Source organism: Candidatus Limnocylindrales bacterium, assembly GCA_035626395.1.
GTDB lineage: Bacteria > Desulfobacterota > Binatia > UBA1149 > CAITLU01 > DASPNH01.
The window spans coordinates 343242-458584 of the sequence record DASPNR010000030.1; the positions used below are offsets into that span (position 1 = coordinate 343242).

Here is a 115343-nt window from a genome sequence, read left to right on the forward strand (position 1 = left end):
GTGAGAAGTTCGAGGGCTGGGTGCGCGGGCTGCAGGAGGTGGGGCGGTGATGAAGTGGCAGACGTCGGCGGCAGGCACCGTGGCGACGGTGACCGAGTTCCCTCGCGCACGCGTTCGCATTTCGGATCGCCCCGATCCCTGGCTGCTCAGCCTTGTGGCGATCCTGGCCACGCTCGGCATGATCTTCGTCTTCGACACCAGCTGGTTCGTCTCCAGCTACAGCTTCGGTGACGGCTACCGCATGACGATCAAGCACGGCATATCGGCCGCCATCGGCGCTGTGCTGCTGTTCATCTGCTCGCGCTGCCCCTCCGACTTTCTCGAGCGCAAGGCCTATTGGATCTTCGGCATGTCGGTGCCGGTGCTGCTGCTGACGCTGGTGCCGGGAGTGGGCGAGTGCGCCAACGGCGCCTGCCGCTGGGTATCCCTCGGCTTCTTCAACCTGCAGCCGGCAGAGTTCACCAAGATCGGCTTCGTCATCGTGGCGGCGGCCTATCTGACGCGAGTGTCCGACCGGTTGCGCAACCCCCTCTACGGCATCGCGCCGGTGCTGGGAACGGTGGGCGTGCTCGGCGTGATCCTGCTCGCGCAGCCCGACTTCGGAACTGCGGCGCTGCTAGGTGCCATTGCGGTGCTGATGCTGTTCCTGGCCGGCGTTCCGGTCTGGCAGCTGATCGCACCCGGCGCGTGCATGGTCGCTGCCGCCGCCTATCTCGTCATCAGCGAGCCGTACCGATTCAAGCGGCTGACCGTGTTCCTGAATCCCGACGCCGATCCGCAAGGCGTCGGCTGGCAGCTTCGCCAGGCGCTGATCGCTTTCGGCTCCGGACAGGTCACGGGCCAGGGCCTGGGAGCTTCGACGCAGAAGACGGGATGGCTTCCCGAAGCGCACACCGACTTCATCTTTTCGGTCATCGGCGAGGAGACCGGGCTGATCGGCGCACTGGTCATCGTGGCGCTGTTCGCGCTCGTGGCGTGGCGGGGCTTCCGCATTGCGCATCGTCACAGCGAGCCGTTCGCGCAGCTCCTGGCCGCGGCGCTGACGCTGGTCATCACGCTGCAGGCGATGATCAACATGGGCGTGGTCCTCGGCCTGCTGCCCACCAAGGGCATCGGGCTGCCGTTCATCAGCTACGGCGGCTCCTCGATGATGGTCTTCCTCGCCGCCGCCGGCATCCTCCTCTCGCTCTCCCGCGAGCTGCGCGAACGGTGAGACTCGCCATCGCCGGCGGAGGCACGGGAGGCCACCTCTTCCCGGGTCTGGCGGTGGCCGAGCTGGCGCGCGAGACGGGCGCTGCCGAAGAGATCGTGTTCTTCGGCGCCGAGCGCGGCATCGAGTTCCGCGTCGTTCCCAAGGCCGGGTTCCCGCTGGTGGCCGAGAAGGTGCACGGCATCGCCGGCGGCGGCCCGGTTGCGGCGGCGCGATCGATTCTGGAGATGCTGGCCGCCACGGTGCGGGCGCATCGGGAGCTGGGCCGGCGCGGCATCGACGTCGTCATCGGCCTTGGCGGCTACGCATCGGCTCCCGCGGTCCTGGCGGCGCGCCTCCGGCGCATCCCCGTCGTGCTCCTCGAGCAGAACCGGGAGCCCGGCATCTCCAACCGTGCGCTCGGCTATCTGGCCATGCGCATCTGTACGAGCTTCGAGGGCACCTCGCGCTTCCCTGCCCGCAAGGTCACGTGCACGGGCAATCCCCTGCGCCGTGGGTTCGACACGCGACCGCCTTACCCGGGCCGCGACATGCTGCTCGTCTTTGGCGGAAGCGGCGGCGCCCGAAGCCTGAACCGCGCGGTAGTCGCGGCGCTCGCCGAGCTCCAGTCCTCGCAACCGCTTCTCCCCATCCTTCACCAGGTCGGCCAAGCATTCGTGCAAGAAATCGAGGAGGCCTACGCCAATGCCGGAGTCGCAGCCGAGGTCGTTCCCTTCATCGAGGACATGCATGGCGCATACTCGCGCGCGCTGCTTGCGATCTGCCGCTCGGGCGCGACGAGCATTGCCGAGCTGGTCGCCACCGGCACGCCGGCGGTGCTGATCCCGCTGGCGCACTCGGCCGGCGGTCACCAGCTCGAGAACGCGCGCGAGCTGGAAAAAGCAGGTGCGGCGGTGGTCGTGCTCGATGACGAAAAATGTGCGCGCGCCCTCGTTGCCGTTCTTGGCGGCTTGCTACCGGACACTGCGCGGCTAACCTCTATGGCAGACCGCGCTGCGTCACTCGGACGTCCTGGCGCGGCGGCGCGCGTGCTCCAGATAGTGACCGAGCTGGCGCGCGGTCGCCGCCGACAAGCGTAAAGACTCCGCGAGCAACGGTACTTTTTGGCCCTCGAGGCCGGCCTCGAGAGGCTCGAACGGCTGGTAGCGATGACCCTCGAAGAACGCTTCCGCACTGGGCCCGCGTGGTCCTCGTTGCATCTGGCCGAGCCGCCGTCCTCGCAGCCGTCGGAGACGCCAGGACGCAAGCTCGGCTGCATCCACCTCGTCGGCATCGGCGGCATCGGCATGAGCGGCATCGCCGAAGTGCTGATCACGCTCGGCTACGACATCACCGGCTCCGATCTCTCCGACAACGAGACCACGCGCCATCTTCGCAGCCTCGGCGCCAAGATCCATCTCGGTCACGACGCCTCCAACATCGGCCCCAACACCTCGGTCGTGGTCATCTCCTCGGCCGTCGGCGAAGAGAACGCCGAGGTGCGCGCGGCGCGCGAGCGGCGCGTGCCGGTGATCGCGCGCGCCGAGATGCTCGCCGAGCTGATGCGCGTCAAGTGCGCAGTCGGCGTGGCCGGCGCGCACGGCAAGACCACGACGACCTCGCTGGTCGCCGCCGCGCTGAGCGCCGGCGGCCTCGACCCGACGCTCGTCATCGGCGGGCGCCTCAAATCGCTCGGCGGCACCAACGCGCGGCTGGGCCGGTCGCGCTACATGGTGGCCGAGGCCGACGAGAGCGACGGCAGCTTCCTGCTGCTGCGCCCGACGGTTGCGGTGGTCACCAACATCGACCGCGAGCACATGAACTTCTACGGCACGATGGACAGGCTGCGTGCCGCCTACCTCGAGTACATCAACGGCGTGCCGTTCTACGGGCTTGCCGTCCTGTGCATGGACTGCCCCGAGATCGCGGCATTGCTCGGCAAGGTTCGCAAGCCGTATCTGACCTATGGCACGTCCGCGCAGGCCGACCTTCGCGCCGACGACATCGGCTACGACGGCCTGACCAGCTCCTTCGACGTCGTGCTGCGGGTGGCCAGGCTCGGCCGCGTCGTCGTGCCCATGCCCGGTGAGCATGCGGTGCGAAACTCGCTTGCTGCGCTGGCGGTGGGGATGGACCTCGGCCTGTCCTTCGAGACCTGCGCCTCGGCGCTGGCGAGCTTCGAAGGTGTCCTGCGCCGCTTCGAGATCAAGGGCGAAGAGGGCGGGGTCACGGTGGTCGACGACTACGGGCATCATCCCACCGAGATCTGCGCGACGCTCCGCGCCGCTCGAAGCGGCTACCACGGCCGCCGCGTGATCGCCGTCTTCCAGCCGCATCGCTACTCGCGCCTGGAGGACCTGTTCGACCAGTTCGCCGCATGCTTCGAGGACGCCGACGTCGTGGTGGTCACCGACGTCTATGCCGCCGGCGAGGCGCCGCGCGACGGCGTCAGCGCGCAGGCGCTGGTCGAGCGCATGCGCGGCCTCAACGGCCACCAGGTCCTGCACGCTCCGGCAGGCGACGATCTGGCCGCGCGTGTGGCGGCACTGACGAAGCCCGGCGATCTGGTCGTGACGCTGGGCGCAGGCGACATCACCAAGCTGGGCCCACAGATTCTGGCCAGCTTGCGGCATGGATGACCGCATCCGGGCATTGACCCGCCGAATTCACGAAGCGGGCTATGGGCAGAGCCTGCAGCCGGACTTCGAGCTGCGAAAGCACACGTCCTTCCAGATCGGCGGCCCGGCCGATCTCTACTTCGATCCGCCTTCCATCGAAGCGCTGTCGTCGGCGCTGGCGGCGGCGAGCGAAATCGGCGTGCCGGTCACCGTCCTTGGCGGCGGCACCAACGTGCTGGTCTCCGATGCCGGCGTGCGCGGGCTCGTCGTCCATCTCGGCAAGGCCTTCGAGTACATCCGTGACCTCGGCGAGGGCGAAGAATGGCGCGAACTGCCCGTCGAGGATGAGGACCATCGCGCCGCGGGTGCGGCCGCGTCGGCGGCGCGCGGCGCCGGAGAGCCGCCGCGCACTCGGCGCATGCTCGTGCACTACGCGGACATCGAGTCGGGAGCCTCCACGCGCTTCATCCGCCTGGCCAAGGAGACCGTGTCGCGAGGCCTTGCCGGGCTCGAGTTCGCGGCCGGAATCCCAGGCTCGGTCGGCGGCGCCGCACAAATGAACGCCGGCGCTTTCGGAGGGGAGATCTCGGACTGCCTGACGTCGATGACGATGGTTCTGGCCACCGGAGAGATCGTCGAAAAAAACCGTGCGGAGCTTGATTTCCGCTATCGAAAACTGGCGTTGCCGGCTGGCACCATGATAGCTTCTGTTCGGTTTCGTCTGTTGCGCTCGTCGGTGGGTCGGTTGCAGCAGGTTGTGGCGCGGGTGCAGGAAAAGCGCAGACGACACCAGCCCGCCGGCTATCCGAACGCCGGCTCGATTTTCAAGAACCCACCCGGCGAGTTCGCCGGCCGGCTGATCGAGAAGGCTGGCCTCAAAGGCATGACCGAAGGCGGCGCGCAGGTCTCTCCCGACCACGCCAACTTCATCATCAACCTTGGAGGAGCCACGGCTGCGGACGTTCGCTCGCTCATGAGTCGGGTCCAGGAGGAGGTGTGGAAGAAGTGCGGGGTGTGGCTGGAACCGGAAGTCCGGCTCGTCGGCGAGTGGGAACGCGATGAGGCTGCGGCCGCACGTCCGTAAGCTCAAAGCTTCTCTCGCCACCGGCTCGCGCCTCGTGCTGCTGGCCGTGTCCGTGCTGGTCGTGCTCGCCGGCGGCACCTGGACGGCGCTCGCCCACGTCGTCCCCTACGTCACGACCAACGACTACTTCCGCCTTCGCAGCATCCGCATCGCCTGCGACGAGCCGGCCGTCGAGCCCAAGGCGCTGGCCGAGATGGCCGGCCTCTACGACGACACCACTCTCTGGCAGATCGACCCCGCACAGATTGAGGACAGGATCCGCGAGCAGAGCTGGGTGGACGAGGTGCGCGTGGCGCGCCGCTTCCCCTGGCAGGTCAGCCTGAAGGTCTCGCGCCGCCGCGCCGTTGCCGCCGCCGTCACCGACGGCCACGTCTATCTGGTCGATCGCCAGGGCGCGCTGTTCCGTGAAGTGAAAGGCAGCGCCGCCCCCGACCTGCCGTACCTGAGCGGCTGGGATCAGGCCGCGGTGCACGCCGAGCGGGCCGCGCGTCTTCTGACGATGCTGCGCGCGCTCGAGAAGGTCACCGCGCGCTCCTACGACGTCTCCGAGCTGCACATGGACGGCGACGGAACGCTGTGGCTTTTCGCCGCCGGCATGAAGGCGTCTGTGCGTCTAGGCGATGCCGCGCACGTCGAGACTGCTCTCGATCTGCTGCGTGTGGCACTCTCTGAGCTCGGCCCACTGGCCGATCGCGCACGCGTGATCGACGTCGACTACAAAGACCGCATCGTCATTCGCGGCGCCGACGACAAGCTGCCCGCGCTCATGGCTGCGCAGGCGGAGCGTGCCGGCAATGGCTAAGAGTCGCGCGCTGCTGGCCGGGCTGGACGTCGGCACCCAAAAGGTCGCGCTGCTCGTGGCCGAGCAGACCAACACCGGCCTGAGCATCCTCGGTCTCGGCACAAGCGCCTCGCGCGGCATGCGCGCAGGCCGCGTCAGCGACGTCGACAAGACCGCCGAAGCCATCCTGGCGGCGCTGACCGAGGCCGAGCTGATGGCCGGCTGCCAGATCCACAACGTCGTCGTCTCCATCTCCGGCGACCACGTGCGTGGCACCAACAGCCACGGCGTCGTCGCCATCGAGAACGGCGAGGTCTCGGCGCGTGCCGAGCGGCGCGTGATCGCCGCGGCGCAGGCTGTGCCGCTTCCGGCCGACCACCGCCCGCTGCATCTGATCCGACGCGAGTACGTCGTCGATGGCCAGGCCGGAATCATGAATCCGGTCGGCATGAGCGGCGTGCGCCTCGAAGCGCATCTGCACGTGATCAGCGCGGGCGAGTCGGCGCTGCGCAACCTGGTCAAGAGCTGCAACAAGGCGGGGCTGTCGGTCTCGCGGGTGGTGGCCAGCTCTCTGGCTTCGGCCGAGGCGATCCTCGAGCCCGAAGAGAAGGAGATGGGCGTGGTGGTCGTGGACGTGGGCGCCGGCACCACCGACCTTGCCATCTTCCACGGCGGTACCGTTGTGCATTCGGCGGTCTTCGGCGTGGGCGGCATCGACATCACGCGCGACCTTGCGCAGTGCCTGGAGACTTCGCTGACCGAGGCCGAGAGCCTCAAGAAGCGCTACGGCTGCGCGGTGCCCGACCTGGTCGACGAGGACCTGATGGTGGAAGTGGCCGGCGTCGGCGGCCGTCATCCTCGCGCCGTGGCGCAGCGGCACGTGGCCGAGATCATCGAGCCGCGGCTGGAAGAGATCTTCGAAACGTCGCTGGACTCGGTCATCCGCTCCGGCTTTGGCGAGCTGCTGCCCTCGGGCCTGGTGCTGACCGGCGGCGCATCGATGCTGCCAGGCGTGGTCAGCCTGGCCACGCGCGTCATGGAGATGCCGGTGCGGCTTGGCGAGCCGAGCGGAATCGAAGGGCTCGGCGACGAGGTGGACGACCCCTCGTGGTCGACGGCACTGGGACTGGTGCTCGGCCTGCCCGACAAGGACATGGCCGCGCCGTGGAAGGCGAGCCTGCCCACGCGCATCGTCCCGGCGTGGGTGAGAAGGAAGTTCATGAGCGGAAGACGCGCGTAGGTCGGCGCCTGGCGCCGACCTCGGTGCCCGGGCCGTTCTTCGAGTGTGTGCACCACGTTCTGCACACACGGCGCGCTTCCCTTGGATGGTGAACGGTAGCATTCGAGAGAGACGAGTCATTCGTCGGTTTTGCCCTGTTTTTCCGAGTAGACCGCTCGGCGGGGTGCAGGAGGTGCGGTGATGATCGAGCTGGTCGACGAGAACATGAGCAATGCGCGGATCGTGGTGGTGGGCTGCGGCGGCGGCGGCGGCAACGCCGTGACGACGATGATCAAGGCCGAGCTGTCCGGTGTGGACTTCCTGGCCGCCAACACGGACTCGCAGGCCCTTGCGACCTCCCTTGCTCCGGTCAAGATCCAGCTCGGCTGCTCGCTGACCAAGGGCCTGGGCGCCGGCGCCAATCCCGAGGTCGGGCGCAAGGCGGCGCTGGAGCAGGAAGACATCATCCGCGAGGAGCTCGGCGGCGCCGACATGGTCTTCGTCACCGCCGGCATGGGCGGCGGCACCGGCACCGGAGCGGCCCCCGTCATCGCGCGCATCGCCAAGGACCTCGGCGCGCTGACCGTGGGCGTGGTGACCAAGCCCTTCGCTTTCGAAGGCCGCCGCCGTCTTCGTCAGGCCGAGGAAGGCATCCGCGAGCTGCGCGGCGCCTGCGATACGCTCATCGTCATCCCCAACCAGCGCCTGATCGAGATCGCCTCGCGCAGCACCACCGCGCTGGAGGCGTTCAAGAAGGCCGACGACGTTCTGCTGCACGCCGTTCGCGGCATCAGTCAGATCATCACCGAGCCGGGCACCATCAACGTCGACTTCGCCGACGTGCGCACGATCATGAGCGAGATGGGCATGGCCATGATGGGCCACGGCATCGGCTACGGCGACAGCCGCGCCATCGACGCGGCCACCAACGCGATCTCCAGCCCCCTGCTCGAGGACATCTCGATCAACGGCGCGCGCGGCGTGCTGGTCAACATCACCGCCAGCGAGGACTTCGGCATCCAGGAGCTCAACGAAGCCGTCGACCTCATCCAGACGCAGGCGCACGAGGACGCCAACATCATCGTGGGCCTGGTGCACGACGCCAACCTGGAAGACGAGGTGCGCATCACTGTCATCGCCACCGGCTTCGGCGACCGCCTGATCGATCGCCTGCAGCCCGGCCACCGCGGCGACGCGATGATGAGCGCGATGACGGCGCCCGAGCGGCCCTCGCAGCAGTCGCAGCGCCCGCAGTACTTCGGCGGCCGCTCCTCGGGCGGCGGCTACGGAGGCGACCGGCGCATGATGAGCGACACGATCGACGATCCGTACGCGGGCGCCGAGATGGGCGGCGCCGAGCAGCACGGGGAGCCGCAGCGGCGCGAGCCCGAGATGGGACCGGAGCAGCCGCAGCAGGAAGAGCTCGAGTTCGCGGCGATCCAGGAAGACGAGGATCAGCGGGTTCCGGCGTATCTGCGGCGGTGGCGGCAGCGCGGGGGGCAGCGGCCGGGAAGATAGCCGGCGAGACTCGAGGCTCGCTCTAGCGCAACCGGCACCGTCGGCTGGCGCCGCGTGCCGCTGTGCCGGCCGCGATCGCGCAGCCTACGCTTCCGTGCCCGCCGCTACTGCCCGATCGTGGTCGCGGTGCCGGGATCCGGGCATTCCAGCTCGCTCGGGATCGCCGCGCAGCCGCGCAGGATCAGCAGCGCGTCGGTGGCGTTGACGGTTCCGCTGGAGTCGACGTCGCAGGTGCAGAGCTCGCATTCGCGCATGCCCAGTGCGCCCTGCAGAACGACGACGGCGTTGACCACGCATCGGCTGTTGCTGAACGGATGCCCGCAGGTACGGCACTCGCCGGCTTCCACGTCGCACGTGTCGGTGCAGCCGGGCACGGAAACACACGAACCGCACGGTGGCACGCCGAAGCCGCGCACGGCCACGACCTGATTGAAGCCGCCGAACGTCGAGAACAGGAAATCGCCGGTCAATGGATCGACCACCGCGCCCTCGGCGCCGGACAATCCGGTGACGAAATCGACGCGGCTGTTGGGGATCGGGTCACCGTTGGCGTCGATCCGATAGGCCGCGATCTCACCGGCAGCATACTCGGCAACGAGCATGCTCGAGTGATCGGTGAATTTCGGCGAGCCGGGCGGAACGTAGACGAATCCTTCGGGACCGCCGACGATCTGCGTACGAGGAGTCACATCGACGAGATCGTAGGTGCCAGTTCCATCCGGCACGACGGCGGCGTCGAACCAGTTGCCGCCGCCGTACGTCACGAGCTTGAGCCGCCCGGCACCGGGAAATCCCGGCGGGACGAACCCGAGCGCCGACAGCGAGGACGGGATGTCGAACTGCGCCATGTCGATGATCTTGCCGGCCTCGGTGCTTCCCGGCTCGATCTGGCCGAGCTCGTTGACGGGCCAGCGCGCCAGGAACAGGACATCGCCGGGACCATAGACGACGCCGCCGTCGTTGTAGGCGGCGTCGGCGTAGACCTGCGCCGTTCCGCTGAAGCCGGTGATGTGGTTGGCGGCGTCACGCGTGACCTTGATGGAGTAAAGCTGGCCGGCGCTCTCGTTGGCCGCGCCGCCGATGAGGATCGTGTCCGCGTCCCCCTTCTTGAAGGTGAGGCCACCGTAATTGGTGGGAAGTCCGGGCACGCTGCCGAGAGGATCGATCGTGTAATCCGTGTTGAACGGCGCAGCGACGGTCTGCGCGTGGCAGGGCGTGCCCAATGCCATTGCGAGCAGCGCGGCCGCGAGCGCCGACCGCGTGCAGGTTCTCCAGGTCATGAACGGGTTCCTCCAACAGAAAGGCGTAAATTGAAGGAGCCAACGATGCACTGGTGCTGCAAGCGAGGTCAAGCTGAGCGTGCGCGAACGCACCCGGACAGGTTGTTGTCTTGCCGACGGGACAGCTCACGAACACGTCTCCAATCGCTCGGCGTCGATGCGGCGGCAGCGGACAGCCGATCGAGCTGTCGTGTCCGGCGAGCGCGTCGTGACGTGCCCGCTGCCCGAATGATCACAGCGTCTTCAGATACTCGATGATCGCCGCACGCTCTTCGTCCGTCAGCACGTCGGTGAACTCGTGGCCGGAGTTGGACTGGCTGTACATGCGCGTGTTGTAGATCTTGCGGTCCTCGATCTGCTCGTTCGACATCGTCGGAGCGGCGATTCCTCCGAGGATGTTCCACGACAGCGAGCCGTTGGCGTACAGGATGCCGAGCATCTGCTCGACCAGCGGCGTCGCGAACGGATCCAGCGGGTCGCATTCGAGGTACGGCGTCAGCGCCGGCGATCCGCACTCGAGCTCGTCGTACTTCCATCCCATCACCGCCGGATCGTAGGCGATGGCCAGATCGGTCTCGTAGCCCATGACCACGCCCTGGCGCGCAGGCTTGGACATGCGGCGCCAGAACGTCGGGCGTTTCGAGGAGTCCAGCACTCCCCAGACGTTCGGCACCGAGCCGTTGTGGAAGTAGGGCGCCGAGGCCCACACGCCGTGCAGCGGCTGGGCAAGGTAGCCGATCAGGTTGTACTGCTCGGCGCAGCCTTCCTTGCCGTAATAGGTGAACCAGCTGTTCTCGGCCGCCTGCTCGACCGCCTCGCTGTTGCCGTCCATGCGCGCGGGATCGGTGTTGATGATCTCGATCGGCGTCACGTTGGCCGCGATGCCCGAGAGCACGGGCGAGGCCAGGAACTTCTGGCTGCGCACGAAGCGGGGTGCATACGCACCGTGGCAGCTCGCGCACGAGCCGTTGCCGCCTTCGGGCCGCGGCACCGGGTTGGCGCGCCGCTCGTCCCACAGGTCGAGCCTGTGGAAGAGCTTGGATCCCTTCTTGGCGAGCTTCGTATCGATGGGCAGCGGGTAGGGCGGCGACTGCAGGCTCAGCATCCAGGTGTTGGCGGCGTACTCGTTGGCGAGAATCCAGTCGTAGCCTTCCTGGTAGTTGGGCGTGGCCGCGCCCGGCATGTACCAGGACAGCTCGATGCGCGTGGAGTCGCTGCTCATGCCCGCGTCGTAGAACTTGGCGGGACGATGGCCGAGGTTCCACCAGTTGGGCGGATCCTCGCTGCCGGTGTTGGCCGACAGCCAGAACCCTGGATTCAGCAGCATGCCGGGAACCGTCGTTTCGAAGTCCCACAGCGTCAGCAGACCGAAGAGCTGGAAGTTGGTGATGTTGCCGCTGCCGCGCACGCGGTTCAGGCTCATGACGTTGAAGCCGTTGTTGGTGTCGCCCGCTTCGGTCAGCAGCAGGTTGACGTCGGCGAGGCCGTTGTTGCCGTGCAGCGGACCCAGGCCGGCACCGTCGCCCGCGTTGCCGACCTGTCCGCTGTGGCAGATCGAGCAGGTGATGCCGATCTGACCGGTCCAGCTGCCGTCGGCGTTGCGGGTCTGCGTCAGCGCCATCGGCAGCTGACCCGACCCGCCATCGGTCAGGTTCGGGTCCTCGCCGGGCAATGGGTACGGATTGCGATGCGCGCTCAGCGGCGTGCCGTAGCGCTCCGCGACCAGCTCGTCGAAGTCGGCCGGACGGTCGGGGAGTCCCCAACGCTCCCACAGCGAGTTGTATTCCGAAGACTCGATCGCCCATGAGCTGGTCGAGCTGTTGCCGCTGAACTCCCAGCCGGCTCCCTGCTGCCCGTTGCCGCCGAGCAGACGTGCGCCGGCGTCGCGCAGTGCCCGCAGCTCGCCGCACGTTGCCGGCTGCTGATCCAGGCAGTCGTACCAGGCAACGTTGAAAACGACGGCGCGGTCGAAAGTCGGCGTGACGAGCGACCGCGGATCGGGCGGCAGCACCTTCTCGTCAGGCTGTCCGTCGCAGTAGCGGAACCAGTAGTGGCCGCCGCGCTCGCTGCCGAGGAGCTTGGACTGCGCCGCCTCCGTGGGCGCGGCCACGAACAGCGAAGCCGCGATGAGGGCGAGGTGGAGAGGACCGAGGAGTAGAGGATGCACAGCGGATCTCCTTTTCCGCGACCGAGCGCGACCCGGAGCTGCCGCCTCGGTTCGCCGGTCCGCGCGTCAATCCCCTCTCGCGACGTGACGAGGCTTCTCCCGAGCCCATCGCGTCCCGTTCGCCCTGATCGTGATCTTACCGGCTGTGCGGATGGCAGCCAGATGGGCCGGCAATGAGCATGCGCGCGGGCCCCGATGGGGGCGGATGTGCAGAGCCGCTGCGCCGCTGTTCCGTCGGCCCCAGCGTTGCGATAGCGTCCGCGCCGGTCATGGCCGCAGGCGCCGACAAGCTTCCGCTCGACCAGATCCGCCGCAGGTACGTGGAGAAGAAACGGCCGCTGCCCCACGACGTCGAGGCGGCGCTGCGCGCCGATCCGCGCGCGGCCGCCCGCGCGATCCTGGCGGCGGTCGAGAAGCGCCGGCACGCCAACCGCGCCGAAGGCCAGCGGCTCCGGCATCTGTTTCGCTTCGAGCAGGAGGTGTGGGCGACCGGCGTGACGCGCATAGCGGGCGTGGACGAAGCCGGGATGTCACCGCTTGCCGGCCCGGTCGTGGCCGGCGCCGTCATCCTGCCCGTCGGCTGGCGGCACGCCGGCATCGACGACTCCAAGAAGCTCGATGCCCAGGAACGCGACCGCCTGGCGCTTCAGATCAAGGCCAATGCGGTGGCGTGGGGCGTCGGTGTGGTCGCACCGGAGGAGATCGACCGCCTCAACATCTACTGGGCGGGGCTGCTGGCGATGAAGCGCGCCGTGGAGGCGCTCGGCATCACTCCCGAGCACCTCTTCATCGACGCGCGAAAGCTCGCCGACGTGCCGATTCCGCAGAAATCGATCGTGCACGGCGACGCGCTGAGCTTCTCCATTGCGGCCGCCAGTATCATCGCCAAGACCACGCGCGACGCCATCATGGTCGAGCTCGACCGCAAGCATCCCGGCTACGGCTTTGCGCGCCACAAGGGGTACCCGGTCCCCGAGCACTACTCCGCCCTCGACCGCCTCGGTGCCTGCCCAATCCACCGCCGTTCCTTCGCGCCGGTGCGCAAGGCTCTGGGGCTGGACCCGGTGCAGACCGAGATGTTTCCGCTGGAGCCGCCGTGCGCGGAGCGCGTCTCCGACGGCGTATCGATGCAGCCGCTCAGCGATCCCGTCCTCCTCGACGGCGCTGCGGTGCAGCCGCCTGTCGAGCACGTCAGCGGCGAGGCAGCGATGCAGGCGTCGGGTGCGCCCGCCGCCGACGCCTGAGCGCCCGTACCGCTTCCCTTTGCGCCGCTTCGCACCCGCCGCTTTCCGCCGATCGGCGTGATCCGCAATCCGATCGTCGCAACCTGACGTTCTACTGCCTGGCGGGACGGGTCTGTTCTGTTTGAGCCCCGCTGGGGCGCCCGTGGAGCAAAAGGACGTCAGGAGTGCATCAGTCGATCAGTGACGAATTTCTACGTGGCCGCGCTCGCGATATGATCCGATCGGGGCGGTTGCCCCGGAGGCTGCCCGAGTCTACTTGGGCAGGCCGAGGAACCGGAGCGGCGTGCAGGCTTTGCGGTGCGCCCGTGGGCCACGATGAGGTTGGATACGAGATCGAACTGCCCGCAGCCGACGGCGGCGAGGCAGTCAATCAACATTTCCACGTGCGGTGTTTCCTGGCACTCGAGTTCGAGCTCCACTGCGGTGCCGCTGCGTCGGCCTCAGGCGATGGGGATCATCGATCCTCGGCCACGCCGGTCACTGGCGGCGGGGGCGACTGAGGATGCACGTGGCGGCGGCCGTGACCCAAGCCGGGAGGCGCGCGCGCCATGGCTGCCGTAAAGCGCCCCGATGCGACGGGCACGCTCGGCGACGTCCTCTACGGTCAGCCGCAGCGTCTCGTGCTGGAAGAGGAATGGGTGACGCTGGTGCAATCGGTCGCCGCCGGCAACCAGCACGCGCTGCGGGAGTTGTATGATCGGGGGCACCGCATCGTGTTCACGCTCGCGCTGCGGATCACCAACAGCCGTGAGACGGCCGAGGAGGTGACTTTGGATGTCTTTCACGACATCTGGCGCCGCGCCTCCGGCTATGACGCCGACAATGGCAGCGTCCTTGGCTGGATCATGAATCAGGCACAGTCGCGGGCCATCGACCGTCTGCGTTTCGAGCAGCGCAAGAAGCGTATCCGGCCCGTCGACGACGGTTCTGCGCCGGGCTTGCCCGTCGGTCCCATCGAGGGAATCGAACTGGGCGAGATGCGAGAACGCGTGCGCACTGCGCTGGCGATCCTGACGCCGCAGGAGCGGCAGGCGATCGAGACGGCGTTCTTCGCTGAGCTCAGCTATTCGGAGGTTGCCGAGCTCCTCGATGCGCCGGTGGGCACCGTCAAGACGCGCATCCGATCCGGCCTCGGAAAGCTGCGCCAGTTCCTGATCCAGACAGTGAAGCAATGAAGGACGCATCGAAAAGACACGCGGAGGAACAGGCCGAACGGCTCAGCCTCTACGCGGTGCAGGCGCTGCCGACCGACGAAGCACGCGCCGTCGAAGCGCACGTGGCGACCTGCGACGACTGCCAGCGCGAGCTCGGAGGGCTGCGCACCGTCGTCGATTCGTTCGTCTCCTGGCCCACCGATGTTCTGCGCCCGTCCGCTTCGCTGTGGGACCGTCTCGAGCAGCGTCTGGGTGCGCCCGATGCTGCGACCGCCTCGCCGGTGCAGCGGTGGACTGCGCCGCAATGGAAGGAAGTGGCGCCGGGCATTTCGTGCAAGCTCTTGTCCACGGATGCCGATCGCCACCGCGTCAGCATGCTGGTGCGGCTGGCGCCGGATACCGAGTATCCGCCGCATCGGCATGCGGACATCGAAGAGCTGCATCTTCTGGACGGCGAGCTGTGGATCAACGACAGGCAACTCTTCCCCGGCGACTTCAGCCGCGCCGAGCCCGGCACTTCCGACCGGCGCGTCTGGAGCCCGACCGGCTGCACCTGCTTCCTGCTGACCTCGACGCAGGACGAGCTGAGCTGACGGCACGCGCCGCATCGTAACGCTCGCGTCGCCCGAGCCGTGCTGGCCGCACGGAGGCACAAGGACATGAGACGGCGCCGTTTCCTCCGATTGCTCGCGGCCGCCGGTGGCGCTCCGCTGCTTGCCGGCCGCGGCCGCGCAGCCACCGGCGCGCCGCTGGCGACGGCGGTGGCGATTCATCGCGACACGCGCAACACGCTGCTTGGCGCCGTCGGTGCGGGATTGCGCCGGCTGCGGACGCCGCCGCCGCCCTTCAAGAGCTACCCCGCTGGACGCGTGGACCTCGAGCGGCCCGTGGCAGCGCAGGGGTTGACGCTTTCCCAGGCAGTCGCGCGGCGCGCGCGAGAGGCATCCATCGGTGCCGGCGAGATCACCGCGGCCGAGCTGTCGCGGCTGCTGTTCTTCACCAATGGCGACACGGGCAGCGCCGACGGCGATCCGCTGCACCTGCGCGCGGCGCCATCGGCCGGCGCGCTGTACGCCGGCGAGCTGTACGTGATCGCCGAGCACGTGGCCGGCCTCGCTCCCGGCGTCTACTACTACGATGTGGCCCGGCACGGCCTGCTGCCGGTGCGATCGGGCTCCGCGCGCGCGGCTGCGCTGACAGGACTGGCAATCGGCGGCGCGGTCGCGCAGGCGGCGGCGCTGGTGATCGTCACCAACGTCTTCGAACGCTACGAGCATCGGTATGCCAACCGCGGCTATCGCTACGCGCTGGTGGACACGGGCCACATCGATGAGAACCTGCGGCTTGCTGCCGCCTCCGCCGGCCTCGCATGCAGGACCGCCGACCGATTCCACGATGACCGTTTCCACGAGCTTCTCGAGATCGACGGGCGCGAGGAAGCGGTCTGCTCGGTGCATGCGCTCGGCCGTGTCGGCGACGCCGCCGCCGCTTCCGAGACGGCCTCTCTCATCGAGAAGCAGGTTGCCGATCGCGGCGGCGTCGCGCAGGGTCTGACGGCGCCGCGGCTGTATCACGAAGCGACCAAACTGGTCCCCGCGCCGGCAGCGGTCGCCATGGCCGGTCCGCCGGCGCGCCCGGCGGCCGAGATTGCTGGAATCGCGCTGCCGCAGGCGGCGCAGGCCGATGCTCTGGTGGAGGACTGCATCCGCAGGCGGCGCTCGCCTTCGGCATTCGAGGAAGCGGACATTTCGCTGCTCCAGCTTGCGACGGCGCTGCGTCTGGCGTTGCCGCAGGCGATCGCGCAGAGCAGCCTTGGCATGGAGCTCCACGTCATCGCGCACCGCGTGCAGGGACTGGCGCCGGGGCTGCACCGTTACGACCCCTTCATGCACACGCTGGCGGCGACCGGCCGCACCGGCGAAGACCTCAGCGCGGCATTACGCGCCGTGTGTCTGGGGCAGGCCCACGCTGCCACCGCCGCGGCGGCGTTGGTCATGGTGGCCGACGTGGCCGGCGTGGCCGCGCGTGCCGGGGAGCGGAGCTACCGCGATCTTCTGCGCGAGGCCGGCGCCATCGGGCAGCGGATCTACCTGGCGGCCGAGGCACAGGGGCTGGCGGCGCGAAACCTCGCCGCCTTCACCGACGACGCATTCAACGAGCTCCTCGGCCTCGAGCCAGCCAGGCGGGCGGCCGTGCACCTTACGATGTTCGGCGCGCGCGCGGCGACCACGTAGCGAACGGCGCACGGGCACGAGGCCGGTTCGTTATACGCCCTTTTGCTTGCGGCGTGGTGCACGCCGCCGCCACGCAGTGCATACTTGGTCGCTGCATGCCGGCACCGCCCCCCCGCAGCGGCCCCATGATCCGCGAGTTCGCTCTGGCGGACTGGTTCACGCTTGCCAATGCCGCGTGCGGGGCCGGCGCCATCTTCTCGATGATGACGTACCTGGAGGTGCGCCAGGTCCTGCACATCTACTTCGCCGGCGGTCTGGTCGCGCTCGCGCTCCTGTTCGATTTCCTCGACGGCCGCATCGCGCGGTGGCGCCGTCGCGCCTCCGTCATGGGGCGCGAGCTGGACTCGCTGGCGGACGTGATCTCCTTTGGCGTCGCACCGGCGATGATCGGCTACGGGTGCGGTATGCAGGGCCTGTACGATCGGCTCGTGCTCGTCTATTTCGTCGTCTGCGGCGTCTCGCGCCTGGCCAGGTACAACGTCACCGCCGAGTCGCTGGCCGGCGGTGGCGACAAGGTGAAGCACTTCGAAGGGACGCCCATTCCCACCTCGATCTTCCTGGTGCTCGTCCTGGTCGCCGCCGCAGCCTCGGGCGCGGTCGGCAGCGAGCTGCCACTGGGCATGGTGGAGATTGCCGGGTTCGAGCTTCACCCGCTGGTCTTGATGTTCGCGGCATCGGGCACGCTGATGATCAGTCGCGTGCGCATCCCCAAGCCCTGACGGCCCGATCCGGCGCGGCAGCTACCGTCGCCATGGCGCAGGCAGCAGGCCCCAGCTAGAGATCCTGCCGCGCAGACGGAACCGACAGAGTGAGACGCGCTCATGCGGGAAGCATCCGCATGGCATGGCATGGCTGGGCCGGCGGCGGACGATATACTTTCGTCGATGCCGTCTCTGCTCCGCTCCAACGGTCGCGGCCACACCACTTCGCACACACGAAGCCGCCCTGGCCTCGCCTGGCGTGGCGTGCTCGCGTTGTGCGTCTGCCTCGGCTGCTGCGCACCGGCTGCGGAGGCATCGGCTGCGCCGACGGAGGCTTCGCCGGCGCAGCATCACCTCGACGCAGCGCTGTTCGATGATCATGCCGCGCTGGATGCGGCAGGTCCCGATCGTCCCATTCCGATGCTGCACGAGCCGAAGCACATCCGGTCTTGCTGCGCCTTCGGCCTGGATCTGGCGGTCGATCTCGGGCTCCTTCGCGTGCCCCTCTACAGGTACCGAACCATCCGCGGCACCGAGGATCTGGGTCCGCACGATTACGCAGCCGGGCTGCTGCAGATCACGCCGAGCCCGGCGCGGCGCCGCGGCGAGAGACCCGCCTATGAGAACAACGGCATGGTCTACACGTGCCGCGGCGGATTCATCGACCTCGGCCATCTGCGCGATCACGCCGACCGCACCGTGTTCTTCGCATCTCGCGTCGAGCCGTGGCTCGAAAGCGGCGGCGTCATCGCGCTGCGCGATTTCGGCGGCAGGCGCCGCGTGGTGCTCGAGCCGGTGCCGGAAGCGAGAATCGCCGAGGTTGGCCGGCGCAGGCTGGCCATCGCGACGGCACAATGGATCGCGATGCAGGTCGCGATCTGGCACGAGATCGGCAGCTGGTACGGCAACAGCAACATCCCGTTCTTCCCGGAGAAGCTGTCGAGCTTCTCGATGGAGGATCTCTATTCCAACCTCGTCGGCACGAAGCTGGCCGCCGGCATCATCCTGACGCAGAGCCCGCGCACCGAGATCGAGTACGACCGCGCGATGACCGAATGGCTGCCGGCGGCCCTGCGGCGGCTCGAGATCGTCTCGAAGGATCACGCGTCGGCGGCGATGCGCGCGGTCGACGGCGTATGGTGGGATTCGAGCAAGCGGCTGCCCGATTGGAAGATCGTCCGGCGGCGGAAGTACGACCTCGGCTCGCCGCTTTCGCCGTGGCTCGTTTCGATGGCGTATGCTCCGGAGCCGGCGCCGTTCGTCGGTTGCACCGGAGAACCGCAGCCGCTCGCGCTCGCAAAACCGGATGCGCTGCAGGGCGTGCCGCTCTCCACGCACGCGCGGCTCGAAGTCGATGTGAACGACAATCTGGCGGCCAACGGGTTCCCGTTCCCCGACGCCGGCAGCCGCCGCATCACGCAGGCGGATTTCCCGTTCATCGTCGAACGGATCCGCGGCGAGCTGTACACGGCGTTCGGCGCCGCCTCCGATCATCCGCGACGGTGAGGTCACTCGCGTCGCGGCGGATGTCGGGTCAGATCCCGAAGCGCCCCTGCGCGCGATAGCGCTCGATGAACTGCGAGTAGTCGCCGGGCTGCTGCTCGGTGCGAAGGCGCGTCTGCGGCAGCGCTACCCATGGCTGCGCGCTGCGCGTCCAGATGTCGCCGACGGGCTCGACCCAGCTGGTGTCGTCGAAGGTTCCCGTGCGAACGCTGAGCATGCCGATCGACGGGATCTGTCCGTTGGCGATGCGGCTGCCGCATTCGCCGCAGAACCAGCCGAAGCGGCGGTTGCCGGCATCCGAAGTCCACTTGGCGGTCCTGGCCTCGCCTTTCACGAAGCGAAACGCGGCTTCCAGGATCGTGGCGGGTGTGGAGAACGCTCCCCCGCCGAGCTTCTGGCAGTTGGTGCAGTGGCAGTTGTAGATCATGAGCGGCGGCTGCGTGATTTCGTAGCGAAGCGCGCCGCACATGCAGCCACCTTGGATCGGCAGGGCGACCATCGGCTACCTCCTCGTCTCCAGTCTGCCACACCCGTAGCCTGCGTGGCTCTGGCGCGCCAGCGGCGCGCGTCACGCGCCAGGGACAGGGCGCCCCGCAGCGGCGACGCACCGGCCACGCACCGGCGACGAAATGGAGCTTCGGTTGGCGTCAGGATCGTACGGCGCGTGGGAGGGCCGGGCTGCCTCAGAAAAGCCAGGCTCAGGACCTGGCCCGACCATCGGCCTGCAACCGATGGATGTGCCGGATCGCGCTGCCGATCGTCGCTCGACTTCGCGACCTTCGCGCTGCATGGACGCGGCAGGCGCGCTGCGGCGTCCCGAAGCAGCGGGGCGGGCGCGGCCGCGGCCTCTGTTCCACGCGGACCGCCGCGTTCTTCACGTGGATGCGCAGATCGTCATCGGGCCCGCAAGAGCAGGCGAGCAGCAGCCGCTGACGCGGATCGCGCACGCCGCCAAGCGGCATTGGGGCTACCCGGAGGAATGGATCCGATCGTGGAGCGCCGACCTTACGGTCAGCGCGGACGCGATTGCCCATGATCCCGTGTACTGCGCGCGCAGCGGCGGCGACATCGCCGGCTTCTATGCGCTGTCGGTCGAAGGCGACGTCGCCGAGCTCGAGCACATGTGGGTCGAGCCAGGATACATGGGCCTCGGCGTGGGACGCGCGCTGTTCGAGCACGCAAAGGATACGGCCGCGCGCCTGGGCTGCGGCCGCATGCGCATAGCCTCCGATCCCAACGCCCTCGGCTTCTACGAACGCATGGGCGCCCGCCGTGTCGGCGCCGTCGCATCGACACCGGCCCCACGGATCCTGCCACTGCTCGAGCTCGCGCTCTGAGACGCCGGCGGTTGTCGCCGCCGCCACCGCGCGTTGAGCGTCGGGTGTGACCAACCGATCGCGGTCGCACGCCCTTTCGCCCTGTGCCGTCCAACGCTGCTGGCGCCGCTCGTCGAGCCTGCTAGGTTCCGCTCATGGAGAAAAAAGCGATCAATCCGTGGACGTGGCAGGACAGGCTCGGCTTCGTGCAGGCCAATGAAGTCAGCGGCGCGGCGCGTACGCTGATCGTCTCCGGTCAGACGTCCGTCGACGACGATGGGCGGCCGCTGCACGCGGGCGACATGGGCGCGCAGGTCGCGCGCGCCGTCGCCAACCTGGAGACCGTGCTGACGGCGGCCGACTTCACGCTCGCCGACATCGTCAAGATCACCTACTTCACCACCGACATCGACGCGTTCGTGACGTCGGCGGGAGCGGGACTGGGCCGTCTGGCGCAGGGCGGATGCAGGCCGGCGTCGACCCTGATCGGCGTGTCGCGCCTGTTCCTTCCGGAGATCCTCGTCGAGATCGAAGCGACCGCAATGAAGTGAGCTATTCGTAGTTGCCGCGCACCCGCAGCTGCACCTGGTAGCCGCCTTCGGGCCGGTACAGCGTCAGACCGTAGGCGAGGCGAGGGCCGTTCGGATTGAGGTTCACCTCGTTCGTGTCCATGTCGACGCGGCCGATGGCGTTGTCCTCGAGGTCCGTCGTCTCCACCTCGATCTGCGAGACGATCTCATCGAGGGCGATCGTGTCGGGCGGAATTCGATAGCGGAAGCGCAGGTGCACGGCGGCCGTGCGGCCGTCGTCCTGGTTGATCACGCGCATCCGCACGCGTGCATTGCCGCCGTCCAGCTTCACGCCCGTGCTGCGTGCCTCGCCGTTCTCTCCCGGCATCTGCAGCGTGACGTCGGCCTGCACCGGCGCCGGACTGTCATGCGCGGGCGCAGCGCCGGGCAGCGCGATCAGACAAACCGTAAACAACGCAGCCGCAATCTTCATCGCTCTCCTCCATCGTCAGCATTTTCCGAGCGCGGCCGCGGGCGTGTCTGCGGCCGACCGTCCGGTCCTCCGGCTTCGTGTCCGCCGTGGAAACGCCTTGGCCGCGCGTTCTTCGTGCGTCTCTCCCGTGGCGCCCGCTCTTCGCTCTTCGTCACCGGATCGAGCACGACGAAATGCTCCAATGCAAGACCTGACCCCGTTCAGGCGCCGTTCAGGCGGGGGCGGTGTAGCGGTCTTCGATGGCGCGTTTGATGGCCTGACGGCTCTCGACAGGGCTCATGTCGCGCGTCTCGATCTGCTCGGCCTCGTCGGCCAGCGTGTCGTCCTTGATCGCGAAGCGGAACCACTTGGAGTAGTCGCGCTGGCGCAGGTGATGCAGCCAGGTCTCGTCGTCGACGCCTTCGGCGATCTGCGTGAACAGCGCCAGGTTCTGCGCACGCAGATTGAGCCGCTCCTGCGGCCCACGGAAGTAGAAGCTCATGTCGCCGAGATCGCCTTCCGCGTACTTCCGGAGATGACGCCGGCGCTCCATCTTCGGCGGATGGATGCGCATGAGCATCGGGCGTCCGCCGTCGCCGCCGCAGGAATCGCGCGTCCACACCAGCGCCTGGCCCGATTCGAGCACGATCGGATCGAGGGGGGCCACCGGAGCGCCGACCGACCGGCAGAATCCTTCGATGGACGTCTGCGGTGCATCGCCGATCGCGATCACCATGTCGATGAGCGACAGGATCGATTTGGACACCGAGTCGGCGTGCACCGTGATCAGCATCAGTCCGCTCATCTCCTGCGGCAGCGTCTTGGGCGTCCAGGGGTTCGGCATCAGGTGGTGCGCCTCGTCGACGATCAGCCAATGCGGCCGGCCCACGCGCGCGCGCAGCTCGAGGATGCGGGGCAGCAGCTGCTCGTAGAACGTGGGGCGATGGTCGAGACTGACGCCGAGCAGATTGACGACCACGTTCTCGTGCGGCTTGGCGATCAGTTCCATGACGGCTTCGATGCTCGGCTCGCGGCTCGGATCGCCCTGCACGACGGCCAGGTCCATCGTCTGGTAATCGCCCTCGGGGTCGATGACGCAGAACTGGTAGTTCTGCTCCGCCAGCCCCTCCATGATGGCCGTAGCGAGGGTGGACTTGCCGGCGCCGGACGTGCCGGTGAGCAGGATGTTGGTGCCGTAGGGCGGAATGCTGATGAGGCCGCTCTCGATCAGTGCCGGAGTGGCGCCGACGCCTTCGTGCTCGGGCGGCGCTGCCGCTTGCAGGTGCGTGCCCAGCACGACGCGGCGCTGCTCCATGCGCGGCGACAGGTCGCGCAGGTCGTTGGCGATCATCTTCTCGATGAGCTCGTTGACGCCCGCACCGTGGTCGGCGGCGGTGACGTAGTCGGCGCGCTCCTTGATCGTATCGAGGGCATTGGCCACCGCCACCGAGCACTCGCAGAGGTTCATGAACGCGTGGTCGTTTTCGGCGTCGCCGACGGCCACCACATTGTGCGGCGACAGCCCGAGCTGGTCGAGCGCGACCGTCAATCCCGCGGCCTTGTTGATTCCCGACGGCAGCACCATCACCGCGCCCTTGTTGAAGATGACCTGAAGCTCGAGCCCCATGTCGCGAATGGTTTCCAGGACCACCGTTTCATTGGGCTGCCACGTCGCCACGATGACGCGGCCGACCGAGATCGGCGTGACGCCGCGGTTGCGCAGCGTCTCGACGAAGCGCGGCGGCGGCGGCTCACAGAGCGGCTGCTCCTGACGCGTGGCGGGGCAGTAGAGGAGCGCGCCGTTCTCGGCAACCACCCGATCGAACAGATCGAGCCGATCGTAGACGCGCTGGAGGTCGTCGAGCTCGCGTCCGGTCACCAGCAGAACCTTGCGTCCGGTGGCGCGCAGGCATTCGAGCGCCGCAAGGGTATCTTTGCTGACCGCGCCGTGCAGAGCCAGGGTACCGTCGTAGTCGGTGGCCAGGGCGAAATAGCGCATGGCGTCCACCTTAGAACGCCCGGAGCGAGACGCACAGATGGTTGCGGCATTGCCGTGCTGCGCGTGGTCGCGCAGCTGGACGCGCAAAAGGGTCGGACGCCTCTTCGCGCGGAAAAGCGTCCGACCCGAAAGGAGGTCAGCGAGAGCTAGAGATTGTCGTACACCGAGCTCCAGAACTCGCATTGGGCGCGACGGAAGCCGTCGAGCTTGTTCAGCTGCGCGTTCAGCCGCAGAACCTTCTGCGACCGCGCGTTGAACTTCGGCCAGCCCAGCGCCTTGGTGGCCTTGGGCTTGCCCTTCTCGGCAAAGCGCGACCAGTACTCCTGGATCTGGCGTCCCAGAGTCTGGTCGTAGGAGGTCGGCGGCGGCACCGAACCGAACACGTACGCGATCTCGGCGCCGTGGAAGGCGCCGAGGTCCAGGAGCGACACGAACGGCAGCGGGATGACGCGCGCGAAGTTGTAGAAGTACGTGCGGTTCTTGTGCGCCGCGACGCGCTTGGCCACGTCGTACGTCGAGCAGACCAGGCTGGCGTCGCCGACGACGCGGATGAGCGCGTCCTGAGGCGAAGCGAAGTCGTCGGACGGATACAGCAGCGCGATCTCGTCGGCGTAGTCGGCGAAGCGCGTAAGCAGTTCGGCCTGGTACTCCTCGTCCGTCTCGATGGGCTCGGAGCCGACGAAGAAGAGCGTGCCTTCATCGGAATTCGCGCCCAGGATGTAGGGCACGCGCGCGAAAAGGCCTGCGTCGAACAGATCGCGCGGGTGATCGGGAACCATGCCCCCGTCGATGCTGATGCCGAGGTTGGCGCCGATGCTCGGCGATGCCTCGCCGGCCGGTCCGGCAGCCAGGAGGTCGGCCACGGGCAACGCACGCAGGCACGCCAGCTCGTCGGGCGCGCCGTCGCATCCGGCCGCCGCCGCGATGGCGTTGGCGCTGATGTCGGCGTCCTCGGCGGAGGCCACGCCGACCGAGCAGCCGCCGCTCTGGCTGATGGCGCGATGGAAGAGTCCGGCGCTGAGCGGCGAGATCATGTGCGCGCACACGTCCCAGGAGCCCGCCGACTCGCCGAAGATGGTGACGTTATCGGGGTCGCCGCCAAAGGAGGCGATGTTGTCGCGCACCCAGACCAGCGCTGCGACCTGATCGAGCAGTCCCTGGTTGCCGGCATAGGGGAAGCTCGGATCCTCGCCGGCCAGATCGGCATGAGCGAAAAAGCCGAAGACGCCGAGCCTGTAGTTGATCGACACGACGACGGTGTCGTGCGCGTCCGCCAGCGCGCTGGCATCGTAGAGGCGCTCGCTCTCGTAGGGAGGGAAGGGCACGAAGTCGCCGGTGGAGCCGCTGACGTTGCCGCCGCCGTGAATCCACACCATCACCGGGCGCGGCTCCTCCGGCGTCAGCGTCGGCGTCCAGACGTTCAGGTAGAGGCAGTCCTCGTTTTCGCTCGGAGTGCCGATGATGCCGTCGACCTGCGGGCACGCGCTCGAATAGCTGGAGGCATTCAGATGACCGAAGTCCGGTACCGGCGCCGGCGGCCGGAAGCGCAGCGGTCCGACCGGCGGAGCGGCAAAGGGAATGCCGAGGAACTCCACCACGTTGCCGGCGGTGTGTCCTTCGACGGTGCCGCCGCTGACGGCGACCACCGGCCCGCCGCCGGCCACTGCCGCTGCGGCCTGCATCGCCACTGCCAATGTCGTCCCCAAGCAAAGGGCAGCCCTGCGACTGCTGCGCATCGCGTGATTCATCACCGTCTCCTTTCGGGAGTGCCCTCCCCGATGTCTGGCCGCCCCCGCGGCCGCTCGTTCTCGACGAGCAATCCCGATCCCTATGCCTGTTTTGGGCCGGAGTACAGCCGCAAGTTGCACCGGCGCGGCGGCCGCGCGCGGCCGCGCGCTCGCATCAGGCGGTGACGGCCGTCGTGCCTTCGCGCAGCACAGTGGCGGCGCGCGGACGGCCGGCTCTTGGCCTACGATGCCCGCGGCCACCGCGACCTTCGCCGCTTCCCCGCCTGTGCGCGGCCAGAAGCATCCTCGGCGTCGAGAACCGGGCCCCGCTGTGTTAGCTTCGGCCCGTGCCAGGAGGGAAGTGCCGATGAGCGAGGCGGGCATCGCCTGGTGGATGTGGGCGATCTTCGGACTGGTGCTCGCGGCCCTCGAGCTGGCCACGCCCGGCGGCTTCTACCTTCTGTTCTTCGGCATCGGAGCGCTGCTGGTCTCGTTCCTGACCTGGGGCGGAATGGTCGACGCCACGCTGCCGCAGCTGCTGTGGTTCTCGGTTCTGTCGGTGGTCGCGACCGTCCTTTTCCGGCGCCGCCTCGTCGACAGCCTTGCCACGCGCGAGCCCGAAGCAAGCGACTCGATGGTCGGTGAGGTGGCCGTGACGCTCGATGATTTCGATCCCGACGGCTTCGGCAAGGTGGAGCTTCGCGGCACGGCCTGGAGCGCTCGCAATGTCGGCAACGGACCGTTGCCGCGCGGGCACAGGTGCGTGGTGCAGCGCGTCGAAGGTCTGCTTCTGTTGGTTCGGCCCGCCTGACGGGCATTCGCGAGGAGCGGTCCGATGGCCGCACGAAAGAGAGGGAAGGCATGACCGGTGGATTGATCGTCGCGTTGGTACTGGCCCTGCTCGTCGTCATCGTCATCGCCAAGACGGCGATCGTCGTGCCGCAGCAGAGCGCGTACGTCGTCGAGCGGCTCGGAAAGTACAGCGGCACGCTGAATGCCGGCTTCCACATCCTGATCCCCTTCATCGACGTGGTCCGCTACAAGACGTCGCTGAAGGAGGAAGCCATCGACATCGCCGAGCAGATCTGCATCACGCGCGACAACGTGCAGGTGGCGGTCGACGGCGTCCTGTACCTGAAGGTGCTCAATCCCGAACGAGCCTCCTACGGCATCACCGACTACGTGTTCGCGATTTCGCAGCTGGCGCAGACCACGCTGCGCAGCGAGATCGGCAAGATCGAGCTCGACCGCACCTTCGAGGAGCGCACCAACATCAACACGTCGGTCGTCAGCGAGCTCGACAAGGCGACCGAGTCCTGGGGCGTCAAGGTGATGCGCTACGAGATCAAGAACATCACGCCGCCGCAGGACATCCTGGCCGCGATGGAGAAGCAGATGCGCGCCGAGCGCGAGAAGCGCGCCACCATCCTGCACTCCGAAGGCGTGCGCGATGCGGCCATCAACACGGCCGAAGGCGAGAAGCAGCAGATCATCAAGAATTCCGAGGCGCGCAAGCAGCAGCAGATCAACGAGGCGGAAGGCGAGGCGGCCGCGATCCTCACCGTCGCCAACGCGACGTCCGAGGGCATCCGCAAGATCGCCGAATCGATCCAGGCACCCGGCGGTTTCGAGGCGGTGCAGCTTCGCGTGGCCGAGCAGTACGTCTCGCAGTTCGGCGAGATCGCCAAGCAGTCCACGACGATGGTGCTCCCCACCAACATGGCCGACGTCGGGTCGCTGCTGGCGCTCGCGATGAACTTCATCAAGGAGGGCGGCGCGAAGGCCGAAACGCAGACGCCGGTGCCGAGGGCCTAGATCGGGCAGGGCGGCAGCGCGATGACCGATGCGCTGGGGCGGCCCGGCGCCGGCGCTGCTCGGCATCAAGCCGGCAGCACGAAATAGAACGTCGCGCCCTCCCCGAGCGCCGACTCCGCCCACACGCGCCCTCCATGACGCTGCACGATGGTTTGTACGGTGGCCAGGCCGATGCCCGTTCCGACGAACCCCTCGTCGTGATGCAGCCGTTCGAAAGGCTGAAAGAGCTTGTCGACGAAGCGAATGTCAAAGCCTACTCCGTTGTCGCGCACGAAATAGATGCGCTCGCCTTCTTCGCTGCGGCTGGCGAACTCGATTCGGGCGTCCTGACGGCGTGAAGTGAACTTCCAGGCGTTGCCGAGCAGGTTCTCGAGCATGATGCGCAGCAACCGCGGATCCCCGCGCGCGGTAAGGTCGTCGCCGATGACGACCTCGACGCTGCGCTCGGGCGACTGCTGAGCGAGCTCGTCCAATATAGATCGGGCCACCGGCGCAAGATCCACGACGTCATCCGATCGCGCGATTCTCCCTAGCCGCGCCAGTCCCAGCAGGTCGTCAATCAGAACGTCCATCCGGTTGGCCGCGGCCTGCACCCGCGTCAGATAGTCGACGGCCGTGGGCTCCAGCGTCTTGCCGTAGTCGTCGACGAGGAGCTGACTGAAGCTGGCGATCGAGCGCAGCGGTGCACGCAGATCGTGGGATACGGAGGCGCTGAAGCGCGTCAGATCGCGGTTCGCCAGCTCGAGCTCGAGGGTGCGCTCGGTCACCCGCCGCTCGAGAGTCGCGTTGAGGACGCGAACCTGTTCTTCCGCCACTCGCCGGCGCCGGTCGGTCCGGTACGAGCTGATCATCTGCGCGCAGCTGGTCAGGAACGGCTGAAGATACTCGACGAGAGCCTCATCGTACCCAGCCGGTCGATTGGCCAGCCCTACCATTCCGACCAGCTCGCCGCCCACGAGCAGCGGCATTCCCACGAAGGTGTTGATGCTGGGATGGCCTTTGGGAAACCCGGTGCGCCGGGGGTCGGTCTTCGGATCGTTGGAGATCACGGTGGCGCCGCTGGTGATGGCCAGGCCGAAGAGGTTGTCGAGCTTGTGGAACTCGAGGTTGGGCGCCTGCGCCTCGTAGAGCGCCCGCGTCTCGTCGTTCCACGCAAGGTTGCTGATCACGTGGCATTTCAGGAACTGGTGGCCGTCCTCTGCCTGCAACACCTCACCGATGAAGCCGTACTTGCTGCCGGTGAGGCTGAGCAGCTCGTCGAGAACGATCGAGAAGATCTCGTCCGGCGCGCGCTCGGTGATGAAGCTCAGCTCGGCGCGATGCAATGCGGTGATCAGGTCGTGATCCGCCCGCATGGCTTCGTCGGCCTCACGGTCGAGGCGCAATCGGCGCTCCAGCGCCCGCCGCGAACGGGCCAGGGTGCTGGCCAGGTAGACCGAGCTTCCCATGCAGATCAGAAGCGTGACGCTGGCGGCGGCACTGAGCGACTTTACCGGGTCTTCCGGCAACACCATCGCATTGACCAGAATGCTGCCCGCGGCCACGACCGCCACGCAAAGCTGCGCGACGGGCCCCCACGGCAGCAGCGCCGCCGACCCCAGCGTGACTGCAGTCGATACGATCGCGTTGCTGGCGAGCTCGTGGCGAAGCAGGCCGTTGAGCGCCAGCGATACGGAGACGCCGGCGATGGCGACGGCCCCGGCGGCCTTGGCGACCGCGTCGTTCGGCCATCGCCGCACCACGAACAGGCACGCGAGCAGCAGCGCCATACGGCCGCTCTGCACCAGCATGACGCCCGGCGGCTCTTCGACCGCGCCGAGCTGACTGACGACGAAGTAGACCGCGAACCCGGAAGCCAGCAACGTCAGGCCCAGCCGCATGCGATCGACGACCGGCGGCAGCAGATCGGAGTCGAGCTCGGCGGACTGGCCTGTTGTGCGCTGGGGCATCAGCCGGAGTGGCGCTGCGGGAGGCGGCGCCGGAACGATAGCCGTCTTCGCAGGGCCTTCAAAACGTGCCCCGAGGCGCAAGTCCGGCCAACGAACCTCGCCGAGGAGTGCGCGAACGGTTATTCGCCTCCATCGCCGCCTGCCGTCAGGCGCTTGTAGGCGGCGAGCGCCGACCGCTTGGCCATCTCGTGCGACACGATCGGCTCGGGATAGTCGATACCGAGGCGGACTCCCGCGCTCGCCAGCACCGATGCCGGCGCCTTCCACGGTTCATGCACGCAGCTCGTAGGCACGTACTCCAGAGCGGGCAGCCAGCGGCGCACGTAGGTGCCGTCGGGGTCGAACTTCCTGGCCTGGAGAGTCGGATTGAAGATGCGGAAGAACGGCGCCGCGTCCGCGCCGCAGCCGCTGACCCACTGCCATCCGAGCGTGTTGTTGGCCAGGTCCGCGTCGACGAGCGTCTTCTCGAACCAGCGCGCTCCATGCTGCCACGGCAGCATCAGGTCCTTGACCAGGAACGATGCCACGATCATGCGCGCGCGATTGTGCATCCAGCCGGTCGCCGACAGCTCGCGCATGGCTGCATCGACGATCGGATAGCCGGTGCAACCGCGCTGCCAGGCCTGGAGCCCGGCCTCGTCCTGCCTCCACGGGAAGCGCACGAATTCCTCCCGCAGCGGCTGCTCCACGGCTTCAGGAAGGTGGTAGAGCAGATGGTAGGCGAACTCGCGCCAGACCAGCTGTCGCACGAACGATTGCACGGACGCAGACAGCGCGGGGCGGCGCTCGGCCAGGTCGTGCAGCACGTGCCAGAGCTGGCGAACGCTGATCTCGCCGGCCGCCACGTGCGGCGACAGCCTGGAGGTCGCGCTGCGGTCGAGGCGATCGCGATCGCGCGAGTAGGCGGCCAGACGATCGAGGAACAGCGTCCACGTCGCCCGCGCGCCGCTCTCGCCGGGACGCCAGAGGCCGGTCAGACGCCGAGAGCACGCTTCGTCGCCTTGCCAATGCAGGTCGTCGATCCGCAGCGAACGCAGCCACGCTGGCGGCGGCGGGATCGCCGCCGGCGATGCCAACGGCTGCTCGGGCGAGCCCTTGGACATGAGCGCGCGCCAGAACGGCGTGAACACACGATACGGCGTACCGTCGGCCTTGGCGCTCAGCGACGGGTCCCGCAGCAGCGCGCCGTCGGACGTGCGAGCCGCGACGCCTGCCGCTCCGAGCGCACGCTCGACGGCTGCGCTCGCGGCAACGGCGGCGGGCTCGTACCGGCGATTCCAGTAGACGGCGCCGGCTCCGGATTCGGCGCAAAGGTCGAGCAGCTCGCGCGCCGCGTGCCCGCGCCGGACGACGAGACGGTTGCAGGCTTTGCGCAAAGACGCGTCGAGCGCATGCAGCGAGCGCGACAGCCACCAGCGCGATGGTGCCCCAAGGGTCTGGTCATCGTCGCTGCCTGCGATGAAAACCGGAATGACGATGTCGTGCGATGCGCACGCCTGCCAGAGCGCAGGGTTGTCGTCCAGTCGCAGATCGCGCTGGAACCAGACGATGGCGGCCGACGGCACGCGAGCAGGCTAGGGAGCCACGGAACCGGGAGCAACCCGGGTGGCGCATCGATGCGATCGTGCGCGAGCGTCGTCCCGAGCAGCCGCTGCCCGTCAGCGCGGGCGCCGAGGAATGGTTCGACGCTTCCAATGACGGGCCTTCGCGGCAAGACTGGCGTTCATGAACATCGATCGCCCCACGTGGCACCGCCGGCTTTCCGTCGCCATGCCCGAGCAGCTCGACCTCTACGAAAAGACCAAGGCGCTGCAGTGGAATGCCACCGATGCGGTCGACTGGTCGCAGCCTGTCCGCAACTACACCGAAGCGGCGTACGCGGCCACGGGCGGACGCATCTCGCGCGAAGACTTCGACCGCATCTGCGCGGAGCGGCGCGCTTTCACGTTCACACAGCTCTTCTTCGGCGAGCAGGCGGCGCTAGCGCTGTGCGCGCAGCTCATCAACCAGTGCCCGGAGCTGGAGGCACGCATGGTGCTGGCCGGGCAGGTGATCGACGAGGCGCGGCACGTCGAGGTGTTCGGCAGGTATCTGGACAAGCTCGGCGTCGATGCCCCGCTCGATCCGATGCTCGAGGGCATCGTGCATCAGCTGCTCGACAGTGACTTCTACGGCGAGAAGATCGTCGGAATGCAGATCTTCCTCGAAGGCATTGCCGTCGGGCTGTTCCAGGTGTTCGCGCAGGAAAGCCCCGACCCCCTCCTGCGCGAGCTCATGCGCGGCGTGCTGCGCGACGAGTCGCGCCACGCGGGGTTCGGCGTCATGTACCTGGCCGACAAGTTCGAGCGCGCCACGCCAGCCGAGCGAAGACGCACCGAGCACTTCGTGGGGGACCTCTTCCGCGGCTTCGGGATGATGATGGGTGCGCCGGGCGGCGGCTTTCTCGCCGGCACGTTCGAGGACATCCGCCATCGCCTGCGCCAGATCGGGCTCGAGGTGCGGTAAACGCGATTGCGTCGGCCTGCCCTGCCTTCGCCGCGGGCCGAGGACCTTTGGCACGGGCAGGCGGCGTGCTTATAGTCGTCGCTCGTTTTGATCCGCCACGACGAGAAGCTGCTGTTCCGCCCCAATGCCACCGGCCCCGTTTCGGTGTGCCTCGCCTATCCCAACAGCTATCGCGTCGGAATGGGCAATCTCGGCTTTCAGGCCGTGTATCGCCTGCTCGCCACCACTCCCGGCGTGGTGTGCGAGCGGTTGTTCCTGCCCGAAGAAGGCGAGCGCTGCCGCAGCCTGGAGAGCGGACGGTCGCCGGCCGAGTTCGACATCATCGCCTTCTCGCTCTCTTTTGAGAGCGATTATCCGAACATCGTGCGCATGCTCGACGCGGCCGGCATCGCGCCGCGCGCCGCCTCGCGCCGGCAGGACGCGTGGAGCGCGCCGCTGCTGCTCGCCGGCGGTCCGGCCACCTTTCTCAACCCCGAGCCGGTAGCGCCGTTCTTCGATCTGTTCCTGATCGGCGAAGGCGAGGAGATGATCCAGGAAGCGTTCGCCGGCGCCGAAGACTGGAGCGGGCTTTCGCGCGAAGCGATCCTCGATCAGCTCTCCTCGGTCGAAGGAGCCTACCGCCCCGATCTCTACGAGCCGATCTACGGCGAATTCGGCCTGACGGGACTGCGCGTGGCGGCTGGCGCCCCCGAGCGCGTGCGCCGCCGCTACGTCGCCGACCTCGACCGCTTTCCTGCCGCGACTTCGATCGTCGCGCCCGACGCCGTCTTCGGCGAGTACTTCCTGGTCGAGGCCAGCCGCGGCTGCGAGTGGGGCTGCCGCTTCTGCGCGGCCGGATTCATGTACCGGCCGGTTCGGCATCGCGGCGCCGAATCGCTGACGGCGCAGGCGCTCGAAGGCCTGCCTGAATCCTCGGCGGCGACCGTCGGGCTGGTCGGCGCGGAGATGGCCAGCCATCCGGCCATCGCTTCGACCTGCGAGCGCATCGCAGAGGCCGGAGGCCGCGCGTCGCCGTCGTCGCTGAAGGCCGATCAGATCAGCGCGCGTCTTGCCGCGGTCGTCGCGCGCAGCGGTACCAGGTCGGTGACCGTCGCTCCCGAAGCGGGCTCCGAGCGGATGCGGCGCGTGATCAACAAGAACCTGACCGAGCCCGAGATCCTGCGCGCCGCCGATCTGATGGTCGGCGACGGTGTCGAGTCGCTCAAGCTCTATTTCATGTGCGCGTTGCCCACCGAGACCCAGGATGATCTCGACGGCATCTATGATCTTTCGGCCAGGCTGCGCGCCCGCATGATGGGACACGGCCGCAAGCGCGGCCGTGTCGGCCGCATCACCGTCTCGCTCAACCCGTTCGTGCCCAAACCGTGGACGCCGTTCCAGTGGGACGCGATGGCGCCGGTCGGCGAGGTGCAGGCCAAGATCCAGCATCTGCGCCGGCGCATCGGGCGGCTTCCGAACATGGAGCTGGACGCGGACTCTCCGCGCGAGGCCTACATGCAGACGCTGCTCAGTCGTGGCGACCGGCGCGTGGCCGACGTCATCGAGTGCCTGGCGCGCACCGAGCGCGGCTGGTGGCAGGAGCTGGGCCGCATGCGCCGCGGCGAGCACGAATCGGTCTCGATCGATCCGGATTCGTACGTGCACCGGCAGTACGAGCACGAAACGCTGTTCCCCTGGGACTTCATCGACCACCACATCGACAAGAGCTACCTGTGGCTGGAGCGGCGGCGCGCGCTGGCGGAGCGGCAGACCGAGCCTTGCGACGTCGCTACCTGCCGGACCTGCGGAGCGTGCTGAGCGTGGCCATCCTCGGACACGGCGTCGATGCGGTCGCGATCGAGCGCATGCGGCGCATCACGACGGTGGCCGGCCGCGGCGAGCGCTTCAAGGCGCGCGTGTTCACGCCAGGAGAACGCGACTGCTGCGAGCGCCGGCGCGATCCGGCCGAATGCTACGCGGTGCGTTTTGCGGCCAAGGAAGCCGTCATCAAGGCGCTCGGTGCCGACGGCGTCGCGCACGCCTGGCGCGACATCGAAGTCGTGCGCAGCGACGGCGGCGCTCCGCAGATCCGCGTGCACGGTCGCGTGGCGGCGCGCTGCCGCGAGCGCGGCGTACGCGCCATCCACGTCTCGCTCACCCACGCAGAGCCGATGGCGATGGCTTCGGTAGTTCTGGAAAGCTGACCGCGCAGCGGCGTGCCGGCGGCTTCATCCCCAGCAGCAGTCGCGGCAGCGCGAAGGGGCGCACCAGGTAGTGGTAGATGCCCATCGTCGCCGTCAGCGATGCGGCCACCAGCAGCACGAACTCGAGCGGCAGCGGCAGCGTCAGGCGGATCAGCCAGTAGCCGACCACGATGATCGCCACCTGATGCAGGATATAGACCGGAAACGTCGATTCGCTCAGGTAGGCGTGCGCCGGCCCGCTCGCGATCAGCATCCGGCGGCCGATGCCAAGCAGTGCCAGCACATAGCACCAGCCGGCCACTGCCGGCCCGACCAGCATCAGCGTCTTGGACTGGACCAGTCCGAGCAGGCCGGTCAGCAGAGCCAGTGAAGTCGCCACGGCGATGCCCAGGCTGACCTTCCACCTGCTCGCCACCAGCTCCTCGACCTGCGGCTGCGTCGCAAGAGCGAAGCCGCTGGCCACGAAGATTGCGTAGTAGGCGACGTTGGCCCAGTCGTCGTAGAGGTTGTAGATCCCCGGCCAGCGCTCTCGCATCGTCAGCTGAACGACGACAAGCAACGCCATCGGTGCGTAGAGCATCCATGGGCGCGGCTGCGCCAGACGGCCCTTCCAGCGAAGCATTGCCAGCATCAGCGGCATCAGCGCCACCGTCAGGGCCAGCAGATAGGCCACGAACCACAGGTGGCCCCACGTGAAGCGGTCGAGGTCGGTGAAGAAGCTCGGCAGGAATTCGAGGAACGACTCTTCGAAATCCGGCGCGATCTCGAGCGGCTCCGAAAGCAGCGGTGCGATCGCGTTCTGATGCTCCGCCGACATCCGAAGCGTGCGGTGGTTGAGGTCGAGGCCGCTGCTCAGCTCGGCATATTTCATGATGGGCCCGAACAGCACGCAGCCGGCCAGCAGCGGCAGCGCAAGGCGCCGGCCGCGCTCGCGGAGGAACGCGCCGCCTCCGCGCGCCGAGAGCGAGGCGGCGGCCGACCAGCCGGCGAGCATGAAGAACAGCGGCATGTGCCAGAGGCTGATGAAACCGCACAGCACCGTGAAGCCCATCGACAGCTCCTGGCTGCGGATGTGGAAGAACGGCGCCGGGTCGAAGACCTTTCCCACGTGGAACACGAACAGGAGATAGGTGGCGGCGATGCGCAGCCAGTCGATGTCGGTGCGGCGGGTGGAGTCGGTCATGGCTTCTCCTTGACGATCGCTTCGACGACGAAGCGCACGACCGTCTCGCGCGCGATGTCTTCCTCCACGATCTGCGGGTGCGGGTCCCAGTGGCGATGCACGGCCCAGAACATCAGGCTCTCGATGATCAGGCGCGCCGCCACGGTCGCGTCGGGCATCGGCGTGAAGAGGCCGCGGCCCGTGCGGTCGGCGATGTAGCGCTCGACCAGATCGATGAGGCCGCCGCGCGCGCCGGCGAACCACAGCGCCGCCAGCTCGGGCAGATCGGGTGCGGAGCGGTCGATGAGCTTGAGGCTCCGGCGGTTGTCGGCGAGCACCTGGTAGAGCTCGCGGGCGATCTCCTCGAGCTCGACGCGCGCATCCTTGATGCGCCGCCGCTCCAACGCCGCCGCGAGCGCGGGCGGAATCTGGTGCTCGAGCAGACGCCTGCGCACGTAGCTGAGGGTCGCGCCGGGCGCCGGCGTCGGGACCGGAAGAGCGGGAGCGGGGTCGAAGGGGCGCGGCGCGTCGGCGTAGCGCGCGACCAGGTCGAACAGCGCCTCCTTGCTCTCGACGTAGAGATAGAGGGTCCCTTTGGCCACGCCGAGCGTCATCGCGACGTCCGCCATCTGGGTGCGGGCGTAGCCGCGCTCGATGAAGACGCGGGTGGCGGCATCGACCAGGTCCTCGATGCGGCCCATCGGCATGGTCCGAGCCATTGCGGCGAGACTATAACTGACCGACCTGGTCAGTCAATGACTGCGGCCACATATTTCGTGGCGCCGAGGGCGCGGCCGCGGGCATGTCCACGGCGGACGCGGAGCCGGAGGACCGGACGGTCCGCCGCAGACACGCCCGCGTCCGCGCCTGGAAGCGCTCAGCGAAGGAGCTGCAGAGCCATTCCTGCCAGCATTGCCGTCACCAGCGTTGTGGTCATGCCGACGTGCCAGCGCATCAATGCCAGGAACGATGCGACGGCGATCAGCAGGGCAAGAACGTCGAGCGTGGCCAGATCGGGAAACGTCAGCTTCAGGCCCAGCGGGCCTGCCGTCTCACGGACCTGGCTGAACAGCACGTGCAGCGCGAACCAGACGGCGAGGTTGACGATGACGCCGAGCACGGCGGCGGTAATGGCCGTCAGAGACGCCGCCAGGGCGCGGTTGCGGCGAAGCGTCTCGACGTACGGAGCACCCAGGAAGATCCAGAGGAAGCACGGAGCGTACGTCACCCACGTCGTCAGCGTCGCGCCGAGAAGCGCCGCCGTCATCGGCTCCAGCCCCTGTGGGTTGCGGTGAGCGGCCAGGAAGCCCACGAACTGCACGACCTGGATCAGCGGTCCGGGCGTGGTCTCGGCCATGCCGAGACCGTCGAGCATCTCGCCCGGCTGCATCCACCGATAATGCTCGACCGCCTGCTGTGCGATGTAGGCGAGCACGGCGTAGGCGCCGCCGAAGGTGACCACGGCCGCCTTGCTGAAGAACACGGCGATGCTGGTGAAGACGCTGCCGGCGCCGAACACGAGCACCACCGCCACGACCGGCGCCGCCCAGATCGCTCCCCAGACCGCCAGCACTTGCAGCGAGCGCCCCAGCGTCGGTGCCGTACCTTCAGCCGCGCGCCGGTCGACGATGCGAGTGGGCCCGTCGCTTTCGGCCGGCGCCTTGACGGGCATCCACTGCGGCCGCCAGCGCGCCACGGCCCATCCCGTCAGTCCGGCAACCAGCACGATGGCCGGGAAGGGCACGTCGAAAAAGAACAAGGCGGTGAAGGCGAGCGCGGAGATGCCAAGCGTCAGCTGCGTGCGCGCGACGCGTCTGGAGATGCGCTGCACGGCCTCGAGCACGACGGCAAGGACAGCGGCCTTGAGCCCGAACAGCAGCGCGGGCAGCCAGGACGTGTCCTGAAAGCTGACGTACAGGATGCTGAGCGCCATGATCGCCGCGAATCCGGGCGCGACGAACAGCAGCCCGGCCGTCAGGCCGCCCCTGTACCCGTGCATGAGCCATCCGATGTAGGTGGCCAGCTGCTGCGCCTCCGGCCCCGGGAGCAACATGCAGTAGTTGAGCGCATGCAGGAACCGCTCTTCGCTCACCCAGCGCTTCTCGTCCACCAGGATGCGGTGCATGACGGCGATCTGCGCTGCAGGCCCTCCGAAGCTGTGCAGCGCCACACGCAGCCACACCGCCCGCGCTTCGTCGTACGAAACGCTGGTCAGGACATCGGCAGACACGGACGGCGCAAGCGACTCGGCGGCGCTCATCGCCGCTGTGTTCCATTTTCTGCGATCGATAGCACCTCGCGTCGGAGCAGGAGCGCGCGTACGCACCTTGTAACGGCGGCGGAGGGCCGGCGTCCAAGCTGCAGTCTCGTTCGCGCCAGCGACGAGCACGGAGGACGCCCATGAAGCTCTGCAAGATCGCGTTTTGCGCCGCGCTGCTCGCGGCCTCCACTTCCCCCGCCACGGCGGATCACAGTCCGCTCGCCGGCACCGGCGTGGCGGCGGTTCGGGCGCCGGTGCCCGAACCCGCCGCGCAGGCTGCGGCCTCGTATCGCGCCCAGGCGGCGCGTGCGCGTGCGGCGGCGCTCGAGCACCTGCTGAAGAAGCGCACGTTTCACAGCGGCAATCCCGGTCGTGACCATACCGTCGACGGCTACCACGACCGGCGCATCGCGCAGCTCACGGCGCTGGCCGAGCAGCTGGAGGCCAGAGCCGCGTCGGCCTCGCGCACGTGCAACTGACGGCGCCGCCCGTCCCGCCTTTGCTTTTTCCGCCGCGGGCGTAGCCTGCACCCGTGACCGACGAAGCGCTCCATCAGGTCCGGCTGCTGGGCTTCGCCGCCGCGCTGGCGGCAGCGCTGCTGCTGCAGTGGTGGTCGCCGCACTCGCGCATCCGCGGCAGCGGGCGCGTCAACCTCACGTTGTGGCTGATCAACGTCGTCGTCCTCGGCGCGCTGTGCGGCGCGTGCGTGTGCACCGCCGCCGACTGGGCGACGCGGAACGACATCGGGCTGCTGGCGGCGATGCGGGCGCCGGCATGGCTGGCGATCCTGGTCTCGCTCCCCGCCCTCGATCTGGTCTCCTACGCATGGCACCGCGCCAACCATCGTCTGCCTGCGCTGTGGCGGCTGCACCAGGTGCATCACTCCGATGCGGCATTCACCGTCTCGACGTCGCTGCGATTTCATCCCGGCGAGCTGCTGCTGTCGCTGCCCATCCGCATCGCGGCCGTGACGGCGCTCGGCGCGCCGGTGGCGGCCGTGGTCGTGTTCGAGATCGTGTTCACGTTCGCCAACGCCATCGAGCATGGGGACATCGATCTGCCCGCGTCCGTGGAGAAGCGGGCTTCTGCATGGTTGGTGACGCCGGCGCTGCACCGGTGGCACCACGTCGCGGCGGTGCCCGAGTGCGACAGCAACTTCGGAACGATCTTCGCCGTCTGGGACCGGCTTTTCGGCACGTACGCGGCGAGCGACTCGCGGCGGCACGTGTCCACGGGCCTGCCCGGCCTCGGCGTCATCGGCGCGGGTACCGCGCTGATGCTGCCTGCCCGCCGCATCAGCCGCTGACGGAAGCGCCTTCGCCGCGCGCGCTGCCTTCGTCGCTGCCGTGCAGCATGACGTAGAGCCCCGGCAGAACCAGGAGCGTCAGCAGCGTGGAGCTGACGATCCCGCCGATCACCACCGTGGCCAGCGGGCGCTGGACCTCCGAGCCCGTTCCGGTGGCGAGCGCCATCGGCACGAAGCCGAGTGCCGCGACCAGGGCCGTCATCAGGACCGGTCGCAGACGTGTCATTGCGCCTTCTCGCGCGGCATCGACGACGCCGGCGCCGCCGCGGCGAAGCTGCGCCATGAACGTCAGCATCACCAGTCCGTTGAGGACGGCGACGCCCGACAGCGCGATGAAGCCGACTGCGGCCGAGATCGAGAGCGGGATGTCGCGAAGCCACAGCGCGGCCACGCCGCCGGTCAGCGCCATCGGAACGCCGGTCATCACGAGGGACGCGTCGCGCACGTCGTGGAGCGAGACGAGCAGCAGCGCGAAGATCAGCGCCAGCGCCAGCGGAACCACGATGCGAAGCCGCGCCGTCGCCGACAGCAGGTGCTCGAACTGCCCGCCCCAGTCCATCCAGTAGCCGGTCGGCAGCACGATGTCGCGGTCGAGCCGGCGCTGGGCATCCTCCACGAATGATCCGAGATCGCGGCCGCGGACATTGGCGGTGACGACGACGCGACGCATGCCGTTCTCGCGGCTGATCTGGTTGGCGCCCTCGGCGACGGTGATGTCGGCGACCTGCGCCAGCGGAACGAACCCGTGCGATCCCGATGACGGCGGCTCGAGCTGCCCGGCGCGCAGCGGCGGCGCCTCGGCCGTATGCGCGGGAACCGGCAGCCGCGCAATGGCGTCGACGTTGCCGCGCACGTCTTCGGAAGCGCGAACGACCAGCGCGACGCGGCGATCGCCGCGGTAGACGTGGCCGACTCGTTTTCCGCCCACCGCGATCTCGACCACGTTCTGGACGTCGGCGACGTCGAGGCCGTAGCGCGCGAGCGCCGCGCGGTCGGGAACCACCGCCATCGTCGGCAGTCCGGAGACGGGCTCCGCGCGCACGTCGGCGGCTCCTTCGACCGACGCCAGCAGCGACTCGATTCGCTGCGCGGCCTCGCGCAGCAGCTCGTTGTCGTCGCCGAACACCTTGACCGCCACGTCGGTGCGCACGCCGGCCACCAGCTCGTTGAAGCGCATCTGGATCGGCTGCGTGAACTCGTAGATCTGGCCGGGCAGATCGGCGATGTGCTCTTCGATCTCCTCGACCAGCGCATCGCGGCTCTTGCGCGGATCCGGCCACAGGTCGCGCGCCTTCAGGATCACGAACGTGTCGGCAACATTGGGCGGCATCGGGTCGGTGGCGATGTCGGCGGTGCCGATGGCCGAAAACACCTGCTCGACCTCGGGCACCTCCGCAAGCCTCTCCTCGAGCCGCTGCTGCATGCTGGCGGCTTGCGACAGGCTGGTCGCCGTCGGTCGCAGCGCGTGGATGAGCAGGTCTCCTTCATCGAGCGTGGGTGCGAATTCGCGGCCGAGCGTGGAGGCCAGCGCGAGCGCCAGCAGCACGGCGGCAAAGCCGCAGGCGAACGTGATCAGCCGGTGCGCCAGCGTCCACCGCAGCACGGGGGCATAGACGGCGGCGGCCGCGCGTACGAGCACGCTCTCGCGTTCGCGCACGCGGCCGCGCATCAGGATCGCCACCGCCGCCGGCACGAACGTCAGCGAAAGAACCATCGCCGCCGCCAGCGCGCACAGCACGGTGAACGCCATAGGGAAGAACATCTTCCCCTCCAGGCCGCCCAGGCTCAGCACCGGCACGTAGACGATCATGATGATCAGCTCGCCGAACATCGTCGCGCGCCGCACCTCGCGCGTGGCGTCGAACACGACGGCGAGCCGCTCCTGCAGCGTCAGCGCGCGTCCCAGCTCGTGCTGGCGCTGCGACACGCGCCGCACGCAGTTTTCGACGACGATGACCGCGCCGTCGACGATGAGGCCGAAGTCCAGAGCGCCCAGGCTCATGAGGTTGCCGCTGACACCGGCCTCGACCATGCCGGTCACCGTCATCAGCATGGCCAGAGGGATGACCGCGGCCGTGACCATCGCGGCGCGCCATTCGCCCAGCAGCGCCAGCAGCACCACGATGACCAGCAGCGCGCCCTCGAGCAGGCTCCTCGTCACCGTGGCCACGGTCCGGTCGACCAGCAGCGTGCGGTCGTAGACCATGCGCACTCGCACGCCCGGCGGCAGCGAGGCGCCGATGCGCTCGAGCTCCTCGCGCACGCGCCTCGCCACTTCGCGGCTGTTGCGCGCATACAACATGACGGCGGTGCCGAGGACGGTCTCGGCCCCGCCGGCGGTGGCGGCGCCGGTGCGCAGCTCGGTGGCGTGCACGACGTCGGCGACGTCGCGAAGATAGACGGGCACGTCCTTTTCGGTGCGGAGGACGACCTCGGAGATCTCGGCCAGGCTGGTCAGGCGCCCCGGGCTGCGCACGACGAGCTGCTCGCCGCGCGTCTCCAGGTATCCGGCGCCCACCGACGTGTTGTTGCGCTGCAGCGCCTCGGTCACGTCGTCGAAGGAGAGGCCGCGCGCGAGCAGCCGCACCGGATCGGGCACCACGTGCAGCTCTTCGACGTCGCCGCCCATCGCGTTGACCTCGGTGACGCCCGGCACCAGGCGCAGCCTCGGCTTGATGGACCAGTCCAGGATCGTGCGCAGATCGGTCAGCGAGTAGGGCCTGCCGTCGGGCTTTCGCGCGCCCGGCGCCGCCTCCACGACGAACTTGGAGATGTCGCCGAGGCCGGTGGCGATGGGGCCCATCTGCGGCTCGATCCCCTCGGGCAGCTGCGAGCCGACCTCGGCCAGGCGCTGCGCGATGAGCTGGCGCGCAAAGTACATGTCGATGTCGTCGGAGAACATGACCGTGACCTGCGACAGCGCGTAGCGCGTCAACGAGCGCGTCCGGTCGAGCCCCGGCAGACCCGACATCGCGGTCTCGATCGGGAACGTGATCTGCTGCTCGACCTCGAGCGGCGAGAAGCCGGGGGCCTCGGTGTTGATCTGCACCTGCACGCCCGTCAGGTCGGGCACCGCATCGATGGGCAGGCGCAGCAGGTCGCGCATGCCGAGCACCAGAGCCGCCGCCGTCAGGGCCAGCACCAGCCAGCGCCGGCGCACGCTGAACGCGAGCACGCGCTCGAGCAGGCTGGTGCGGTCCTGCGCGAACAGCTTCTCAGTGGTCATGGCTGGCCTGCGCCTTCTGAAGCTCGGCCTTCAGGACGAACGTGTTGCCGCGCGCATACTGATCGCCGGCATCCAGGCCTTCCAGGACCTCCACCCACTCCTCGCCGCGTCGCCCGAGCACGACGGGGCGGGCCTCGTAGACGTCGCCGATCTTGAGAAACACCGACTCGCCGCCGCGCCACGTCTGCAGCGCGCTGACGTGCACCGCGACCGCGGCCGGCGGCTCGTCGAGCGCGATGGTGCCGGTGACGAAGAGGCCGGGCTTCCAGCGCTGGTCTTGGTTGTCGAGCTCGACGCGCGCCATCGTCGTCTGCGTGTGCGGATCGCCGACCGGCGAGACATAGGTGACCGGCGCCGACGCTCCGGCGTCTCCGGCGCTGCCGCGCACCGTCACCGTGTCGCCGGCATGCACGGAGGCGAAGTCCGCGGCATAGACGTCGAAGTCGGCCCATACCGAGGAGAAGTCGCCGACGACCAGGAGCGTCTCGCCGGCCTCGACGGTCTCGCCGGTTGCCGCGCGCTTGTCGACGACGACGCCTTGGAGCGGCGACTGCACGGCGTATCTGGAAAGGGTCTGGCTGGCTTCGACCACGGCCACCGTCTCGCCGCGCGAGACGGCATCGCCGATGGAGCGCGACATCTCTCGCACGACGCCGGCGAAGCGCGCGCCGAGGTCGACGACGCGGTCGCGCCGCGCGCTGATCCGGCCGGGCAGGCGCAGCGTGCGCTCCAGCCGGCGGGGCTGCGCCGCTTCGGCGAGGAGGCCGGAGTGGCGCGCCACTTCCTCATCGAGCACGACGCGTCCTTCGAACGACTCGTAGCGCCACGAATGCGCCGGTCCGGGATCGTGGCGTCGCCTGGCGCGCACTTCGACGACGAAGGAGTGCGGTTCGGCCACGACGTGATCGCCCACGAGAAAATCGCCCACCTCCCGGAACCGGAACGGCTCGGGCGGCTCGCCCAGGCGATGCAGGGTCATGTCGACCTCGCACTGCGCCGGCGGCAGGTGCTTCTGGCCCTCGTAGCAGTAAAGGCGCAGCTCGGGCGGCACGCCGCGCTCGAAGATCGTGATCTCGACGGCGAAGTCGCCCTCTTCGAGCAGCCGGCCGCCGTGCGGCCCTTCCAGGACGTCCTCGTGCTCGATCTGGTGCGCGTGCCCGCCGTGCTCGTGATGGTCGGTGTCGACCGCCTCGCCCGGAGCGCGCAGGAAGGCGGCGCCGGCGGCGATGCCGCCGGCAAGCAACAGAGCGGCAACGAGGGATTCGGCGGTCAGTCGCATGTCGCGTCTCCTTCGTGCGCCGCGCGCGCGGCAGGGATCTCGTGCACCGGCCATCCTTGCGGCTGCGCAACGGGCATCTCGTGCGCCGGCCATCCCTGCGGCGGCGCGTCGGAAGCGGGCATCTCCTGCATCGGCCATCCGAGCACGCCTTCGATGGCGATGGCCGCGCGATGGTAGGCGACCAGCGCGCGCACGTGCTGGATGCGAAGGTCGAGCAGAGTGCGCCTGGCCTCGAGCAGATCGAACGAGGTCGCCGTTCCAAGGCCGTAGCCGCGCTCGAGCTCGGCCAGCGAGGCGCGTGCGACGGGCAGATGGCGGGCCTGCAGCTGCTCGATCTGCGCGTCCGCCGCTTCCATCTCCAGACGCGCGCGGCCCACGGTGTCGCGCACGGAGGCGGCCGTGGCGGCGGCGTCGCGCTCGCTGCGGCGCGTGCGCCACTGCGCGGCCTCGATGGCGCCGCGCCGGCGATCGAAGAGCGGAACTTCCACGCCGGTTTCGGCCACGAACGCGACGTCTTCGGGACCGGCGAGGTACCGCACGCCTCCTCCGACGACGATGTCGGGCACGGCCTGCGCGCGCTGCAGGTCGAGCTCGGCGCGCATGCGCGCCGACTGTGCGGCGGCCGTCATCATCGCGGGGCTGGCGGCAAGGCGTGCCTCCAGCGCCTGCGGCGACGGCAGCGCCGGCAGTGGCTGCAGGCTGCCGCGCACGCGGTCGATATCCTGGCCGCGCCCGCCCCAGGTTGCCGCCAGTCGCTGTCGTGCGATGGCGACTTCGGCGTGGCGCTGAGCGGCATCGATGTCCGCGCGAGCCGTCAGGAGCCGCGCGCGTTCGACGTCGACTGCCGAAGCCGCGCCGGCGGTGCGACGCCGCCGCAGATCGCCGACTGCGGCGGCGGCATGCGCGGCAGTCTCGGCGGCCAGATCGGCTTCGGCCTGCGCTCCGAGCAGCTCGAAGAACAGGGTGGCCGCCGACGCCACGGCTTGCGATTCACGCTCGCGAAGGCGCGCCGTCTCGCCGTGCAACGCGCGCGCGGCGACTTCGCCGCGGCGGCGCCGTTTGCCGCCGAGCTCGAGCCGCTGCGCGAACAGCAGCGTCGATTCGCTCTGATCGACGCCGTCGTGCTGGCCGCTGCCGCCGATGTTCTCGGCCGTCAGCTCGACCTGCGGGTTCGGCCGCGCCAGCGCCTGCCGCACTTCGCCCTGCATGGCGCGCGCTTCCAACCGTGCTGCGGACAGCGCCGGGTCGCACTGTCCGACCAGGTCCACCACATCCGCCAGCGTAAGCTCGCGCGGCGCTGCAGCGGCGCGTGCAGCGGGCGGCGCTGCAGCGGACCCGTGCGCGTACCTCGCCTCGGCAGTCGCATGAGCAGCGGCGGGCGCCGGCGGGGCTGCAGGCGCTTCGTGCGGATATCCGCGCTCGGTCATCGAGCGCGCGGCGGCGCAGCCGGCCGGCAGAGCCGCCAGCGCGCAAAGAATGCAGACGAGTCTTCGATCCATGATGGTTCCCCACGCGCAGCGCGCGCGGCCGACGGCCGCGTCGCCAAGGGCGATGCGGCCTACCGATGTCGCAGCGCCCGTCCTCGCATCATCGCCAGCGCCGCCCGGGTCTTGCCGATGGCGCAGGCGATGGAGGTCGACCGCTCTGGAGCAGGCGATGGAAACGGATCAGATCTGCAGGACGATGGTGCGCCGGTGCAGCGGCGCTGGAGGCGGTTGCGCGGTCGCTTGCGCATCGGAAGACCAGGCTGGCGCCGGCACGAGACACGCGCCCGCGCCGAGGTCGGGCATGGCAATGCCCATGCCGTCTTCGCGCGAGCATTCGTGCTTCTTGGCGACGGTGGGCGCCTGATCCGCCATGACGACGTCGACGCACTCCTGGTGCTGCGCGTGTTCTCCGTCGTGGCCGGGCGAAGGGCGATGGCAGCAGTCCTCGCATCCGATGCTGGAGCCGGTGACGATCTCGAAGCCCGCGTGTCCGTCGCTGCCGAGGCAGTAGACGAAGGAGATCGCTGCCGGCGTGGCCGAGAACATGTAGGCGAGCAGCCCGGAAGCCAGCACGTTCCAGCGTCGCCGGCGTGCGCGCCGCGTTGCGACGACGGCCATCGTCATGAGGCCTGCCTACCACGCTGCCGGAAAGCGAGCCAGCACGGTGCGGCCTGCGCGGCCGACACGGTTGGGATTGCGGGTACCGGTGGCTATGCTCGCGCGCGATGCACCGGCTTTCCCGATCGGCCCCAACTGCGCGCATCGCCTGCGACAGCCTGGTGGCGCTGCCGGCCAGGACGCGCGCCGGCACGACGATCTTCGCCAAGAACAGCGACCGTCCGGCTGCGGAGCCGCAGCCGCTGATGCGAGCCGAAGCCGCCGATCACCGTCCCGGCAGCCGCCTGGCCTGCCAGTACGTCGAGATCGAGCAGGTACCGCACACGCATGCGCTGATCGGCTCGCGGCCGGCGTGGCTGTGGGGCCTGGAGCACGGCCTGAACGAGCACGGCGTGGCGATCGGCAATCACACCATCTTCACGCGCGATCCCGTCCCCGAGCGCGGGCTTCTCGGCATGGACCTGGTTCGGCTGGGACTCGAGCGCGCAGCCAGCGCCGCCGAGGCCGCCCAGGTCATCATCGAGCTGATCGAGCGGTACGGGCAGGGCGGCTCCGGATATGCCGACACGACCTGGCCCTACCACAACTCCTTCCTCATCGCCGATGCCGGAAGCGCCTTCCTACTCGAAGCGTCGGCATCGCGGTGGGCGCTCAAGGCGCTCGAAGATGGCGGCAGCGCCAGCAACCACGTCTCCATCGGCACCGACTGGACGCGCCTCGGCCACGACACCATCGAGCATGCCGTCGCTCGCCATTGGTGGCCTGAGCCCACCGGCGTCCGCTTCGACTTCGCACGCGCCTATCGCAGCACCGAGCTGGCGCCCGAGATTCTCTCCTCGGGCCGCTACGCCACCACGTGCAAGGCGCTGCAGGAGGGCAGCCTCGACCTTCCCGCGGTCCTGCGCGTGCTGCGCGACCACTACGAGGGCGGCGACGTCTACGTCGGCGGCACCTCGGCCGATAGCGAGCGCCACTTCAGCGTCTGCATGCACGCCGATCCGGTCGGCACGACCACGGCATCGATGGCCGTGGAGCTCGAAGCGGGCGTGAAGGATGCGACGATCTACTGGGCAGCGCTGTGCAATCCGTGCATCGCGCCATACATGCCGCTGTTCGTCGCGGCCGAGCTCCCTTCCGAGCTGAGCAGCGCCGGCATGGAGAGGGGCACCGGCCAGGCGTGGTGGCGGTTCAAGGATCTTCTGACCGAGGTCGAGAAGGATCCGGTGCGGCGCGGCCCGTACGTGCGCGCGTTCTGGAACGAGATCGAAGCGCCGCTCATCGACGAGACGCGCCGGGCCGTCGATGCGTTCGATGCCGAGCCGCAGCGGCGACGGCGCCAGCAGACCGAGCTGGTAGCGACGACGTGGGATCGCATCTCGCGCGCGCTGACCGAGCTGACGTCGCACGTCGCGCAGATGTGACCGGGGCCGCCGTAGATACGGCTCCCCGATGGAGACCGGCGTTCGCCCGGGACGACGCTTAGCGGTGCGCTCTAGAGCGGGCCTCTACCGGCCGGCAGCGTGAAGTGGAACGTCGCGCCGCGTCCTGGTGCGCTCTGCGCCCATACCCGGCCGCCGTGGCGCGTGACCACGCGCTTGACGGTGCTCAGGCCGATGCCGGTGCCTTCATACTCGCCGGGCTCGTGAAGCTTCTCGAAGGGACGGAACAGTTTGCCCTCGTAGCGCATGTCGAAGCCGGTCCCGTTGTCGCGCACGAAGTAGACACGCTCGCCGGCCTCGACGGTCGAGCCGACCTCGATGCGCGCGGCCGCCACCGGACGCGTGAACTTCCAAGCATTGCTCAGCAGGTTCTCGAGCAGCACGCGCAGCAGCGACGGATCGCCTTCCGCGGCCAGGCCCGGCTCCACCACCTCCTCCACGCGACGCGCCGGCTCGCTATGGGCGAGCTCGGCGAGGATCGTTCGGGCGAGCTGCTCCAGATCGACCGGCTCGCTGCGCAACCTGGCGCGTGAGACGCGTGCGAGCGCCAGCAGCGCGTCCACGAGCTGGCCGACGCGGATGGTTCCCGAGCGTATGCCTTCGGCGAGCTGGCGGCCGTGCGGCGGAAGCGCGCCTGCATGCTCTTCCGCCAGCATGTGACTCTGGCCTCCGATCACGCGCAGCGCTCCGCGGATGTCATGCGACACCGAATACGTGAAGCCGTTCAGCTCGGTATTGGCCTGATCCAGCTCCGCGTTGATGCGGGCCAGGCGCGCGTTGGCGGCGGCCAGCTCCTCGTTGGCCTTCTGCAGCTCCCTCGTCCGCTGGCGGACGCGCTCCTCGAGCTGGTGCGTCAGCGAGGCGATCGCCTCCTCGTCTTCGCGCTGGCGCCGCTCGATCTCCCTGCGCGCCCGGTCCAGGCTCACGGCGGTGTAGACGGCGCCTCCCATGCACACGACGAGCGTGAACAGGATCGAGGTATCAATGGCATGACTGAGGCTGCCGCGAATGATGGCGGCGTCGACGAGGAGGCCGGTCATGAAGATCAGCACCAGGACGAGGTGCGCTCTCCATCCCCACGGAATGATGGCCGCCGAGCCGGTGCACAACGCGATGGAGATGAGCGCGTTGGACGTGTAGTCGCCGCGCAGGATCCCGAGGTACGCCGAAGAGGCCGAAAGCACGGCCGCCATCGCCCACAGGACGCCGATGACGACGCGGTCGCTGGTATGGGTGCGGCAGACGGCGATGCCGGCAAGCGACAGCAGCAGGCGCCCGCCGTAGTGAAGCCGGAACGTGCCGGTCAGCTCGGGACGCGGGGGCGGCGCAAACAGGAACACGAAGGAAGCCGTGGCGACGACGATCAGGCCGATGCGCGCGGCATCGGCCATGCTCTGATGCACCGGCGGTCGGCGGCTGCGCAGCGCCTGCGTGGTTTCGGCGGTGGCGGTCGGCGTGGAGCTCTCGGAGCGGCCGGGCTGGCCCGTCATCCCGGCATCGCGCCAGGACTGGCCGGCGATGCTTCCGCCTGGGCCGGCCGTGCTAATGGAGCAGACCCCGATAGGCCTGCTGGCGGTACTGGCTCGGGCTCAGGCCGCAATGGCGCTTGAAGCGCTTGGAGAACGTGGCTGCGTCGCCGAAGCCCAGGCACAGCGCCACGGCTTCCACCTTCAGCGACGGGTTGAGCAGCAGTGCCTGCGCCGCGTCCATCACGACGGTCTCGCGCAGCTCGGGGAACGACGTCTCGGCTTCATCCAGGCGTGCAGCCAGGTCGCCGTCGCGCATGTGCATGCGCCGGCTGACGGCGCTGCGGTCGGCGCGGCTTCCCGCCGCCAGCAGCACGCGCACGGTGCCGGCGACGTGCTCGAGCAGGTCGGAGGGCGGCGGGCAGAGGATCGCCTGCGCGAACTTCTCGATCTGCTCGCCGATCAGCGGATTGACGGGGCGCGCGTGCGAGCGCATCTGCGCCTTCGACAGCAGCAGCGCATGGCGGTCCTGCCCGAAGCTGGCGCGGCAGCCGAAAGCGCGGCTGGCCTCGTTGGCGCGGCGCCGGTCGCCATGACACAGGTGCACGCCCTGCAGAACCGAGGTGGTGCCGGCGACGGTGGCCAGCATCCGCGCGTTCAGGATCAGCACGTACTCGAGCAGATGATGGTTGTCGCTCATCGCGGGCTCGGGCACGGCCACCGCAAGCGCCAGCGTGTCGCCGTCGTCCTCGAGCTCCATCCTGGTGTTGTCGATGACCGAGCCGTGGAAGCGGCAGGCGTGTCGCAGTCCTTCTTCGAGATCGGTGCACGAGAGCACCAGGTGCGACACGAGATCGCGAAGGGGGGCGCGTTCGCCGGCGTGCAGGCCGATGTTGGAATCGCCGCTCAGCTCTTCGGCCATCGCGAAGAGCCGGACGATGGCATCGGCACCGAGGCGCAGGTTGGGCTCGACGAGCTTCTTGTCGTCGATTTTCGCTCCGCGCGTAAGTCTGCGCGTGTCCAGGCCGAGGGAGTGGAGCGCGGCCAGCGCGTCCAGCACGGGAATGACGCCGATGGTGCAGCTGTGCTCGATCACGACGATGCCGCCCGCCGCGGTGTGCTCGCTTGGCTGCGAACGACGCGGGCCACCGGAAATTAATCGATCGCCGAAGCTGGGAACAGCGAAACGAGGCTCAGCGCGAAATTTCCTCCGCCTGCCTGCGGCCTCGTATCCGTACACCCTTGCGTGAGTCAGCTCACGCAAGGGCCGACGCGCAAACGCAGCCGCGCTCAGCGCGGCTGCGCACTCAATAGCCGAGATACTGCTCGTCGGCGGCCGGCGCGTTCGCGGGAGCCGCCTGCTCGTTGGTCGGAACCGGCAGGGGATCGTTCAACCCGGGATCGGCCTCGGTGCCGAGCACCATCAGGTAATCGCGCAGGGCGACGATGGTCTTGTAATTGTTGTGCGCCTCGGCGTCGGCCAGGTTGAGCGAGCCGTCCGGGTTCTCGTTGAACGTGAAGAAGTTGGGCATCTTGGTGCCCGGCTGCAGCTTCTGGGGATCGATCATCCAGGCCAGGATCCACTCGGGCCGAAGCCGCTTCTTGGCCAGGATGAGGTTGGGGGCGATGATGTCCTTGTTCAGCTCCTGACCTTCGCGCGTTGCGTGGCACTTGGCGCACTGGAACGCTTTGAACATCTGATAGCCGGCCTTCATGCTTTCCTGGAACTCGGGCGTGTCGGTGCGAAAGTAGGTCTTGGCTTGCGCGCGGGCGGCCGCCGGTGACAGCACGGCCACCATGCATCCGGTGACGATCAGCGCCGAAAGCTTCCTCGACATTCGCATGAGCTCCTGGCGGCGCGGGAGAACCCTCCGGGCTTCCTATCAGCGCCGAAGCGGCTAGGTACCAAGCGCGCCACCTGTCGGCAAGCCGTCGCCCCTGCAGGAATGGCCGGCCTTCTGCGCCCGACGGCGCCTCTCCACGCCGACGAGGGGCACAGGCCGCCGCGTCGCGACTGGCTCGCCGGCACGCCGGCTCCTATACTCGCCAGCATGACGCGAGGAGCCGTAGAGCGGTCGCTCCTGGCCGTGCTCAGCGAGCTGAGCAAGGTCGTGGGCCAGGAACGAGTCATCAACGCCGCCGGCACCGTCCTTCAGGCGGCCGCCAGCACCAAGCAGGCCGTCGACGAGAACGTGGCCGCGCTGCTCGCGCTGGCCAACCTGCCCTCGCGCGCCGACGTCGACGACCTCCGGCGTCAGCTCGACGCCATGCAGGTGACGCTGGCCAACCTCTCGCGCAAGGTCGACCGCATGCTCAGCGAGGACAGCGGCGAGGAACGGGCGCGCCCGCGTGCGGCCCGGCCGCGGCCGCCCTCGCATGGGCCCAACCACGGTCCCGAAACGCGCGAGGAGACGGTAGTCGCCGATTTCGACCGGGACTGACTCCGACCGAGTGCGGGCGCGCGTTCATTCGCCGCCCGCGGCGCTGCCTGCTGACGGGCTCCTCCGCGCCTGCGGCCCCGGCGCGGGCGTGACCATCAGCTGATCGGCGAGCGCGCCAATGTCGGCCAGCGTGGCCACGTCCACTTCCAGCGCGCGCAGCGGCACGATGATCGGAGCGGCCGTGCCCGCCAGCGCCGATCGCAGGCGCGCCAGCGCCTGGCTCTCGATCAGCCGCAACGCATCCATCTCGCGCTCCATCGCCGCCACCGCCCCGCGTACCGGTGCCGGTGCGTCGGCCAGCCGCTCGGCGCGCGAACGCAGGCGGTCGGCCGGCGGCGGAGGCGTCATGCGGTTGACGACGATGGCCGCGACCTCGATGCCGATGTCGGCCAAGGCGCGATGGAAGGCCAGAGCGCGCGCCACGTCCTGCGCACGCGGCCGCACCACCAGCACGAACGCGGTCTGCGGCGCGCGAAGAACGGCGTCGATCTCGCGCGCTCGGTTCTCGAGCCCGCCGAGGATGTCGCCGAAGAGGCGCACGAACTCGCCGACGCTCTTCTGCAGCGCGTCGCCGGTGATGCGCTCGACCAGCGCCAGCAGCACGCTGATCGACGCGCGGGCCAGCGCGCCGCCGGCGCGTGCCAGGATGCGCGCCGGCTCGGCGAGAATGGAAAGCGCGCCGGTGTCGAGCAGGCCGGTCAGGCGCGCCGGCGCCGACAGCAGCTCGGCCGCATCGGTGGCCGGCGGCGTGTCGACGACGAGCACGTCGGGGCCACCGGCTTCGACCAGCTCGTGCAGGCGCTGGAATGCCATGTAGTGCTCGGAGCCGCCGAGCGATCCGGAGATGGCCTCGTAGATCGGATGGCGAAGCAGCGCGCGCGCTGCCTGCGGGCTCGGCGCGTAGCGCTCCACCATGCGGTCGAACGTGCGCTTGGAATCCAGACGCATCGCCACCAGCGATCCCGCGCCCGCCTCCGGCAGCTCCACCGCGCGCGGCGCGGCGCCGATGTCGCGCGCGCCCAGCGCATCGCCGAGGCGCGGCGCCGGGTCGACGGTAAGGACGCCGACGCTGCTGCCCATGCGCGCCGACGCATAGGCGATCGCGGCCGCCGTCGAGGTCTTGCCGACGCCGCCTTCGCCGACCAGCACGATCAGGCGCTTGCCCGAGAGGACGTCACGGAGCGTCGGCCCGCTCACGGCCGCCTCGCTCCGCCGTCGGGGACGAGCAGGTCGAGCACCGCGGCGACGGCGGCCGGCGACGTCTCGCCCTCGTGAAACGCGAACGGCAGGCGCGGACAGGCACCGACGCGCGCTTCGAGCATGTCGATGAGCTCGACCTGGCGGCGGTGGCGCTTCCAGTGGAGCGCGGCATCGGCGGAGGCGGCCGACGAAAGCAGCCAGTCCGCCTCCGGCGCCTGGAGATGCGCCGGCCACATTCCGTTGACGACGACGCGCGCGGCAGCAACGCCGGCGCGCGCGATGTCTTCGTGGAGAGCCAGCGTCTCGGTGACCGCCAGCTCCTCGGGAGTCGTCATGATGACGGGGACGAAGCGCGCCGGATTCTCGACGATGGCCTGCGCAATGCGTGCCTCGCGCGCGACGGGTCCCATCGGAGCCAGCTCCAGGATGCGACGGGGCGCCGTCAGCAGCGGCAGGCTGTGGCCGGTGGCCGGTGCGTCCACGACGATCAGGTCGAGGCCGTGCTCGGGCCGCGACAGCGCGGTGATGCCGAGCAGGCGCACCAGATCGCTGACGCCCGGGGCGGCGGCGGCGACGGCCGAGAACGTGCGGCTGTCGAGCAGGCGGCGAGCGACGAAGCCCAGGCGCAGGATGCGCGTCAGGAAGCTCTCGAGCGCCTCGCGCTCGTCCAGCTCGATCTGGCGAAAGGGCAGGGAGCGGCCGTTGGAGGAGGCATGGCCTCCGCTGGCGATGCCGGCGAGGGCCGGCGGGCGCGCATGCACCAGCGCAACCGCCATCGCGCGCGCCGAGGCGGCGCGGGCCAGCGCGCGCGCAAGAAAGCTTTTCCCCGTCCCGCCCTTGCCGGTGACGAAGACGATGCGCGCAGCGCCGCCCTTCACGGCCGCGTACTTAGAGGCGTCGGCGCTTGCGATCAATCGGGCAGCAGCGGGGTGCGTGCAGGCGGCGCTTTGCAACGGGCACAGGCGGCTCTCACAATCGGCACGTGAACCCGGAGCGCAAAGCGGGCGCTGCTGCGCCCGCCGGTCGCGGCGACCACGGTCGCATCCACGACATCTTCCTGGCGCGGCTGACCGATCTCGAGCATCGCGTCGAGCGCGAGCTCGAGCGGCCGGCGCCGGCCAGCGGTGCATCGCAGGAGCTGGCGCTCGACGCTGCGCGCGAGCTGTGGCGGCTCGGCGCCGGCCTGGTCGCGCTCGCCACCGATGCCGCCCGCCGCCGCGCAGCGCTGGCCGGGCTTGCCGCCTCCGGCCCCGTCGATGAGCTCGGCCTCGATCATGCGCTGGCCGAGACGGTTCGCGAGATCGTGCGGCCGCTGGCGCGGCGCTGGCTCGGCGTGCGCGAAAGCCGCGGAGCCGGTCTTCCCGAGCGCGGCGGCACGCTGGTGCTGATGAACCGCAGCGCCTGGCCGCTGCCGGTCGAGGCGCTGGTGCTGTGGAGCTTCCTGTGCGACGGGCGCGCAGGCGAGCGCGCCATGGTGGCGCTGTGGGACGACGAGCTGCCCGAGCTGCCGTTCGTGCAGGACTTCCTCCGCCGTATCGGAATCCTTTCGGCCACCACCGACAACTGCCGCCTGCTGCTCGAGCGCGGCGCGGTGGTGCTGTCGTTTCCCGAGGGCCGGGCCGCCGGCGCCAAGACCTACGACCGGCGCTATCGCCTGGCGCGCTTCGATCAGAAGGCGCTGATCGCTGCGGCCGTGGAGGCGGGTGCGCGCATCGTTCCGGGCGCGGTGGTCGGCAGCGAGGAGAGCTTTCCCGTCCTCGGCTACGCGGCCGGCCTTCCCATCACGCCGACGTTTCCGCTGCTCGGCCTGGCAGGCCTGCTGCCTCTTCCGCTGGCGTGGAGCTTCCGCCTCGGCGCGCCGGTCGAATACGCGATGATCGACGGCGAGCGCGCCGACGTCGACGGCATCGCCGATGCGGTGCGTGCGCGCATCCAGGCGCTGCTCGGCGAGCTGCTGTCGCAGCGCGAATCGATCGTGATGGGGTGATCACCCGCGATCCTGGCGGCGTGCGCCGCTTTGGCAGGAGGAGTTGCAGCGCGAATCGATCGTGTCTGTGATCACTTCGGCCGCGTCAGCGGCACGAAGCGCACGGGCGTGACCGCGCGCTCGGCAACGCTTCCATCGGCGGCCTTCTCCACCACCGTCAGCTGCTGCACCGCTCCTGCCTCGCCAACCGGAACCACCAGCTTTCCGCCGCTGGCCAGCTGCTCGATCAGCGGCGGCGGAATGCGGTCGGGCGCCGCGGTGACGATCACGGCATCGAAGGGCGCGTGCTCGGGCCAGCCGGCGTACCCGTCGCCTGCCCGGACGTGCACGTTGTCGTAGCCGCGGCCTTTCAGCCGCGTCCGAGCCTGCTCGGCCAGCGGCTCGACGATCTCGATGGTGAACACGACGGCGCCGAGCTCGGCAAGGACCGCGGCCTGGTATCCGGAGCCGGTGCCGACCTCGAGCACCATCTCGCCCGCGGTGACGTCGGCCAGCTCGGTCATCAGAGCCACGATGTAGGGCTGCGAGATCGTCTGCCCGTGTCCGATCGGCAGCGGCAAGTCGTCGTAGGCACGCATGCGCAGATCTTCCGGCACGAAGTCTTCGCGCGCGACCTTGGCCATCGCGGCAAGGACGCGCTTGGAGAACGGCGGGCCGCTCATCCTCGAGTACGCCGTGATCGTTTCGACCATTGCCCGGCGCTTCCTGGCGGCTTCCTCGCCGGCGCTCGCACTGGCCGCCGCCGAGCCGCCATCCGCATCCTGCGCGGCGCCGGCCGGGCCGTTGTCCGCCGCCGTCTCCGCGGTCGCCGCATCCGCGGCCACGGCCATCTGCAGGGCGACGGTCGCCGGCGCGGCGATCGCCACCAGCGCTGCGGCTGCTGCAGACAACAGCTTGCACATGCCATCGAGTAAACGCTTTCGCCGCCGCCGTTCAAGCCGGCGGCTTCCGCCGCCCGCGCACGCAGGCACCGCTGCCGTCGCCGGATTTCGCCGCGCGCGCACGCAGGACCGCTGCCGTCGGCGAATTTCGCCGCCCGCGCACGCAGGCATTCCGGCCGACGGCGGCGCCTGCCGTTCGCTCATGCATGCATCAGGACCGACGGCGGCTTGCGAGCGGGGTGGCCTCGTGCTCGGAGTTGCGACCATGAACCCGACGCTGGTCCTTCGCATCCTCGCCGCCCTGGTCGCCATCCGCGCCGTGACCAACTTCTTCAAGGCCGGCGGCGGCAATCTGGGCTTCGTGCTGTTCGGCTGGCGGCTGGGGCCGACGGCGTCGATGATCTTCGGACCGGCCTTCGCCATCTTCATGCTCGTGTACGTGTGGGCGGCGTGGACGAAGCGAAGCGTGGCGCTGCCGCTCGGCATCGTCTACGCCGTGTTCGCCACGCTCAACATCGTGTTGTTCCCGTTCGTCACCGGCATCGGGGAGATCTCGCCGCTGGCCTACCTCGGCTTCAGCATCGTCGGCATCGGCGTGAGCTGGGGCATGGTTCTTCTGCTGCGCTCGATGTACCGCGAGCTGCAGTGAGGCCGCGGCTTCCCCTATCCTGGCTGCCCAGACATCATCGCCCGTCGCAGGAGGACCGCGATGCCGCGCTTCGTACTTGCCATCGACCAGGGAACCACCGGCTCCACCGTCATGGTCTTCGACGACGAAGGCCGGGTGCGCTCGCGCGCCTACTCCGAGTTCACCCAGCACTATCCCAAGCCGGCCTGGGTCGAGCATGACGCCGAAGAGATCTGGCTGGTCACGCATGGCCTGATCGGCAAGGCGCTGGCGGCCGCCAGGATCAAGCCCGAGCAGCTCGCCGGCATCGGCATCACCAATCAGCGCGAGACGGCGCTGGTATGGGACCGCAAGAGCGGGCAGCCCATCCACAAGGCCATCGTCTGGCAGGACCGGCGCACGGCGGCCGCCTGCGAAAAGCTTCGCAAGGACGGCCACGAGAAGGACGTCCGCCGCAAGACCGGCCTGGTTCTCGATCCCTACTTCTCCGGAACCAAGATCGGCTGGCTGCTCGGCAACGTTCGCGGCGCGCGCGCGCGTGCCGAGCGAGGCGAGCTCTGCTTCGGCACCATCGACAGCTGGCTCATCTGGAAGCTGACCGGGGGCGCTTCGCACGTCACCGACTACACCAACGCCTCGCGCACCATGCTGCTCAACATCCGCACGCGGCAGTGGGACGCCTCGCTCGGCGCCATGCTGGCGGTGCCGCTGGCGATGATGCCCAAGGTGCTGCCGTCGGCGGGGATCTTCGGCGAGACCGCGCCGGGAATCGTGGGCAGGACCGCCATCCCGATCTCGGGCGTTGCCGGCGACCAGCAGGCGGCGCTGTTCGGCCAGGCCTGCATCAAGCCGGGCATGACCAAGAACACGTACGGCACCGGCTGCTTCCTGATGATGTACGCCGGGGAGGAGCCGCTCGAGTCGCGAAACGGACTCGTCACCACGCTGTGCTGTCGCGCCGACGGCTCGCCCGCCTACGCGCTGGAGGGCTCCGTATTCATCGCCGGCGCTGCCGTGCAATGGCTGCGCGACGGGCTGCGCCTGATCAAGACCGCCGCCGACAGCGAGGGCGCTGCGCGTCGCGTCGACTCCACGCTCGGCACCTACGTCGTTCCTGCCTTCGCTGGCCTCGGTGCGCCCTACTGGGATGCCGATGCCCGCGGGGCGGTGGTGGGCCTGACGCGCGGCGTGACGGCCGATCATCTGATCCGTGCCACGCTCGAAGCGCTCGCCTATCAGACGCGCGACGTCGTCGACGCGATGGCCGCCGACAGCGGCCGCAAGCTGCGCATGCTGCGCGTGGACGGCGGCGCCACCGCCAACGATTTTCTCATGCAGTTCCAGGCCGACATCCTCGGCGTGTCCGTCGATCGCCCCACCGTCATCGAAACGACCGCGGCCGGCGCCGCGTTCCTGGCCGGCGTCGGCGCGGGTGTCTGGAAGAGCTCGCGCGAGCTGGAGGCCGTCCGCAAGGTCGACCGCGTCTTCAAGCCCGCCATGAACGCGCGCCAGCGCGCGGAGCTCTACGACGGCTGGAAAGCCGCCGTCGAGCGCGTTCGCAGCCAAGGCTGAGCAACCGGTGGGCGGCGAGCCGAAGCGCGCGACCAAGGCCGTCATCGGCGAGCCGTCGCTGCTGGTCGGACGCGACCACGAGCTCGCGCGCCTGCTCGAGCTCTACGAGGCCGCGTCCGTCGGCCGCCGTCAGCTCGCGCTGATCACCGGCGTAGCGGGCATCGGCAAAACGGCGCTCGCCCGCGAGCTCGTGCGCGTTCTGGCGTCGCCCGGCGCAGGCGCACCGCGCATCGGCGAGGGACACTGCCTGCGGCGCTACGCGCTGCTCGAGCCGTACGCTCCGCTTCTGACGGCGCTCGGCGAAGTGACCGCCGATTGCACGGCCGACGATCCGATCTGGAACGAATGTTCGACGTGGCTCGCGCAGATGTCGACGCTGCTCTCGCCCGAGCAGCAGGAGCGGCTGCGCCAGTCGCTGCTCGGCACGGGTACCGCACGCATGCTGCGCGAGGGAATCGCGCTGGCCGAGCGGCTGAGCGAGCAGCAGCCGCTGGTGCTGTTGCTCGAGGACATTCATCGCTGTGACCGCCCGACGCTCGAATGGCTGTCGAGCGTGGTGGCGCGCACGACGCCGGCGCGGCTGCTCATCGTTGCGACGCTGCGCTTGTCGCGCGCGCGCTCGCGCGGGTTCGTTTCCACCATGGTCGCGCGGCTGGCCGAGCTCACCGATCGCGTCACGAGCCTGTCCCTGGAGGCGCTGCCGGCCGATGCGGCGCGCGACTACGTGCATCAGCGGCTGGAAGGCGAAATCCCCGCCGCGCAGCGCGCCGCCATCGCCGATGCCAGCCAGGGCTACCCGCTGTTTCTCGAAGCTCTGGTCGACGACGTCGCCGGCGGCAAGGCGGTACCGCAGCAGCTGCCCGCGACCCTGCGCGAGCTGCTGGCGCGGTGGCTCGACGAGCTGACGAAGGAGGATCTCGAGCTGCTCGAGGCCGCTGCCACGGCCGGAACCCATTTCTCCGCGCGCGAAGTGGCAGCGGCGCTGGACCGCGACCCCGCGGCCGTGGGCGGCGACTGCGAGCGGCTGGCCGAGCAGCGAAGGCTGCTGCTTCGGCATGCCGTCACCGATGGCGAGCGCGACACGTATGCGTTTCGTCACCTGCTGTTCGGACAGTCGCTGGTCGAGCACATGCCGTCGCCGCGCCGTCGCCGCTATCACCTGCTGCTCGGGCAGTTCCTCGAGCGCCGCCCATCCGGCGATCCACGCACGCTGATCTCGCGCCTGGTCTGGCACTTCGAGGCGGGCGGCGACCTCGAAAGGCATGCCTACTACCTCGAGCGTGCCGCCGAGCAGCTGGCTGCGCGCTTCGCGTATCGCGAGGCGGCCGACGTGGTCGAGCGGTGCCTGGCGGCAATCCACCGTCTGCCCGACACGCCGCAGAACGCGCTGCGCGAGGCCGCGCGCCAGCTCGACTACGGAAACCTCGTCGTCGCGTTGTGGGGCTTCGGCGATGCGCGCGCGGCTCGTGCGTTCGACCGGGCTTTCGAGCAGGCGCGGCGTCATGGCGACGAGCTGCTGATGTTCCGTGCCCAGCTCGGCCGCTGCCTGAGCGGCGTGGTTGCCGGCGACGTCACGGCTCGCGAGCCCGCCTCGGCGCTGCTCGAGATCGTCGCGCGCGGGCACGTCGAGCTGTCCTCGGTCGCGCATCTGTACAACTCGTACGTCGAATTCATCGCCGGCCGCTTCGCCCAAGCCACCGAGCATGCCGTGCGTGCCGAGCGCGACCTGGCGCAGGCCCTTCCCGGCGTCCCCGTCCTCACCGACCTGGAATCCTTTCTCCACGTCGCGCTGGCGCTGGCGCTGACGCCGCGCGGCGAGCTGGCCGACGCCAGCGCGCACCGCGAGCGCGCGCTGGTGCGCCTTGCCTCGCACGGCTTTCCGTACCAGCGCGCGACGGACCTGGCCGTTCTCGCCACCTCCACGCTGGCCGCGGGCGACGCCGATGCCACGCTGGCGCTGGCCGAGCAGTCGATGGAAGAGGCCGAGCGGTTCGGCCTGCACGCCGCGACGATGCTCGCCGCCTGCTGCCGCGCGTGGGCGCGCTGCCGGCGAGGGGAGGGGACGCTGGAAGCTCTGGAGTCCGCGGTCGAGGAGCGCGCGCGTGCCCGCGAGATGTGGTTCGAGTCGCTGCTGTTCGTGGCGCTTGCCGAGCTCTGCGTGCAGGGCGGCGACCTGGAGCGCGCGGCCTACTGGCTCAAGCGTGCCGGGCGCGTGGTGGGCGAGAGCGCGTTCGAGGCCGAGCGCTGGCGGGTTCGCGCCCTGCTCGCGCGCGAGCTGTCCGCGCGCGGCCGGTCGCTGCACGAGGACGCGGCGTTCGGGGACTGCGAGCCGGGATCGGAGAAGCGGCTGTCGGACCAGGACTGTTTCGCGCAGGCGCTGCGCATCGCCCGGGCGCAGGGCGCGCGGCTGTTCGAGGAGCGCACTGCGCGCTCCATGGCCCACGACCGCCGCAGCTGAGCGGGCAGGGTCGATGCCGGCATCTGCCGCCGGGCCGCGAGCCTTCGTCAGCCATGTCCGCGCCGCGGGCGCGCCCGCGCAGCGGGTTGAGCCGGCGTCGCCCCGTGCTATACAGACCGGCTTCGACGCGTTGCCCGGCCATCACGGAGGGCGGCCGGTCGATCCGACAGAGGACCCAATGAAGGCAGGCATCCATCCCGAGTACAAAGAGGTCGAGGTCATCTGCGCGTGCGGCAACAGCTTCCGCACCCGCTCGACGGCCCCGAAGATCCACGTCGAAATCTGCTCCAACTGCCATCCCTTCTACACCGGGACGCAGAAGCTCATGGATACCGCCGGCCGGGTCGAGCGCTTCCGCCAGAGATACGGGAACGCCAAGTACGGGAAGTAGCTCCCTGCAGACCCAACCTTTTGAAGAGGGCCGGAGGCAACTTCGGCCCTCTTCGTGTTTGTGGGATCAGTGCCCGCACCGCCGCGATGGCCGGCAGCGGCGGCGCCGGGAAGATGGTTTCTGAAGAACGCAGATGCTCGAGAAGCTCGCCCAGATCGAAAAGCGCTTTGAGGCCATCGAGGCCGAGGTCGCCGACCCGTCCGCATACGGGAATCGCGAGCGGTTCGCCGATCTCATGCGCGAGCGCGCCGACCTGACCGAGATCGTCGAGACGTTCCGCCGCCGTCGCGCCACCGAGCAGCAGCTCCTCGAAGCCAAGGCGATGCGCGACGACTCCGATCCCGACATCCGCGAGATGGCGGTTTCCGAGATTCGCGAGCTGGAGCCGCGCCTGGAGCGGCTCGACCGCGAGCTGCAGATGCTGCTGGTGCCCAAGGACCCGCTCGATCAGCGCAACGCCATCGTGGAAATCCGCGCCGGCACCGGCGGCGACGAAGCGGCGCTGTTCGGCGGCGACCTTCTGCGCATGTACCTGCGCTACTGCGAGCTGCGCGGGCTCAAGGTCGAAACGCTCGGCATCAGCGCCGGCGCCAAGGGCGGCGTCAAGGAAGCGGCGCTGCTGGTCTCGGGCAAGGATGCCTACGGCCTGCTCAAGTACGAGGGCGGCGTGCACCGCGTGCAGCGCGTCCCCGAGACCGAGTCGCAGGGTCGCATCCACACCTCGGCGGTCACCGTGGCCGTGCTTCCCGAAGCCGAAGAGGTCGACATCAAGATCGAGGACAAGGACCTTCGCATCGACGTCTACCGCTCCTCGGGCCCCGGCGGCCAGTCGGTCAACACGACCGACTCGGCGGTGCGCATCACGCACATTCCGAGCGGCCTGGTCGTCATCCAGCAGGACGAGAAGAGCCAGCACAAGAACAAGGCGAAGGCGCTCAAGATCCTGCGCTCGCGCCTGTTCGACCTGGAAGAGGCCAAGCGCCGTGCGGAGATCGACGCCAACCGCCGCGCGATGGTCGGCACCGGCGATCGCTCCGAGCGCATTCGCACCTACAACTTCCCGCAGGGCCGCGTCACCGACCACCGCATCGGGCTGACGCTCTATTCGCTCGATGCATTCCTGGGCGGCGACATGGACGAGATGCTCAGCGCCCTGCGCGCGCACTACCAGGCCGAAGCGCTCAAGGCCGAGGCGGCCCGATGAGCGCGCGCGCAACGACGGCGGCGCGCAGGCGCGCTGCGGCGATGCCGGCATCGACGGAGCCGCCGCGATGAGCAGCGCCACCGGCACCGACAATCCGCGCTCGCTCCTGGACTACCTGCGACTGACCGAGGGCTTTCTTGCCGGCAAGGGCATCGACAGCCCGCGTCTGGATTCCGAGCTGTTGCTGGCTTCGGTTCTCGGCATGACGCGCGTGCAGCTTTACACCAGCTTCGAGCGGCCGCTCTCGCGCGAGGAAGTCGATGCGTATCGCGCGCTGGTGCGGCGCCGCGCCGCACGCGAGCCGGTGGCCTACATCCTCGGCCGGCGCGAGTTCTGGTCGCTGGAGATCGAGGTCGACCGGCGCGTGCTCGTGCCCCGGCCCGAAACCGAGCTGCTGGTGGAGCAGGCGCTGCAGATCCTGCGCGCGCGTGTTGCGGCCGGCGCCGATGCCGTGCGCGTGGCCGACGTCGGCACGGGCTCGGGAGCCATCGCGGTCGCGATCGCCAAGGAGATTCCCCAAGCGTCCGTCGTGGCCACCGACAGGTCGGAGGCGGCGCTCGAGGTCGCGCCCCGCAATGCGTGCCGGCACGGCGTCGAGGGGCGCATCGAGTGGGTCTCCGGGGATCTTCTGACGGCGTTAAGCGGCCGAGGCGCCTTCGACCTCATCGTGGCGAACCCTCCGTACATCCGCTCCGGCGAGGTCGCCGCGCTGCCTCCCGAGGTTCGCGACTGGGAGCCGCGCATGGCCCTGGTTGCCGGCGAGGACGGCATGGATTCCACGCGCCCTCTGGTGCTCGGCGCGCCGGAGCTGCTCGCGCCGGGCGGCTGGCTTGCGGTGGAAGTCGGAACGCAGGCGGGCCTGGTGCGGCAGTGCTTCGAGGAGACGGGCTACGCCGACGTGCGCGTCGTGCGCGACCTCGCCGGCACCGAGCGCGTCGTCGCAGGCAGGAGATCGTGATGGACAAGCTGGTCATCCAAGGCGGCACCAGGCTGGCAGGCGAGGTCGAGGCGGGCGGCGCCAAGAACGCGGCGCTGCCGCTGCTGTTCGCATGCCTGCTCACCGATGAGCCGTGCCGGCTGACCAACGTCCCCGACGTCGCCGACATCCGCACGACCGCGCGCATGCTCGAGGCGCTCGGGGCGCGAGTCGACCGCCCTGCGCCCGGTGAGCTGATCGTCGACTGCGCCAACGTCGACAAGTTCGAGGCGCCCTACGATCTGGTCCGGCGCATGCGCGCGTCGTTCCTGACGCTGGGGCCGCTGCTGGCGCGCTTCGGCCGCGCGCGCGTCTCGCGGCCCGGCGGATGCGCCATCGGCAGCCGTCCCATCGACATTCATCTCGATGGCATGCGCGCGCTCGGCGCCAGGATCGAGCTCGACGGCGGCTACGCCAACGCTTCGGCCGACAGTCTCGTCGGCGGACACGTCATCTTTTCCATGCCCTCGGTGGGCGCCACCGAGAACGTGATGATGGCGGCCGCGCTGGCCAAGGGAAGCACGCGCATCGAGAACGCCGCGCGCGAGCCGGAGATTGTCGATCTTGCCGGTGCGCTGGTGTCGATGGGCGCCAACATCTGCGGCGCCGGCACCTCGGTCATCGAGATCGAAGGCGTGGCGCAGCTCTCGGGCATGCAGCACGCGGTGGTCGAGGACCGCATCGTGGCCGGCACGTTCCTGTGCGGCGCGGCCATGACCGAAGGCGACGTGTTCGTCCGCGGGGCGCGCGCCGATCACCTCGAGAGCCTGCTCGAGACGCTGACGCTGGCCGGCTGCAAGATCGACATCCAGCCCGATGGCGTGCGGGCCTCGATGCAGGGACGGCCGAGGCCGGTCGACATCGTCACGGCGCCGTTCCCCGGCTTTCCCACCGATCTGCAGGCGCAGTGGATGGCGTTGATGTGCCTGGCCGACGGACGCTGCCAGATCGAGGAGCGGATCTTCGAGAATCGCTTCATGCACGTCGAGGAGCTGGCGCGCATGGGCGCGCAGATCCAGATCAACCGCGGCGCCGCCATCGTCACCGGACGCCCTTCGCTGTCGGGAGCACCGGTGATGGCCACCGATCTGCGCGCGAGCGTGTGTCTGGTCCTGGCCGGCATCGCGGCCAGCGGCACGACCGAGGTGATGCGCATCTACCACCTCGACCGCGGCTACGAGCACATCGAGAAGAAGCTGGCACTCCTCGGCGCGCAGGTGTCGCGCGAGAAGGAGGGCGCATGAAAGCCGGCGCTCCAGGCGCCGGCGGCGGCGCGCGCGTGTTGCGAGGTCGCGTCGCCGCGCGCGGGCGTACGGCGGCGGGTGGCGCTCGCAGCGACGCGGCCAGCGCGACGGTGGCCGTTCTGCGCGACGGCACGCGCCAGGCGCAGGCGCAGCTGGCCAGGCTCGCGCAGCGCGGGCGCGGGCCGGCCGGCGTCGAAGCCAGGGTGCTGGCCATCCTCGAGGAGGTCCGGCGCGACGGCGACGCCGCCCTCGCGCGTCTTACCAGGCAGCTCGACGGTGTCGATCTTCGCAAGAGCGGCTTCGAAGTGAGCCGGCGCGAGATCGATGCGGCCGCCGCGCGCGTCGAGCCTTCGCTGCTGCGCGCGCTCGAGAAGGCGCATGCCCGCATCCGCGCGTTCCATCGCAACGAGCGCGAGCGCGGCTTCGACCGCAGGGAGGACGGAATCCGCACCGGCATCCGCATCACGCCGCTCGCGCACGCCGGCGTCTACGTGCCCGGAGGCAAGGCCGCGTATCCGTCCAGCGTGCTGATGAACATCGTGCCGGCCAAGGTCGCCGGCGTTCCCGAGATCACCGTGGTGACGCCGCCCTCGCGCGACGGCATCCGCGACGAGGTGCTGGCGGCGGCGAGAATCGCCGGCGCCACGCGCGTGCTGCGCATCGGCGGCGCGCAGGCGGTGGCGGCGCTGGCCTACGGAACACAGAGCATCGCGCGCGTCGACAAGATCGTGGGGCCCGGCAACATCTGGGTCGCCACGGCCAAGCGCCTTGTGTTCGGCGAGGTCGACATCGACATGGTGGCGGGGCCGAGCGAGGTGCTGATCGTCGCCGATGACAGCGCCGATCCGGAGTGGGTCGCCGCCGACATGCTGGCGCAGGCCGAGCACGACGAGCTCGCCGCCTCCATCTGCATCACCACGTCGCCGGAGCACGGCGCCAGAGTGGCCGAGGCGCTGGCGCGCCAGTGCCAGGAGCTGCCGCGTGCGCACATCGCGGCCAAGTCGCTGACCCAGTACGGCACGATCCTGGTGGCCGCCGATCTGGATCGCGCCTGCGCGCTCGCCAACCAGATCGCTCCCGAGCACCTGCAGGTCTTCACGCGGCGTGCGCGCACGCTGGTGCCCAAGCTGACCAATGCAGGCGCGATCTTCGTCGGAGCGCTCACCACCGAACCGCTCGGCGACTACGCCGCCGGTCCCAATCACGTGCTGCCCACCGGCGGCTCGGCGCGGTTTGCGTCGCCGCTCGGCGTCTATGACTTCGTCAAGCGAACCAGTATCATCGAGGTCGATCGCCGCGGCTTTGCGCGGCTGGAAGGCGTGGTGACGGCGCTGGCGCGGGCCGAAGGCCTGGACGCGCACGCCGCCGCGGTGACGCGAAGGAAGCCGAAGCGGCCGCAATAACGGCACGCGCAGCCGAAGCGAGGAACACGTGGCCAAGACCAAGAAGACAGCCGCCAAGAAGAGCAGCGCCGCGCGTAGCGCCACCGAGGTGCGGCCGCGTGCGCCGCGCGCCCGTCGTGGCGGCGCGAAACCCGCCGGCGCAGGCGCCGCCCCAGCTCTCGAACCGCGCCGCGCCGAGGTGCTGCGCGAGACGAGCGAGACGCGGATCGACGTGCGCCTCGGCATCGACGAGCCCGGCTATTCGATCAGCACCGGCGTCCCGTTCCTCGATCACATGCTCGAGGCGCTGTCGCGGCACTCGGGAATCGGCATGCAGATCGCCGCCACCGGCGATACGCACATCGACGATCACCACACGGTGGAAGACGTAGGCCTGGCCATCGGCGAGGCGTTGCGGCGCGCGCTCGGCGAGAAGGCGGGCATCGCCCGTTTCGGCCATTTCGAGACTCCTCTGGACGAGGCGCTGGTGGCGGTGACGGTGGATCTCAGCGGGCGGCCGTACCTGGTCTACAACGTGCCGCTCAAGCCTCAGCGCGTCGGCACGTTCGATGTCGGGCTGGTCGAGGATTTCATGCAGGCGCTGATGACGGCCGCGGGCATGAACCTGCACGTCAACGTGCGCTATGGCCGCAACCCGCACCACATCATCGAGGCGACGTTCAAGGCGCTGGCCAAGGCGCTGGCGATGGCGTGCGCGCGTGACGCGCGCGTGCAGGGCGTGCCCTCGACGAAGGGCACGCTGCAGGGATGAGGCCGCCGGCACCAGCATGATCGCGGTCGTCGACTACGGCGTGGGCAACCTGCGCAGCGTCTCCAAGGCGCTCGAGCACGTGGGCGGGGAAGTGGTGGTCACTTCCGATCCTTCGATCATCGATTCGGCCGGCGGCGTCGTGCTGCCCGGCGTGGGCGCGTTCGCGCATTGCATGAACAATCTCGCCGCGGCGGGCCTGGAAGGCTGTGTGCGGTCGGCTGCCGCCTCGGGACGTCCGTTCCTCGGCGTGTGCGTGGGCATGCAGATCCTTTTCGAAGAGAGTGACGAGTTCGGCCGCGTTGCGGGCCTCGGCATCCTGCCCGGACGCGTGCGGCGCTTCGAGCCGGACGATCGGGATCTCAAGGTGCCGCACATGGGATGGAACGAGCTGGTGGTGCGCCAGCGTGCGCCGCACCTGCAAGGCCTGCCCGAGGGCACGCGCGTGTACTTCGTGCATTCCTACTACGTGGAGACGCCCGATCCCTCGATCGTCGCCACGACGACGCCGTACGGCATCGACTTCGTCTCCAGCGCGTGGCGCGACAACATCTTCGCCACGCAGTTCCATCCGGAGAAGAGCCAGGCGGCGGGGCTGAAGATCCTCGAGAACTTCGCTCGCCTGGTCGCGGCCAGCGAAGGCAGCGCCCGGGCCAAGGCTGGCGCCAGGCACTGACGGCCGTGCTGATCCTTCCTGCCATCGACATTCGCGGCGGCCGCTGCGTTCGCCTGCTGCGCGGGGACTACGAGCGCGAGACCGTCTTCGGCGACGATCCGGGGGCGATGGCGCAGCGCTGGCTCGACCAGGGCGCCCGCGCCATCCACATCGTCGATCTCGACGGCGCGCGCGACGGCACGCCGGTCAACCGACCTGCGGTCGAAGCCATCCTGGCGCGCATCGCCCACTTCAACGCCGGCACGATCAGCGAGCTCGGCGGCGGCATTCGCAGCATCGGCGACATCGAAGGATGGCTCGAGACGGGACTGACGCGTGTGATCATCGGCACCGCCGCCGTCGAGACGCCCGAGCTCGTCGACGAGGCGGCCAGGCGGTTCCCCTGCCGCGTCTGGGTCGGCATCGACGCACGCGGCGGCAAGGTGGCCATCAAGGGCTGGCTCGAGGACACGCCCGTCGATGCCGTCGCGCTGGCCAGGGAGATGGAGAGCCGCGGCGCCGCCGGCATCATCTTCACCGACATCGACCGCGACGGCACCGGCGCCGGCGTCTCCGTCGAGTCGACCGCGGCGCTGGCGCGGGCGCTGACGATTCCCGTCATCGCCTCCGGCGGCGTCCACTCGGTCGAGGACGTGCGGCGGCTGCGCGCGGTGGAGGACAGCGGGATCGGCGGCGTGATCGTCGGCCGCGCGTTGTACGACGGCGCGGTGACCCTTCCCGACCTGCTGGCCGTCGCGGACTGACGCAGGCCATGCTCGCCAAGCGCATCATTCCCTGCCTGGACGTCAAGGACGGCCGCGTCGTCAAAGGCGTGCAGTTTCTCGGCCTTCGCGATGCCGGCGATCCGGTCGAGTGTGCGGCGCGCTACGATGCCGAAGGGGCCGACGAGCTGACGTTCCTCGACATCACCGCCAGCCACGAAAAGCGCGGCATCATCCTGGACGTGGTGCGTGCCACCGCATCGCAGGCGTTCATGCCGCTGACGGTCGGCGGCGGCGTGCGCACGGTCGAGGACGTGCGCACGCTGCTGAAGGCCGGCGCGGACAAGGTCTCGGTCAACACCGCGGCCGTGGCCGATCCGGATTTCGTCGGCGTGGCGGCGCGTGCGTTCGGCGCGCAGTGCATCGTGGTCGCCATCGATGCGCGCCACCGCGCGCGCTCGCTCGAGCTTGCCACCGACGGCGGCGGCATTTCGGGGCGACCGGCCTGGGCGGGGAAGTATCCGGAGCTGCTCGTCGATCCCGGCTGCACCGACGGCTGGGAAATCTACACGCACGGCGGGCGCCGCCCCACGGGCATCGATGCCGTGGCGTGGGCGCGCCGCATGGAAGAGCTGGGATCGGGCGAGATCCTGCTGACGAGCATGGACCGCGACGGCACCAAGGCCGGCTACGATCTCGAGCTGACCGCCGCCGTCGCGCGCGCGGTGGGTGTTCCCGTCATCGCCTCGGGAGGCGTCGGAACGCCGCAGCACATGCTCGAAGGTCTGACCGACGGAAAGGCGGACGCCGTGCTGGCCGCGTCCATCTTCCACTACGGCGAGTACAGCATCGCCGAGTGCAAGCGCTTCCTGGGCGAGCGCGGGGTCTGCGTCCGCCTGTGAGCCGCTGCGTTTTCTATGCGCGGCGGCCTGCTATGGTCGCGCGATGCCACGCATCGGCCGCTACGAGAACCCGTACCTGACCGTCGAGTTCCACCGCGAACCGCCACGCGGCACGACCACGCGCGTGCTGGGCTTGCAGAGCGAGGACCGCGCCAACAGCCACGGCGTGCTGTGGCTGCCGCCGGGGCCGCAGCCGCCGACGGTGCTGACGCTGATGCATCCGCGCGCCGACTTCCTGCGGCACTACGCGGTGCCGGGCCTGCTCGAGGCCGGCTTCGCGGTGCTGACGCAGAACAGCCGCTGGGTCGGCAACGATTCCACCCTCATCCACGAGCAGGCGCTGCTCGATGTCGCGGCCGGAATGCGCGCCCTTCGCGAGCTAGGCTTCCAGAACGTGGTTCCCATCGGCAACAGCGGCGGCGGCGCGCTCTTCTCGTTCTACATGCAGCAGGCGCACGCCGGCTCCGGGCGGCGCCTGACCGAGACGGCAGCCGGCGATCCCTTCGATCTGAACCGCTTCCACATGCCGCCGGTCGACGCCGTCGTCTATCTGGCTGCGCATCCGGGAGAGGGGTTGTTCCTCCTGCATGCCATCGACGCATCGGTGGTCGACGAGGACGATCCGGTCGCCTGCGACGCGGAGCTGGACATGTACGATCCGCGCAACGGCTTCGCGCAGCCGCCGCAGCCGTCGCGTTACAGCGAGGAGTTTCTCTCCCGCTACCGCCAGGCGCAGAGGGCGCGCGTCGAGCGCATCGACCGCCGTGCGCGCGCGCTGGTGGCGCGAAAGCGGGCCGCACGCCGCCGCGCCGCCGACAACCCCGGCGATACCGCGTCATGGCGCGAGGCCGTCGCCACGCGCTTCATGACCGTCTATCGCACGGAGGCCGACCCGGCCTACGTCGATCCATCCATCGACGCATCGAACCGCGACTACGGCTCGCTGTGGACGCACCGCCCCGACCTCTTCAACTACGGTCCATTCGGATTCTCGCGCCTGGTGACGCCGGAGGCGTGGCTGTCGACCTGGTCGGGCCTTTCCTCGCGCGCCTCGATTCCCTTGGCGGGGCCATCGATCACCGTGCCGGCGATCGTCGTGGCCTACAGCGGCGACAACGGCGTCTTTCGCCGCGACGCCCGGCTCATCCACGACAGCCTGGCCACGGACGACAAGCGCCTGGTCGAGCTGGAGGGTGATCACTACGGCTTTCCCGCGGCCGGCCGCAGCGAATGGGGACGCGATCGCGCGGTCTCGGTCATCGTCGAGTGGCTGCGCGAGAAGGGCTACTGAGGCGCCGCGGGCACCTTGCGCGAATCATCCTTGGAAGGGACCGACGACCTCGAGCACCTGCCGGCGGGGCGACGACGCAAGAAGCACGTCGTGGCGTGGCTGGCGCGGCGTCTTCCCGCCGTCTACATCGCCTACATGCGCCTGGTCTACGCGACCAGCCGCATCGACGATTCCGCACTCGAGGTGCTGCGCGAGCGCAAGCGCACGCACCAGGCGACGCTGCTGCTGCTGCTGCATCAGGACGTGTTCGTGGCGCCGTACTTCCTGCGCGGCCTGCAGGTGTGCGGCCTCGCCAATGTCGGCGACGCCGGCGACTTCATCGCCTTCGCCATGGACGCGCTCGGCCACAGCTCCGTACGCGGCGGCTCCAGCTCGCGCGACAGCCGCCGCCGCACGCTGTCGGCGGTGCGCGAGCTGGTGCGCTTCGGACGCAGCCGCGCCGAGGAAGGTTTCGTCATCTCCATTACGCCGGACGGCTCGCGCGGCCCGGCCGGGGCCTGCAAGGCCGGCTTCGCATTCGTGGCGCTGGAGACGGGGGCAGCCATCTACTGCATGAAGATCCAGGCCGCGCCGGCGTGGTTCCTGCCGACGTGGGATCGCACGATGGTGCCGCTGCCGTTCGGGCGGCTGTGGGCCGAGGTGTCGCAGGCGATCGTGGTGGAGCCCGGAGCACGCGCCGCCGATCTGGAGCTCGTCCGCGCACGAGCCGAAGAAGAGCTGCATCGCGTGCATGCGCTTGCGTTCGCGCGTGCCGGTCGCCGTGCGGTGCCGGAGCTGCAGCGCCTGTGACGCCGTAATTCCGCCCCGGCATGATCGCTGCCCGACGCTGCGCAGAGTTTGATCCCGATCGCGGCCCGGCGGCGACTGGCGGGCCGCACCGCGGGCAGGTCCGAAGTGAATTCGGTCGCGATCCCTCCTATGATGTTCGTTCGATGACCGCGCCTGGCGTTGCAGAGCAGCGCGGCGCGAGGCTGCAGAGGATGAGGGGCTGAGCGTCATGGATACGGCGCCGCGCCATTCCATGAAGAGGGGATGCGCCAGGCGTCGCGATTCGTCACGACGTGAGGCGAGGCAGAGGATGCAGCGGGAACCGAAGTGGCCGCTCGACGAGTTCATTCCTACAAGAAGAGGCCACCGCCCCGGCGCGGCCCTCGGCGCCGCTTGCGCCGCGGCCTCGTGCTCGCCGCCGTCGTGGTGCTGGCCGGCGGCGGAGTCTATCTCTCACGCCTCTACACGGATCTGTCCGCGCTGATCGAGCGGCGCCAGGCTGCACTTTCCTCTTCGATCTACTCGGCTCCACACGCCATCGAGGCCGGTCAGGACCTCGAGGGCAGCCGTCTGCTCGATCGTCTCGCGTCGCTTCACTATTCGCTCGTGGAAGGCCAACCCGCGCCCGGACAGTATTCTAGGGAAGGTGCGAATCTGGTCGTGCACCTGCGCGGCTATTCGCACGGGCCGATGCGCCACCCCGCTGCGCTGCTTCGGGTGAAGGTGGAGAAGGGACGGATTGCGGCAGTCACCGACGGCGCCGGCAATCCCGCGCGCCAGGCGACGCTCGAACCGCAGGCGATCGGCCGCCTGGCCTCCGGCGCTCCGGCCGAGCGCATCGAGGCGCGGCTTTCGGATCAGCAGCCGTACCTCGTCGGCGGGCTGCTAGCGACGGAAGACCAGTTCTTCTACTGGCACCCGGGCTTCAACCCCGTGCGCATCGTCGCGGCTGCCATCGCCGACGTTCGCGCGGGGCGGCTGGCGCAGGGCGCCAGCACGCTGACGCAGCAGCTTGCGCGCACGTTCCTGGAGCGACGCGAGCGCAGCTTCTCGCGAAAGCTGCTCGAGCTCGCCACGGCCATCGTGCTCGAGGTGCGTCTGACCAAGGACGAGATCCTCGAGCGCTACATCAACGACGTCTCGCTCGGCGCGCACGCCGGAGCTCCCATTCACGGGATGCCGCAGGCGGCGCGCTACTTCTACGACAGGGATCTGTCGCAAGTGACGCCGGCGCAGGCGGCCACGCTGATCGGCATGGTGCAGGCGCCGACGATGTACGATCCGCGCCGGCATCCCGAAGCGTCCAGGAAAAGACGCGACGCCGTGCTCGGCATCATGAGGCGCGAAGGCGTCATCGACGAGGCCACCTACGCAGCGGCCGTGGCCTCGCCCATCGAGGTCCGCACGCCGCCTGCGCTGCGACGGGCTCCCTATTTCACCGACTACGTGACCGCCGAGCTGGCCAGGCTGCCTGGCATCGGCACCGACCTGGCCGGGCTGAAGGTCTTCACGACGCTGGACGCAGCCGTTCAGGACACCGCTGCCGAGGCCGTGCGCGCCAACATCGAGCGGCTCGAAAAGAGCTATCGCGGCCTTCGCGGCAGCGGCACCAAGTCGCAGAAGCTGCAGAGCGCAGCCGTGGTGCTCGACGCACGCACCGGCGCGATTCGCGCGCTGATCGGTGGGCGCAGCTACGCCGAGAGCCAGTTCAATCGTGCGGCCTTCGCGCTGCGGCAGCCGGGCTCGGCCTTCAAGCCGATCGTCTACCTGGCCGCCATGGATCCTGAGCGCTCGCCGATCGATCCGCCGCTGACGCTGGCCTCGTTGCTGCCCGACGAGCCGATGAGCTTCGGCGGCTGGTCGCCGGAGAACCACGAGCACCAGTTCCGGCTGCGGGCCACCGCCGCCACCGCGCTGGCCGAATCGCTCAACGTTCCGGCGGCCTACCTCGGAAGCCGCGTCGGCCCCGAGCGGATCGTGCGCACCGCCCGCGAGCTGGGGATTCCGCAGGACCTGCAGCCGCTGCTGCCGATCTCCATCGGTGCCGAAGAGACGACGGTGCTGGATCTGACGGCGGCGTATCAAGTCATCGCCAACGGCGGCACGCGATCGCCCGTGTATGCGGTCGAGTCGGTCGTTGCCGCCGACGGCACCGAGATCTACCGGCACGCCGAGCGTCGCGACCCCGTCGTCGATGCCGACGTCGCCTACCTCGTCACGGCCGGGCTGAAGATGGCCATGCGCTCGGGCACCGGCGCCAGCGCCGCCGGGCTGGGCCTGAAGGTGCCGGCTGCGGGCAAGACCGGCACGACGCAGGATTACAGGGATGCTTGGTTCGTCGGCTACACGCCCGATGTCGTCTGCGGCGTCTGGGTCGGCTTCGATACTCCCAAGAGCACCGGCTTGACGGGCGCGCAGGCGGCACTGCCGGCATGGGTGAAGATCGTGCAGCGCTCGGCGGTGCGCAGCGAAGACTTTGCGGTCCCCGACGGCATCGTCACCGCAACCATCGATCCGGAGTCCGGCGGCCTCGGCACGCCGTCATGCCCGCGGCGCGTGACGCTGCCGTTCCTCGACGGCACCGATCCCACGGCGCCCTGCGAATTGCATGGGACCTACGACGTCGCGGCCGCTCCCGAAGGCTGGGGCGGCTGGCAGCTCTCCGAACGCGAGCCGGCGCGCGAAGAGCCGCCACGCGAGCAGCGCCCGAACGTGTTCAAGAAGGTGGGCAAGTTCTTCGGCTCGCTGTTCCGGCGCTAGGCGGCCGCTGCGCCGGCACGCACCGCCGGTTCCGCGCGGGGCGCCGCTGCGGCAAGCACCGGCTGCGCGGCGCTACAAGAGGCGCATGGTGCTCCGCCGACGATGCGCATCCGCGCATGCGCCGGCTCTCACCGCTGCAGCGAATTGCGCCAGGTCAGGAACGGCGGCTCGCGCTCCTCGCCTGCGAGGCGACGGCGGATTTCGCCGATGACGAAGCGCGTGACGCTGGGAAGGTCGAGCTGCTCGGCCTGCTCGAGATCGAACCACTCCACGTGCAGCAGCTCCTCGCCGCTGGACTGCGGCCGCTCATCGAGCAGGACCTCCTCGGCGCGCGCAAAGAAGAAGCGCGCGTCGAACCGGCGCGGCCGCTGCGGCGGCGTGATGGCGCGGCAGATGAACGTGAAGCGCGACAGATCGGGCGCCGCGCCGTGCCGCGCGTACTCCTGCCACTGCAAGGGCACGCGCCCACGCAGCGCACCGGCCCTGCCGACCACCAACCCCGTTTCCTCGAACGTTTCGCGCACCGCCGCCAGCGGGAACGCGCGCGTGCGGCGCCGCACGCTGCCCTCCGCCAGCCGCCGCTCGATCTCCGGCAGCAGCTCGCACGCCGCCGGCGCATGCGCGTCGCAGCGGTCGACGCGGCCGCCGGGAAAGACCCATTTGTTGGGCATGAAGACGTGGCCGCGCGAGCGCTGGCCCATGAGAATGCGCGGGCGCGGCCCGTCGCTGCGAACCAGGACGAGCGTGGCGGCATCTTTCGGCCGCAGCGCGCGCGTCCTTTCTTGCGTCTTCGGCTCGGTGTCCGGCACTGAAAGTCTGCGCCGCCAGCGCCGTCGCGGCGCCCTCTACGCCGCGTGCTGGCCTTCGAGCCAGCGCTCCGCATCGATCGAAGCCATGCATCCACTGCCGGCCGCGGTCACGGCCTGCCTGTACGTGCTGTCCTGCACGTCGCCGCAGGCGAAGACACCCTCGACGCTGGTGTAGGTGCTGCCGGGGCGCGTGACGATGTAGCCCTTGGAGTCCAGCTCGAGCTGCCCTTCGAAGATGCTGGTGTTGGGAACGTGTCCGATGGCCATGAAGATGCCGTCGCACTCGATCTCGGAGACCTCGCCCGTGATCGTGTCGCGTACGCGCACCGCCTTGACGCCGCCGGCGGCCGCATCGCCGAGGATGTCTTCGACCGCGACGTTGAGACGAAACGAGATGCGCTGGTTGTTGCGCGCACGGTCGAGCATGATCTTGGAGGCACGAAACTCCTCGCGCCGGTGAAGGATGGTGACCGAGCTGGCGAACTTGGTCAGGAAGTTGGCCTCTTCCATGGCCGAGTCGCCGCCGCCGACGACCAGGACCTTCTTGTCGCGAAAGAAGAAGCCGTCGCAGGTCGCGCATGCCGAGACGCCGTGCCCCATCAGCCGCATCTCCGACTCCAGGCCGAGCAGGCGCGCCTTGGCGCCGGTGGCGATGATGAGGGCGTCACACGTGAAGGTCGTGCTCTCGGTACGAAGGGTGAACGGGCGCCTGGTCAGATCGACGGAGGTGATGTCGCCGACGGCAAAGAGGGTGCCGAACTTGGCCGCCTGCTCGCGAAACTCGTTCATCATGTCGGGGCCGAGCACGCCCTTGGGATAGCCGGGGAAATTCTCGACCTCGGTGGTGATCGTCAGCTGTCCGCCCGGCTGCGTGCCTTCGACGACGAGCGGGACCAGGTTGGCGCGCGACGAGTACAGCGCCGCGGTCAGGCCGGCCGGTCCGGAACCCAGAATGATCACCTTGTGATGCTCTGTCGTCATCGTCGTCTCTGCGTCGCCCTTGCGCTATGGTCCGTGTGCGCGATGTTGCGCGAGCCTGCCGGGTGGTGTTCTGCACCGCGTCGAGGGAGGCCTTGCGGATATAAGAACTCCCAGGAAGGCATGCAACCATGTCCGAGCTGACACATCTCGACGAAAAGGGCCGCGCGCGCATGGTGGACGTCGGGGCAAAGGACGTCACCGAGCGGCGCGCAGTGGCGCGAGCGCGACTGCGCACGGATGCTTCGACGCTGGCGCGCATCCTTGCCGGCGATCTTCCGAAAGGCGACGTTCTGGCGGTGGCTCGCACGGCCGGCATCATGGCGGCCAAGCAGACGCCGATGCTGATTCCGCTCTGTCATCCGCTGCCGCTCTCGGCCGTGGAAGTCTCGTTCAGGGCAGGCGCCGACGCCGGAGTGCTCGAGATCGAGGCGCGAGTCGCGGTCACCGCGCGAACGGGTGCGGAGATGGAGGCGCTGACGGCAGCGACCATTGCCGGCCTGACCGTCTACGACATGTGCAAGGCGGTGGACAAGACGATGGTGCTGACCGACGTGCGGCTGGTGGAGAAGAGCGGCGGGCGCAGCGGGGAGTTCCGCCGGCAGGGCGAGTAGCCGGCAGCGCAGGCGCCAAGCGATCATCGGCATCTTCTGCAACCGCCCCCATTCCCGGGCGCGCTTCATTACATCCCGGTCGCTGACGTCGGCGGAGCATGCGGCGTACGCTCGCGCCATGAGCAGTCCGGACTCGGCAGCAGGCGTTCCGCGCGCGCACGATTCCTCTCCGCAGGCCTGGCCGCAGGGCGAGCGTCCGCGCGAGCGGCTTCTCGAGCAGGGCGCGGCGGTGCTGAGCGACGGCGAGATCCTAGCGGTCGTTCTCGGCACCGGCCACGCCGGCGCCGGCAGCGCACTCTTCGTCGCGCGCTCGTTGCTGACATCGTTCACGGACCTTCGCGGCATCGTCAGCGCCTCCGTGCGCGAACTGCAGGCGGTGCCCGGCGTCGGACGCGTGCGCGCGGCCAGGCTCCAGGCGATCGGCGAGCTGGCGCGCCGACTGCATTCGCAGCCGCTGGAGCCGGGTGCGACGCTTTCGTCCTCGGCAGCCGTGCACGCGCACTTCGGGCCGCTGCTGATCGACGACAAGCGCGAAAGCTTCTACTGCGTGCTGCTGGACGGAAAGAACCGCTTGATGGGGAAGGTGCGCATCTCGCAGGGCTCGCTCGGCGCCTCGCTGGTTCATCCGCGCGAAGCGTTTCGTCCCGCAGTGCGCGAGGCGGCGGCGGCGGTGCTGTTCGTGCACAACCATCCGAGCGGAGATCCCACGCCGAGCGTGGAAGACCGCCGGATAACCGACCGGCTGCGCCGCGTCGGCGAGCTGATGGGTATCTCGGTGCTCGACCACGTCATCGTCGGGCGCGGAAAGTACTATTCGTTCGCGGACAGTGGTTGGTGAACGGACAGTGGTCGGTGCGGAGACTGCGTGCAATGCTCGAACGCTCGTCGCCGCGTGCAACGCAGGCGCGGCCGCGGACTTGTCTGCGGCGGACCGCGCCGCGCATCGCGCTTCGTGTCCGCTTGGACATGCCCGTCGCCGCGCCCTGGCGCGAGGGCAGCCGGCAGAAGGCGCCGCGCCAGTGAGCGCGGCGCCTTCTGCCGTGTGATCTAAAAAGGAATGTCGTCGTCGTTGTGGGCCGGGCCCATGTCGTCCATGCCAGCGCCCATTCCGCCGCGGTCGCCGCGATCGGCGCGATCTGCGCGATCACCGCCCGGGCCGCCGCCGATGAACTGAACGCGATCCGCAACGATTTCGGTGGTGTAGCGATCGCTGCCGCTCTGGTCCTGCCATTTGCGCGTCTGCAGGCGCCCCTCGACGAAGACGGTTCGGCCCTTGCTGAGGTACTGCTTGCAGTTCTCGGCGGCGCGGCCCCAGACGACCACGCTGTGCCATTCGGTGCGCTCCTGGCGCTGGCCATTGGCATCCTGCCACGACTCGTTCGTCGCCAGTCGAAGGGTAGTGACCGCCTTCCCACCCGAGGTATGTCGCAGCTCGGGATCTTGACCGAGATTGCCAAGAATCATGACCTTGTTTAGTGATGCCATACTACCCTCTCGCGTGTACGTCCGCTGAATTTTCGGGGAGGCTAAAGCCGCACCTGGACATAGTCAATGACGGAGACGTGCTAGGATGAAAGCCGAACCGGTGCGTTGCCGGGCAAGATGATGAAGCTTGTCGTGGCCTACATTCGGCTGCTCGCATTCTTCGCTTTCACCGCGATCTGGATGCCCATCGTCATGCTGGCGATCGTTCTGGTGCCGGGGTCGTTCGTCTACTACCAGGTCGCCGCGCCCTGGATCACCGGCCTTCTCAAGCTCTTTGGCGCCACAGTGGTGCCGCACGGACTGGAGAAGCTTCGCTTCGACCGCGAGTACGTCATACTTTCCAACCATCGAAGCCAGCTCGATCCTCCGGCCATCGCCAGCCTGCTGCTGCCGCGCGTGACGCGCTGGGTGGCCAAGAAGGAGCTCAGGCGCGTGCCGATTCTCGGACAGGCGCTGCAGATGAGCGGACAGATCTTCATCGATCGGGGCGATCCAAGCGCGGCGGTCGAAGAGCTGTCGCGCCACACACGCGATCGCGGCGTAATCATCTGCTTCTTTCCAGAAGGACATCGCTCGTCCACCTACAAGCTGCTGCCTTTCAAGAAGGGCGGCGCGGCTTTCGCGATCAGCGCTGGCCTTCCGGTGGTGCCGGTGGCGATCTCCGGATCCGAGATCGCGCTGCCGAATCATTCCATCGTTTCGTCGCCGGCCACGATCCACGTTGCATTCGGCGACCCGATCGAGACCTCGGGCATGACCGCCGACGACCGCGTCGCGCTGACCGAGCGCGTGCGTGACGAGATCCAGCGCATGCTGCAGGAGCTCGATCCGCATCCCCAACCCGTTGCCGCTCCCAAACCGGCCGCCGCGGCGGCGTGAAGGAACCTTCTCGATGCCTACCGCTCCTCTTCGCATCATCCCGCTCGGTGGCCTGGGCGAGTTCGGCCTCAACTGCATGGTGATCGAGCGTGGCGACGACGCCATCGCCGTCGACTGCGGCGTGATGTTCCCGCTCGATCACATGATGGGAATCGATCTGGTCATTCCCGACCTCGGCTACCTGCGCAGCCTCGGGGACAAGTTCAAGGGCTTCGTCATCACGCACGGGCACGAGGACCACATCGGGGCGCTGCCGTTCGTCTGGGGCGAGTTCAACGTGCCGGCGTTCGCCACGCCCTTCACCGCCGGGCTGATCCGCGAAAGGCTCGAGGACCGCACGCACCTGTCGGGCAAGCAGATCGAGATCTACCGCGACGGCGACACCTTCTCGCTCGGCGGCTTCGAGATGGAGGCCCTGCCGGTCACGCACAGCATCGTGGACGCCTGCTCGATCGCGATCCGCAGCCAGGGCGAGACGATCATTCACACCGGCGACTTCAAGATCGATCCGACGCCGATCGACGGACGCGACTTCGCGCTCGAGCGTTTCCGGCAGCTCGGCGACGAAGGAGTGCGGGTGCTGCTTTCGGACTCGACCAACATCGAGAGCGAAGGGCACAGCGGCTCCGAGGCGCTGGTGCGCGGATGGCTGGAGCCGATGTTCGCTGCAACCCGCGGGCGCGTGTTCGTGACCACGTTCGCCTCCCACATCCATCGCATGGCTGCGGTGCTCTCGCTGGCCGAGCAGTTCGGGCGCAAGGTGGCGATGGTGGGACGGCGCATGGAATCCAACGCGGCGCTGGCCACGCACACCGGGCATCTGCGCATCCCGCCCGGCATCCTCATCGACCAGAAGGAGGCGGCGCGCCTTCCGCGCGAGAAGGTCTGCTATCTGATCACCGGATCGCAGGGCGAGCCGCGCTCGGCGCTGATGCGCGTGGCGATGTGCGAGATGCGCGACGTCGAGCCGGGCCCCGGCGATGCCGTGATCTTCTCGTCCAAGACCATACCGGGCAATGACCGGGCGGTCGCGCACATCATCGACCAGCTCTACAAGCTCGGCTGCGAGGTCTACTACCCGCGCCGCTCGCGCGCGCACGTCTCCGGGCACGCCTGCAAGGACGAGCTGCGCACCATGCTCGAGCTGACCCGGCCCGACTACTTCGTCCCCGTGCACGGCGAGTACCGCAACCTGCTGCACCATGCGCGTCTGGCCGAAGAGACCGGCGTGCCGGCGCAGAACTGCTTCCGCATCACCGACGGCGACGTCCTCGAGATCGACGGGGACGGCGCGCGTGTGGCCGGTCAGGTCACGGTCGGCCGCGTCATGGTGGACGGCGCGGTTCTCGGCGTTCTCGACGAGGCGGTGGTGCGCGATCGCCGCCACATCTCGCAGGACGGCATGGTGATGGTGATCCTGGCGGTAGCGCAGCAGACCGGCACGATCCTGACCGGGCCCGAGTTCATCATGCGCGGCGTGGTCACCGGTGAGGACGAGGAGATCGACGACGAACCGCTGCGCCGCGCCGTCGTCGACACCGTACGCGCCATGCCGCGCGCGGCGGTGGGCGACCGTGACGAGCTGCAGGAGGAAGTGCGCCTGGCCGTGCGCCGCTTCTTCCGGCGCGTGCACGGCTCGCGGCCGGTGGTCGTGCCGTACGTGATGGAGCTGTGAGTCGCGCGAGGCGCGGCTGCCTGCGGCTCCGCACCTTTGGATCGCACGGGCGACGCAAGCCGCAGCCCGTCTGAAGGAGCGCCGTACCGTCTGCAGGCGCGCCGCATGCGCGATGCGGTCGGCAGGAGCGGCGCAAGCGCGCCGTGCGGTGGAAACGCCCGCGCTTCGTGAACAGCCGGGGTTTGTCCGCTGCAGGCCGCGACGTTAGGATCGCGCGTCTCGATTCCAGCGGCAGCGGAGCAGTGGTGGAGTGACGATCGCGCAGGCTCTGATCCTTGGCATCGTCCAGGGGCTCACCGAATTCCTTCCCGTTTCCAGCGACGGTCACCTGGTGATCGTGCAGGAGGTGTTCGGGCTGCGCCCACCCAACGCCGTCGCCTACGACGTTCTTCTTCATCTCGGCACGCTCATCGCCGTCGTCGCCTACTTCTGGCGCGACCTTCTGGACATGGCGCTGGCGCTGCTCGGCCGCGGCGGCGTCGAGCAGCCCGTGCGGCTGCGATGGATCTTTCTTCTGGGGTTGGCCACGGTTCCCGTGGCACTGGCAGGGCTTCTGCTGGAGGACTGGTTCGAGCAGACCTTCCATTCCCTGGCCACGGCCGGCGTAGGCCTGCTCGTCACCGGCACGCTGCTCTCGCTCATCGTCGGCCGCGGGGCCACCGGCCGCATGGCCAAGGACCTGACGGTCCGCGACGCAATCGTCATCGGCGGCATCCAGACGCTGGCCCTGCTCCCGGGCGTCTCGCGCTCGGGCTCGACGCTGTTTGCCGCACTGACCGTCGGAGTGGAGCGCAACACCGCCGCGCGCTTCTCGTTTCTGCTGTCGATCCCTGCCATCGTCGGCGCGCTGGTGCTGAAGGCGCCGGCAGTCCTCGACATGGCCCGGGACGGCAACGCCGCGCCGCTGATCGTCGGTCCCCTGGCGGCGGCCGTGACCGGCTGGCTGGCCATCGAGGTCATGATGCGCGCAATTCGCAGCGGTAGTCTGCGCGGCTTTTCGGTATACTGCTGGGCGACCGGCGCCCTGGTGCTGGTGTGGAGTGTGGTTGGTGGGATCGGTGGCTAGGTCATCCGCGGCAAGCAGGGACCCTTCGCGGCTCTTTCAGGAGGTCGAGGCGATCGTCGCGTCGGCCGTCGGCTTCTTCCTCGTTCTCTGTTTGTTCTCCTACGTGCCCGAATCGCCGGGCGTCAACCACGGCGGGCGCCTCGGCTTCACGCTGGCCAACGTGCTGGTGCAGTGCTTCGGCTACGGGGCCTACGTCTTCCCCGCCGCGCTGGTCAGTGCCGGAGCGGCGCTGTTCATCAGCCGCACCGTCCGTCTCTCGCCGGTTCGGTGCGTGGGCGCCATCTTCCTTCTTCTACTGATGTCGGTGAGCCTGGGCGTTTACCGGCCTCACGTTGCGCCCGAGGCTGCCGGCGGCTGGGTCGGCGGTTTTCTCGGCATGGTCATGGTGCAGGGCCTCGGCGCCGGCGGCTCCACCGTCGCGCTGACGGCGCTGTTCCTCCTCGATTTCATGATGATCACCGGCTACGCGCTCTCCGACGTGCTGCGCGCCATGCAGCGCGCCATCGCCGAGGCCATCGAGTCCGCCCACCACGCCTCGATGTCGGCGCTGCGGCGCGCGGGGCGCCATCTTCGGCAGGGTCTGCCGCGCCTGCGCGGCTTCTCGCTGCGCGATCACCTGCCGAGCCTTGCGCTGCGGCGCCGCCCCGCTGCCGCCGGAGCCGGCGCCACCGGGCCCATGGTCGTCTTCGGCGACGAAGACGAGGACGAGGAGCAGGAGGATCGGGCGGCGCCTGCGCGCAAAGGCAGCTCGGGAATCCAGGTCCTGCGACCGCGACTGGAGCGGCCGGCCAAGAAGAAGAGCGAGCCGGCGCAGGAGGAATTCAGCTTCTCCACCGGCGGCGACTTCCGGCTTCCGCCCGCCAACCTGCTGGGCAAGCGCGACGACCGCTCCGACTACGTCGACGAGCAGACTCTCGTCCAGAGCAGCAGGATCCTCGAGCAGAAGCTGGCCACGTTCGGTGTCGGCGGCCGGGTCACCGCCGTGCGCCCCGGTCCGGTCATCACGACCTACGAGTTCGAGCCCGAGGCGGGCATCAAGGTCAGCCGCGTCGTCAACCTCTGCGATGATCTGACGATGGCGCTGCGCGCGCACGGCGTGCGCATCGTCGCTCCCATTCCGGGCAAGAACTGCGTCGGCATCGAGGTCTCCAACAAGAATCGCGCAACGGTCGGTCTGCGTGATCTGATCGATGCGGACGAGTTCCGCAGCCACCGCTCCTCGCTGGCGCTGGCGCTCGGACGCGACACGACCGGGCTGCCGATGTACGCCGACCTGGCCAAGATGCCGCATCTGCTGATGGCGGGCGCCACGGGAACCGGCAAGTCGGTGGCGCTCAACACCTACATCGTTTCGATCCTCTGCAAGGCCACGCCGAACGACGTGCGCTTCATCATGATCGATCCGAAGATGCTCGAGCTGTCGCTCTACGAGGGCATCCCGCATCTGCTCGTGCCGGTGGTCACCGACGTCAAGAAGGCGGCCGCCGCGCTGGCCAACGTGATGCGCGAGATGGACCGGCGCTTCGAGCTGATGAAGGACAAGAAGGTCCGCAGCCTCGACGACTACAACAAGCGCATCGCCGAGGAGAAGGCGGCGGCGGAGGCGGCGGCCAAGCTCAAGCCGAAGAAGAAGGTCGTCGAGGTCGAGGAGGAGGACGAACAGGGAGAGGAGGCCGAGACGGTGGCTCCCAAGGAAGCCGCCTTGCAGCACGAGCACCTGCCGCGCGTGGTCGTCATCATCGACGAGCTGGCGGACCTGATGATGACGGTGGGGCGGGAGGTGGAGTCGGCCATCACGCGCCTGGCGCAGAAGGCGCGCGCAGCCGGAATTCACCTGATCGTTGCCACGCAGCGTCCCTCGGTCGACGTCATCACGGGTCTCATCAAGGCGAATTTCCCATCACGCATTTCCTTCCAGGTAACGTCGCGCCCCGACTCGCGCACGATCCTGGACACGGTCGGCGCCGACCGGCTGCTCGGCAATGGCGATGCGCTGTACATGGCGCCGGGCACCTCGTTCCTTCAGCGCCTGCATGGCGCGCTGATCACGGACCTGGAGATCAAGGACATCGTCGACTTCCTGCGACGCCAGGGCGCGCCCGAGTACCAGATGGACATGCTGGAGACCGCGGCCGGCGAGGCGGGCGAGGAGGAAGGCGAGGAATTCTTCGACGAGCTCTACGATCGCTCGGTCGAGCTCGTCACCCAGCACCAGCAGGGCTCCACCTCCTGGCTGCAGCGCAAGCTCGGCATCGGCTACAACCGCGCCGCCCGCATCATCGAGCAGATGGAGCGCGAAGGCGTCGTCGGCCCTCCCGACGGCGCCAAGCCCCGAAAGGTTCTGGCCCAGGCGCTGTAGAGGCGGATCGGCTCTGCCGCGCGGCCACCTGCATCGGCCGTCGAACCCTGACGCACGGCCCGGCCTCGCTGCACCTGCCGGCGGCGGAAGCGGCTGCGCGCGTCTCGGGAAGCAATCGACGGTGTCCTCTGCTAGACGGGCGGCCGTGACCCCGGCCAAACTCGCTCGTCTTTCGCTGGTTGCACTGCTGTCCGCACCGCCGGCGTTGGCGCAGGAGGCGGCGCCGGCCAAGCCAGCTCCGACCGTCAAAACGGCGCCGCCGGCCAAGGTGAAGAGCGCGCCGGCGCAGCAGAAGAGCGGCGGCGAGAAGAACGCGCCGGCGGAGCAGAAGCCTGCCGACAAGTCGGCGCCGGCGGCAGCAAGCTCCAATGACAACATCAAAAAGGCTGCCGAGGCCGCTGCCAGGGCCGCCGCCAGGCTCAACCCGAACGCCTCCGACCCGGAAGCCGAGAAGATCTGGCGTGCGTACGAGCAGCGCTGGGCCGAAACCGAGGACTACGCGGCCGGCTTTCGCCAGATCATCGAAGTGGCCGACGTCGGCACCAAGGTCGAGAGCGCCGGCCGGTTCTTCTTCGCCAAGCCCGATCTGGTTCGCTGGGAGTATACGGAGGGGCCGCCACAGACGGTTGTCGGAGACGGTCAGACGATCTGGCTGTATCAGCCCGATCTCGAACAGGTGTACAAGATTCCCTACTCGAAGGCGTTCGGGCGCGGCGGGCTGGTCGCGCTGCTTGCCGGTCGCAAGGGCGTGGCCGAGCGGTACGTCGCAACGCTGAAACGCCCCGATCCGGCAACGGTGCTCATTCATCTCAAGCCCCGCGAGCAGGGCCATGAGGATCTCGAGGTGAAGCTGGATGCGCAGACGTTCGATCTGCAGGCGGTGACGGTTCGTGACGCTGCCGGATCGGTGACGCAGATGACGTTCGCGGAGCCGCAGCGAAATCGCGGCAGCGACAAGGCGCATTTCCTGTTCACGCCGCCGTCGGGTGTCGACGTGATCACCGACCCTCAGCCTGGGTTCTGAAGCTGGATGGGCGGATTGGCCGCTCGCGTCCGCGCATAGCGCCCCATCTGCTGCGTTGTCGGCGAGATCGCTCGCTGCAGCGTACGGGAAGTACGCTTCCGCTCGCACTACTCGCCTCCGCCTTGCATCTGGGGCACTCTGCGCGGCCGCGCCTGGGCGGGCGGGGCGAGAATTTTCGGAAAGGATTGCAGCACGATGCCGTCGTTTGATGTGGTTTCGAAGATCAACTGGCACGAAGTCGACAACGCTCTCGGGCAGGCGGTCAAGGAGGTGGGGCAGCGCTTCGACTTCAAGAACTCGGACACCAGGATCGAGCTGGTCAAGCAGGAGGCGTTTCAGATCGAGTCGTCCGACGACTTCCACGTGAAGGCCTCGCTCGAGGTTCTCGAGGGCAAGCTGGCCAAGCGAGGGATCTCGCTGGCCGTGCTGGACCGCGGACCCATCGAGCCGGCCGGCGGCGCTCGCGCCCGTCAGAAGATCAAGCTCAAGGCCGGCATCGATGCCGAGACCGCCAAGAAGATCGTCAAGGACATCAAGGCAACGAAGATGAAGGTGCAGGTGGCGATCCAGGGCGACAGCCTGCGCGTCAGCGGCAAGAACCGCGACGATCTGCAGGAGGCCATTGCGTTCCTGAAGAAGAATGACTACGGCCAGCCGCTGCAGTTCGAGAATTTCCGCGACTGAGCGACGTCGCCTGCCAGCCGCATTCCGCCCGCAACATGAGCAAGAAACCGCAGATCCAGGACCCGACCGCATCGAGGAAGATCTTCCTTGCGAGGCTGGGGTGTCCGAAGAATCAGGTCGATGGGGAGCTGATGATCGGGCGGGCGCTGGCGCAGGGGCACGAGCTCGTCGACAGCCCCGACCAGGCCGACGTGCTGGTGGTCAACACGTGCGCGTTCATTCAGGAGGCGCGGCAGGAGTCGGTCGATACGATCCTGGAGCTGGCTCGCATCAAGGCGCGACAGGAAGGGCGGCGCCTGGTCGTCACCGGTTGCATGGCCGAGCGCTACGGCGCCGAGCTGACCGCATCCATTCCCGAGATCGATGCGATGGTGGGCACCGGAGCGCTCGACAGCTTCCCCGCGGCCATCGACAGCACCGGCGGCGTCATCTTTCGCGGCGACAAGCATTATCTGCCGGCCGCGTGGATGGAGCGCAGGGTCACCGAGACCGACGGCTCGGCCTACCTCAAGGTCTCGGAGGGATGCGATCACGAGTGCTCGTTCTGCGTCATCCCGTCCTTTCGCGGCAGACACGAGAGCCGCACGATCGACGACGTGGCGGCCGAGGCCGAGCGGCTTGCCGGGGCCGGCATCGTCGAGCTCAACCTGATCGCGCAGGACCTGTCGGCCTACGGACGTGACCGCGGCCTCAAGGACGGCCTTGCGCAGCTCCTGTGGCGGCTCGGCCGCGTGGCGGGGCTGGAGCGCGTGCGCTGCTTCTATCTCTACCCGAGCACGCTCACCGACTCGGCCCTCGATGCCATCGCCAACGTCGGGAACGTCGTGCCGTATATCGACATTCCGCTGCAGCACGCCGACGGCGAAATCCTGCGCCGGATGCGCCGCCACAGGGACACCGGGCAGGTGCGACGCATTCTCGAACGGATCCGCGAGCGCGTGCCCGGGGCTGCCATCCGCACCTCCTTCATCGTCGGATTTCCCGGCGAGACCGAAGAAGCTTTCGGTCGTCTGTGCGATTTCGTTACCGAATCGCGCTTCCATCGCATCGGCGTCTTCACCTACTCGCCCGAAGAGGGCAGTGCTGCGTTCGATCTGCCCGACCCCGTCGATGCTCAGGTTGCCGAATATCGGCGCGACGCGCTTCTGGCCCTGCAAGAGCCCATCAGCGCGGGTTGGCTTGCGGACGAAGTCGGACAGCGGCGGCGCGTTCTGGTGTGCGGTCGCGACGAGGATGGTCAGTGGTACGGCCGCACCGATCTGCAGGCGCCCGAGATCGACGGCGTGACGTTTCTTACGGAGCAGGTCGCGGAGCAGCGCGGGCGGCTCATCGACGTCGAGATCACCGGCAGCGACGGCTTCGATCTGTTCGGAAATGTTTCGCCTGCGGATTGACGGCGGCCAAGACCGTCATTAAGGTATCGCGCCTTTCGGGACAGGGAGTGCGCACGGCATGAGAAAACGCGACCGAGACAAGTTTCAGACCAAGCTCCTGGAGATGCGCAAAGAGATCATGCGCGTCATCAAGGACGACATGAAGGAAGGGCGCGAGGGCGAGGCCGGCGAAGGTCGCGACACGTACGATATCGCCAGCGACGAGCGCGATCGCGAGATCAACCTCCTGCTCGGCGACCGCGAGCGCAAGAAGCTTCAGCTCATCGACGATGCACTGGCGCGCATCGACTCGGGTGAGTATGGCGAGTGCGAGGAGTGCGGCGGTGAGATCGCGGCCGGACGCCTCGATGCCATGCCCTTCACCCGCCTGTGCGTGACCTGCCAGGACGAGTACGAGCAGGCGCAGCGCACGATGCACTCGGACGCCGGCGGCATCACGGCTCCCCGCCTGCCCGGCGCCGACGCCGAAGACGACAACTACTGATCTGCACGCTCGCGCCGGCCGGCGGCGCGAGCATCCTTTCCTCCTCAAACGATCGTGCCCACCGCCTCCCTGCGCAGCCACGCCCTGGCCGCCTGGCATGCTGGGCTTGCGGCCGTCGATGCACGAGCGGCAACCGCGCGTGCGCTTTCGGCCCGCGCTGATCTGTCGCCGTCCGATCCGTCCACCTTGGTCGTGGCCGCAGGCAAGGCCGCCGTTTCGATGATGCGCGGCGCGCTTCCCGTGGCGCGCGGAATCGTGCTGGCGCCGCCCGAGGTGCCCGCCGGCGATCTTCCGCCGGCGGTGACGGTGCTGCGCGGCGGACATCCGGCCCCGACGCGCGAAGGGATCGAGTCCTCGCTGGCGATCCTCGAAGCCGTGCGGGGCTTGCGCCAAGGCCAAACGCTCCTGTTCCTGTTGTCCGGCGGCGCCTCGGCTCTGCTGGAAGCGCCCAGCGACGATGTCGAGCCAGGCGATCTCATCGAGACGCACGGGCTCCTGGTCGGCAGCGGCGCCGACATCGGCGACATCAACCGCGTTCGCGCCTGCCTGTCGGCCGTCAAGGCCGGAGCGCTGCTGCGTGCGGCGGCCCCTGCACGCGTGGTCACGCTGGCCATCAGCGACGTGCGCGGCGACGATCCGGCCGTCATCGGATCGGGTCCGACGTTCCCGCAGCCGATCGACGCCAGCGCTGCGTGGCAGCTCGTGCAGGGCCTGGGGCTGCGGCTGCCGCGTTCGGTGCAGGCGCGCCTCGAGCGGCTCGCGCATCGGGTCCAGGACCACGACGCGGCCGTGCGCGCGCACGGCGACGTCGACTACCGGATCATCGCGTGCGCAGCCGATGCCGCCGGCGCCGCAGGCCGGGCGCTCCAGGCCGACGGCTACCGCGTGACGCAGCTCGAGCTTGCGGGCTCCACCGAAGAGGCCGCCGCAAGAATCGCCGCCGCTCTTTCGCCGCTCCAGGCCGCGGGTGCGGCGGCGGCCATCGTGGCGGCGGGAGAGACGCTCGTTCGGCTGCCGCAGGGCGCGGCGGGTCGCGGCGGCCGCAACCTCGATCTTGCCGCGCGTCTTGCCATCGCGATGGGGGAGCACGCGCAGAGGCAGGTCGCCGTCGTCTGCGCCGGCACCGATGGACGCGACGGCTCCAGCACTGCCGCCGGCGGCGTCGTCGATACGCGAACTGCCGCGCGTGCAGCCGCCGCCGGCCGCGACCTTCGGCGCGCGCTGGCAGCCTTCGATACCGAGCCGGCTCTCGCGGCCGCCGATGCCCTGCTCGTCACCGGCCCCACCGGCACCAACGTCGGCGACCTGCTCGTTGCCGTCACCGGCGCGGGCCCGCAGCCTGCGGCCGTCGAGAGAATTCGAGGCGCACGCGGCCCGGGTTCGTGCTAAGGCTCCCGGGATGTCGGCGGCAGCGGACAAGGCGTATCTGAGCGAGATCTTCGCGTCGTTTCAGGGCGAGGGCTCGCGCGTAGGACAGCGTCACCTGTTCGTGCGCTTTGCCGGCTGCAACATCCGCTGTCGCTGGTGCGACACTCCCGCCTCGCTCGTGCGCACGCCGGCCTGCAGCGTCGATTATCCCGGCGGCGAGCACACCCAGCTCGACAACCCCGTCTCCTGGAAGGATCTGGCGGCGATCATCGACCGCTGCTGCAAGGAAGACCCGACGATCGCCATGATCGCCATCACCGGCGGCGAGCCGATGGTGCAGAGCGCGTTCCTTTCCCATTGGCTCTCGTGCGCGCCGCCGCCGGTGCCATGCCTGCTCGAGACCAACGCGATGCTCGTGCACGGCCTGTCTTCGGTGCTGCCGCGCATCGCGCTGGTCTCGGCGGACGTCAAGCTGCCGTCCAACAGCGGTGAGGGCGAGCTCTGGGACCGCCACCGCGCATTCCTCGAGGGCTGCCGCGGCACCGAGCTGTACGTGAAGATGCCGGTGGATGCGGCAACCGATGCGGCCGAGGTCGAGCGCGCCGCGCGCCTGGTCGCCGAATGCGCGCCGGAGGCCACGCTGTTCGTGCAGCCCATCACCGCGCCCGACACGCCGCAGTGGCAGATCGATTCGGCTCGTCTGGCCGAGTTGGCCGCCGTCGCCGCGACGGTCGTGGCGGACACGCGCGTCCTTCCGCAGATGCACAAGCTGGTCGGCGTGCGATGACGACCCACGCCTCCCCGGTCCAATACCGCGAAGTGACGTGGCGCCTGCTCGGCAGCGAGCTGTTCGACGTCTGCATCATCGGCGGCGGCATCAACGGTGCGGCCGTGGCGCGCGATGCAGTGCTGCGCGGCATGACGGTGGCGCTGCTCGAATCGAACGATTTCGCCTCCGGCACCAGCAGCCGCTCCAGCAAGCTCGTGCACGGCGGCGTGCGCTACCTGCAGCAGGGCGACGTCGCGCTCGTGCTCGAGTCGTGCCGCGAGCGCGATCTGCTGCGCACGCGCATCGCGCCGCACCTGGTGCGCGCGCAGCGCTTCGTCTTTCCGATCTACGACGACGACTCGGTGCCGGTCTGGCAGCTTCGCATCGGCCTGACGATGTACGATCTGCTGGCCGGCTTTCAGAACCTGCAGCGCCACAAGCCGCTGAGCGCGGCTCAGCTGCGCGAGCGCGAGCCGGCGCTGGCCACCCACGGCCTGCGCGGCGGCGCGCTCTACTACGACTGCTGGACCGATGATGCGCGCCTGACGCTGGAGACGGCGCTGGCCGCTCGCGCCGCAGGCGCTGCGGTGCTCAATCACGCGCAGGTCGTCGCATTCGACAAGGATGCCACCGGACGCCTGACGGCAGCCTGCGTCCTGGATCGCCTCAGCGGCGAGTCGGTGACGGTGCGCGCGCGCTCGTTCATCAACGTCGCCGGGCCCTGGCTCGATCACGTCCGCCGCATGGACGATCCCGGCGCGCCGCCGCGGCTGCGGCTGACCAAGGGCGTGCACGCCGTCTTCGACCGATCGCGCATCGGCAACAACGACGCGATCGTCATGCGCGGCGTCGACGGCCGCGTCATGTTCGCGATCCCCTGGCAGAGCCAGACCGTGGTGGGCACCACCGATACGTTCTACAGCGGCGACCCGGGCGACGTGCGTGCCGATGGCGACGACGTCGACTACATCCTGGCTGCCGTCGCGCGGACCTTCCCCGGCGCCAACGCCACCGCGCGGCACATCATCAGCACGTATGCCGGGCTGCGGCCGCTGGTCGCGCCCGAGGATGAGCGCTCGGCTTCCGACGTCAGCCGCGAAGATCAGATCTTCGAGAGCCCCTCCGGGCTGATCTCGCTCGGCGGCGGCAAGCTGACCACGCACCGGCACGTGGCCGAGATCCTCGTCGATCATGCGGCCGAGCGCGTCGGGCGCCGCGTCGGACGCTGCCGCACGGCCGACGTGCCGCTTCCGGGCGCGGTCGGTGTGGAGCCGGGCGAGGCGCTCCCCGATACGCCCGAGACGCGCGAGGAACACATCCGTACGCGCTACGGCGCTCTTTGCGGCGAGGTCGCCGCGCTGGTTCGCGAGGACGAGCGGCTCGGGCATCCGCTGGCGGGCGATCTTCCCGACCTTCTGGCGGAGGTCGTGCACGCCGCCGATTACGAGATGGCATGCACGCTCGAGGACGCGCTGCTGCGCCGCATGCACGTCGGCCTTCGCAGCAGGGAGCGCAGCGATGTCCTTCGCCTGGCAGCCGAGGTCATGGGCCGGCGCCTGGGATGGGACGCGGCACGCACGCAGCAGGAGATCGAGCGCTGCCAAGAGAGGCTGCGTCTGGACAGCGAAGGCTTCACGAGCCGCATCGACGAGCGCGAGGGAACCGCCTCGATGAGCCATCGCGAAGACGCGCCCGATGCTGCACCGAGTGCGGCAAACACCTGATTCCGCACCCGAAACGAACCACCGCCGGGCCTCGATCCGGAAAAAAAATCTTGACTTTGCCGTGGGCCGCCGACATACCCCCGGGCGCTGGTTTTTTCTGCTGTGGTCCCACGCAGCAATCGAGCCCCGGATGCCGCTGCAATCGTTAGGTCTGGACAAGAAAGCCCTCGGCGACATCGCCGCCGAGTATGGGCTCGGCAAGATCGGCCCGACCAGCGCGGCCATCCCGGAGTGGGGCAGCAAGCGCTACATCCTCGAGGTCAGCAAGACCAACTACGAGCTGCAGGTGCGCTCGCTCGAAGACGAGTTCGATCTGCGTCGCGAGCTCGAGCTGCTCATGTTCCTCGAGAAGCATTCCTTCCCGAGCCCGCGCCCGGTCAGTGATCGTCGCGGGCGCCAGTTCATCGAGCGTGAGGGACACTACCTCGTCCTCTACAAGATGCCGCTCGGCAAGCAGGCCGTCGGCGATCAGCTCAGTCTGAAGGCCGTGCACAGCATGGGGCGGGTCCTTGGCCAGCTCCACATGGTCGGGCGCGGCTACAAGAAGGCGATCGACAACCGCTTCGGCTTCGACCGCATCTTCGAAGCATACGCCGCCGTGCGCCGGCGCATCCCGCCGTACTTCAAGAAGATCATCCGCACGCTCGACGAGGAGACCGAGTACCTCGGGAACTACCTCGAGACCAAGCTTCCCAAGGGCATCATCCACGGCACCGTGCACTGCTACGGCATCCTGGTGCGCGGCGATCAGGTGGTGTGCCTCGGCGACTTCGATGCGGCCTGCCGCGGCAAGTACGTCTTCGACCTGGCCACGGCCGTCAACGCGATGTGCTTCGTCGAGGGTGGCTATTCGCTCGAGCGCTTCGAGGCGCTGATGGCGGGCTACGAGTCGCTGCGCACGCTGTCGCTGGCCGAGTGGGACAGCTTCCCCAACGAGCTGCGTTTTGCGGCGCTGCGGTTCGCCGTCACGCGCCTGTGCGAGTTCTTCGAAGGCGAGCCCGACGAGCAGAACCGCATCAACACCGACTTCCGCGAGTACCTCGATCGCCTGCGGGTGCTTCGTCGCGAGAAGGAAGGCGGCATGGAAGGGCTGCTCATGGCGATGGCCACCGGCTACGACTACCGCAAGTACCAGCGCGTCAAGTCGGGCGACTACGAGGGCGACGAGGAAGGCGCGGAGGACATGGTCGGCGAGGCCGAGGAAGCCGAGGATCTCGAGGAAGACATCGGCGGGGACGACTTCGACGAAATCGACGACAACGAGGACTGACGTGGCCGAGTCCGACGAGCAGAAGAGCGGGCGCAAGGCCGTCGAACACGACGCCGGCGACGGCGAGCAGAACGTCCGCAACATCCTCACTCTTCTCGGCGAGGATCCCGATCGCGAAGGTCTCAAGAAGACCCCGGCCCGCGTCCTGCGCGCGCTGAAGTTCCTGACCAAGGGCTACGACGAAGATCCCCGCGCCATCATCGGGGACGCGATGTTCACCGAGAGCTACTCGGAGATGATCATCGTCAAGGACATCGACTTCTTCTCGATGTGCGAGCACCACATGCTGCCCTTCTTCGGGCGCGTGCACGTCGCCTACATCCCCGACGGCAAGATCGTCGGCATTTCCAAGATCGCGCGCATGGTCGAGACGTATGCGCGCCGCCTGCAGGTGCAGGAGCGAATGACCGAGCAGATAGCCCAGACGATCAGCGAGATGCTCAATGCCACGGGCGTCGGCGTGGTCTGCGAGGCCGAGCACATGTGCATGCGCATGCGCGGCGTCGAGAAGCCCAATTCCGTCGTCGTCACCAGCGCACTGGTCGGCGTCTTCCAGAGCAGGGAGACGCGCCAGGAGTTCATGAACCTCATCGCGACCAAGATGAGGTAGCGCCTCGCCGGTGCGTAACGCCCGGCGTTAAATTGACATCCCGATCAGGCGGGAATACGTGATGCCGGGACTGCCCGAGGCTGACCCAGCCTGCTGCGGGTAATACGACTCCCACCCAGGCCTGTTCTCGAGTTGAAATGTTGAAGAAGTACCTGCTCGCGCCCGGCCCCACGGCCGTGCCGCATGAGGCGTTGCTCGCGATGGCGGCGCCGATGATCCACCACCGCACGCCGCAGTTCAGCGAGATCTTCCGCCAGGCGGCCGAGGGCTCGCGCAAGATGTTCGGCACCGAGCAGCCCGTCCTGATGCTGTCGTCGAGCGGCACGGGGGCGATGGAAGCGGCCATCACCAACACGCTCAGCCCCGGCGACACGGTGCTGGTGGTCAACGGCGGCAAGTTCGGCGAGCGCTGGATGGAGATCGCCCGCACCTACGGCCTCGGCGTCGTCGAGGTTCCGGTCGAGTGGGGCTACGCGGTGACGCAGGAGCAGGTGGCCGACGCGCTCAAGGCCAACCCGGGCGCCCGCGCCGTTCTCATGCAGCACAGCGAAACCTCCACCACGGCCATCCATCCGGTGGAGAAGGTCGCCGAGCTGACACGCAACACCGATGTTCTGCTGATCGTCGACGGCATCACCTCGGTCGGCGTGGTCGACTGTCCGATGGACGCCACCGGCATCGACGTCCTGGTCACGGGCTCGCAGAAGGCGATGATGCTGCCTCCGGGCCTGGCCCTGATCGCGCTGAGCGAGAAGGCGTGGGCCGCCAGCAAGGCTTCGAAGCTGCCGCGCTACTATTTCGACCTGGCCAAGGAGCGCAAGAACCTGGCCGACAACACCACGGCCTACACGCCGGCGGTGACGCTGATCCTGGGCCTCAAGGCCGTCTACGATCTCATCGATGGCGAGGGAGGCTGGCCCGAGGTCTATCGCCGCCATCAGGTGCTGGCCGAGGCCACGCGCCGGGGCGTGGAGGCGGCGGGGCTGAAGCTGCTGGCTCCCACCGCGCCCAGCCCTGCGACGACGGGGGTCTGGGTGCCCGAGGGCGTCGACGGCGGCAAGCTGACCAAGCACCTGCGCGACACCATGGGCGTGACCGTGGCCGGAGGGCAGGGCAAGCTCAAGGGCAAGATCTTCCGTCTCGCCCACATCGGATACGCCGACACCTTCGATGTCATCGTCGGGCTGGCGGCAGTGGAAATGGCCCTCAGACACTTCGGCGTCGACCTCGCCTTCGGACGCGGACCGGCGGCGGCGCAGGAAGTGCTTCTCCAGATGTACAAGAAGTAACGACGTGGCACGCATCCTCGTTTCCGACAAGCTCGACAAGCAGGGCCTCGACATCCTTCTGTCCACGCCCGGCGTGGAGATCGACGACAAGCCCGGACTTCCGGCCGATGAGCTCGAGAAGATCATCGGCAACTACGACGGCCTCGTGATCCGCAGCGGCACCAAGGTGACGGCCAGGCTGCTGGAGGCTGCAACCAGTCTTCGCGTCATCGGCCGCGCCGGCATCGGCGTCGACAACGTGGACGTGGAAGCCGCCAGCAAGCGCGGCGTCATCGTCATGAACACGCCCGGCGGCAACAACGTCACCACCGCCGAGCACACGATTTCGATGATGCTGGCGCTGGCACGCCACATTCCGCAGGCGAACGCGACGCTGAAAGCGGGCCAGTGGAAGCGCAACGACTTCGTCGGCACCGAGATCTGCGGCAAGACGCTCGGCGTGGTCGGCATGGGCAACATCGGCTCCATCGTCGCCGAGCGCGCCAAGGGCCTGTCGATGAAGGTGATCGCGTACGATCCGTTCATCACCGAGGAGGCCGCGGCGCGTGCCAACATCGAGCTGGTGACGCTGGATGCGCTCTTCTCGCGCGCCGACTTCATCTCGGTGCACACGCCGCTGACTCCCGAGACGCGCGGCCTGATCGGCACGCGCGCCTTCGGCCTGATGAAGAAGGGCGCGCGCCTCATCAACTGCGCGCGCGGCGGCATCGTCGACGAGGATGCGCTGCTGGCCGCGCTGGAATCGGGGCAGATCGCCGGCGCCGCGCTCGACGTGTTCGCCGAGGAGCCGCCGCCGGCGAATCACCCGCTCGTCATGCATCCGCGCGTCGTGGCCACGCCGCATCTCGGCGCCAGCACGGGCGAGGCGCAGCTCAACGTCGCCATCGCGGTGGCCGAGCAGATCCGCGACTTCTTCCTCGACGGCACCATTCGCAATGCCGTCAACGTGCCGTCGATGTCGGCGGAGATGGCCGGGCTGATGGCGCCGTACATCACGCTGGCCGAGAAGATCGGCAGCCTGCATGCGCAGATCGCCAAGCGTGTGCCGACCGAGGTGCGCATCGAGTACAACGGCGACGTCGCCGAGCTCGACATCCGTCCCGTCAATGCCGCCGTGCTCAAGGGGCTGCTCGCGCACGTCCTGGACATGCCGCTGAACGCGATCAACGCGCCGTTCCTTGCCAAGGAGCGAGGCGTCAAGATCGTCGAGGTTCGCAACCGAGACGCCAAGAATTTCACGAGCTCGGTGCGCGTGACGTTCAGTGGTCCCGGCTCCAAGCAGGTGATCGAAGGCGCCGTCTTCGGCGGCAAGATCACGCGCCTGGTGCGCTTCGACGACTTCTTCCTGGAGGCGACGCCGGAAGGCTACATCCTGATCCTGCACAACCGCGACGTCCCCGGCGTGGTCGGACGCCTGGGCACGTTCCTGGGCAAGCACGGCATCAACATCGCCGGGCTGGTGCTGGGGCGCACGGGCTCGGAGGCCGTCTCATTCTTCACGGTCGACTCGCCGCTCAACGCGGCGCAGCTCGAGGAGCTTCGCGGCCTGCAGGACATCACCAGCGCACAGATGGTGCGCCTGTAGAGTGGTGAAAGCCGCACCCAGGACCGTCGTCGTCGTCGGCCTTCAGTGGGGCGACGAAGGCAAGGGCAAGATCGTCGACCTGCTGTCGGGCAAGGCCGACATCGTCGTCCGCTTCCAGGGCGGCAACAACGCCGGCCACACCCTGGTCGTGGACGGGCAGCAGACCGTGCTGCACCTGGTGCCGTCGGGCGCGCTCCACGAGAAGACGACGTGCGTGATCGGCGGCGGCGTGGTCGTCGATCCCACGGTCCTCGTGCGCGAGATCGACGCGCTGCAGGCGCGCGGCTTTCTCAAGGGCTCGCGCTCGCTGTTCATCAGCCAGGAAGCGCACGTCATCCTGCCCTACCACAAGGCCATCGATCAGGCGCGCGAGCGCAAGCGCGGCAAAGGGATGATCGGGACCACCGGCCGCGGCATCGGGCCCGCGTACGAGGACAAGTACGCGCGCACCGGAATCCGCATGGCCGATCTTTGCCGGCCCGAGCACTTCTCGCAGCGCCTGCACGAGATCCTGCAGGACAAGAACGACTACCTGCACGCGATCCTGGCGCAGGACCGCCTCGACTTCGATGGCATGATCGCCGAGCTGCTCGAGTGCGGGCGGCGCCTGGCGCCTCTGGTCACCGACACCTCCGCGCTGGTGGATGCCGAGATTCGCGCCGGCAAGCACGTGCTGTTCGAGGGCGCGCAGGGATTGCTGCTCGACGTCGATCACGGAACGTATCCGTACGTCACCTCCTCCAACACCGGCTCGGGCGCGGTCTGCAACGGCGCCGGCATCGCGCCCAAGCTGATCGGAAACGTCGTCGGCATCTCCAAGGCCTACACGACGCGCGTGGGCAGCGGGCCCTTTCCGACCGAGCTCACCGACGCGCTCGGCGATCACCTCCGCAACGAGGGCGGCGAGTTCGGCGCCACCACCGGCCGGCCGCGCCGCTGCGGCTGGTTCGACGCCATCGTGGTGCGCAAGGGCGTGCGCTTGTCCGGCGTCGACGCGATCGCGCTGACCAAGCTCGACGTGCTGACGGGAATCGATCCGCTGCGCGTGTGCATCGGCTATCGACTGGACGGCAAGCCGACCTACGCGGTGCCGGCGCTGACCGAGGATTTCGAGCGGGTGGAGCCGGTCTACGAGGATCTGCCGGGCTGGCACGAGCCCATCACCAACGCGCGAACGGTCGATGAGCTGCCCGCCAACGCGCGCGCCTACGTGCGGCGCCTCGAAGAGCTCGTTGGCGTTCCGGTCGGCATTCTCTCGACCGGGCCGGGGCGCGAGCAGACGATGATCCTGACCGACCCGTTCGCCTGATCCGACGAGCGCACGCAGCGTGCCGTGTCCCGTCAGTAGCCTGCAGGCACGCCGCCCTTGCGCGAGTCGCTGGCCGCGCGCACCACGCGCCGGCCGTCCATGCCGACGGCCTCCACGGCGGTCACCGACGCCTTCGACGTCAGCGGCATGAGCTTGTGCCCGAGCCGGCGCAGGGACTCTTCCTGCGCATCCTCGACCGCCGGTTCGACCATGAGCAGCTCGGGCATCCACTGATGATGCACGCGCGGAGCGTCGACGGCCGCGCCGATGGTGCGGTCGAACTCGAGCACGCCCAGGAGCGTCTGCAGCGTGCTCGTGATGATGAGCGGGCCACCCGAGCCGCCGGCCACGATGCGCACGCGGTCGTCCTTCAGCACGATCGTCGGGGTCATGCTCGAGAGCGGACGCTTGCCGGGCGCGATCGCGTTGGCCTCGCTTCCGACCAGACCGAACGCGTTGGGAACTCCGGGCTGCGCCGAGAAGTCGTCCATCGTGTTGTTGAGGATGATGTCGTAGCCCGGCACCGAGACCATGCTGCCGAAGGCGGTGTTGACGCTGGTGGTCAGCGCCGCCGCGCCGCCGTCGGCGTCGATGACCGAGATGTTGCTCGTTCCGGCATCGCTTGCCGCCTGCACCGGCGGCGCCAGCTCGCGTGACGGGACGACCGCGTCGGGCTTGAGGCGCCGCCTCACACCCTCGGCGTGCTCGCGCGACAGAAGCCGCGCCAGCGGCACCGGCACGAAATCGGAGTCTCCGTAAAAGATGGCGCGGTCGGCGAAAACCGCCTTGCACGTCTCCGCCAGCAGATGCAGGTAGCCGGCGCTGCCCTGCCCGAGCTTTCGCAGATCGAACCCTTCGAGCACGGCCAGCGCCTGGGCCAGCACGCCGCCGCCCGAGCTCGGCGGCGGCATCGTGACGATGGTCGCACCGCGAAACTGCGCGCGCACCGGCTCGCGCTCGCGCACCTTGTAGGAGGCCAGGTCGGCGCCAGTCAGAATGCCGCCGCGCGCGGCGGCCGCCTCGACGACGGCGGCGGCCACTTCGCCGCCGTAGAACGGCTCGGAGCCGCTGGTGGCGAGCTTCTCGATTGTGGCCGCCAGCTGCGGCCTCTTCAGCGTCTCGCCGGCGCGCACCGGGCTGCCGTCCTCTTGCAGAAAGACGCGCGCGAGCCCCGGGTCGGCGGCCAGCTGGGCCTTCTGCGCTTCGATCATGCCGGCCAGGTGCGCTTCGACGACGAAGCCGTCGCGCGCCAGCCGAATCGCCGGCTCGGCCACCTTGGCCAGCGGCAGCCTGCCGTGCCGCTCGATGGCCAGCGCCAGCCCTGCAGGCTCGCCGGGAACCGCCACGGCAAGGCCGCCGATCTTGCTGGCGGCTGCATCCACCTTGCCGGTATCGTCGACGTACATGTCGCGCCGTGAGGCGGCCGGCGCCGCCTCGCGAAAATCCAGGACGATGGCTGCGCCGCGGCGCGCATCCCACGCAACGAGGAAGCCGCCGCCGCCGAGGCCGGACGAGGATGGATTGACCACGCCCGTTGCCAGAGCCGCCGCCACCGCCGCATCCACTGCATTGCCGCCGGCCTTCAGGATCTCCACGCCCGCCTCGGAGGCGAGGCGATGCTCGGCGGCCACCGCCCCGTGCTCGGCCTCGACGGTCGCCGCCACGCAGGGCACGGCGCTGAGCAGACTCAGACAGCAGGCGGACAACACGAGACGCGCCGTTGCGTGCATGGCCGTTAGCTACACGGAAAGCCCGCAGCGCGCCACGAGGCTTGCACTGAAAGCATCAGGGACGTATGCGCGCGGCACGGTGCAGGAGCCGGTCGAAAAGAAGTTCTACCTGGAAGACTTTCGCAATCGTGCGATCCTCTTCCACGTCGACGATGCGCGAGAGCTGGAAGCGGTGGCGGGCGACGTCCTGGCCGACCTCATCGACAACCCGACGCTGGTCATCGTCGTGGCGCGCCATTTCGCGCGCAAGAGACGCCCGGTTCGCGTTCGCCAGCGCGACGTCAAACGCGATCCGGGGGCGCTGGTTCCCGTCAGCGCGCGCCTCTTCGACGAGGACCGCGTGGACGTGCAGCGGCCTCGCGGGCTGTTCGGCGCGCGCGCGCTGGCGTTCTCGACGCTGCTGGCCTGCCGGCTCGGCGTCAGCAAAATGGTCGTCATCGATCCGCGTGGCGGCCTGGAAGGTCCGAGCGGCACGCGCTCGTTCGTGCACGCGGCCACGCTGGCGCGCCTGTGCCGATCCGGCGAGGACGTCGACGAATGGACCAGCGGCGAGCTGAGCGAGCTCCTGAGCGCGCTGCGACACGGCGTCGATGCGGTCAACCTCTGCACGCTCGAAGGCCTGGGCGAGGAGCTGTTCACCTACCAGGGCTCGGGCACGCTGCTGACCACCGAGGAGTACTGCACGGTCGCGCCCCTGGGCGTCGAGCATTTCCGGGAGGCCGAGCGCCTGCTGACGCGCGGGGAGCGCGAGGGCTTCCTGCTCGAGCGCACCGAGGAGCAGCGGCTCGAGCTTCTGCTGACCGGCTACGGCGCCTGGTTCGGAGGCACGCGCCTGGCCGGCGTCTGCGGCCTCGAGACCAATGACTACGCTCGCCAGAGGATCGGCGAGATCGTCGGCCTCTACACCATCACGCGTTTCCAGGGCGAGGGCGTGGGCGTCCGGATGGTCGAGTTCCTGGTCGACGTGGCGCGCCAGCGGCGCCTCAAGGGCCTGTTCGCCGCGACCTCCAGCCTGCGCGCCGCGGCATTCTTCCAGCGCCTCGGCTTCGAGCCGAGCACGCCCGAGCGCGTTCCCAAAGTGAAATGGGCCGGCCGACGCGGGCCCCTGCCGCTGGTGTTCTGGCGCGACCTGTAGAAAGGACCATGGCCATGGCGGGATATCTCAAGGGACTCGGCATTCTCCTGTGCGTGCTCGGCGTGCTGGGGACGGTGTACTGCGGCTGGGGCGTCTGGACCGACGAGGCCTACTACAAGGCTGCCCTGGCGATGGAGAAGTACCCGAACAACGTCCTGTACACGACCGAGCTGAAGATGGCCGAGCCGCGTCACATGCTCCTGCTCGCTGGCACGTTCGCCTCGGCGCCGATCGGCATCATTCTCGGGAGCATCTGCATCGGAATCTCGACGATCCTTGCCCGCCTCGGCGACGGCAGCGGACGCCGATAGCGCCCGATCTGCCGCGTTGCGCATCCCGTGCTCGCTCCGGCGGGCTTCGCGCCGTCCACGCCGTCGCGTGCTGCGCGCGTGCATGTCGGGCGTTGTGGGCGCCGGCGCACAGACGAACCCCCGCCTTGACCTCCGGCAGGTCGGCTGGCACTTTGAATCGTCGGTCGAGCTGTGTGGTGGGCGTGACGGGCGCCTGGTGGTGGAGTGGTTGCGGCGGAAGGGGCTCGCTTCTCATGAAAAAGTTCATCGCTTTGTTGGCGGCCGGTGCGCTCGCGACCGGCTCGTCTGCTTTGGCACAGGCCGATGAAGGCGGACCCAACCTGACCTTCGGCGCCTCGACGTCGTTCACCTTCGACTTCAACGATCCCGACCGGCCGCCGGGGCTGGCGGTGCAGCCGCAGAACGAGCGGCTGTACGCGAACATCGAGTCGGAGGAGTCGTTCAACATCGACCTGGTGCAGCTCGGCGTCAGCGGCACGCGCGGGCCGGTCAGCTACGGCGCCAAGGTCGACTTCGGCGACCTGGCCCGCTTCACCGGCGATGACGACGACGGCGACATCGGGCTGCAGGAGCTGTTCCTGGCCATCGACACCGGCTTCGTCACGGTCTCGGCGGGGCGCGTGCCCACGCCCATCGGCTACGAATCGCTGGAGCCGTGGTCGATCCCCAACATCAGCCATTCGCGCGCCTGGCTCTTCCAGCCCGTCAATCACGATGGGCTGGCGGTGTCGGGCGAGGTGGGGAACTTCTCGGGCATGATCGGCGTCGTCAACGGCTTTGCCGTCAACGATCCGGTCGGCAACAACATCGACGACGAGTACGGCATCATCGGCTATGTCGGCGCCGGAATCGCCGACACCAACCTGCGACTGTCGGGCATCTACAGCGAGGAGAGCGACCAGGCCGAGTTCATCGAGCTGAACCTGGTCGTCAGCGGCAACGTCGACCGCTTCCGCTATGGCGCCGAGACGACCTGGCTGGACGTGGAGACCGACGATCCGTTCGCACCGACGCCCCCTTTTCCGGCCCCGGTCCCCGATTCGCGCGTCTGGGACGTCACCGGCTACTTCGGCGGGACCTGGAGCGGCTTCAGCCTGGACCTGCGCCTGTCCTACACGCACGAGAACGACACCGACGCGACGCGCGCCGGCGCCACCGCCAACACCGGCATCTGGAGCGTGACCTCGACCGGCGGCTACGAGATCACCGATGGCGTCGTGTTCCGGGCCGAATACCGCGTCGACGTGGCCAGCGACGACGTCTTTCTCGACGAGGACGCGCCCAACGAGGACGTCGACCACGTCATCCAGGCCCAGCTCATGTGGACGCCCGCCATCGGCGACTGACCGCGTGGCCGCCGCGTCATTTCTCGATCAGAATCCGGATGTGGCCGCCCGCCCGCTCGACGGCCAGCACCACGTGCCCCTCGGCCTCGGCCGCCGCGGGCAGATCCCGCTCCGATCGAGGGTCGTCGACCAGGACCTCGAGGCAGGCGCGGGCCGGCAGGGCTTCCAGCGCCGTCTTCGCACGGGCCCAGTTTACCGGGCATTTCAGACCGCGAGCGTCGACCGTGAATTGGGCCGTCACCCGATGCGCCCTGAATGAGCGGTTCGGAGGCGCCCGCTCTGGCATCGCAAGTGAGCCCTTGCTAACCGGCTCCTCGGCTGGCTACCTATTAGTGTGGGGGAGGCGCCGGAGGGTGCCTTGCCATCCGCTGCTTTGAGTACTCGACAGAAGAGGAGAGTTTCCATGCGCGTCCAATCCCGTTTCCCCGTGGCGGCGCTGCTGGCCTGTACGCTCATCATGATGAGCGGAAGCCCGGCCGCTGCCCAGTTCGACGCGGCAGAATTAGCCTGCCGCGCCGCCGTCGCCAAGAACGGCACCAAATTGTCCAAGACCATTCTCAAGACGTTGGTCGGCTGCCACAAGGCGCGCGCCAAGGACGGCGCCCTTTCCGGCACCGACTGCAACGACATCGCCGTCGCCGACGCGGAGAAGGGGAAGGTTGCCGCCGCCGAGGCCAAGCTGACCGAGGCCCTGGCCGGCGCGAGCAGCAAGTGCGCGACCGTCGGGGATCCTTCCAACGTCCTCTACAACGAGTGCCCGGCGCCGTGCGCCGATAGCATCGACGACTTCTCCGACGTTGCTGCCTGCGTCATTTGCCTGGCGCGCGCCAATGCCGAAGGCTTCAGCGAGGAGACTCAAGGCACGCCCATGTCGCCGCTCAGCGGCGACTCGGCCAAGTGCCAGGCAGCGATCGGCAAGGCGGGATCCAAGCTCTACGACACCGTCCTCAAGGACGTGACCAAGTGCCAGGCCACCGCCGAGAAGCTCGGCGAAGACACCGTGACCAACTGCACGCAGACCTCCTTCCCCAGCACGAAGGTGATGGACGCGCAAGACGCGACCTACTCGGCCATTGCCGACGCCTGTGCCTTCGCAACCTTCTCCGACCTCGATTCGTGCGGCAACGGCAACGCTGCGGTGGCCCAGTGCGTAATCGACGCCGCCATCGCCGACGGCCAGGAGATCGTCACGCAGTTCCTGCAGCTCGGCGCGGGCAGCACGACGACGACCGAGAGTCCCACGACGACCACCGAGGGGCCGACCACGACCACGACGCTGCCGCCCACCGAGAGCCACCCGCAGTGCCCGGATCTCGGCCAGCTCGTGCTGTACTCGCAGGTCGTCGACAACGATTTCTGCGACGACGACGCCGATTGCGGCGGCGAGCCGTTCTTCTGCAACCTGTCGCTCAACAAGTGCTCCACCGTCACCGAGCTCGACAGCGGCTGGACCGGTCTGGCGCACGACTCCGACATCAACAACAACGTGCTGACGCGCGCCCGCCTGATCTGCGCCGGCCCGCCCAGCCCCGGCTGCGGCCAGTGCATCGTGGACGGAATCGATCCTTCGCCCGGCAACTGCCGGTGCAGCAACAACACGCGCACGATGTGCGACGAGCCGTTCTCGCCGGACGCCGACGACTGCGGCGGCGCCACCTGTGACTGCTACTTCGGCTCGCCGTTCCCGCTCTCGAGCGGCGGAACGCCGGCCTGCGTGGTCAACCGCTTCTCGCAGGACGTCTCGGGCACGGCCAACGTCGATACCGGCCAGGGTGCGATTACGGCGAACCTGCGTACCCAGGTCTTCCTGTCGGGTACCACCACGAACCCGTGCCCGCTGTGCGGCGGCAAGTGCTCGACCAACACGAGCGAGCCGTGCGATCGCGACAGCGACTGCGATCTGGGCGGCACGTGCATGCAGACCGACACGCCGCAGGACGGCATCCGTGACGGTCTGTGCATGGAAGGCCGCAACGCGGGCCAGGCCTGCGACATCAACGGCATCAACTCGTCATTCCCGGCCTACACGGATGGCGGCATCAATGCCGGAGCCGGTTACAGCCTGGACTGCCTGCCGGATACGGGCACGAACGTCTCGGGCGCGGGCCTGAGCATCAGCCTGACCCAGACCAGCGGCACCGACACGATGGACTTCAACGTGGATTGCGACGGTTCAGCGGCCGGCACGGCGCTGTGTCCGTGCAAGACATGCTCGAACGCGACATCCCAGCCGTGCAATTCGGACTCCGAGTGCACGGGCGCCGGAGCCTGCGCGCTGCAGACCAGCGGCACGCGCGACTGCAACAACAACACCGACTGCGCCAGCCGCAACGTCGGTACGTGTACGCAAATCGGCCGATGCTCGCAGGCGACTTCGCTTACGTGCACGACCAACGCCGACTGCCAGAACCGGAACGTGGGGCCGTGCAATCCGCCGACCTGCTCCAGCAACGGCGCCAGCGCCACGCTGCCCAAGCCCAATGACTGCACCGGCGGCGTCTGCAACGACGTCGGAGGCGGCGAGGGCGAGTGCGCGACCGGTCCCGACACCGGCTACTGCGACGGTGTCACCAAGGCCAACGGCGACGGCATCCTGACCTGCGACGACAACGCCGATTGTGCTCCGGATGCGGTGGGCATCGACGCCGGCGACTGCTCGATCTTCAAGCGGCGCGAATGCTTCCTCGATCCGATCGTGGCGCAGGGCGCGGCCGATACGCAGTTCCCGGTCGGCGCGGCCGCTTTCTGCATCCCGCCGACGTCCAGCCCGGCCATCAACAGCGTGGCCGGCCTGCCCGGACCGGGACGCGTGCGGAACCAGGCGGCCTCGGCAACGTTCTGCGCGAGCGACAACAACGTGCAGTACCAGCCGGGCGTCGGCGGTTGCCCAGCCCCGTAGCCGGTTATCCACAGATCGCTACGCCGCAAGCGTAGCCAGAGCCGAAAGCCCCGGCGCGCAACCAGCGCGCCGGGGCTTTCTTTTTGCGGCTTTGGCGCGGCGGGCGCCGTGGCTATGTCGCACCGACATATCGCCGAACTGGCGTGGGCTCGCTCACACGCCTATCGCTCGGGCGGCTTCGTGCACAGCGCGTATGACCGCGCAGCATATCGACGTGCAAACGCGCATCCGCCGCGCGAGCCGCTTGCATGCGCTCGCGTCATTGACGCTCAACCGGCGTGGTCGCTAAGGGAGGGGCACACTGACCGCAAGGGGAAATGCCATGAAGACTCGCCTCTCCAAGATTCTCTTCGACAAGGGCTGGACCGAGATGGAGCTGTCGCGCCGCACCGGTCTTGCACAGAGCTACATCAACCGCGTCAAGAACTCGCGCATCGTGCCCACGGTGCGAACGGCGATGCTGATCTGCCGCGCGCTCGAGGTGCCGGTGGAGGAAGCGTTCGTCTACGAGGAGAAGCCGTTCGGCGTCACGCGCAACGCGTACTTCGTGCGCTCCGGGGCGATGGCCGGAGAATGAGGCGGCTGCGCACGTTGCGGGAGGCGGCGGAGCGCCGCGTGCGGGCGGCGAGGGGCGCTCGCTGCCGCTTCCGGCCCGCGGTCGTGCCGCCGCCGGTGCGCGGAGGCGCTGCCCTGCCGCAGCACCGGTGGCGCAGCATCGCTTTCCTTGCCGCCGCGCCGCTGGCGCCGCGAGCCTCTTCGACCATCTCCGGTCCCCGGCCGGCCGTGTCCGAAGGAATCGATGCAGGCGGTAGCCTTCGGGGCGTTCTGCGATAAACTGGCGGACCAGCCGTCGCCGAGCGGCCTCCCATGAGCCAGTCGCAGCTTCTCAAGCCATTGCAGATCGGGTCGGTGACGACCCGCAACAATCTGATCCTGTCACCGATGTCGGGCGTCACCGACTCGGCGTTCCGACGCACCGTGCTGCGCGCGAGCGGGCGCTCGGTGGGCCTGCTGGTCAGCGAGTTCATCGCCGCCGAAGGCCTCTCGCGCGACAATCCCAAGACCAAGGCCATGCTGCGCTACCTCGAGTGCGAGCGCCCGATCTCGATCCAGATCTTCGGCGCCGACGTCGATCGCATGGTGCGTGCGGCGGTCATGGTCGAAGAGGCCGGCGCCGACATCCTCGACATCAACTGCGGCTGCCCCGCGCCCAAGGTGGTCCGCCGCGGCGGCGGCGCGCAGCTCATGCGCACGCCCGAGCAGCTCCGCGACATCATTCGGGCGATCCGCCGCGCCATCTCGATTCCCGTGACGGTCAAGATCCGCTCGGGCTGGGACGATGCCAACCGCAACGCCCTCGACATCGCACGCATCGTCGAGGACGAGGGAGCGGCGATGCTGGCGGTGCATCCGCGCACGCGGCTGCAGCTCTACAGCGGGACGCCGGACTGGGATCTCATCGGCGAGATCCACCGGCGCCTGAAGATCCCGGTGGCCGGCAGCGGCGACATCGTCGATCCGCAGCGCGCGCTCGATCGCATCGCCGGCGGCTACTGCGACGCGGTCATGATCGGGCGCGGCGCCATCGACGAGCCGTGGATCTTCGCGCAGATCGACGCGCTCGATCGCGGCGCACCGGTGCCGGAGGCGACGGCCGACGATCGCGCGGCGCTGCTCAGCTACTTCCGCCGCGCGCTCGAGGAGACGCGCGAGGAGCGGTCCTATCTTGGACGCCTGCGAGGGCTGGCGTATCGCATGGCCAAGGGCGTACCGGGCGGCTCGGCCGCCCGCCGCGCGCTCAGCGACGCGCGCACCGCCTCCGACATCGAAGGCGTCTTCCGCGACTTCATCCTGGACGGCCGCCGCTTCGAGGACCGTCTCGCGCACGTGGCATGAGCGCCACGGTCCCGCCGCAGTACCGCGCAGGCGCCGGCGTGGGCGCATCGCCAGGCGATGCGCGGCCGGCTGCGGGGCACGGCGCGGCTTCGAGCGATGCGACGGGTGCGGAGAGCGGCGGGCCTTCGCGCACTGCGGCTGCTGCGGGGCACGGGCCGCCGGCGGGCGAGCGCCCGGCGGTTGCCGGACACTACGAAGTCTTCGTGTCCAAGGACTCGTTCAAGTTCAACGCGGCGCACTTCATCGCCTATCCCGGCTTTCGCGAGCGGCTGCACGGGCACAACTACCGCGTCTCGGTGCGGCTGGAGGGGCCGGTCGGAGGCGACGGCTACGTCGTCGATTTCGGCGAGATCAAGCGCGCGGCCACGGCCGTTTGCCGCCAGCTCAACGAGCGGGTGATCGTGCCCATGCAGAGCGACGTGCTCGCCATCGAGCGCGACGGCGGCCAGGTGATCCTCGTCTGCGAGGACGGCGCGCGCTTCAGCTTTCCCGAAGACGATTGCGCGCTGCTGGAGATCCGGCACTCGTCGGCCGAGGAGCTGGCCGCGTTCATCTGTCTGCGGCTGCGCGCGGAGCTGCCGCTGCTCGCGCAGCGCGGAGTGGCCTGGCTGCAGGTTGGCGTGGCCGAGGCGCCCAATCAGGAAGCACGCTACAGGATCGATCTGTGAGGCCGGCAGGCGCGGTTGGTGCGACAACCGGCGACGGATTGCACCAGAGCCGCGCCGGCCGCTGGCAGCGCGGCGCCGGCATCGATGTCGCAGCGACGACGCTTCGCCTGCGCCTTGCCGCGGCGGCCATGCTGATGCTGCTTGCAGCGTGCTCGCGGCCGCTGCCCGAGGAGAACGGGCCGGATGCCGCTCTGTACGCCGCGCGCTGCGGCACCTGTCACCTGGCGCACCATCCCTCGGCGCTGACCGCACCGATGTGGGACGTGATGGTCAGGCGCATGGACATCGAGCTCCAGCGCCGCGGCATGCCGCCGCTGGTCGATCCCGAGCGCAGCCGGATCCTCGCCTACCTGAGCCGGCACGCCAGCGGCGCGCCAGCGCAGTAGCACCCGGCGCGCGCACACCGGCCCGGCTGCGCAGTCGCTCGCCGTACCCGTCGCGGTGGCGGCAGCTGAGCGTTTCATCCCGCGGCCGCGCGGCACGGGCACCCAACGCATGTCGGATGGTCTTCGGCGCGGCGTTGGAGGCTACGCCAGCGCGCGGCGCCGCACGCGCTCGATGTCCGCCCGGTCCTTGGGCGCGCTGCCGGTCAGGATCTCGTGGCCCGAGTCGGTGACGAGGACGTCGTCCTCGATGCGGATGCCGATGCCGTGCCACCGCTGGTCGACCTCGGCATTGGCGCGAACGTACAGGCCCGGCTCCACCGTCAGCACCATCCCCGGCTCCAGCGTCCGCGACGCGTCGCCGACGCGATACGCGCCGGCATCGTGCACGTCCATGCCGAGCCAGTGGCTGGTGTTGTGCATGTAGAACGGCTGGTGCGCATTCTTTTCGATGCATTCGTCGAGCGTGCCCTGCAGCAGCCCGAGGTCGAGCATGCCCTGCGTCAGCACTCGCACGGCCGTCTTGTGCACCGACTCGATGGTCGCGCCGGGACGGATCGCGTCGATCGCGGCGAGCTGCGCCGCCAGCACGAGGTCGTAGAGCTCGGCCTGCGCCTTCGAGTAGCTCGCGCCGACCGGGAACGTGCGCGTGATGTCGGCGCAGTAGCCGCCGTACTCGCCGGCGGCATCGATGAGGATGAGCTCGCTGTCGGCCAGCGCCTTGTCGTTGCGCGTGTAGTGCAGGATGGTGGCGTCGGCCCCGCCGGCGCAGATGCTGCCGTAGGCGGGCCCGGTGCAGCCGCCGAAGCGGAAGTCGTGCTCGAGCTGCGCCTGCACCTGATACTCGGTCATCGATGGACGAAGGGTCTCGACGATGCGCGCGTGCGCCTCGCCGCTGATGCGGCCGGCAGTGCGCATCAGCTCGACCTCCTCGGGGCGCTTGCGCAGGCGATGCTCGGCCAGCAGCGGCGTGGCTTCGGCGACGACGATCGCGTCGCCGCCCTTGCGCGGGCGCTCCAGGTTGGCCTGATGCACGGCGGCCAGCACCTTCTGATTCACGGCCGGGTCGGGGCTGTAGGAGTAGTAGAGCCTGCTTGCCTGACGAAGGTGCTTGAGCAGCACCTCGTAGGTCTTGTCGAGCGTATGGGCATGGTCCGCGCCGTACACGTCGCGCGCGCCTTCGACGCCGGCGCGGCGGCCGGTCCAGATCTCGCTGTGCTCGTCGCGCGGGCGGACGCACAGCGTGAAGCCGTCCTCCTCGCCGCCGTGCGAGGTCAGCAGCAGGGCCGCCGGCTCCTCGAACCCGCAGAGATACCGGATGTTGGTCTCGGGGCGGTACGGATAGTGGACGTCGTTGGCGTAGAGCGCCTCGGGCGTTTCGGGCAGGAAGAGGACGGCGCCGGAGAGCTGTTCGCGCACCTTGCGTCGACGTTCCTGGAAGGCGGCGGGCTGCGGGCCGTGCAGTGTCATGTGGGGAGCCTAGAAGAAAAGCCGCGGGCGGGCCAATAATGCGAGGAGCGCGCCGGCCGACGGCGAAGGAGCGAGCGACGTGGCTTCATCGAGCAAGGAACGACAGTGGGCGATGGAGAGCTTCCTGACGCGGCTGGACGAGCTCAAGACCGTGCTCGGAATCGACGTCACCCCGACGCTCGAGCGCGCGCGCGCCGAGCTGCAGGCGGGTACCGCCGCGCGCGATCGCGGGGAGGTCGATCAGGCCTCGGTCCATCTGGCCAAGGCGATGGCCGAGATCGCCACCCTCGGCGACCGCCTCGGCGAGCAGGAGGGCGCGCTCATGCGCGGGCTGACCGCCGAGTTCATCAAGGGGATGGCCCGCGGCGACCAGGACAAGATGGAGCGGACGCTGGATGCGATCCAGGCGCGGTCGGGGACGCCGAAGGAGAAGGGGTAGGTCCATCGAGGGGCGAGAACCTTGCTCCGGCGCGCGTCGATCTTACAATCTGGACCACTATGGGAAGCTACGTAAAGACAGCCGTTCTTCTCGGCGCCCTCAGCGCCATTCTCCTCCTCATCGGGCAGGCGATCGGCGGGCAGGGCGGCATGATGGTCGCGTTCGTCTTCGCCGTCGTGATGAACTTCGGCTCCTACTGGTTCTCCGACAAGATCGTCCTGCGCATGTACCGCGCGCAGGAGGTGGGCGCCGACCACCCGCTCTACGTGATGGTGCAGAACCTGGCGCGGCAGGCCTCGCTGCCGATGCCGCGCGTCTACATCATCCCCACCGACGCGCCCAACGCCTTTGCCACCGGCCGCAACCCCAGCCACGCTGCCGTTGCCGCCACCGAGGGCATCCTGCGAGCGCTGACCCGCGAAGAGCTCGAGGGCGTGCTCGCGCACGAGCTGGCGCACGTCCAGCACCGCGACATCCTGATCCAGTCGATCGCCGCGACCATCGGCGCCGCCATCATGATGCTGGCCAACATGGCCCAGTGGAGCGCGATGTTCGGCGGTTTCTCGCGCAGCGACGACGAAGAGGGCGCCAATCCGATCGCGCTTCTGGCAACGGCGATGCTGGCGCCGCTGGCGGCCGGCATCGTGCAGGCCGCGATCTCGCGCTCGCGCGAGTTCGCAGCCGACGAGGGCGGCGCGCGCCTGTGCCGCAACCCGCGCGGCCTGGCCACCGCGCTTCAGAAGATCGAGGCGATCGCGCAGCGCGTGCCGATGGATGCCAATCCCGCCACCGCGCACCTGTTCATCGTCAAGCCGTTCTCCGGTCGCGGAATGATGAACCTCTTCAGCACGCACCCGCCGACCGAGGAGCGCGTCGCACGCCTCCTGGCCATGCGCTGACCGCATTCCCTCCGGTCACTCGATGACGGGGACGCCGGCGAGGACGGCCTGGACGCCGGGCTCGAGGGCCAGCACCGTTTCGAGATCGCCGAGGCGGCGCGTGATCTCCTGCACGAGCGGCGGCTGCAGGCTCTGCGCGGCCTGGGCGCGGCCTGCCATGAGACGCTCGCTGAGGCCGCCGCCCTTGGGATAGTGGACGACGCGCACCTTGTCCGCGTCGTGAATTCCCGCCGCGGCGGCCGCGGCGCGAATCGCATCGTTGAGGCCGCCGATCTCATCGATCAGCCCGCGCGTCAGCGCCTGCTGCCCGGTCCACACGCGCCCGCCGCCGATCTTGTCCACTGCCGCCGCATCGATCTTGCGCCCGGCCGCAACGCGGTCGAGGAACAGCTGATAGATGCCGTCCATCTGCCGCCGCACCACGGTCAGCTCTTCCTCGTCGAACGACTTGTCGACGTCCATCAGGCGCGCGTAGCGGCCGCGCGACAGCGTTTCGGTGTGGATGCCCACGCGGTCGAGCAGACCCGAGACGTCGGGCTTGAACAGCACGACGCCGATCGAGCCGGTGATGGTGCCGGGAGAAGCCAGGATGCGATCGGCGGCCGAGGCGATGTAGTAGCCGCCGGAGGCGGCAACGTCGCCGAGCGAAGCGATCACTGGCTTGGCCTTGGCCGCCTCGCGCAGTTGCAGCCAGATCTCATCCGATCCCGACGGCGATCCGCCGGGGCTGGCAACGCGCAACACGATCGCCGTGATCGATTCGTCTTCGGCTGCATCCTCGATGGCTTCGGCAATCGAGCGTGATCCCATCGCGTTTGCGCTGCCGCGCGGCGACTCGCCGGTCTGAATGGCACCGGCCGCATGCACGACGGCGATCCTCGGCCCGTCGCCGATGCCGAGCGATGCCAGCGAAACGCCCTCGTAGTCCGACTCGTCCACCACCGGCGCCTTCTTTCCGTCCTTGCCGAGGTCCAGCAGGATCTCGCCGCGGCTCTTGACTCCGTCGGCCAGGCCCGCCGTCACCAGATCGTGCGGCCGGCTCGGGCAGCGGTCGGCCAGCGCCTGCACCTCGGCCACGGTCAGGTTGCGCGCCGCCGCCAGCGTCTGCACCAGGTGCGAATGCGCGTCGTCGAGCAGGGCGTCGGCCATCTCGCGGTGCGCTTCCGACATGCTCTCGCGCGACAGCTGATCGCCGGCGCTCTTGTATTCGCGGATCTGCTCGACCTGCATCTTCAGGTCGACCTTGGGCCAGACGCCGCCGAGAAAGACGAAGTGCGCCGCAAGGCCGTTGAACAGCGCGTCCGTGGCGGGCGCGACGTAGACCTTGTCGGCCACCGAGGCGAGGTAGAGCTCCTTGTTGGCGGGCGCCATCTCGACCTCGACGAGCGCGATCACACGCTTGCCTTCGGCCTTGACGAGCGAGAGCGCGTTGCGGATCTCCTGGGTCTGCGCCCAGCCGGCATCGAGCGATCCCACGCGGGCGACGACGCCGCGGATGCGGCCGTCGTAGCGAACCTTCTTCAGCGAGTCGAGGACGTCGGTCAGGGTGCGGCGCTGCGAAACCAGGCGGCCCAGCAGGCCCGAGGGACGCGCTTCGCTGTAGTCGCCCGAGATGTCGAGGTCCAGGTAGCTGTCATCGGCGATGTCGGGGCCGGCCAGCCAGAACCAGGCGCTGAAGGCCAGCGAGCCGAGCAGCAGCAGTCGCACTCCCCATTTGATACGGCGCCCTAGCATGGCTTCGCTCCCCCGTTCATCACGCTTGCGGCAGCACGCTCGCCGCGGCGGAGCGTCCGGATCGACGCTTCGCCGCCAGCCACGGCGTCGCGGCCGCTGCAGCGCGGTGCATGCGCGAGGCAGGCGGCGGGGTCGCCGCGACCGGCCAGATCGCTGCGCGCAGGCCGCGGTAGCTTGGCATTTTGCCGGAATAGAGCAACGGTCGCGGCCCTTGCTCATGCCTGATTTCGCGCACGCCTACAGCCTCTGGATCGGCGGCGAGGAGGAGCCTCGCGAGACCTTCGCCCGCGACCTTCGCATGCTGCTGCGCTGCAGCGAAGAAGGCCGCGGCCATGCGCGCCTGTGGCGTGCGTCGGCGCCGTCGCTGAGCCTCGGCAGATTCCATCGACGCGCAGCCGGCAGCGCAGCGCTGGCTCGCCGCTTCTCCGGCGGCCGCATCGTCCCGCTCGGGCCGGGCGTCCAGTGTCTGACGCTGGCCGTGCCGAGCGTGGACTGGCTCGATCCGGCAACGACACCGCTGCGGCCGGACCAGGTGCTGAACCGAGCGCTGCGTCCGCTGCTCGAGGTGCTGCGCGCCATCGGCGTCGACGTCTTCTATCCTGGACGCGATCTGGTCACGGCGCGTGGCCGGGCGCTCGCGCACGCTTCGTTCACCGTGATGCGCGACGGCGCGGCCCTCATCGAGATGCATGTCGCGCAGGCCACATCGTTCGCGGTGTTGCCCGCGTATCTTTCGAGATTCGATCCCGCCGGCGTTGCAGCGGCCGATATGGCATCGATGGAGTCGGCCGTCTCGCTGAGCGAGCTGGGCATCGAGGCGATGACCCAGGAGCAGTGGGCGGACAGGCTGGCCGCGATCATGGCAGCCGCTCTGGAAGAGCGCGCGGCGACCGGCACGCAGATCACGGAGGCCGACGAGTCGGCGTGGGCCGCTCATCAGGATGAGCTGGGGCCGGCGCCGCCGGGCTCCGCCATCGCCGCCATGCCTTCGATGCTCGGGGTGGTCGAATGCTCGGCGACGCTGCAGGGCGACCGGCTGCGCCAGCTGCGCATCAGCGGAGACGTCATCGCACCGTTCCATACGCTCGACGATCTGGCCGCCGAGTGCGAGGGCCTGCCGTTCAGGCTGCCCCAGGTGCGACGCGTTCTGGCGCGGGTACTGTCGCAGCCTCGAAGTTTCGTCCTGGGCGTGACGAACCTCGATGAGCTGATCGGGCGGCTGGCGTAGCGGGAGCGGCACGACTCGCCGCGCCGTTCATGGCAGCGTACGACATCCGCGGCCGCCGCGCCGAGCGGGCAGGAGCATCATGGCCGACGACGCACAGGTCAAGCAGCATCTTCTCGAACAGGTCGCCGAGACGCACGAGCGCTTCATCGAGCTCATGAACGAGCGGCTCGACGAGGTCGGCCGCCGTGAAATCGAGCTCTACCTGGGCGTCATCGGCAAGCTTACGGGCAAGCTCGAGAATCGAGGCAAGGATCTTCGCAGCATCGCCCAGGAGATGTTCGCGGAGGTCGCGTCGCTGGTGATGGCGGAGCTGGGGCGCTGAACGGCATCGCCAGCAGGCTCCTCGTGGTCTGCATCGTCTGGTCGTCGCAGCCGTCCAGGCCGTACTCGATCTGCAGGCCGCGCACTGCCGGCGTGCAGGTTCCAAAGAGCCGGTCGAAGAACGAGAAGATGTTGCCGTAGTTCGTGTCCGTCTCCTCGACGCGGCGCGAGTGATGGACCTTGTGGTAGTTGGGCGAGGCCGTCACCAGCGAAAGCGCGTTGTCCAGCCACAACGGCAGGCGGATGTCGGCATGCTCGGCCAGGCCGTTGAGCGCCGACCACGCCCGGTAGATGGCGAACGCCGCCGGCGGCGCGCCGAGAGCGACCGCGAAAGCTCCCATGAACGCGTAGCGGATCACGCCTTCGCCCGGATGCTGGCGAATGGTCGTGGTGACGTCGAGCGCAGGATCGGAGTGATGCACGCGGTGGAAGCGCCACAGCGCCGGCACCTTGTGCATGGCGACGTGTGCGACGTAGAACGAGAAGTCGAGCCCGATCACGGTCAGTGCCGCCGCGGCAACGGCGCCCAGGCCGAGCCAGTGCGCCAGGCCGAACTGCCGGCTTGCCAGCCACGCAAGCATCAGGACGAGCGCGGTGTTGAAGAAGAGGTTGGTGGCGAACGTGATGCCCGTCAGCGTCAGGTTGGGGGCCAGGTGAACACGGTTCCAGCGGCCGCGGCCGCGCAGCGGGATCGCGGCTTCGAGCAGCGCCAGCGCCGCCATGACGATGAGGATGGTCGCGATGGCCGGCAGGTTGCCGGCCAGGGTGGCGGTGAAGTCGGCGTTCGGCATTCGTTCCTCCATGGTTTGCAGGAGGAACGCACGAGGGGCCGGCCGCGTTACACGGCTGCGCGCTTTCGCGTCATTGCCCCAGCGGCACCGCCACCCGGTAGATGCGCCGACCGCGAAGGACCGACAGCAGCAGGTTGCGGCTCCCGCGGGCGGAGGCCATCTGCTTGCGGAAGCTCTCGGCGCTGACGACGTCGCGGCCGCCGATGCCGACGATGATGTCGCCCGGCTCGAAACCGATCTTTGCGGCGGGGCTGCCGCGCCGCACGCGAGTGACGCGTGCACCGTCGTCCTGGCCGGCGTCGGCAACCTCCAGGCCCACCTTGTCCCAGGCGAACGAATCGATGAGCCGCGCCGGCAGCGGCGAGATCGTCAGCTCGACCACGCGCTCCTGGCCATCGCGCAGCACCGTCAGCGGCAGCCTCTCGCCGGCGGCCAGCCCGCGCACGTTGCCCTCGTAATCGGCCGAGTTGCGGATCGAGTTGCCGCGCACGCGCGTGATGATGTCGCCGGCTTCGATGCCGGCAACGGCCGCAGGGCTTCCTTCCTCGACGCTGGTGACGACGACGCCGGTGCCGGGCCGCACGCCCAGGTGCGAGGCCACCTGCCCGGTGATGTTCTGCGTCTGCAGCCCGAGCCACGTCGGCAGCACCGAGCCGTGCGTCAGGATCTGATCGACGACGTTGCGCACGCGCCAGACCGGGATCGCGAAGCCGATGCCCTGCGCCTCACGATGGATAGCGGTGTTGATGCCGATCAGCCGCCCGTTGATGTCGAGCAGCGGGCCGCCCGAGTTGCCGGGATTGATGGAGGTGTCGGTCTGAATGATGTCCTGGTAGGTGATCTCGCTGGTCTGCAAGGTTCGGCCGATGGCGCTGACCACGCCGGTGGTGACGGTGTGGTCGAGCCCGTAGGGGTTGCCGATGGCGATGACGGTCTCGCCGATGAGGATCGAGTCGTCGGTGCCGATGGGCAGATAGGGAAGATCGGCGTCCGCGTCGATCTTCAGAACCGCAAGGTCGAAGTCGGAATCGCCGCCGATGAGCTCGGCCTCGAACTCGCGGTTGTCGGCCAGCACCACCTTGATGGTATCGCCGCCGACGATGACGTGCTGGTTGGTGATGACGGTGCCGTTGCCGTCGACGATCACGCCCGAGCCCTGCGACAGGCGCGCGCGCTGGTTGCCCCGCCGCGGCGCCCGGAAGTAGTCGCCGAAGAACTGGTCGAAGAACGGGTCGCCGGTCATCGGGTATTGGAAGCCGCCGGCGCTTCCCTCCGTGTAGACGCCCACCACCGCCGGGGCGACGCGCTCGACGGTCCTGACGATGGCGGAGCGGCGCAGGTCGTCGGTGACGTGACGCTGGGCGGTCGCTGCTTGCGGCGCGAGCAGCGGCGCTGCCGAAAACAGGCACGCACAGAGGAGCCGGAGGCCGGCCCGGCTGCGAAGGCATCGTGTGTCCATTCGTGTGTGTCCCGTCCTTGCGTTTCTCGACGCGGCCGAAACCTGGAAATTCATCGATTGCCGAAGCGTGCGCAGAGGTGCTGGCCACACTGGGTCACGGCGCGCGGTCGCTGCGGCACACGATGCCTCGTCACGCCGGCTCCAGCTCGATGCGGCGGGCGGCCAGGTCGAGCGCCGCCACGCGCACCTTGACCTTCTGCCCGATGCGGATGACCGCATCGGAAACGCGGCTTTGCAGCTCCATGCGCTCGGAGACGAAGTCGAAGTACTCGCGCAGGCGGCCGATGTGCACGAAGCCTTCGACGAACGCCACGTCCAGCTCCACCCAGTAGCCGTATTTGTCGACTCCGCTGACCGTTCCGGTGACGCGCCGGCCAAGGAAGCGCTCCATGTACAGCACGCCGGCGGCGGAGGCGATGTCGCGCTCGGCCTCCATTGCGCGTCGCTCGCGCTGCGAGGTGTGCGTGGCCACGGGCGGGAGCGCCTCGTGGGATGGCACCGCGGCGATGGGGTCGGGCGAAGAGCGCTGCGCCGCCGCCTCCACCGCCAGCAGCGCGCGGTGCGCGACGATGTCGGGGTAGCGCCGGATCGGCGACGTGAAATGCGTGTAGCACTGGCTGGCAAGGCCGAAGTGGATTGCCTTCTCGGCCGAGTAGCGTGCCTGCTTCATCGTACGCAGCACCATCTTGTTGAGCTGCAGCGCCGCATCGGTCTTGTCGGCCTGCTCGAGAAGCTGCTGGAACATCTTCGGCTCGACCACCGCGCCGTCGTGCTCGAGCCGCAAGCCCAGGGGCTTGAGGCGCGTGACGAGCTGGTCGATGGCGTCCTCGTCGGGCGCCTCGTGGATGCGGTAGAGGAAAGGCGCGCCGGCGCGGTCGATGCGCTCGGCCACCGCCTCGTTGGCCGCGAGCATGAATTCCTCGACCAGGCGGTGCGCGAACAGGCGAGGGCGCTTGTGGATGTTGCGCACGTCGCCGCGCTCGTCGAGCTCGACGACGGCCTCGGGCAGATCCATGTCGATGGCGCCGCGAAGGTAGCGCCGGTGGCGCAGCAGGTCGGCAAGGCGCGCCATCTCGACGAGGTTCTTGCGGACCTCGGCGCTGATGCCGCGCGCCAGCTCGTTCTCGACCTGCGGCGGCACCTCGAGCTTCTCGGCGCGCGCCTCCTTGGACGGCACGAAGCCTTCGGTGTCGAGCACCGACTGCACGGCCTCGTACGTCAGCGAGGCCACGCTGTGGATAACGGTGCGCGCGAAGGTCGCGCCGCGCACGCGGCCCTTGAGGTCGATGTCGAGGAACGCGCTTACGGCCAGGCGATCGACGCCGGGGTGGAGGCTCGCCAGGTCGCCCGAGAGGCGCTCGGGCAGCATCGGCACCGACTGTCCCGGGAAGTAGACGCTGGTGGAGCGCTCGTACGCTTCCATGTCCAGCTGCGTGCCGGGGCGCACGTAATGCGAGACGTCGGCGATCGAGATGATGAGGCGGTAGCCGCGTTCGCTGACCTCCAGGCTCATCGCATCGTCGTGGTCCTTGGCGTCGACCGGATCGACCGTCATCGTGAGCGTGCCGCGAAGGTCGATGCGGCCTTCGACATCGGCCTCGGTCGGCTCGGCGAACGC

Annotated in this window: 102 protein-coding genes (2 of these 102 cut by a window edge); 71 read left to right on the forward strand and 31 right to left on the reverse strand. The window is 69.1% G+C overall.

What is annotated here, in order from left to right:
• From murD to ftsZ, 8 genes are all read left to right on the forward strand, one after another.
• A protein-coding gene (murD, locus tag VEC57_10925) for a UDP-N-acetylmuramoyl-L-alanine--D-glutamate ligase (protein ID HYB99629.1) crosses the window boundary here: on the forward strand, positions 1-50 show its end. It extends 1279 nt beyond the left edge of the window; 50 of the gene's 1329 nt are visible here — the last part of the coding sequence; its start codon lies beyond the left edge, outside the window; its stop codon occupies positions 48-50.
• Positions 50-1213, forward strand: a complete 1164-nt coding sequence (ftsW, locus tag VEC57_10930) for a putative lipid II flippase FtsW (protein ID HYB99630.1) — start codon at positions 50-52, stop codon at positions 1211-1213. Before murD ends, ftsW begins: the two co-directional genes overlap by 1 nt.
• Positions 1210-2289, forward strand: a complete 1080-nt coding sequence (gene murG / locus VEC57_10935; GenBank protein HYB99631.1) for an undecaprenyldiphospho-muramoylpentapeptide beta-N-acetylglucosaminyltransferase — start codon at positions 1210-1212, stop codon at positions 2287-2289. Before ftsW ends, murG begins: the two co-directional genes overlap by 4 nt.
• A 69-nt stretch (positions 2290-2358) precedes the next feature.
• Positions 2359-3828, forward strand: coding sequence for a UDP-N-acetylmuramate--L-alanine ligase (gene murC, locus VEC57_10940; protein HYB99632.1), 1470 nt, complete (start codon positions 2359-2361; stop codon positions 3826-3828).
• Complete coding sequence (murB, locus tag VEC57_10945) at positions 3821-4891, forward strand: UDP-N-acetylmuramate dehydrogenase (GenBank protein HYB99633.1); 1071 nt, start codon at positions 3821-3823, stop codon at positions 4889-4891. The genes murC and murB overlap by 8 nt, the downstream gene beginning before the upstream one ends.
• Complete coding sequence (locus VEC57_10950) at positions 4866-5693, forward strand: FtsQ-type POTRA domain-containing protein (protein ID HYB99634.1); 828 nt, start codon at positions 4866-4868, stop codon at positions 5691-5693. The genes murB and VEC57_10950 overlap by 26 nt, the downstream gene beginning before the upstream one ends.
• Positions 5686-6912 carry a cell division protein FtsA gene (gene ftsA, locus VEC57_10955; GenBank protein HYB99635.1) on the forward strand — a complete coding sequence of 409 codons (1227 nt, stop codon included), beginning with the start codon at positions 5686-5688 and terminating at the stop codon, positions 6910-6912. The genes VEC57_10950 and ftsA overlap by 8 nt, the downstream gene beginning before the upstream one ends.
• Positions 6913-7092: 180 nt before the next feature.
• Positions 7093-8409: a cell division protein FtsZ gene (gene ftsZ, locus VEC57_10960; GenBank protein ID HYB99636.1), complete on the forward strand. Its 1317-nt coding sequence runs from the start codon at positions 7093-7095 to the stop codon at positions 8407-8409.
• 104 nt (positions 8410-8513) lie between these two features.
• Here the strand turns inward: ftsZ and VEC57_10965 are convergent, their stop codons facing one another.
• Both VEC57_10965 and VEC57_10970 read right to left on the reverse strand, forming a co-directional pair.
• A complete protein-coding gene (locus VEC57_10965; GenBank protein ID HYB99637.1) occupies positions 8514-9689 on the reverse strand; it encodes a hypothetical protein in 1176 nt (391 codons plus the stop codon).
• 232 nt (positions 9690-9921) lie between these two features.
• Positions 9922-11856 carry a hypothetical protein gene (locus VEC57_10970; protein ID HYB99638.1) on the reverse strand — a complete coding sequence of 645 codons (1935 nt, stop codon included), beginning with the start codon at positions 11854-11856 and terminating at the stop codon, positions 9922-9924.
• Positions 11857-12125: 269 nt separating this feature from the next.
• Here VEC57_10970 and VEC57_10975 point away from each other — a divergent pair, with 269 nt between their 5' ends.
• The 6 genes from VEC57_10975 (at position 12126) to VEC57_11000 (ending at position 18695) form a co-directional block, all read left to right on the forward strand.
• Entirely contained in the window at positions 12126-13100 is a 975-nt protein-coding gene (locus VEC57_10975; protein HYB99639.1) for a ribonuclease HII, read from the forward strand.
• Between the two features lie 548 nt (positions 13101-13648).
• On the forward strand, positions 13649-14275 hold the full coding sequence (locus VEC57_10980) for a sigma-70 family RNA polymerase sigma factor (protein ID HYB99640.1): 627 nt from the start codon (positions 13649-13651) through the stop codon (positions 14273-14275).
• The gene (locus VEC57_10985) at positions 14272-14847 is read left to right on the forward strand and encodes a cupin domain-containing protein (protein ID HYB99641.1); all 576 of its coding nucleotides are present in this window, start codon (positions 14272-14274) and stop codon (positions 14845-14847) included. Before VEC57_10980 ends, VEC57_10985 begins: the two co-directional genes overlap by 4 nt.
• Positions 14848-14913: 66 nt before the next feature.
• A complete protein-coding gene (locus tag VEC57_10990) occupies positions 14914-16488 on the forward strand; it encodes a SagB family peptide dehydrogenase (protein ID HYB99642.1) in 1575 nt (524 codons plus the stop codon).
• 95 nt (positions 16489-16583) lie between these two features.
• The gene (locus tag VEC57_10995) at positions 16584-17207 is read left to right on the forward strand and encodes a CDP-alcohol phosphatidyltransferase family protein (protein ID HYB99643.1); all 624 of its coding nucleotides are present in this window, start codon (positions 16584-16586) and stop codon (positions 17205-17207) included.
• 246 nt (positions 17208-17453) lie between these two features.
• Entirely contained in the window at positions 17454-18695 is a 1242-nt protein-coding gene (locus VEC57_11000) for a DUF4056 domain-containing protein (GenBank protein ID HYB99644.1), read from the forward strand.
• A 28-nt stretch (positions 18696-18723) separates the two neighbouring features.
• Here VEC57_11000 and VEC57_11005 read toward each other — a convergent pair whose 3' ends face one another.
• Positions 18724-19191, reverse strand: a complete 468-nt coding sequence (locus VEC57_11005; GenBank protein HYB99645.1) for a GFA family protein — start codon at positions 19189-19191, stop codon at positions 18724-18726.
• 379 nt (positions 19192-19570) lie between these two features.
• On the opposite strand from VEC57_11005, the gene VEC57_11010 reads away from it, so the two are divergent.
• A complete protein-coding gene (locus tag VEC57_11010; protein ID HYB99646.1) occupies positions 19571-20029 on the forward strand; it encodes a GNAT family N-acetyltransferase in 459 nt (152 codons plus the stop codon).
• 134 nt (positions 20030-20163) lie between these two features.
• Positions 20164-20559, forward strand: a complete 396-nt coding sequence (locus tag VEC57_11015; protein HYB99647.1) for a RidA family protein — start codon at positions 20164-20166, stop codon at positions 20557-20559.
• Between the two features lies 1 nt (position 20560).
• Here the strand turns inward: VEC57_11015 and VEC57_11020 are convergent, their stop codons facing one another.
• From VEC57_11020 to VEC57_11030, 3 genes are all read right to left on the reverse strand, one after another.
• A complete protein-coding gene (locus VEC57_11020) occupies positions 20561-21010 on the reverse strand; it encodes a hypothetical protein (GenBank protein ID HYB99648.1) in 450 nt (149 codons plus the stop codon).
• 211 nt (positions 21011-21221) lie between these two features.
• Positions 21222-22988: an HAD hydrolase family protein gene (locus VEC57_11025; GenBank protein ID HYB99649.1), complete on the reverse strand. Its 1767-nt coding sequence runs from the start codon at positions 22986-22988 to the stop codon at positions 21222-21224.
• A 146-nt stretch (positions 22989-23134) separates the two neighbouring features.
• Positions 23135-24670 (reverse strand): carboxylesterase family protein, encoded by a 1536-nt coding sequence (locus tag VEC57_11030; GenBank protein ID HYB99650.1) that lies wholly within the window; start codon positions 24668-24670, stop codon positions 23135-23137.
• A 412-nt stretch (positions 24671-25082) separates the two neighbouring features.
• Here VEC57_11030 and VEC57_11035 point away from each other — a divergent pair, with 412 nt between their 5' ends.
• Together VEC57_11035 and VEC57_11040 are read left to right on the forward strand one after the other, a co-directional pair.
• Positions 25083-25526 carry an NfeD family protein gene (locus tag VEC57_11035; GenBank protein ID HYB99651.1) on the forward strand — a complete coding sequence of 148 codons (444 nt, stop codon included), beginning with the start codon at positions 25083-25085 and terminating at the stop codon, positions 25524-25526.
• 50 nt (positions 25527-25576) lie between these two features.
• Positions 25577-26530, forward strand: a complete 954-nt coding sequence (locus VEC57_11040) for a stomatin-like protein (GenBank protein ID HYB99652.1) — start codon at positions 25577-25579, stop codon at positions 26528-26530.
• A 65-nt stretch (positions 26531-26595) separates the two neighbouring features.
• On the opposite strand, the gene VEC57_11045 is transcribed toward VEC57_11040, so the two are convergent.
• Both VEC57_11045 and VEC57_11050 read right to left on the reverse strand, forming a co-directional pair.
• Positions 26596-28479 (reverse strand): GAF domain-containing protein, encoded by a 1884-nt coding sequence (locus VEC57_11045; GenBank protein HYB99653.1) that lies wholly within the window; start codon positions 28477-28479, stop codon positions 26596-26598.
• Positions 28480-28598: 119 nt separating this feature from the next.
• On the reverse strand, positions 28599-30044 hold the full coding sequence (locus VEC57_11050) for a deoxyribodipyrimidine photo-lyase (protein HYB99654.1): 1446 nt from the start codon (positions 30042-30044) through the stop codon (positions 28599-28601).
• Between the two features lie 160 nt (positions 30045-30204).
• Here VEC57_11050 and VEC57_11055 point away from each other — a divergent pair, with 160 nt between their 5' ends.
• The 3 genes from VEC57_11055 to acpS all read left to right on the forward strand — a co-directional run bounded on the left by VEC57_11055 (position 30205) and on the right by acpS (position 33167).
• Positions 30205-30984 carry a ferritin-like domain-containing protein gene (locus VEC57_11055; GenBank protein HYB99655.1) on the forward strand — a complete coding sequence of 260 codons (780 nt, stop codon included), beginning with the start codon at positions 30205-30207 and terminating at the stop codon, positions 30982-30984.
• An 87-nt stretch (positions 30985-31071) separates the two neighbouring features.
• Positions 31072-32781, forward strand: a complete 1710-nt coding sequence (locus VEC57_11060) for a radical SAM protein (protein HYB99656.1) — start codon at positions 31072-31074, stop codon at positions 32779-32781.
• 2 nt (positions 32782-32783) lie between these two features.
• Complete coding sequence (gene acpS, locus VEC57_11065) at positions 32784-33167, forward strand: holo-ACP synthase (protein HYB99657.1); 384 nt, start codon at positions 32784-32786, stop codon at positions 33165-33167.
• On the opposite strand, the gene VEC57_11070 is transcribed toward acpS, so the two are convergent.
• From VEC57_11070 to chrA, 3 genes are all read right to left on the reverse strand, one after another.
• Positions 33118-34350 carry an acyltransferase gene (locus tag VEC57_11070; GenBank protein ID HYB99658.1) on the reverse strand — a complete coding sequence of 411 codons (1233 nt, stop codon included), beginning with the start codon at positions 34348-34350 and terminating at the stop codon, positions 33118-33120. The genes acpS and VEC57_11070 overlap by 50 nt on opposite strands.
• On the reverse strand, positions 34347-35048 hold the full coding sequence (locus VEC57_11075) for a helix-turn-helix domain-containing protein (GenBank protein HYB99659.1): 702 nt from the start codon (positions 35046-35048) through the stop codon (positions 34347-34349). Before VEC57_11075 ends, VEC57_11070 begins: the two co-directional genes overlap by 4 nt.
• A gap of 158 nt (positions 35049-35206) precedes the next feature.
• Entirely contained in the window at positions 35207-36589 is a 1383-nt protein-coding gene (gene chrA / locus VEC57_11080; GenBank protein HYB99660.1) for a chromate efflux transporter, read from the reverse strand.
• Positions 36590-36729: 140 nt separating this feature from the next.
• On the opposite strand from chrA, the gene VEC57_11085 reads away from it, so the two are divergent.
• The gene (locus VEC57_11085; GenBank protein ID HYB99661.1) at positions 36730-37068 is read left to right on the forward strand and encodes a hypothetical protein; all 339 of its coding nucleotides are present in this window, start codon (positions 36730-36732) and stop codon (positions 37066-37068) included.
• 53 nt (positions 37069-37121) lie between these two features.
• Complete coding sequence (locus VEC57_11090; protein HYB99662.1) at positions 37122-37895, forward strand: sterol desaturase family protein; 774 nt, start codon at positions 37122-37124, stop codon at positions 37893-37895.
• Here VEC57_11090 and VEC57_11095 read toward each other — a convergent pair.
• The 4 genes from VEC57_11095 to VEC57_11110 all read right to left on the reverse strand — a co-directional run bounded on the left by VEC57_11095 (position 37885) and on the right by VEC57_11110 (position 44511).
• Positions 37885-41121 (reverse strand): CusA/CzcA family heavy metal efflux RND transporter, encoded by a 3237-nt coding sequence (locus tag VEC57_11095; protein HYB99663.1) that lies wholly within the window; start codon positions 41119-41121, stop codon positions 37885-37887. The two genes, VEC57_11090 and VEC57_11095, sit on opposite strands and share 11 nt — an antisense overlap.
• Positions 41111-42400: an efflux RND transporter periplasmic adaptor subunit gene (locus VEC57_11100; protein ID HYB99664.1), complete on the reverse strand. Its 1290-nt coding sequence runs from the start codon at positions 42398-42400 to the stop codon at positions 41111-41113. The genes VEC57_11095 and VEC57_11100 overlap by 11 nt, the downstream gene beginning before the upstream one ends.
• Positions 42391-43899, reverse strand: a complete 1509-nt coding sequence (locus VEC57_11105) for a TolC family protein (protein ID HYB99665.1) — start codon at positions 43897-43899, stop codon at positions 42391-42393. Before VEC57_11105 ends, VEC57_11100 begins: the two co-directional genes overlap by 10 nt.
• Before the next feature lie 168 nt (positions 43900-44067).
• On the reverse strand, positions 44068-44511 hold the full coding sequence (locus VEC57_11110) for a hypothetical protein (GenBank protein HYB99666.1): 444 nt from the start codon (positions 44509-44511) through the stop codon (positions 44068-44070).
• 155 nt (positions 44512-44666) lie between these two features.
• Between VEC57_11110 and VEC57_11115 the strand changes: the two genes are divergently transcribed.
• A complete protein-coding gene (locus VEC57_11115) occupies positions 44667-45926 on the forward strand; it encodes a hypothetical protein (GenBank protein ID HYB99667.1) in 1260 nt (419 codons plus the stop codon).
• Between the two features lie 71 nt (positions 45927-45997).
• Here VEC57_11115 and VEC57_11120 read toward each other — a convergent pair whose 3' ends face one another.
• From VEC57_11120 to VEC57_11130, 3 genes are all read right to left on the reverse strand, one after another.
• Positions 45998-47434, reverse strand: coding sequence for an ATP-binding protein (locus VEC57_11120; protein ID HYB99668.1), 1437 nt, complete (start codon positions 47432-47434; stop codon positions 45998-46000).
• A 52-nt stretch (positions 47435-47486) separates the two neighbouring features.
• Positions 47487-48506, reverse strand: a complete 1020-nt coding sequence (locus VEC57_11125) for an AraC family transcriptional regulator ligand-binding domain-containing protein (GenBank protein ID HYB99669.1) — start codon at positions 48504-48506, stop codon at positions 47487-47489.
• A 211-nt stretch (positions 48507-48717) separates the two neighbouring features.
• Positions 48718-49248, reverse strand: coding sequence for a hypothetical protein (locus VEC57_11130; protein HYB99670.1), 531 nt, complete (start codon positions 49246-49248; stop codon positions 48718-48720).
• A 213-nt stretch (positions 49249-49461) separates the two neighbouring features.
• On the opposite strand from VEC57_11130, the gene VEC57_11135 reads away from it, so the two are divergent.
• Positions 49462-49851: a hypothetical protein gene (locus VEC57_11135; GenBank protein HYB99671.1), complete on the forward strand. Its 390-nt coding sequence runs from the start codon at positions 49462-49464 to the stop codon at positions 49849-49851.
• Positions 49852-49875: 24 nt separating this feature from the next.
• On the opposite strand, the gene VEC57_11140 is transcribed toward VEC57_11135, so the two are convergent.
• Positions 49876-51048, reverse strand: a complete 1173-nt coding sequence (locus VEC57_11140; protein ID HYB99672.1) for an ArsA-related P-loop ATPase — start codon at positions 51046-51048, stop codon at positions 49876-49878.
• Positions 51045-51929, reverse strand: a complete 885-nt coding sequence (locus VEC57_11145; protein HYB99673.1) for an ArsA-related P-loop ATPase — start codon at positions 51927-51929, stop codon at positions 51045-51047. The genes VEC57_11140 and VEC57_11145 overlap by 4 nt, the downstream gene beginning before the upstream one ends.
• 104 nt (positions 51930-52033) lie before the next feature.
• Here VEC57_11145 and VEC57_11150 point away from each other — a divergent pair, with 104 nt between their 5' ends.
• On the forward strand, positions 52034-53038 hold the full coding sequence (locus VEC57_11150) for a 1-acyl-sn-glycerol-3-phosphate acyltransferase (protein HYB99674.1): 1005 nt from the start codon (positions 52034-52036) through the stop codon (positions 53036-53038).
• 71 nt (positions 53039-53109) lie between these two features.
• On the opposite strand, the gene VEC57_11155 is transcribed toward VEC57_11150, so the two are convergent.
• Entirely contained in the window at positions 53110-53940 is an 831-nt protein-coding gene (locus tag VEC57_11155) for a protein-L-isoaspartate(D-aspartate) O-methyltransferase (protein HYB99675.1), read from the reverse strand.
• Positions 53941-54184: 244 nt separating this feature from the next.
• On the opposite strand from VEC57_11155, the gene VEC57_11160 reads away from it, so the two are divergent.
• From VEC57_11160 to VEC57_11230, 15 genes are all read left to right on the forward strand, one after another.
• Positions 54185-54568: a hypothetical protein gene (locus VEC57_11160; GenBank protein ID HYB99676.1), complete on the forward strand. Its 384-nt coding sequence runs from the start codon at positions 54185-54187 to the stop codon at positions 54566-54568.
• A gap of 60 nt (positions 54569-54628) precedes the next feature.
• Positions 54629-56119 (forward strand): glycerol kinase GlpK, encoded by a 1491-nt coding sequence (glpK, locus tag VEC57_11165; GenBank protein ID HYB99677.1) that lies wholly within the window; start codon positions 54629-54631, stop codon positions 56117-56119.
• A 7-nt stretch (positions 56120-56126) separates the two neighbouring features.
• Positions 56127-58577 (forward strand): AAA family ATPase, encoded by a 2451-nt coding sequence (locus VEC57_11170; GenBank protein HYB99678.1) that lies wholly within the window; start codon positions 56127-56129, stop codon positions 58575-58577.
• Positions 58578-58755: 178 nt separating this feature from the next.
• A complete protein-coding gene (rpmE, locus tag VEC57_11175) occupies positions 58756-58968 on the forward strand; it encodes a 50S ribosomal protein L31 (GenBank protein HYB99679.1) in 213 nt (70 codons plus the stop codon).
• Positions 58969-59101: 133 nt separating this feature from the next.
• Positions 59102-60172 (forward strand): peptide chain release factor 1, encoded by a 1071-nt coding sequence (prfA, locus tag VEC57_11180; protein HYB99680.1) that lies wholly within the window; start codon positions 59102-59104, stop codon positions 60170-60172.
• Between the two features lie 67 nt (positions 60173-60239).
• Complete coding sequence (gene prmC, locus VEC57_11185; protein ID HYB99681.1) at positions 60240-61130, forward strand: peptide chain release factor N(5)-glutamine methyltransferase; 891 nt, start codon at positions 60240-60242, stop codon at positions 61128-61130.
• Positions 61130-62392 (forward strand): UDP-N-acetylglucosamine 1-carboxyvinyltransferase, encoded by a 1263-nt coding sequence (gene murA / locus VEC57_11190; protein ID HYB99682.1) that lies wholly within the window; start codon positions 61130-61132, stop codon positions 62390-62392. The genes prmC and murA overlap by 1 nt, the downstream gene beginning before the upstream one ends.
• On the forward strand, positions 62389-63795 hold the full coding sequence (gene hisD, locus VEC57_11195; GenBank protein ID HYB99683.1) for a histidinol dehydrogenase: 1407 nt from the start codon (positions 62389-62391) through the stop codon (positions 63793-63795). The genes murA and hisD overlap by 4 nt, the downstream gene beginning before the upstream one ends.
• A gap of 28 nt (positions 63796-63823) precedes the next feature.
• Positions 63824-64546 (forward strand): imidazoleglycerol-phosphate dehydratase HisB, encoded by a 723-nt coding sequence (gene hisB, locus VEC57_11200; GenBank protein HYB99684.1) that lies wholly within the window; start codon positions 63824-63826, stop codon positions 64544-64546.
• Between the two features lie 16 nt (positions 64547-64562).
• Positions 64563-65219: an imidazole glycerol phosphate synthase subunit HisH gene (gene hisH / locus VEC57_11205; protein HYB99685.1), complete on the forward strand. Its 657-nt coding sequence runs from the start codon at positions 64563-64565 to the stop codon at positions 65217-65219.
• Positions 65220-65224: 5 nt separating this feature from the next.
• Complete coding sequence (hisA, locus tag VEC57_11210; protein HYB99686.1) at positions 65225-65962, forward strand: 1-(5-phosphoribosyl)-5-[(5-phosphoribosylamino)methylideneamino]imidazole-4-carboxamide isomerase; 738 nt, start codon at positions 65225-65227, stop codon at positions 65960-65962.
• Between the two features lie 8 nt (positions 65963-65970).
• Positions 65971-66822: an imidazole glycerol phosphate synthase subunit HisF gene (gene hisF / locus VEC57_11215; protein ID HYB99687.1), complete on the forward strand. Its 852-nt coding sequence runs from the start codon at positions 65971-65973 to the stop codon at positions 66820-66822.
• A gap of 43 nt (positions 66823-66865) precedes the next feature.
• On the forward strand, positions 66866-68113 hold the full coding sequence (locus VEC57_11220; GenBank protein HYB99688.1) for a hypothetical protein: 1248 nt from the start codon (positions 66866-66868) through the stop codon (positions 68111-68113).
• Positions 68114-68143: 30 nt separating this feature from the next.
• Positions 68144-68902, forward strand: coding sequence for a DUF374 domain-containing protein (locus VEC57_11225; protein HYB99689.1), 759 nt, complete (start codon positions 68144-68146; stop codon positions 68900-68902).
• A 372-nt stretch (positions 68903-69274) separates the two neighbouring features.
• Positions 69275-71641, forward strand: coding sequence for a transglycosylase domain-containing protein (locus tag VEC57_11230; GenBank protein HYB99690.1), 2367 nt, complete (start codon positions 69275-69277; stop codon positions 71639-71641).
• 128 nt (positions 71642-71769) lie between these two features.
• Here VEC57_11230 and VEC57_11235 read toward each other — a convergent pair whose 3' ends face one another.
• Together VEC57_11235 and trxB are read right to left on the reverse strand one after the other, a co-directional pair.
• Positions 71770-72450 carry an NUDIX domain-containing protein gene (locus VEC57_11235; protein HYB99691.1) on the reverse strand — a complete coding sequence of 227 codons (681 nt, stop codon included), beginning with the start codon at positions 72448-72450 and terminating at the stop codon, positions 71770-71772.
• Positions 72451-72486: 36 nt separating this feature from the next.
• Positions 72487-73431 (reverse strand): thioredoxin-disulfide reductase, encoded by a 945-nt coding sequence (gene trxB, locus VEC57_11240; GenBank protein ID HYB99692.1) that lies wholly within the window; start codon positions 73429-73431, stop codon positions 72487-72489.
• Positions 73432-73559: 128 nt separating this feature from the next.
• Between trxB and moaC the strand changes: the two genes are divergently transcribed.
• Both moaC and radC read left to right on the forward strand, forming a co-directional pair.
• Entirely contained in the window at positions 73560-74042 is a 483-nt protein-coding gene (moaC, locus tag VEC57_11245; GenBank protein ID HYB99693.1) for a cyclic pyranopterin monophosphate synthase MoaC, read from the forward strand.
• Positions 74043-74160: 118 nt separating this feature from the next.
• Positions 74161-74880: a DNA repair protein RadC gene (radC, locus tag VEC57_11250; protein HYB99694.1), complete on the forward strand. Its 720-nt coding sequence runs from the start codon at positions 74161-74163 to the stop codon at positions 74878-74880.
• 209 nt (positions 74881-75089) lie between these two features.
• On the opposite strand, the gene VEC57_11255 is transcribed toward radC, so the two are convergent.
• Complete coding sequence (locus VEC57_11255) at positions 75090-75527, reverse strand: single-stranded DNA-binding protein (GenBank protein ID HYB99695.1); 438 nt, start codon at positions 75525-75527, stop codon at positions 75090-75092.
• Between the two features lie 117 nt (positions 75528-75644).
• On the opposite strand from VEC57_11255, the gene VEC57_11260 reads away from it, so the two are divergent.
• The 16 genes from VEC57_11260 to VEC57_11335 all read left to right on the forward strand — a co-directional run bounded on the left by VEC57_11260 (position 75645) and on the right by VEC57_11335 (position 95016).
• Entirely contained in the window at positions 75645-76406 is a 762-nt protein-coding gene (locus tag VEC57_11260; protein HYB99696.1) for a lysophospholipid acyltransferase family protein, read from the forward strand.
• A 13-nt stretch (positions 76407-76419) separates the two neighbouring features.
• The gene (locus tag VEC57_11265) at positions 76420-78081 is read left to right on the forward strand and encodes a ribonuclease J (GenBank protein ID HYB99697.1); all 1662 of its coding nucleotides are present in this window, start codon (positions 76420-76422) and stop codon (positions 78079-78081) included.
• A 250-nt stretch (positions 78082-78331) separates the two neighbouring features.
• Positions 78332-79147 (forward strand): undecaprenyl-diphosphate phosphatase, encoded by an 816-nt coding sequence (locus VEC57_11270; protein HYB99698.1) that lies wholly within the window; start codon positions 78332-78334, stop codon positions 79145-79147.
• Positions 79140-81506, forward strand: a complete 2367-nt coding sequence (locus tag VEC57_11275) for a DNA translocase FtsK (protein ID HYB99699.1) — start codon at positions 79140-79142, stop codon at positions 81504-81506. The genes VEC57_11270 and VEC57_11275 overlap by 8 nt, the downstream gene beginning before the upstream one ends.
• 145 nt (positions 81507-81651) lie before the next feature.
• Entirely contained in the window at positions 81652-82530 is an 879-nt protein-coding gene (locus VEC57_11280) for an outer-membrane lipoprotein carrier protein LolA (protein HYB99700.1), read from the forward strand.
• A gap of 195 nt (positions 82531-82725) precedes the next feature.
• Positions 82726-83214 carry a YajQ family cyclic di-GMP-binding protein gene (locus tag VEC57_11285; protein ID HYB99701.1) on the forward strand — a complete coding sequence of 163 codons (489 nt, stop codon included), beginning with the start codon at positions 82726-82728 and terminating at the stop codon, positions 83212-83214.
• A gap of 35 nt (positions 83215-83249) precedes the next feature.
• Positions 83250-84608: a 30S ribosomal protein S12 methylthiotransferase RimO gene (rimO, locus tag VEC57_11290; protein ID HYB99702.1), complete on the forward strand. Its 1359-nt coding sequence runs from the start codon at positions 83250-83252 to the stop codon at positions 84606-84608.
• Between the two features lie 58 nt (positions 84609-84666).
• Positions 84667-85092 (forward strand): TraR/DksA family transcriptional regulator, encoded by a 426-nt coding sequence (locus tag VEC57_11295; protein ID HYB99703.1) that lies wholly within the window; start codon positions 84667-84669, stop codon positions 85090-85092.
• 54 nt (positions 85093-85146) lie between these two features.
• Positions 85147-86481, forward strand: coding sequence for a DUF4147 domain-containing protein (locus VEC57_11300; GenBank protein ID HYB99704.1), 1335 nt, complete (start codon positions 85147-85149; stop codon positions 86479-86481).
• A gap of 10 nt (positions 86482-86491) precedes the next feature.
• A complete protein-coding gene (locus VEC57_11305) occupies positions 86492-87247 on the forward strand; it encodes a 7-carboxy-7-deazaguanine synthase QueE (protein HYB99705.1) in 756 nt (251 codons plus the stop codon).
• Positions 87244-88953: a glycerol-3-phosphate dehydrogenase/oxidase gene (locus VEC57_11310; GenBank protein HYB99706.1), complete on the forward strand. Its 1710-nt coding sequence runs from the start codon at positions 87244-87246 to the stop codon at positions 88951-88953. Before VEC57_11305 ends, VEC57_11310 begins: the two co-directional genes overlap by 4 nt.
• A gap of 130 nt (positions 88954-89083) precedes the next feature.
• The gene (locus VEC57_11315) at positions 89084-90223 is read left to right on the forward strand and encodes a phosphotransferase (GenBank protein ID HYB99707.1); all 1140 of its coding nucleotides are present in this window, start codon (positions 89084-89086) and stop codon (positions 90221-90223) included.
• Position 90224: 1 nt separating this feature from the next.
• A complete protein-coding gene (gene folE / locus VEC57_11320; GenBank protein ID HYB99708.1) occupies positions 90225-90833 on the forward strand; it encodes a GTP cyclohydrolase I FolE in 609 nt (202 codons plus the stop codon).
• Between the two features lie 137 nt (positions 90834-90970).
• On the forward strand, positions 90971-92122 hold the full coding sequence (locus tag VEC57_11325; GenBank protein HYB99709.1) for an alanine--glyoxylate aminotransferase family protein: 1152 nt from the start codon (positions 90971-90973) through the stop codon (positions 92120-92122).
• A 4-nt stretch (positions 92123-92126) separates the two neighbouring features.
• Complete coding sequence (gene serA / locus VEC57_11330) at positions 92127-93707, forward strand: phosphoglycerate dehydrogenase (GenBank protein HYB99710.1); 1581 nt, start codon at positions 92127-92129, stop codon at positions 93705-93707.
• Between the two features lie 4 nt (positions 93708-93711).
• Positions 93712-95016 (forward strand): adenylosuccinate synthase, encoded by a 1305-nt coding sequence (locus tag VEC57_11335; protein HYB99711.1) that lies wholly within the window; start codon positions 93712-93714, stop codon positions 95014-95016.
• Positions 95017-95048: 32 nt separating this feature from the next.
• On the opposite strand, the gene ggt is transcribed toward VEC57_11335, so the two are convergent.
• The gene (gene ggt, locus VEC57_11340; protein HYB99712.1) at positions 95049-96680 is read right to left on the reverse strand and encodes a gamma-glutamyltransferase; all 1632 of its coding nucleotides are present in this window, start codon (positions 96678-96680) and stop codon (positions 95049-95051) included.
• Between the two features lie 64 nt (positions 96681-96744).
• Here ggt and VEC57_11345 point away from each other — a divergent pair, with 64 nt between their 5' ends.
• The 3 genes from VEC57_11345 to VEC57_11355 all read left to right on the forward strand — a co-directional run bounded on the left by VEC57_11345 (position 96745) and on the right by VEC57_11355 (position 99538).
• On the forward strand, positions 96745-97881 hold the full coding sequence (locus tag VEC57_11345) for a GNAT family N-acetyltransferase (protein HYB99713.1): 1137 nt from the start codon (positions 96745-96747) through the stop codon (positions 97879-97881).
• 14 nt (positions 97882-97895) lie between these two features.
• The gene (locus tag VEC57_11350) at positions 97896-98192 is read left to right on the forward strand and encodes a hypothetical protein (GenBank protein ID HYB99714.1); all 297 of its coding nucleotides are present in this window, start codon (positions 97896-97898) and stop codon (positions 98190-98192) included.
• Positions 98193-98425: 233 nt separating this feature from the next.
• Positions 98426-99538 carry an outer membrane beta-barrel protein gene (locus VEC57_11355; protein ID HYB99715.1) on the forward strand — a complete coding sequence of 371 codons (1113 nt, stop codon included), beginning with the start codon at positions 98426-98428 and terminating at the stop codon, positions 99536-99538.
• 16 nt (positions 99539-99554) lie between these two features.
• On the opposite strand, the gene VEC57_11360 is transcribed toward VEC57_11355, so the two are convergent.
• Complete coding sequence (locus tag VEC57_11360; protein ID HYB99716.1) at positions 99555-99779, reverse strand: sulfurtransferase TusA family protein; 225 nt, start codon at positions 99777-99779, stop codon at positions 99555-99557.
• Between the two features lie 162 nt (positions 99780-99941).
• Here VEC57_11360 and VEC57_11365 point away from each other — a divergent pair, with 162 nt between their 5' ends.
• The 5 genes from VEC57_11365 to VEC57_11385 all read left to right on the forward strand — a co-directional run bounded on the left by VEC57_11365 (position 99942) and on the right by VEC57_11385 (position 105387).
• The gene (locus VEC57_11365) at positions 99942-102437 is read left to right on the forward strand and encodes a hypothetical protein (protein ID HYB99717.1); all 2496 of its coding nucleotides are present in this window, start codon (positions 99942-99944) and stop codon (positions 102435-102437) included.
• Positions 102438-102759: 322 nt separating this feature from the next.
• Positions 102760-103014 (forward strand): helix-turn-helix transcriptional regulator, encoded by a 255-nt coding sequence (locus tag VEC57_11370; protein ID HYB99718.1) that lies wholly within the window; start codon positions 102760-102762, stop codon positions 103012-103014.
• A gap of 290 nt (positions 103015-103304) precedes the next feature.
• On the forward strand, positions 103305-104333 hold the full coding sequence (dusB, locus tag VEC57_11375; GenBank protein HYB99719.1) for a tRNA dihydrouridine synthase DusB: 1029 nt from the start codon (positions 103305-103307) through the stop codon (positions 104331-104333).
• Positions 104330-105001 (forward strand): 6-carboxytetrahydropterin synthase, encoded by a 672-nt coding sequence (locus VEC57_11380; GenBank protein ID HYB99720.1) that lies wholly within the window; start codon positions 104330-104332, stop codon positions 104999-105001. Before dusB ends, VEC57_11380 begins: the two co-directional genes overlap by 4 nt.
• Entirely contained in the window at positions 104998-105387 is a 390-nt protein-coding gene (locus VEC57_11385) for a hypothetical protein (GenBank protein ID HYB99721.1), read from the forward strand. The genes VEC57_11380 and VEC57_11385 overlap by 4 nt, the downstream gene beginning before the upstream one ends.
• A gap of 141 nt (positions 105388-105528) precedes the next feature.
• On the opposite strand, the gene VEC57_11390 is transcribed toward VEC57_11385, so the two are convergent.
• Complete coding sequence (locus VEC57_11390; protein HYB99722.1) at positions 105529-106854, reverse strand: aminopeptidase P N-terminal domain-containing protein; 1326 nt, start codon at positions 106852-106854, stop codon at positions 105529-105531.
• 79 nt (positions 106855-106933) lie between these two features.
• On the opposite strand from VEC57_11390, the gene VEC57_11395 reads away from it, so the two are divergent.
• Entirely contained in the window at positions 106934-107293 is a 360-nt protein-coding gene (locus tag VEC57_11395) for a hypothetical protein (protein HYB99723.1), read from the forward strand.
• 59 nt (positions 107294-107352) lie between these two features.
• Complete coding sequence (gene htpX / locus VEC57_11400; GenBank protein HYB99724.1) at positions 107353-108192, forward strand: zinc metalloprotease HtpX; 840 nt, start codon at positions 107353-107355, stop codon at positions 108190-108192.
• Positions 108193-108207: 15 nt separating this feature from the next.
• Here the strand turns inward: htpX and sppA are convergent, their stop codons facing one another.
• Positions 108208-109926 carry a signal peptide peptidase SppA gene (gene sppA / locus VEC57_11405; GenBank protein ID HYB99725.1) on the reverse strand — a complete coding sequence of 573 codons (1719 nt, stop codon included), beginning with the start codon at positions 109924-109926 and terminating at the stop codon, positions 108208-108210.
• A gap of 217 nt (positions 109927-110143) precedes the next feature.
• On the opposite strand from sppA, the gene VEC57_11410 reads away from it, so the two are divergent.
• Positions 110144-111154, forward strand: coding sequence for a hypothetical protein (locus VEC57_11410; protein HYB99726.1), 1011 nt, complete (start codon positions 110144-110146; stop codon positions 111152-111154).
• Positions 111155-111233: 79 nt separating this feature from the next.
• Entirely contained in the window at positions 111234-111476 is a 243-nt protein-coding gene (locus VEC57_11415; GenBank protein ID HYB99727.1) for a hypothetical protein, read from the forward strand.
• On the opposite strand, the gene VEC57_11420 is transcribed toward VEC57_11415, so the two are convergent.
• The 3 genes from VEC57_11420 to VEC57_11430 all read right to left on the reverse strand — a co-directional run.
• Positions 111376-112266 carry a sterol desaturase family protein gene (locus tag VEC57_11420; protein ID HYB99728.1) on the reverse strand — a complete coding sequence of 297 codons (891 nt, stop codon included), beginning with the start codon at positions 112264-112266 and terminating at the stop codon, positions 111376-111378. The two genes, VEC57_11415 and VEC57_11420, sit on opposite strands and share 101 nt — an antisense overlap.
• A 70-nt stretch (positions 112267-112336) precedes the next feature.
• Complete coding sequence (locus VEC57_11425) at positions 112337-113725, reverse strand: trypsin-like peptidase domain-containing protein (GenBank protein HYB99729.1); 1389 nt, start codon at positions 113723-113725, stop codon at positions 112337-112339.
• 130 nt (positions 113726-113855) lie between these two features.
• Positions 113856-115343, reverse strand: partial view of a VacB/RNase II family 3'-5' exoribonuclease gene (locus VEC57_11430; protein ID HYB99730.1) — the 3' portion only. The gene runs 681 nt beyond the window's last position; 1488 of the gene's 2169 nt are visible here — the last part of the coding sequence; its start codon lies beyond the right edge, outside the window; the stop codon is at positions 113856-113858.

Coding starts and splice junctions, on each gene's coding strand:
- murB (HYB99633.1), top strand. CDS start 3,821: ATGGATGACCGCATCCGGGCATTGACCCGCCGAATTCACGAAGCGGGC.
- VEC57_11345 (HYB99713.1), top strand. CDS start 96,745: ATGGCCGTTAGCTACACGGAAAGCCCGCAGCGCGCCACGAGGCTTGCA.
- VEC57_11130 (HYB99670.1), bottom strand. CDS start 49,248: ATGTCGAGGAAGCTTTCGGCGCTGATCGTCACCGGATGCATGGTGGCC.
- VEC57_10995 (HYB99643.1), top strand. CDS start 16,584: ATGCCGGCACCGCCCCCCCGCAGCGGCCCCATGATCCGCGAGTTCGCT.
- VEC57_11160 (HYB99676.1), top strand. CDS start 54,185: ATGAACCCGACGCTGGTCCTTCGCATCCTCGCCGCCCTGGTCGCCATC.
- VEC57_11380 (HYB99720.1), top strand. CDS start 104,330: ATGAGCGCCACGGTCCCGCCGCAGTACCGCGCAGGCGCCGGCGTGGGC.
- VEC57_11015 (HYB99647.1), top strand. CDS start 20,164: ATGGAGAAAAAAGCGATCAATCCGTGGACGTGGCAGGACAGGCTCGGC.
- radC (HYB99694.1), top strand. CDS start 74,161: ATGAGCAGTCCGGACTCGGCAGCAGGCGTTCCGCGCGCGCACGATTCC.
- murC (HYB99632.1), top strand. CDS start 2,359: ATGACCCTCGAAGAACGCTTCCGCACTGGGCCCGCGTGGTCCTCGTTG.
- VEC57_11100 (HYB99664.1), bottom strand. CDS start 42,400: ATGCGACTGACCGCCGAATCCCTCGTTGCCGCTCTGTTGCTTGCCGGC.
- VEC57_11070 (HYB99658.1), bottom strand. CDS start 34,350: ATGACCGACTCCACCCGCCGCACCGACATCGACTGGCTGCGCATCGCC.
- VEC57_11035 (HYB99651.1), top strand. CDS start 25,083: ATGAGCGAGGCGGGCATCGCCTGGTGGATGTGGGCGATCTTCGGACTG.
- VEC57_10950 (HYB99634.1), top strand. CDS start 4,866: ATGAGGCTGCGGCCGCACGTCCGTAAGCTCAAAGCTTCTCTCGCCACC.
- hisF (HYB99687.1), top strand. CDS start 65,971: ATGCTCGCCAAGCGCATCATTCCCTGCCTGGACGTCAAGGACGGCCGC.
- VEC57_11110 (HYB99666.1), bottom strand. CDS start 44,511: ATGACGATGGCCGTCGTCGCAACGCGGCGCGCACGCCGGCGACGCTGG.
- VEC57_11105 (HYB99665.1), bottom strand. CDS start 43,899: ATGGATCGAAGACTCGTCTGCATTCTTTGCGCGCTGGCGGCTCTGCCG.
- VEC57_11120 (HYB99668.1), bottom strand. CDS start 47,434: ATGACGGGCCAGCCCGGCCGCTCCGAGAGCTCCACGCCGACCGCCACC.
- ftsZ (HYB99636.1), top strand. CDS start 7,093: ATGATCGAGCTGGTCGACGAGAACATGAGCAATGCGCGGATCGTGGTG.
- VEC57_11350 (HYB99714.1), top strand. CDS start 97,896: ATGGCGGGATATCTCAAGGGACTCGGCATTCTCCTGTGCGTGCTCGGC.
- glpK (HYB99677.1), top strand. CDS start 54,629: ATGCCGCGCTTCGTACTTGCCATCGACCAGGGAACCACCGGCTCCACC.
- VEC57_11365 (HYB99717.1), top strand. CDS start 99,942: ATGCGCGTCCAATCCCGTTTCCCCGTGGCGGCGCTGCTGGCCTGTACG.
- VEC57_11005 (HYB99645.1), bottom strand. CDS start 19,191: ATGGTCGCCCTGCCGATCCAAGGTGGCTGCATGTGCGGCGCGCTTCGC.
- VEC57_11355 (HYB99715.1), top strand. CDS start 98,426: ATGAAAAAGTTCATCGCTTTGTTGGCGGCCGGTGCGCTCGCGACCGGC.
- htpX (HYB99724.1), top strand. CDS start 107,353: ATGGGAAGCTACGTAAAGACAGCCGTTCTTCTCGGCGCCCTCAGCGCC.
- VEC57_11020 (HYB99648.1), bottom strand. CDS start 21,010: ATGAAGATTGCGGCTGCGTTGTTTACGGTTTGTCTGATCGCGCTGCCC.
- murA (HYB99682.1), top strand. CDS start 61,130: ATGGACAAGCTGGTCATCCAAGGCGGCACCAGGCTGGCAGGCGAGGTC.
- VEC57_11220 (HYB99688.1), top strand. CDS start 66,866: ATGCCACGCATCGGCCGCTACGAGAACCCGTACCTGACCGTCGAGTTC.
- prmC (HYB99681.1), top strand. CDS start 60,240: ATGAGCAGCGCCACCGGCACCGACAATCCGCGCTCGCTCCTGGACTAC.
- VEC57_11255 (HYB99695.1), bottom strand. CDS start 75,527: ATGGCATCACTAAACAAGGTCATGATTCTTGGCAATCTCGGTCAAGAT.
- VEC57_11425 (HYB99729.1), bottom strand. CDS start 113,725: ATGGACACACGATGCCTTCGCAGCCGGGCCGGCCTCCGGCTCCTCTGT.
- sppA (HYB99725.1), bottom strand. CDS start 109,926: ATGCTAGGGCGCCGTATCAAATGGGGAGTGCGACTGCTGCTGCTCGGC.
- VEC57_11265 (HYB99697.1), top strand. CDS start 76,420: ATGCCTACCGCTCCTCTTCGCATCATCCCGCTCGGTGGCCTGGGCGAG.
- VEC57_10980 (HYB99640.1), top strand. CDS start 13,649: ATGGCTGCCGTAAAGCGCCCCGATGCGACGGGCACGCTCGGCGACGTC.
- VEC57_11415 (HYB99727.1), top strand. CDS start 111,234: ATGGCCGACGACGCACAGGTCAAGCAGCATCTTCTCGAACAGGTCGCC.
- VEC57_11075 (HYB99659.1), bottom strand. CDS start 35,048: ATGGCTCGGACCATGCCGATGGGCCGCATCGAGGACCTGGTCGATGCC.
- dusB (HYB99719.1), top strand. CDS start 103,305: ATGAGCCAGTCGCAGCTTCTCAAGCCATTGCAGATCGGGTCGGTGACG.
- VEC57_11370 (HYB99718.1), top strand. CDS start 102,760: ATGAAGACTCGCCTCTCCAAGATTCTCTTCGACAAGGGCTGGACCGAG.
- hisH (HYB99685.1), top strand. CDS start 64,563: ATGATCGCGGTCGTCGACTACGGCGTGGGCAACCTGCGCAGCGTCTCC.
- prfA (HYB99680.1), top strand. CDS start 59,102: ATGCTCGAGAAGCTCGCCCAGATCGAAAAGCGCTTTGAGGCCATCGAG.
- VEC57_11085 (HYB99661.1), top strand. CDS start 36,730: ATGAAGCTCTGCAAGATCGCGTTTTGCGCCGCGCTGCTCGCGGCCTCC.
- VEC57_11095 (HYB99663.1), bottom strand. CDS start 41,121: ATGACCACTGAGAAGCTGTTCGCGCAGGACCGCACCAGCCTGCTCGAG.
- VEC57_11155 (HYB99675.1), bottom strand. CDS start 53,940: ATGTGCAAGCTGTTGTCTGCAGCAGCCGCAGCGCTGGTGGCGATCGCC.
- VEC57_11045 (HYB99653.1), bottom strand. CDS start 28,479: ATGCCCCAGCGCACAACAGGCCAGTCCGCCGAGCTCGACTCCGATCTG.
- rimO (HYB99702.1), top strand. CDS start 83,250: ATGAGCAAGAAACCGCAGATCCAGGACCCGACCGCATCGAGGAAGATC.
- VEC57_11030 (HYB99650.1), bottom strand. CDS start 24,670: ATGCAGGCCGCAGCGGCAGTGGCCGGCGGCGGGCCGGTGGTCGCCGTC.
- VEC57_11285 (HYB99701.1), top strand. CDS start 82,726: ATGCCGTCGTTTGATGTGGTTTCGAAGATCAACTGGCACGAAGTCGAC.
- moaC (HYB99693.1), top strand. CDS start 73,560: ATGTCCGAGCTGACACATCTCGACGAAAAGGGCCGCGCGCGCATGGTG.
- VEC57_11315 (HYB99707.1), top strand. CDS start 89,084: ATGCCGCTGCAATCGTTAGGTCTGGACAAGAAAGCCCTCGGCGACATC.
- VEC57_11410 (HYB99726.1), top strand. CDS start 110,144: ATGCCTGATTTCGCGCACGCCTACAGCCTCTGGATCGGCGGCGAGGAG.
- trxB (HYB99692.1), bottom strand. CDS start 73,431: ATGACGACAGAGCATCACAAGGTGATCATTCTGGGTTCCGGACCGGCC.
- VEC57_11325 (HYB99709.1), top strand. CDS start 90,971: ATGTTGAAGAAGTACCTGCTCGCGCCCGGCCCCACGGCCGTGCCGCAT.
- VEC57_11055 (HYB99655.1), top strand. CDS start 30,205: ATGAACATCGATCGCCCCACGTGGCACCGCCGGCTTTCCGTCGCCATG.
- VEC57_11420 (HYB99728.1), bottom strand. CDS start 112,266: ATGCCGAACGCCGACTTCACCGCCACCCTGGCCGGCAACCTGCCGGCC.
- VEC57_10965 (HYB99637.1), bottom strand. CDS start 9,689: ATGACCTGGAGAACCTGCACGCGGTCGGCGCTCGCGGCCGCGCTGCTC.
- VEC57_11135 (HYB99671.1), top strand. CDS start 49,462: ATGACGCGAGGAGCCGTAGAGCGGTCGCTCCTGGCCGTGCTCAGCGAG.
- ftsA (HYB99635.1), top strand. CDS start 5,686: ATGGCTAAGAGTCGCGCGCTGCTGGCCGGGCTGGACGTCGGCACCCAA.
- ftsW (HYB99630.1), top strand. CDS start 50: ATGAAGTGGCAGACGTCGGCGGCAGGCACCGTGGCGACGGTGACCGAG.
- VEC57_11295 (HYB99703.1), top strand. CDS start 84,667: ATGAGAAAACGCGACCGAGACAAGTTTCAGACCAAGCTCCTGGAGATG.
- chrA (HYB99660.1), bottom strand. CDS start 36,589: ATGAGCGCCGCCGAGTCGCTTGCGCCGTCCGTGTCTGCCGATGTCCTG.
- VEC57_11040 (HYB99652.1), top strand. CDS start 25,577: ATGACCGGTGGATTGATCGTCGCGTTGGTACTGGCCCTGCTCGTCGTC.
- VEC57_11025 (HYB99649.1), bottom strand. CDS start 22,988: ATGCGCTATTTCGCCCTGGCCACCGACTACGACGGTACCCTGGCTCTG.
- VEC57_10990 (HYB99642.1), top strand. CDS start 14,914: ATGAGACGGCGCCGTTTCCTCCGATTGCTCGCGGCCGCCGGTGGCGCT.
- rpmE (HYB99679.1), top strand. CDS start 58,756: ATGAAGGCAGGCATCCATCCCGAGTACAAAGAGGTCGAGGTCATCTGC.
- hisD (HYB99683.1), top strand. CDS start 62,389: ATGAAAGCCGGCGCTCCAGGCGCCGGCGGCGGCGCGCGCGTGTTGCGA.
- VEC57_10975 (HYB99639.1), top strand. CDS start 12,126: ATGGCCGCAGGCGCCGACAAGCTTCCGCTCGACCAGATCCGCCGCAGG.
- VEC57_10985 (HYB99641.1), top strand. CDS start 14,272: ATGAAGGACGCATCGAAAAGACACGCGGAGGAACAGGCCGAACGGCTC.
- VEC57_11305 (HYB99705.1), top strand. CDS start 86,492: ATGTCGGCGGCAGCGGACAAGGCGTATCTGAGCGAGATCTTCGCGTCG.
- VEC57_11310 (HYB99706.1), top strand. CDS start 87,244: ATGACGACCCACGCCTCCCCGGTCCAATACCGCGAAGTGACGTGGCGC.
- VEC57_11390 (HYB99722.1), bottom strand. CDS start 106,854: ATGACACTGCACGGCCCGCAGCCCGCCGCCTTCCAGGAACGTCGACGC.
- VEC57_11260 (HYB99696.1), top strand. CDS start 75,645: ATGATGAAGCTTGTCGTGGCCTACATTCGGCTGCTCGCATTCTTCGCT.